This is a genomic window from Streptomyces sp. NPDC001020 (genome assembly GCF_053599115.1).
Genome location: NZ_JBSFLQ010000008.1, coordinates 1 through 112168 on the forward strand (window position 1 = coordinate 1; position 112168 = coordinate 112168).

108 protein-coding genes, 1 tRNA gene and 2 pseudogenes (1 of these 111 cut by a window edge) are annotated in these 112168 nt (G+C 70.1%); 72 read left to right on the forward strand and 39 right to left on the reverse strand.

What is annotated here, in order from left to right; genetic code table 11:
- The 4 genes from ACWDEX_RS09290 to ACWDEX_RS09305 all read left to right on the forward strand — a co-directional run.
- The coding region (locus ACWDEX_RS09290; protein WP_450462651.1) for an Hsp70 family protein at nt 1-512 on the forward strand (512 nt) is incomplete at its 5' end.
- Nucleotides 509-1168, forward strand: coding sequence for a nucleotide exchange factor GrpE (grpE, locus tag ACWDEX_RS09295; protein ID WP_450462652.1), 660 nt, complete (start codon nt 509-511; stop codon nt 1166-1168). The genes ACWDEX_RS09290 and grpE, both read left to right, overlap by 4 nt.
- A gap of 69 nt (nt 1169-1237) precedes the next feature.
- A complete protein-coding gene (gene dnaJ / locus ACWDEX_RS09300; RefSeq protein WP_450462653.1) occupies nt 1238-2413 on the forward strand; it encodes a molecular chaperone DnaJ in 1176 nt (391 codons plus the stop codon).
- Between the two features lie 4 nt (nt 2414-2417).
- On the forward strand, nt 2418-2870 hold the full coding sequence (locus tag ACWDEX_RS09305; RefSeq protein WP_450462654.1) for a heat shock protein transcriptional repressor HspR: 453 nt from the start codon (nt 2418-2420) through the stop codon (nt 2868-2870).
- Nucleotides 2871-2959: 89 nt separating this feature from the next.
- Here ACWDEX_RS09305 and ACWDEX_RS09310 read toward each other — a convergent pair whose 3' ends face one another.
- From ACWDEX_RS09310 to ACWDEX_RS09320, 3 genes and pseudogenes are all read right to left on the reverse strand, one after another.
- Entirely contained in the window at nt 2960-4465 is a 1506-nt protein-coding gene (locus ACWDEX_RS09310; RefSeq protein WP_450462655.1) for a PA14 domain-containing protein, read from the reverse strand.
- Between the two features lie 149 nt (nt 4466-4614).
- Nucleotides 4615-5259 (reverse strand): hypothetical protein, encoded by a 645-nt coding sequence (locus ACWDEX_RS09315; protein WP_450462876.1) that lies wholly within the window; start codon nt 5257-5259, stop codon nt 4615-4617.
- A pseudogene (locus tag ACWDEX_RS09320) lies at nt 5210-5452 on the reverse strand (zinc ribbon domain-containing protein); the annotation flags it as partial. The gene ACWDEX_RS09315 and the pseudogene ACWDEX_RS09320, both read right to left, overlap by 50 nt.
- A gap of 246 nt (nt 5453-5698) precedes the next feature.
- Here ACWDEX_RS09320 and ACWDEX_RS09325 point away from each other — a divergent pair.
- Together ACWDEX_RS09325 and ACWDEX_RS09330 are read left to right on the forward strand one after the other, a co-directional pair.
- Nucleotides 5699-6838, forward strand: coding sequence for a sugar ABC transporter substrate-binding protein (locus ACWDEX_RS09325; RefSeq protein WP_450462656.1), 1140 nt, complete (start codon nt 5699-5701; stop codon nt 6836-6838).
- Nucleotides 6839-7289: 451 nt separating this feature from the next.
- A complete protein-coding gene (locus tag ACWDEX_RS09330) occupies nt 7290-8321 on the forward strand; it encodes a LuxR C-terminal-related transcriptional regulator (protein WP_450462657.1) in 1032 nt (343 codons plus the stop codon).
- Between the two features lie 49 nt (nt 8322-8370).
- Here the strand turns inward: ACWDEX_RS09330 and ACWDEX_RS09335 are convergent, their stop codons facing one another.
- Nucleotides 8371-9381, reverse strand: a complete 1011-nt coding sequence (locus ACWDEX_RS09335) for a helix-turn-helix transcriptional regulator (RefSeq protein ID WP_450462658.1) — start codon at nt 9379-9381, stop codon at nt 8371-8373.
- A gap of 104 nt (nt 9382-9485) precedes the next feature.
- Between ACWDEX_RS09335 and ACWDEX_RS09340 the strand changes: the two genes are divergently transcribed.
- From ACWDEX_RS09340 to ACWDEX_RS09355, 4 genes are all read left to right on the forward strand, one after another.
- Nucleotides 9486-9680, forward strand: coding sequence for a hypothetical protein (locus ACWDEX_RS09340; RefSeq protein WP_450462659.1), 195 nt, complete (start codon nt 9486-9488; stop codon nt 9678-9680).
- A 1-nt stretch (nt 9681) separates the two neighbouring features.
- Complete coding sequence (locus ACWDEX_RS09345) at nt 9682-10017, forward strand: hypothetical protein (protein ID WP_450462660.1); 336 nt, start codon at nt 9682-9684, stop codon at nt 10015-10017.
- A gap of 553 nt (nt 10018-10570) precedes the next feature.
- Nucleotides 10571-13168 carry an ATP-dependent chaperone ClpB gene (clpB, locus tag ACWDEX_RS09350; protein ID WP_450462661.1) on the forward strand — a complete coding sequence of 866 codons (2598 nt, stop codon included), beginning with the start codon at nt 10571-10573 and terminating at the stop codon, nt 13166-13168.
- 210 nt (nt 13169-13378) lie between these two features.
- Nucleotides 13379-13909, forward strand: a complete 531-nt coding sequence (locus ACWDEX_RS09355; RefSeq protein WP_450462662.1) for a YbjN domain-containing protein — start codon at nt 13379-13381, stop codon at nt 13907-13909.
- Between the two features lie 16 nt (nt 13910-13925).
- On the opposite strand, the gene ACWDEX_RS09360 is transcribed toward ACWDEX_RS09355, so the two are convergent.
- Nucleotides 13926-15128: a hypothetical protein gene (locus ACWDEX_RS09360; RefSeq protein ID WP_450462663.1), complete on the reverse strand. Its 1203-nt coding sequence runs from the start codon at nt 15126-15128 to the stop codon at nt 13926-13928.
- A gap of 137 nt (nt 15129-15265) precedes the next feature.
- Nucleotides 15266-16465 (reverse strand): pyridoxal phosphate-dependent aminotransferase, encoded by a 1200-nt coding sequence (locus tag ACWDEX_RS09365; protein WP_450462664.1) that lies wholly within the window; start codon nt 16463-16465, stop codon nt 15266-15268.
- Between the two features lie 1014 nt (nt 16466-17479).
- Between ACWDEX_RS09365 and ACWDEX_RS09370 the strand changes: the two genes are divergently transcribed.
- The 7 genes from ACWDEX_RS09370 to ACWDEX_RS09400 all read left to right on the forward strand — a co-directional run bounded on the left by ACWDEX_RS09370 (nt 17480) and on the right by ACWDEX_RS09400 (nt 25058).
- Nucleotides 17480-18037: a DUF2617 family protein gene (locus tag ACWDEX_RS09370; protein ID WP_450462665.1), complete on the forward strand. Its 558-nt coding sequence runs from the start codon at nt 17480-17482 to the stop codon at nt 18035-18037.
- 148 nt (nt 18038-18185) lie between these two features.
- A complete protein-coding gene (locus ACWDEX_RS09375; protein ID WP_450462666.1) occupies nt 18186-19814 on the forward strand; it encodes a polyamine aminopropyltransferase in 1629 nt (542 codons plus the stop codon).
- Between the two features lie 92 nt (nt 19815-19906).
- Nucleotides 19907-20746 carry an SRPBCC family protein gene (locus ACWDEX_RS09380; protein ID WP_450462667.1) on the forward strand — a complete coding sequence of 280 codons (840 nt, stop codon included), beginning with the start codon at nt 19907-19909 and terminating at the stop codon, nt 20744-20746.
- Between the two features lie 81 nt (nt 20747-20827).
- Nucleotides 20828-21616, forward strand: coding sequence for an aldose epimerase family protein (locus ACWDEX_RS09385; protein ID WP_450462668.1), 789 nt, complete (start codon nt 20828-20830; stop codon nt 21614-21616).
- Between the two features lie 34 nt (nt 21617-21650).
- The gene (gene pyrE / locus ACWDEX_RS09390; protein ID WP_450462669.1) at nt 21651-22199 is read left to right on the forward strand and encodes an orotate phosphoribosyltransferase; all 549 of its coding nucleotides are present in this window, start codon (nt 21651-21653) and stop codon (nt 22197-22199) included.
- A gap of 158 nt (nt 22200-22357) precedes the next feature.
- Nucleotides 22358-23389, forward strand: a complete 1032-nt coding sequence (fbaA, locus tag ACWDEX_RS09395) for a class II fructose-bisphosphate aldolase (protein WP_450462670.1) — start codon at nt 22358-22360, stop codon at nt 23387-23389.
- Between the two features lie 166 nt (nt 23390-23555).
- Nucleotides 23556-25058, forward strand: coding sequence for an MFS transporter (locus ACWDEX_RS09400; protein ID WP_450462671.1), 1503 nt, complete (start codon nt 23556-23558; stop codon nt 25056-25058).
- A gap of 239 nt (nt 25059-25297) precedes the next feature.
- On the opposite strand, the gene ACWDEX_RS09405 is transcribed toward ACWDEX_RS09400, so the two are convergent.
- Nucleotides 25298-25717: a DUF3151 domain-containing protein gene (locus tag ACWDEX_RS09405; RefSeq protein ID WP_450462672.1), complete on the reverse strand. Its 420-nt coding sequence runs from the start codon at nt 25715-25717 to the stop codon at nt 25298-25300.
- Between ACWDEX_RS09405 and ACWDEX_RS09410 the strand changes: the two genes are divergently transcribed.
- Nucleotides 25716-26162, forward strand: coding sequence for a recombinase zinc beta ribbon domain-containing protein (locus ACWDEX_RS09410; protein ID WP_450462673.1), 447 nt, complete (start codon nt 25716-25718; stop codon nt 26160-26162). The genes ACWDEX_RS09405 and ACWDEX_RS09410 overlap by 2 nt on opposite strands.
- Nucleotides 26163-26240: 78 nt before the next feature.
- Entirely contained in the window at nt 26241-26534 is a 294-nt protein-coding gene (locus ACWDEX_RS09415) for a hypothetical protein (RefSeq protein WP_450462674.1), read from the forward strand.
- Nucleotides 26535-26893: 359 nt separating this feature from the next.
- Here ACWDEX_RS09415 and ACWDEX_RS09420 read toward each other — a convergent pair.
- Nucleotides 26894-27088, reverse strand: a pseudogene (locus tag ACWDEX_RS09420) (hypothetical protein); the annotation flags it as partial.
- A gap of 257 nt (nt 27089-27345) precedes the next feature.
- Here ACWDEX_RS09420 and ACWDEX_RS09425 point away from each other — a divergent pair.
- The 8 genes from ACWDEX_RS09425 (at nt 27346) to ACWDEX_RS09460 (ending at nt 36359) form a co-directional block, all read left to right on the forward strand.
- Nucleotides 27346-27567 (forward strand): mersacidin/lichenicidin family type 2 lantibiotic, encoded by a 222-nt coding sequence (locus ACWDEX_RS09425; protein WP_189542286.1) that lies wholly within the window; start codon nt 27346-27348, stop codon nt 27565-27567.
- Between the two features lie 40 nt (nt 27568-27607).
- Complete coding sequence (locus ACWDEX_RS09430; RefSeq protein WP_450462866.1) at nt 27608-27832, forward strand: mersacidin/lichenicidin family type 2 lantibiotic; 225 nt, start codon at nt 27608-27610, stop codon at nt 27830-27832.
- A 91-nt stretch (nt 27833-27923) separates the two neighbouring features.
- The gene (locus ACWDEX_RS09435; protein ID WP_450462675.1) at nt 27924-31241 is read left to right on the forward strand and encodes a type 2 lanthipeptide synthetase LanM family protein; all 3318 of its coding nucleotides are present in this window, start codon (nt 27924-27926) and stop codon (nt 31239-31241) included.
- Nucleotides 31238-31753 carry a hypothetical protein gene (locus tag ACWDEX_RS09440; RefSeq protein WP_450462676.1) on the forward strand — a complete coding sequence of 172 codons (516 nt, stop codon included), beginning with the start codon at nt 31238-31240 and terminating at the stop codon, nt 31751-31753. The genes ACWDEX_RS09435 and ACWDEX_RS09440 overlap by 4 nt, the downstream gene beginning before the upstream one ends.
- Complete coding sequence (locus tag ACWDEX_RS09445; protein WP_450462677.1) at nt 31750-33897, forward strand: peptidase domain-containing ABC transporter; 2148 nt, start codon at nt 31750-31752, stop codon at nt 33895-33897. Before ACWDEX_RS09440 ends, ACWDEX_RS09445 begins: the two co-directional genes overlap by 4 nt.
- Before the next feature lie 54 nt (nt 33898-33951).
- Nucleotides 33952-34449 carry a multidrug transporter gene (locus ACWDEX_RS09450; protein WP_450462678.1) on the forward strand — a complete coding sequence of 166 codons (498 nt, stop codon included), beginning with the start codon at nt 33952-33954 and terminating at the stop codon, nt 34447-34449.
- A gap of 90 nt (nt 34450-34539) precedes the next feature.
- On the forward strand, nt 34540-35481 hold the full coding sequence (locus ACWDEX_RS09455) for an ABC transporter ATP-binding protein (protein ID WP_450462679.1): 942 nt from the start codon (nt 34540-34542) through the stop codon (nt 35479-35481).
- Entirely contained in the window at nt 35478-36359 is an 882-nt protein-coding gene (locus tag ACWDEX_RS09460; protein ID WP_450462680.1) for an ABC transporter permease subunit, read from the forward strand. Before ACWDEX_RS09455 ends, ACWDEX_RS09460 begins: the two co-directional genes overlap by 4 nt.
- A gap of 73 nt (nt 36360-36432) precedes the next feature.
- Here the strand turns inward: ACWDEX_RS09460 and ACWDEX_RS09465 are convergent, their stop codons facing one another.
- Together ACWDEX_RS09465 and ACWDEX_RS09470 are read right to left on the reverse strand one after the other, a co-directional pair.
- A complete protein-coding gene (locus ACWDEX_RS09465) occupies nt 36433-37248 on the reverse strand; it encodes an AfsR/SARP family transcriptional regulator (RefSeq protein ID WP_450462681.1) in 816 nt (271 codons plus the stop codon).
- A gap of 476 nt (nt 37249-37724) precedes the next feature.
- Entirely contained in the window at nt 37725-37862 is a 138-nt protein-coding gene (locus ACWDEX_RS09470) for a hypothetical protein (protein WP_450462682.1), read from the reverse strand.
- A gap of 648 nt (nt 37863-38510) precedes the next feature.
- On the opposite strand from ACWDEX_RS09470, the gene ACWDEX_RS09475 reads away from it, so the two are divergent.
- From ACWDEX_RS09475 to ACWDEX_RS09560, 18 genes are all read left to right on the forward strand, one after another.
- Nucleotides 38511-38912, forward strand: coding sequence for a peptidase inhibitor family I36 protein (locus tag ACWDEX_RS09475; protein ID WP_450462683.1), 402 nt, complete (start codon nt 38511-38513; stop codon nt 38910-38912).
- A 151-nt stretch (nt 38913-39063) separates the two neighbouring features.
- Nucleotides 39064-40020, forward strand: coding sequence for a hypothetical protein (locus tag ACWDEX_RS09480; protein ID WP_450462684.1), 957 nt, complete (start codon nt 39064-39066; stop codon nt 40018-40020).
- 107 nt (nt 40021-40127) lie between these two features.
- A complete protein-coding gene (locus tag ACWDEX_RS09485) occupies nt 40128-41534 on the forward strand; it encodes a peptidoglycan-binding protein (RefSeq protein WP_450462685.1) in 1407 nt (468 codons plus the stop codon).
- Nucleotides 41534-42226 carry an ABC transporter ATP-binding protein gene (locus tag ACWDEX_RS09490; protein ID WP_450462686.1) on the forward strand — a complete coding sequence of 231 codons (693 nt, stop codon included), beginning with the start codon at nt 41534-41536 and terminating at the stop codon, nt 42224-42226. The genes ACWDEX_RS09485 and ACWDEX_RS09490 overlap by 1 nt, the downstream gene beginning before the upstream one ends.
- On the forward strand, nt 42223-43515 hold the full coding sequence (locus tag ACWDEX_RS09495; protein WP_450462687.1) for an ABC transporter permease: 1293 nt from the start codon (nt 42223-42225) through the stop codon (nt 43513-43515). Before ACWDEX_RS09490 ends, ACWDEX_RS09495 begins: the two co-directional genes overlap by 4 nt.
- Nucleotides 43516-43640: 125 nt before the next feature.
- Complete coding sequence (locus ACWDEX_RS09500; protein WP_376652771.1) at nt 43641-44150, forward strand: SigE family RNA polymerase sigma factor; 510 nt, start codon at nt 43641-43643, stop codon at nt 44148-44150.
- An 18-nt stretch (nt 44151-44168) separates the two neighbouring features.
- Complete coding sequence (locus tag ACWDEX_RS09505) at nt 44169-45152, forward strand: hypothetical protein (RefSeq protein ID WP_450462688.1); 984 nt, start codon at nt 44169-44171, stop codon at nt 45150-45152.
- 269 nt (nt 45153-45421) lie between these two features.
- Entirely contained in the window at nt 45422-46270 is an 849-nt protein-coding gene (locus tag ACWDEX_RS09510) for a tryptophan 2,3-dioxygenase family protein (RefSeq protein ID WP_450462689.1), read from the forward strand.
- Entirely contained in the window at nt 46263-47456 is a 1194-nt protein-coding gene (gene kynU / locus ACWDEX_RS09515) for a kynureninase (protein ID WP_450462690.1), read from the forward strand. Before ACWDEX_RS09510 ends, kynU begins: the two co-directional genes overlap by 8 nt.
- A gap of 231 nt (nt 47457-47687) precedes the next feature.
- A complete protein-coding gene (locus tag ACWDEX_RS09520) occupies nt 47688-48629 on the forward strand; it encodes an alpha/beta hydrolase (RefSeq protein ID WP_450462691.1) in 942 nt (313 codons plus the stop codon).
- 203 nt (nt 48630-48832) lie between these two features.
- Nucleotides 48833-49927: an alpha/beta hydrolase gene (locus tag ACWDEX_RS09525; RefSeq protein ID WP_450462692.1), complete on the forward strand. Its 1095-nt coding sequence runs from the start codon at nt 48833-48835 to the stop codon at nt 49925-49927.
- The gene (locus tag ACWDEX_RS09530) at nt 49920-51200 is read left to right on the forward strand and encodes an acyltransferase family protein (RefSeq protein ID WP_450462693.1); all 1281 of its coding nucleotides are present in this window, start codon (nt 49920-49922) and stop codon (nt 51198-51200) included. The genes ACWDEX_RS09525 and ACWDEX_RS09530 overlap by 8 nt, the downstream gene beginning before the upstream one ends.
- A gap of 33 nt (nt 51201-51233) precedes the next feature.
- Complete coding sequence (locus ACWDEX_RS09535) at nt 51234-52646, forward strand: sensor histidine kinase (protein ID WP_450462694.1); 1413 nt, start codon at nt 51234-51236, stop codon at nt 52644-52646.
- Nucleotides 52643-53317, forward strand: a complete 675-nt coding sequence (locus ACWDEX_RS09540) for a response regulator (protein WP_450462695.1) — start codon at nt 52643-52645, stop codon at nt 53315-53317. Before ACWDEX_RS09535 ends, ACWDEX_RS09540 begins: the two co-directional genes overlap by 4 nt.
- Nucleotides 53318-53429: 112 nt before the next feature.
- On the forward strand, nt 53430-54767 hold the full coding sequence (locus ACWDEX_RS09545) for a sensor histidine kinase (protein ID WP_450462696.1): 1338 nt from the start codon (nt 53430-53432) through the stop codon (nt 54765-54767).
- On the forward strand, nt 54764-55438 hold the full coding sequence (locus ACWDEX_RS09550) for a response regulator (protein ID WP_450462697.1): 675 nt from the start codon (nt 54764-54766) through the stop codon (nt 55436-55438). The genes ACWDEX_RS09545 and ACWDEX_RS09550 overlap by 4 nt, the downstream gene beginning before the upstream one ends.
- 65 nt (nt 55439-55503) lie before the next feature.
- Complete coding sequence (locus ACWDEX_RS09555; protein ID WP_450462698.1) at nt 55504-56724, forward strand: cytochrome P450; 1221 nt, start codon at nt 55504-55506, stop codon at nt 56722-56724.
- Nucleotides 56725-56811: 87 nt separating this feature from the next.
- A complete protein-coding gene (locus ACWDEX_RS09560) occupies nt 56812-57405 on the forward strand; it encodes a Uma2 family endonuclease (RefSeq protein ID WP_450462699.1) in 594 nt (197 codons plus the stop codon).
- Nucleotides 57406-57410: 5 nt separating this feature from the next.
- Here the strand turns inward: ACWDEX_RS09560 and ACWDEX_RS09565 are convergent, their stop codons facing one another.
- Nucleotides 57411-59021 (reverse strand): ABC transporter permease, encoded by a 1611-nt coding sequence (locus tag ACWDEX_RS09565; RefSeq protein WP_450462700.1) that lies wholly within the window; start codon nt 59019-59021, stop codon nt 57411-57413.
- Nucleotides 59018-59926, reverse strand: a complete 909-nt coding sequence (locus ACWDEX_RS09570) for an ABC transporter ATP-binding protein (protein ID WP_450462701.1) — start codon at nt 59924-59926, stop codon at nt 59018-59020. Before ACWDEX_RS09570 ends, ACWDEX_RS09565 begins: the two co-directional genes overlap by 4 nt.
- A gap of 104 nt (nt 59927-60030) precedes the next feature.
- Between ACWDEX_RS09570 and ACWDEX_RS09575 the strand changes: the two genes are divergently transcribed.
- Complete coding sequence (locus tag ACWDEX_RS09575) at nt 60031-60528, forward strand: GbsR/MarR family transcriptional regulator (protein WP_450462702.1); 498 nt, start codon at nt 60031-60033, stop codon at nt 60526-60528.
- Between the two features lie 43 nt (nt 60529-60571).
- Here ACWDEX_RS09575 and ACWDEX_RS09580 read toward each other — a convergent pair whose 3' ends face one another.
- A complete protein-coding gene (locus tag ACWDEX_RS09580; protein ID WP_450462703.1) occupies nt 60572-61438 on the reverse strand; it encodes a diacylglycerol kinase in 867 nt (288 codons plus the stop codon).
- A 195-nt stretch (nt 61439-61633) separates the two neighbouring features.
- Between ACWDEX_RS09580 and ACWDEX_RS09585 the strand changes: the two genes are divergently transcribed.
- On the forward strand, nt 61634-62917 hold the full coding sequence (locus ACWDEX_RS09585) for an adenylosuccinate synthase (RefSeq protein WP_450462704.1): 1284 nt from the start codon (nt 61634-61636) through the stop codon (nt 62915-62917).
- A 97-nt stretch (nt 62918-63014) separates the two neighbouring features.
- On the opposite strand, the gene ACWDEX_RS09590 is transcribed toward ACWDEX_RS09585, so the two are convergent.
- Entirely contained in the window at nt 63015-63275 is a 261-nt protein-coding gene (locus ACWDEX_RS09590; protein ID WP_450462705.1) for a hypothetical protein, read from the reverse strand.
- Nucleotides 63276-63426: 151 nt separating this feature from the next.
- On the opposite strand from ACWDEX_RS09590, the gene ACWDEX_RS09595 reads away from it, so the two are divergent.
- The 4 genes from ACWDEX_RS09595 to ACWDEX_RS09610 all read left to right on the forward strand — a co-directional run bounded on the left by ACWDEX_RS09595 (nt 63427) and on the right by ACWDEX_RS09610 (nt 64875).
- Nucleotides 63427-63885, forward strand: a complete 459-nt coding sequence (locus ACWDEX_RS09595) for a hypothetical protein (RefSeq protein WP_450462706.1) — start codon at nt 63427-63429, stop codon at nt 63883-63885.
- A 20-nt stretch (nt 63886-63905) separates the two neighbouring features.
- Complete coding sequence (locus ACWDEX_RS09600; protein ID WP_450462707.1) at nt 63906-64088, forward strand: hypothetical protein; 183 nt, start codon at nt 63906-63908, stop codon at nt 64086-64088.
- A gap of 113 nt (nt 64089-64201) precedes the next feature.
- Nucleotides 64202-64465 carry a hypothetical protein gene (locus ACWDEX_RS09605; protein ID WP_450462708.1) on the forward strand — a complete coding sequence of 88 codons (264 nt, stop codon included), beginning with the start codon at nt 64202-64204 and terminating at the stop codon, nt 64463-64465.
- Nucleotides 64462-64875 carry a hypothetical protein gene (locus ACWDEX_RS09610; protein ID WP_450462709.1) on the forward strand — a complete coding sequence of 138 codons (414 nt, stop codon included), beginning with the start codon at nt 64462-64464 and terminating at the stop codon, nt 64873-64875. The genes ACWDEX_RS09605 and ACWDEX_RS09610 overlap by 4 nt, the downstream gene beginning before the upstream one ends.
- A 62-nt stretch (nt 64876-64937) precedes the next feature.
- Here ACWDEX_RS09610 and ACWDEX_RS09615 read toward each other — a convergent pair whose 3' ends face one another.
- From ACWDEX_RS09615 to ACWDEX_RS09625, 3 genes are all read right to left on the reverse strand, one after another.
- Nucleotides 64938-65588: a hypothetical protein gene (locus ACWDEX_RS09615; protein ID WP_450462710.1), complete on the reverse strand. Its 651-nt coding sequence runs from the start codon at nt 65586-65588 to the stop codon at nt 64938-64940.
- Nucleotides 65589-65689: 101 nt separating this feature from the next.
- Nucleotides 65690-66376, reverse strand: a complete 687-nt coding sequence (locus ACWDEX_RS09620) for a GntR family transcriptional regulator (RefSeq protein ID WP_450462711.1) — start codon at nt 66374-66376, stop codon at nt 65690-65692.
- A 140-nt stretch (nt 66377-66516) separates the two neighbouring features.
- Nucleotides 66517-67872 (reverse strand): aminotransferase class III-fold pyridoxal phosphate-dependent enzyme, encoded by a 1356-nt coding sequence (locus tag ACWDEX_RS09625; protein WP_450462712.1) that lies wholly within the window; start codon nt 67870-67872, stop codon nt 66517-66519.
- 267 nt (nt 67873-68139) lie between these two features.
- Here ACWDEX_RS09625 and ACWDEX_RS09630 point away from each other — a divergent pair, with 267 nt between their 5' ends.
- Complete coding sequence (locus tag ACWDEX_RS09630; RefSeq protein ID WP_450462713.1) at nt 68140-70218, forward strand: protein kinase domain-containing protein; 2079 nt, start codon at nt 68140-68142, stop codon at nt 70216-70218.
- 57 nt (nt 70219-70275) lie between these two features.
- Here ACWDEX_RS09630 and ACWDEX_RS09635 read toward each other — a convergent pair whose 3' ends face one another.
- On the reverse strand, nt 70276-71016 hold the full coding sequence (locus ACWDEX_RS09635) for an SLATT domain-containing protein (RefSeq protein WP_450462714.1): 741 nt from the start codon (nt 71014-71016) through the stop codon (nt 70276-70278).
- Nucleotides 71017-71386: 370 nt separating this feature from the next.
- Here ACWDEX_RS09635 and ACWDEX_RS09640 point away from each other — a divergent pair, with 370 nt between their 5' ends.
- From ACWDEX_RS09640 to ACWDEX_RS09650, 3 genes are all read left to right on the forward strand, one after another.
- Nucleotides 71387-71725 (forward strand): YbaB/EbfC family nucleoid-associated protein, encoded by a 339-nt coding sequence (locus tag ACWDEX_RS09640; RefSeq protein ID WP_450462715.1) that lies wholly within the window; start codon nt 71387-71389, stop codon nt 71723-71725.
- Nucleotides 71726-71832: 107 nt separating this feature from the next.
- Nucleotides 71833-72432, forward strand: a complete 600-nt coding sequence (recR, locus tag ACWDEX_RS09645; protein ID WP_450462716.1) for a recombination mediator RecR — start codon at nt 71833-71835, stop codon at nt 72430-72432.
- The gene (locus ACWDEX_RS09650) at nt 72425-73084 is read left to right on the forward strand and encodes a DUF5063 domain-containing protein (protein WP_450462717.1); all 660 of its coding nucleotides are present in this window, start codon (nt 72425-72427) and stop codon (nt 73082-73084) included. Before recR ends, ACWDEX_RS09650 begins: the two co-directional genes overlap by 8 nt.
- A 19-nt stretch (nt 73085-73103) precedes the next feature.
- Here ACWDEX_RS09650 and ACWDEX_RS09655 read toward each other — a convergent pair whose 3' ends face one another.
- Entirely contained in the window at nt 73104-73793 is a 690-nt protein-coding gene (locus tag ACWDEX_RS09655; protein ID WP_450462718.1) for a response regulator transcription factor, read from the reverse strand.
- A 318-nt stretch (nt 73794-74111) separates the two neighbouring features.
- Between ACWDEX_RS09655 and ACWDEX_RS09660 the strand changes: the two genes are divergently transcribed.
- From ACWDEX_RS09660 to ACWDEX_RS09675, 4 genes are all read left to right on the forward strand, one after another.
- Nucleotides 74112-75404, forward strand: coding sequence for an aspartate kinase (locus ACWDEX_RS09660; protein ID WP_450462719.1), 1293 nt, complete (start codon nt 74112-74114; stop codon nt 75402-75404).
- 79 nt (nt 75405-75483) lie between these two features.
- Nucleotides 75484-76551, forward strand: a complete 1068-nt coding sequence (locus ACWDEX_RS09665; RefSeq protein WP_450462720.1) for an aspartate-semialdehyde dehydrogenase — start codon at nt 75484-75486, stop codon at nt 76549-76551.
- Between the two features lie 382 nt (nt 76552-76933).
- Entirely contained in the window at nt 76934-77596 is a 663-nt protein-coding gene (locus ACWDEX_RS09670) for a SigE family RNA polymerase sigma factor (protein WP_450462721.1), read from the forward strand.
- A complete protein-coding gene (locus ACWDEX_RS09675; RefSeq protein WP_450462722.1) occupies nt 77593-79038 on the forward strand; it encodes a hypothetical protein in 1446 nt (481 codons plus the stop codon). The genes ACWDEX_RS09670 and ACWDEX_RS09675 overlap by 4 nt, the downstream gene beginning before the upstream one ends.
- Nucleotides 79039-79075: 37 nt before the next feature.
- Here ACWDEX_RS09675 and ACWDEX_RS09680 read toward each other — a convergent pair whose 3' ends face one another.
- The 3 genes from ACWDEX_RS09680 to ACWDEX_RS09690 form a co-directional block, all read right to left on the reverse strand.
- Complete coding sequence (locus tag ACWDEX_RS09680; protein ID WP_450462723.1) at nt 79076-79921, reverse strand: SURF1 family protein; 846 nt, start codon at nt 79919-79921, stop codon at nt 79076-79078.
- 114 nt (nt 79922-80035) lie between these two features.
- On the reverse strand, nt 80036-81883 hold the full coding sequence (locus tag ACWDEX_RS09685) for a prolyl oligopeptidase family serine peptidase (RefSeq protein WP_450462724.1): 1848 nt from the start codon (nt 81881-81883) through the stop codon (nt 80036-80038).
- 177 nt (nt 81884-82060) lie between these two features.
- On the reverse strand, nt 82061-83998 hold the full coding sequence (locus ACWDEX_RS09690; RefSeq protein WP_450462867.1) for an NAD-binding protein: 1938 nt from the start codon (nt 83996-83998) through the stop codon (nt 82061-82063).
- 463 nt (nt 83999-84461) lie between these two features.
- Between ACWDEX_RS09690 and ACWDEX_RS09695 the strand changes: the two genes are divergently transcribed.
- Nucleotides 84462-85409 carry an MIP/aquaporin family protein gene (locus ACWDEX_RS09695; RefSeq protein ID WP_450462725.1) on the forward strand — a complete coding sequence of 316 codons (948 nt, stop codon included), beginning with the start codon at nt 84462-84464 and terminating at the stop codon, nt 85407-85409.
- Nucleotides 85410-85609: 200 nt separating this feature from the next.
- Nucleotides 85610-86425: an SAM-dependent methyltransferase gene (locus ACWDEX_RS09700; RefSeq protein WP_450462726.1), complete on the forward strand. Its 816-nt coding sequence runs from the start codon at nt 85610-85612 to the stop codon at nt 86423-86425.
- Between the two features lie 24 nt (nt 86426-86449).
- Here ACWDEX_RS09700 and ACWDEX_RS09705 read toward each other — a convergent pair whose 3' ends face one another.
- Nucleotides 86450-87073, reverse strand: coding sequence for a TetR/AcrR family transcriptional regulator (locus tag ACWDEX_RS09705; protein WP_450462727.1), 624 nt, complete (start codon nt 87071-87073; stop codon nt 86450-86452).
- A 212-nt stretch (nt 87074-87285) separates the two neighbouring features.
- Between ACWDEX_RS09705 and ACWDEX_RS09710 the strand changes: the two genes are divergently transcribed.
- The gene (locus ACWDEX_RS09710) at nt 87286-88764 is read left to right on the forward strand and encodes an aldehyde dehydrogenase family protein (RefSeq protein ID WP_450462728.1); all 1479 of its coding nucleotides are present in this window, start codon (nt 87286-87288) and stop codon (nt 88762-88764) included.
- A complete protein-coding gene (locus ACWDEX_RS09715; RefSeq protein ID WP_450462729.1) occupies nt 88761-89264 on the forward strand; it encodes an SRPBCC family protein in 504 nt (167 codons plus the stop codon). Before ACWDEX_RS09710 ends, ACWDEX_RS09715 begins: the two co-directional genes overlap by 4 nt.
- A 34-nt stretch (nt 89265-89298) precedes the next feature.
- Here the strand turns inward: ACWDEX_RS09715 and ACWDEX_RS09720 are convergent, their stop codons facing one another.
- The 4 genes from ACWDEX_RS09720 to ACWDEX_RS09735 form a co-directional block, all read right to left on the reverse strand.
- Complete coding sequence (locus ACWDEX_RS09720; RefSeq protein ID WP_450462730.1) at nt 89299-90174, reverse strand: hypothetical protein; 876 nt, start codon at nt 90172-90174, stop codon at nt 89299-89301.
- Between the two features lie 271 nt (nt 90175-90445).
- Nucleotides 90446-90664, reverse strand: a complete 219-nt coding sequence (locus tag ACWDEX_RS09725) for a DUF397 domain-containing protein (RefSeq protein ID WP_450462731.1) — start codon at nt 90662-90664, stop codon at nt 90446-90448.
- A 110-nt stretch (nt 90665-90774) separates the two neighbouring features.
- Nucleotides 90775-90912, reverse strand: a complete 138-nt coding sequence (locus tag ACWDEX_RS09730; protein WP_450462732.1) for a DUF397 domain-containing protein — start codon at nt 90910-90912, stop codon at nt 90775-90777.
- Nucleotides 90869-91783 (reverse strand): helix-turn-helix domain-containing protein, encoded by a 915-nt coding sequence (locus tag ACWDEX_RS09735; protein ID WP_450462868.1) that lies wholly within the window; start codon nt 91781-91783, stop codon nt 90869-90871. The genes ACWDEX_RS09730 and ACWDEX_RS09735 overlap by 44 nt, the downstream gene beginning before the upstream one ends.
- Before the next feature lie 178 nt (nt 91784-91961).
- Here ACWDEX_RS09735 and ACWDEX_RS09740 point away from each other — a divergent pair, with 178 nt between their 5' ends.
- Nucleotides 91962-92489 carry an ATP-binding protein gene (locus ACWDEX_RS09740; protein WP_450462869.1) on the forward strand — a complete coding sequence of 176 codons (528 nt, stop codon included), beginning with the start codon at nt 91962-91964 and terminating at the stop codon, nt 92487-92489.
- Nucleotides 92490-92617: 128 nt separating this feature from the next.
- On the opposite strand, the gene ACWDEX_RS09745 is transcribed toward ACWDEX_RS09740, so the two are convergent.
- From ACWDEX_RS09745 to ACWDEX_RS09760, 4 genes are all read right to left on the reverse strand, one after another.
- The gene (locus ACWDEX_RS09745) at nt 92618-93550 is read right to left on the reverse strand and encodes a TolB family protein (protein ID WP_450462733.1); all 933 of its coding nucleotides are present in this window, start codon (nt 93548-93550) and stop codon (nt 92618-92620) included.
- A 197-nt stretch (nt 93551-93747) separates the two neighbouring features.
- Complete coding sequence (locus tag ACWDEX_RS09750; RefSeq protein WP_450462734.1) at nt 93748-94839, reverse strand: sodium:calcium antiporter; 1092 nt, start codon at nt 94837-94839, stop codon at nt 93748-93750.
- 282 nt (nt 94840-95121) lie between these two features.
- Entirely contained in the window at nt 95122-95766 is a 645-nt protein-coding gene (locus tag ACWDEX_RS09755; RefSeq protein WP_450462735.1) for a LysE family translocator, read from the reverse strand.
- 177 nt (nt 95767-95943) lie between these two features.
- Nucleotides 95944-96471, reverse strand: a complete 528-nt coding sequence (locus ACWDEX_RS09760; RefSeq protein WP_450462736.1) for a hypothetical protein — start codon at nt 96469-96471, stop codon at nt 95944-95946.
- A 290-nt stretch (nt 96472-96761) separates the two neighbouring features.
- Here ACWDEX_RS09760 and ACWDEX_RS09765 point away from each other — a divergent pair, with 290 nt between their 5' ends.
- Nucleotides 96762-97439, forward strand: a complete 678-nt coding sequence (locus ACWDEX_RS09765) for a GAP family protein (protein WP_450462737.1) — start codon at nt 96762-96764, stop codon at nt 97437-97439.
- A gap of 68 nt (nt 97440-97507) precedes the next feature.
- Here ACWDEX_RS09765 and ACWDEX_RS09770 read toward each other — a convergent pair whose 3' ends face one another.
- The 4 genes from ACWDEX_RS09770 to ACWDEX_RS09785 form a co-directional block, all read right to left on the reverse strand.
- Nucleotides 97508-98677 (reverse strand): hypothetical protein, encoded by a 1170-nt coding sequence (locus tag ACWDEX_RS09770; protein ID WP_450462738.1) that lies wholly within the window; start codon nt 98675-98677, stop codon nt 97508-97510.
- A gap of 453 nt (nt 98678-99130) precedes the next feature.
- Nucleotides 99131-99204, reverse strand: a tRNA-Pro gene (locus tag ACWDEX_RS09775).
- A 48-nt stretch (nt 99205-99252) separates the two neighbouring features.
- Complete coding sequence (locus tag ACWDEX_RS09780) at nt 99253-100023, reverse strand: Pr6Pr family membrane protein (protein WP_450462739.1); 771 nt, start codon at nt 100021-100023, stop codon at nt 99253-99255.
- Between the two features lie 88 nt (nt 100024-100111).
- A complete protein-coding gene (locus tag ACWDEX_RS09785) occupies nt 100112-101038 on the reverse strand; it encodes a metallophosphoesterase (RefSeq protein WP_450462740.1) in 927 nt (308 codons plus the stop codon).
- Between the two features lie 192 nt (nt 101039-101230).
- On the opposite strand from ACWDEX_RS09785, the gene ACWDEX_RS09790 reads away from it, so the two are divergent.
- A complete protein-coding gene (locus ACWDEX_RS09790; RefSeq protein ID WP_450462741.1) occupies nt 101231-101695 on the forward strand; it encodes a GatB/YqeY domain-containing protein in 465 nt (154 codons plus the stop codon).
- A gap of 142 nt (nt 101696-101837) precedes the next feature.
- On the opposite strand, the gene ACWDEX_RS09795 is transcribed toward ACWDEX_RS09790, so the two are convergent.
- The gene (locus ACWDEX_RS09795) at nt 101838-104066 is read right to left on the reverse strand and encodes a transglycosylase domain-containing protein (protein ID WP_450462742.1); all 2229 of its coding nucleotides are present in this window, start codon (nt 104064-104066) and stop codon (nt 101838-101840) included.
- A gap of 409 nt (nt 104067-104475) precedes the next feature.
- Between ACWDEX_RS09795 and wblA the strand changes: the two genes are divergently transcribed.
- Nucleotides 104476-104814 (forward strand): transcriptional regulator WblA, encoded by a 339-nt coding sequence (wblA, locus tag ACWDEX_RS09800; RefSeq protein WP_059133594.1) that lies wholly within the window; start codon nt 104476-104478, stop codon nt 104812-104814.
- Between the two features lie 264 nt (nt 104815-105078).
- Here the strand turns inward: wblA and ACWDEX_RS09805 are convergent, their stop codons facing one another.
- Nucleotides 105079-106461 (reverse strand): ArsA family ATPase, encoded by a 1383-nt coding sequence (locus ACWDEX_RS09805; protein WP_450462743.1) that lies wholly within the window; start codon nt 106459-106461, stop codon nt 105079-105081.
- A complete protein-coding gene (locus ACWDEX_RS09810) occupies nt 106458-107435 on the reverse strand; it encodes an ArsA family ATPase (RefSeq protein WP_450462744.1) in 978 nt (325 codons plus the stop codon). Before ACWDEX_RS09810 ends, ACWDEX_RS09805 begins: the two co-directional genes overlap by 4 nt.
- Nucleotides 107436-107574: 139 nt before the next feature.
- Between ACWDEX_RS09810 and ACWDEX_RS09815 the strand changes: the two genes are divergently transcribed.
- The 4 genes from ACWDEX_RS09815 to ACWDEX_RS09830 all read left to right on the forward strand — a co-directional run bounded on the left by ACWDEX_RS09815 (nt 107575) and on the right by ACWDEX_RS09830 (nt 110037).
- Entirely contained in the window at nt 107575-107733 is a 159-nt protein-coding gene (locus ACWDEX_RS09815) for a DUF4177 domain-containing protein (RefSeq protein WP_009189813.1), read from the forward strand.
- A complete protein-coding gene (locus tag ACWDEX_RS09820; RefSeq protein ID WP_450462745.1) occupies nt 107730-108197 on the forward strand; it encodes a RidA family protein in 468 nt (155 codons plus the stop codon). The genes ACWDEX_RS09815 and ACWDEX_RS09820 overlap by 4 nt, the downstream gene beginning before the upstream one ends.
- Before the next feature lie 114 nt (nt 108198-108311).
- Entirely contained in the window at nt 108312-109181 is an 870-nt protein-coding gene (locus ACWDEX_RS09825; protein WP_450462746.1) for an NUDIX hydrolase, read from the forward strand.
- Between the two features lie 25 nt (nt 109182-109206).
- The gene (locus ACWDEX_RS09830) at nt 109207-110037 is read left to right on the forward strand and encodes an MBL fold metallo-hydrolase (RefSeq protein WP_450462747.1); all 831 of its coding nucleotides are present in this window, start codon (nt 109207-109209) and stop codon (nt 110035-110037) included.
- Between the two features lie 148 nt (nt 110038-110185).
- On the opposite strand, the gene ACWDEX_RS09835 is transcribed toward ACWDEX_RS09830, so the two are convergent.
- A complete protein-coding gene (locus ACWDEX_RS09835) occupies nt 110186-110860 on the reverse strand; it encodes a Crp/Fnr family transcriptional regulator (RefSeq protein ID WP_071367581.1) in 675 nt (224 codons plus the stop codon).
- Between the two features lie 317 nt (nt 110861-111177).
- Here ACWDEX_RS09835 and nth point away from each other — a divergent pair, with 317 nt between their 5' ends.
- Nucleotides 111178-112168 carry the 5' portion of an endonuclease III gene (nth, locus tag ACWDEX_RS09840; protein WP_450462748.1) on the forward strand. Its footprint extends 62 nt past the window's final position, so only the first 991 of its 1053 coding nucleotides appear in the window; it begins with the start codon at nt 111178-111180; its stop codon lies off the right edge, out of view.

The following is a 112168-nucleotide window of genomic DNA, read 5'->3' on the forward strand; positions in this document are numbered from 1 at the left end:
TCTCCTTCGACATCGACGCCAACGGCATCATGCACGTCACGGCGAAGGACCTCGGCACCGGCAAGGAGCAGAAGATGACCGTCACCGGCGGCTCCTCGCTCCCGAAGGACGAGGTCGACCGGATGCGGCAGGAGGCCGAGCAGTACGCGGAGGAGGACCACCGCCGCCGCGAGGCCGCTGAGGTCCGCAACCAGGGCGAGCAGCTCGTCTACCAGACCGAGAAGTTCCTCAAGGACAACGAGGACAAGGTCCCGGCCGAGGTCAAGACCGAGGTCGAGACCGCCATCGCCGAGCTGAAGGAGAAGCTCAAGGGCGAGGACACGGCCGAGATCAAGACCGCCACGGAGAAGGTCGCGGCCGTCTCGCAGAAGCTCGGCCAGGCCATGTACGCCGACGCCCAGGGCCAGCAGGCCGCGGGCGGCGCCTCCGCCGGTGCCTCCGAGGCCAAGGCGGACGACGACGTGGTCGACGCCGAGATCGTGGACGACGAGCGTAAGGACGGTGCCGCGTGACGGAGGAGACCCCGGGCTTCGAGGAGAAGCCCGACGTCCCCTCCGGCGCCACCCCTGATGACGCCGAGCCGCAGGCCGCCTCCCCCTCTTCGGAGGAGGCGGCGGCCCCGGCGGGGGACGCAAGCACACAGACCGCCGGTCTGACGGCCCAGCTGGACCAGGTGCGTACGGCGCTCAACGAGCGCACGGCGGACCTCCAGCGCCTCCAGGCCGAGTACCAGAACTACCGTCGCCGCGTCGAGCGCGACCGGGCCGCGGTCAAGGAGGTCGCTGTCGCGAACCTCCTGGCCGAGCTCCTGCCCGTGCTCGACGACATCGGCCGTGCACGGGACCACGGTGAGCTCGTCGGCGGATTCAAGTCCGTCGCCGAGTCGCTGGAGACCGTCGTGGCGAAGATGGGCCTGCAGCAGTTCGGCAAGGAGGGCGAGCCCTTCGACCCGACGATTCACGAGGCCCTGATGCACTCGTACGCGCCGGACGTGACGGAGACGACGTGCGTGGCGATTCTGCAGCCCGGGTATCGCTTCGGCGAGCGCACCATCCGCCCCGCGCGGGTGGCCGTCGCCGAGCCGCAGCCCGGGGCGCAGACGGTCAAGGCCGAGGAGACGACCGAGGCGGGCGACGACAAGGAGAACGGTGGCCCGGACGAGGGCTGACGTAATCACGGAGATCCACGCGGAGATCCATACGGAGATCCACGCGGAAGGGAAGGAGGGACGTCGAGGATGAGCACCAAGGACTTCATCGAGAAGGACTTCTACAAGGTCCTCGGCGTCCCCAAGGACGCCACCGAGGCCGAGATCAAGAAGGCGTACCGGAAACTCGCCCGCGAGTTCCACCCGGACGCCAACAAGGGCAACGCCAAGGCGGAGGAACGTTTCAAGGAGATCTCCGAGGCGAACGACGTCCTCGGCGACCCCAAGAAGCGTAAGGAGTACGACGAGGCCCGCGCTCTCTTCGGCAACGGTGGTTTCCGCCCCGGCCCCGGTGCGGGCGGCGGCTCGTTCAACTTCGACCTCGGCGACCTCTTCGGCGGCCAGGGCCAGGGCGGCGCCGGAGGGAGCTTCGGCGGCGGTCTCGGTGACGTCTTCGGGGGCCTGTTCAACCGTGGCGGCGGCGCGGGCACGCGTACGCAGCCGCGGCGCGGCCAGGACATCGAGTCCGAGGTCACGCTGAGCTTCATGGAGGCGGTGGACGGCGCGACCGTACCGCTGCGCATGTCCTCGCAGGCGCCCTGCAAGGCCTGCTCGGGTACCGGCGACAAGAACGGCACGCCCCGTGTGTGCCCGACCTGCGTCGGCACCGGCCAGGTGTCTCGCGGCTCGGGCGGCGGCTTCTCGCTGACCGACCCCTGTTCGGACTGCAAGGGCCGCGGGCTGATCGCGGAGAACCCCTGCGATGTCTGCCAGGGCAGCGGCCGGGCGAAGTCGTCCCGGACGATGCAGGTCCGCATCCCGGCCGGGGTGTCCGACGGGCAGCGCATCAGGCTGCGCGGCAAGGGCGCACCCGGCGAGCGGGGCGGCCCGGCCGGCGACCTGTACGTCGTCGTGCATGTGAACGAGCACTCGGTGTTCGGCCGCAAGGGCGACAACCTGACGGTGACCGTGCCGGTGACGTTCGCGGAGGCAGCGCTCGGCGCCGAGATCCGGGTGCCCACCCTCGGCGGGCCCACCGTGACGCTGAAGCTGCCTCCGGGCACACCCAACGGGCGCACGATGCGCGCCCGTGGCAAGGGCGCGGTCCGCAAGGACGGCACCCGCGGCGATCTGCTCGTCACCGTAGAGGTGAGTGTCCCCAAGGACCTGTCGGGGAAGGCTCGTGACGCGCTGGAGGCGTATCGCGAGGCAACCTCGGGGGAGGATCCGCGCACGGAGCTGTTCCAGGCCGCGAAGGGAGCATAAGGAGATGGACGGCCGTCGACGCAACCCGTACGAACTGACCGAGGAGACCCCGGTCTACGTCATCTCGGTGGCGGCCCAGCTCTCCGGCCTGCACCCGCAGACGCTGCGCCAGTACGACCGCCTGGGCCTTGTGTCTCCGGACCGGACGGCCGGCCGGGGCCGCCGCTACTCGGCCCGTGACATCGAACTGCTCCGCCAGGTGCAGCAGTTGTCGCAGGACGAGGGCATCAACCTGGCCGGTATCAAGCGCATCATCGAACTGGAGAACCAGGTCGCCGCGCTCCAGTCCCGCGTCGCGGAGCTGGAGGCCGCGCTGGACGGGGCCGCGCTGGCGATGCGGCAGCGCGAGGCCGCCGTCCATGCCTCGTACCGCCGTGACCTGGTGCCGTACCAGGAGGTGCAGCAGACCAGCGCACTGGTGGTGTGGCGGCCGAAGCGGCAGCAGCAGTCGGACTGACGCGCACGCGTACGCGCGGGGGCCGGGAGGTGAGCGGCGGTTTCTAGGGGTCGTCGCAACACCCTCCCGGCCCCTTCGCGTTGTGCGGGTCAGTCGGTCGGTGCGCTGACCGTGCGGGCTTCCGCGGGCAGGGACGCGATGCGGTCCGTGGGGGCCGTGGGGGAGTCCCCGGGGGCGGGCTCGCTCGATGTCAGGTCGAGTTCGGTCGCGAACACGATGTTGGGCTCACGGGTCCACTGGTAGTGGGAGTTGCCGTTGACGTCTTCGGCATCGATCCAGAAGCACCGTTCCTCGCCGTCGGGGACGGTGGTGTACGCGTACGAGGTGGTGCTGGGCGACAGCCACTCCCTTGCGGACGCGTAGCAGACGGTGTCCTCGCCGTCGCGCAGGACCTGGCCCCCGTAGACGACGTAGCGTGCCAGGTCAGGGGTCGGGTTCGGGTCCCACTTCAGCTCGAAGCCGTACTCGGTCGGCGTGGCGACCAGTCCGGTGACGGCGGACGGCGGAGTGAGGTCCGGGCGCGTGCCGCTGGTGGCGGCGGATCGCGCGGACTCGTTGCCCGCCGCGTCGACCGAGGTCACGCGGTAGTAGTAGGTGCTGCCTTCCGCGGCCGAGGTGTCCAGGTGCGAGACCTGGCTCGTGGTGCCGACCTTGGCGTACGTCCCGTCCGCGCTCGTCGCCCGGTACACCCGGTAGGACACCGCGTCCGCGACCTTGGTCCACCCGACCCGCAGTCCCTCCGACTCGGAGGCCGCGCTCAGCCCGGTGGGCGAGGCGGGTGCGGTCCGGTCGACGGTGGTCACGCCCTGGTCGGTGGTGCCGCCCGAGGCGTTGCCGGCCTTGTCGTAGGCGCGGACCTCGTAGTAGTAGGTGGCGCCGGTCTTCGGCAGGGTGGTGTCGGTGTACGTGGTGGAGGCGGTCGTGGCGAGCGGCGTAGTGCCGAACGAGGCGCCCTTCAGGCGGCGGTAGACGCGGTAGCCGGCGAGGTCCATCTCCTTGTTCTTCGCCCAGGTCAGCTTGGCGTTGCCGGTCGCGGTGTCGTACTTCACCGAGGTGCCCGCCGGGGTGAGGGGCTTGACCTTGTCCACGGTCGCCGAGGTGCGGGGCGTGTAGGCGAACTTGACGTTCGCTCTCCCGGTCCAGTTGACGAAGTCGACGCGGAGGGTGTGCTTGCCGGACGGGACGGTGACGTTGACGGTCTTGGTCACCGTCGTCGAAACGTTTTTCCAGAGGTCGACCTTGCGGACGCCGTCCAGGTAGACCCGGATGCCGTCCTGTGTGGCGGCGGTGAGGGCGAACGGGCCGCCGGAGCCGAAGTCGCGGGTCACCGTCCAGCGGACGGAGAAGTTGTCCTTCGGCAGTCCGGAGGCGGGGGCGCCGGTGCCCCAGTTCTCGTTGATCGTGGAGTCACAGTCGGTCTTCTTCGCGGTACCGGAGAAGGTGGTGTTGGCGAAGAACTGCCGCTTGAAGACGGGCGAGGTGCAGGAGGTCGCGGCGGAGGCGGGCGCGGCGACAGCGGTGAGCAGGCCGCCCGCGGTGGCGAGCACGACGGCGGTGGCAGCCGCGGCGTTCGTGCGTCGTCTGACTGTGTTCATTCGGCCCTCTGATCGGATCGGGACGCGGAAAAGCGTTCCTGATCACGACTCGGGAGGCGGCGAAGAGGTTGTACAGCGCTTTACGGTCCGGCGACCGTGCTCAGCGCGCCGGGCGTCCGTCGGGACGCCCGGCGCGAAGGCGAGGCTTCTCAGAGCCAGGAGTTCCAGATGCCGTGGGCCTCGGCCCGGTGGGCCACCTCGGCTCCCGACGCGTCCGTGTAGACGACGCGGTAGTAGTACAGGCCCAGCCGGTCCTCGTGCACGGAGGTGTCGCGGTAGGAGCCGCGGTCGCCGACCTGGGCCGTGGTGAGCGTGGTCCAGGCGTCCTGGGCCGGGTCCCAGCGCTCGACGCGGTAGTCGGTGAGCAGGGAGCAGTCGCCGAGGCCCGAGCTCTCGGAGCAGTCGACGGACAGTTCCGGGTACTGGCCCTTGTGGATCTCGGTGCTGGTCCAGCCGGGCGGGCGGGTGTCGGGCAGGGTGACCGAGACACCGGTGGTGTGGAAGAAGTCGGGGCCCTTGTCGTCGTACAGGCCATGGCCGTCCGTGGCGGCCACCCGGTAGACGTGGGTGGCGCCGTCGGGGACCGTCGGACAGAGGATCTCGGTTTCGGCTGAGTTGCCGGTCCAGCAGTTCTTCTTCCAGACCGTCTCGCCGGTGTCCGGATCGGGTGCCCTGCCAGACGTATTGACATGCTCCTTGGGCTGAAGCCCGAGGATTCTGGCCGTCCCACGGGAAACTGTGCCGCTATGCGGCACGGTTTCCGTGTGGGACTCCCCGGCTTCCTGTTTCTTCACGCTGCGCCAGAACGGGTTCTGGTCTTACCGGCGCTCCGCAGGCTGTCACCGCCAGTCCGGCGGCCGATTTCACGTTCTTCGCGGCGTTGTGGTCCCGGTCGTGGACGGTGCCACAGGCTGGGCAGGTCCAGTCCCGCACGTGCAGGGGTGTAGGACCGTCGCGGTGTCCGCAGGTGGAGCACACCTGGCTGGTGGCTGGAACTGACCACTGGCTCAACGGAGTTGACGGGATGTCGACTCCGAGGGCCGCCCGGGCCCCGGCTCAAAGTCCCGCCGACGAAGGCCCGGAGGCGGTTCGCGTACCAGACTCTGCTGGTCCACGGCTTTGACACCGTTGTCATCTCGTTAACCGGTACAGCTTGACGCTGCCTACCCTCGGCACGTTGGCTTTCAGCCACCTGGGTCGCAATGCTGCTCCCCCGCCCGGAAGGCACCTGATGTGAACGCTCGTACCACCCGTAGAACCGCTGCGCGCCGTACCGCCATAGCCCTGGCAGCCTCCACGGCGGCCTTCTCGCTCGCCGCGTGCGGCGTCATCGACGGAGTCGTGGGCGGGGGCGGTAGCTCCGCGACCCCGAAGAAGGGCAACGACATCACGGTGGGTCTCCTTCTGCCGGAGAAGGAGAACAAGCGGTACGAGAAGTTCGACTACCCGATCATCAAGAAGCAGGTCGCCTCCCTCACCGGCAACAAGGGCAAGGTCCGCTACGCCAACGCCGAGGCGGACGCGGTCAAGCAGAGCCGGCAGCTCGAGCAGATGATCGCCGACAAGGTGGACGTCCTGCTGGTGGACGCCGTGAACGCCAAGGCCATCGCGTCGGGCGTCCAGAAGGCCAAGGACGCGGGTATCCCGGTCATCGCCTACGACCGGCTCGCGCAGGGCCCGATCGACGCGTACATCTCCTTCGACAACGAACTGGTCGGCCAGGTCCAGGGCCGCGCGATCGTCGAGGCGCTCGGCGACAAGGCGTCGAGCAGCAAGATCGTCATGATGAACGGCTCGAACACCGACCCGAACGCGGCGCAGTTCAAGACCGGTGCGCTCAGCGAGCTTCAGGGCAAGGTGAACATCGTCAGGTCGTACGACACCAGGGACTGGAAGCCGGAGAACGCCAAGGCGAACATGACGCAGGCGATCCAGTCCGTGGGCCTTGGCAACATCGCGGCCGTCTACTCCGCGAACGACGGTATGGCGGGCGGCGTCATCAAGGCGCTGAAGGCGGCGGGCGCCGTCAAGATCCCGCCGGTGACGGGGCAGGACGCCGAACTGGAGGCGGTGCAGCGGATCGTCTCGGGCACCCAGTACATGAGCGTGTACAAGTCGTACCCGCAAGAGGCGAACAGTGCCGCGGAGATCGCGGTCGCCAAGGTCCAGGGCCGCTCGATCGAGTTCGACGCGCTGACCCGCGACAAGGTCGACAGTCCGACGCACAAGCGGATCCCGTCGATGCTGGTGCCCGTGGTCGCCCTCACGAAGAGCAACATCAAGGAAACGGTCGTCCAGGACGGCATCTACACCGTCAACGACATCTGCACCGCGCCGTACCGGGCGGCCTGTGCGATGACGGATCTGAAGTAGCCCGCACGGCGGAGGGGTCGCGGCGCGTGCCGGATGACACGGGCGCCGCGGCCGGCACGGGGCGGTACGGCGTGGAACACGGCCACCGCCCCGTGAGCCATCTCTGGGCAGGGGCGAACGTCGCCTGTCGCGGTACTGGCGGCCGCCCACGGCACGACCAGGACCGGCGGATCGGGCCCGTATCGCACGGCGGGGCGAGCGCTGCCCGTGCCGTCCCGTCGGCGTGCCGCAACCGACGTTCCGGAGGCTGGATGAATCCCGGATGTTCCGGGCGGAGTCCGGCTGTTGGGGCGGCCGAGCCGTGTTGCGGAGGACGGCGGGGCCGCGCATAGTTGCGCTGCGAAGGCGTGCCGGGGCGACATGGGTGTCGTCCGGGACGCACGCCATGGACGTCGCTGGTGAGTCGCGTCGCGCAGGACGCCGGAGCCAGGAATGGAGCCAGGGGTGGAAGATGGCCGGGCACGGGTCGGACGCGCATCCGCACGGCGCTGACCGGCTCTGCGAGGCCGGAAACCGTGTGTACTCCCGGGCGGTGCGCCGGGGCAGGGTGCCCTGCGCCGACGCCGCGGCGGTGCCCTGTCTGTTGGAGCTGGCACTGCTCCACCGGGACCCCGACGACATGGACTGGCTGGTACCGACCTCCCCGCAGGAGGTCATGACCCGGCTGCTGCGCGGCGTGCACGAGGAGGTTCGCGCGAGCCAGGCGCGGGTCGGGACGGCGGTGGCCGCGGTCGAGTGGTACGCCGGGCTCGGTGGCCCTGAGCAGAATCCCGTGGAGGGCGTGGCGATCCGCGTCCTGGACGGATTGCCGCGGATCCGGGCCGCGATGGACGAGGCGACCGAACGGTGCACGAGCGAGGTGCTGGCGGTGCAGCCGGGCGGCATCCGCCGCGAGGACGAACTCGCCGAGGGCCTGCACCGGGCGCTGGAGATGCGCCGCCGGGGCGTGCGCATGCGCGACCTGTACACCCATGTGGCCCGGCACGGCCAGGGCCTGCGCACCTATATGGAGCTGATGGGCGACGCGGCCCAGGCACGCACCCTCGACGAGGTGCCCGAGCGTCTGATCCTCTTCGACCGCACGGTCGCCTTCATCCCGGCGAACACCGACCGCACGATCGCGCTGGAGCTGCGCCACCCGGCCCTGATCGCGTACCTGGTGACGGTTTTCGAGCGGCTTTGGCAACTGGCGATCCCGCTGACGTCCCCGCTCCCGGAGACGGGCATCGACGGCATCACCTTGCGCGAGCGTTCGATCGCGGCGCTGCTCGCGGAGGGTCACCAGGACGCGGTGGTCGCCGAACGTCTGGGCATCAGCGTCCGTACCTGTCGCGCGCACATCGCGCGTCTCTCGGAGACGTTGGGGGCGGCGAGCCGTACGCAGTTGGGCGTCCGCATCGCCCAGGCGGGCCTGGACGGTTCCCCGCGCGCCCCGGAACCGGTCACGGCTCCCGGCGGACCGGAAGCCCCGGCCGACCTGTAGGACGGCCGAGCCGCGCCCGGCTCCCGTTGCGAAGGGGGCGGCGGTGGATTCAGTTCTCCTGGCTCAGGATGCCCGACTGTGCGATGAGGTACCCGAGTTGGGCGCGGCTGCCGCTGCCGAGGGCCGTGGCCAGTTTGGCGATGTGGGCGCGGCAGGTGCGTACGTTCATGCCCAGGCGGCGGGCGATGGCCTCGTCGACGTGGCCCTCCACGAGGAGTTTGGCGATGGAGTGCTGGATGTCGGTGATGCCGTCGGGGGCGGTCTCGTAGGGGCCGTCCGCGTTCAGCGGGACCGCGCGGTTCCACATGAACTCGAAGACCTTGGTCAGATAACGGACCAGGCCCGGCTGGCGCAGTTCCAGCGCCACCTGCTGGTCGTCGCGGATGGGGATGAAGGCGACGGTAGCGTCGCAGACGATCAGCCGCTCCACCAGCTCGTCGATCGTGCGGTACTCCGCCTTGCCGTCGGCGAGATGGGCGGCGTAGGCGAGTTTCCCGGGGCTGTGCCGGGCCGTGTGCTGGTACAGGGTGCGGATGCGGACGCCGCGTTCGATGAGGGGCCGGTCGCGCTCCAGACCGCGCAGCATGTTCGCCTCGGATATGCGGTCGCTCGGCTGGACCGTGAGCACCTCCGTCTGGCACTGCTCGGTGGCCAGGTTGAGCGCGGCGTTGATGCGGTCATTGCCCTCCAGGACGACGATGGAGTCACTGGTCGCCGTGGCCTGTGTGCTGAGCGTGAGATACGGCTGGAACGCCTCGGCGAGTTGGGTCGACAGACGTCTGCGGTCGGATATCTCGCGCTCGATCGGTGCGAGCCGGTGTGCGAGGGCGACTGCCGGGGGTACCGGGCGCAGCCAGTCGGGGTCGTCGGGATCCGGGTGGAGCAGGGCGAAATCCAGGAGACACGGTGTGGCTTCCGCGTCCGCACGCGCGATGCGACCGGCGCGTAGAGCTGTGGCATAAATGCGACCACCGTCTTCACACAGTTCCGTCACCGCATGGGGATGTGTCGCATTTATCTGATTCGTTGCCAAATCTCTACCCCCCAGGGTCCTGAACATGCAGGAACATGATGCACCGATTGTGTGGCCATGACGTGCCTGAATGAGCCATCGTCATACCTGACGGGGGAAAAGGGACCTTCCTAGTGAGGACGAAGCCGACTATGCGTAAGAAAATGCTTCGCTCGGTGCTTGTAGCCGCCTTCTCCGCCGTCGTGGCCGTGGGTGTCTGGAGCGGCTTCTCCGGTGCGAAGGGCGACACACAAGCGAACACCTCCTGGCCCATCGTCGTGACGGGGACCAACGGTACGGACAACACGTCGTGGCCGATCCTGCCGGCTGACGGAGCCGGGAGCTGATGTGACCATCCCACCCGACGACCGCTCGTTCCGGCGCGAGATGGCCACGGCCTATCGCTCCGGCTGGCACTTCATCGACCTGGCCACCGCCATACCTCATCGCGGTGACTCGTTGATGGTGACCGTGTTCGGGGAGCCCGTCGTGGTCACCCGAGACGAGGACGACGACGTGCGGGCGTACCGGCTTCAGCGGCGGCCTCGGGGGGCGCCGCGTCCCGTGCGGTGCGCCATACGGTACGGAATGATCTTTGTGAACCTGGACCAGCGCGACCATCGGCTGGCCCAACCGGACAGTCCGGAGGTACGGACCGTCTCAGCTACCCCCCGCAGTGCCTGACGCGATTCCCCCGTCGCAACAGATCGCTCAGGTGCTTCCCCCCGCAGCGGCGTCACCGTGACCTGAACACGGTGACGCCGCTGTCGTTTTGCCGGAGAGCTGCGGGTATCGCCCGGAAGCGCTGGTGGCCGGAATTCATCGCACGCCGCACCCGGGCGACGAGATCTCGATCACCACCCGTGACCGCCCCTCCCCGGCATCCACGCCTGAGGTCTGGCGCCACTCCGCCTCCGCGACCCGGTCCGGGTCCGCGGACCTCATGCGACCCTCCGGCGCCGCCCGTCGTCGGTCGCCCGTCCGGCGTACCGCGACTCGCGCCATGTTCATGTGTGCGGATACCGCTCCCGTCAGGACCCGGCCGCAGGCGTCGGACATCCCCCGTGTTCACGGAGTGCGCACCCAGTGGTCGCAGGTCCGGGAACTCGGCCGATCTCCCTCCCGTTCGACACCTTGAGTGGAATAGACTCAACTTTGTGCACGTTGCTCTAGTCACTGTGTGGATGGAGACGGCTGTGCACGGCCGGACGCAAGGAGCAAGGAGGAGAACGCGAACGTGGACGCCGAGCTGACCAACAGGAGCCGGGACGCGATCAACACGGCAAGCAACCGTGCCGTGTCCGAGGGCCATCCTGACCTCACCCCCGCTCACCTGCTCCTCGCGCTGCTCGAGGGGCAGGACAACGAGAACATCATCGACCTGCTTGCCGCAGTGGACGCCGACCAGGCCTCCGTGCGCGGCGGTGCCGAGCGTGTGCTGGCCGGTCTGCCGAGCGTGGCCGGCTCGACCGTCGCGCCGCCCCAGCCCAACCGCGAGCTGCTCGCCGTGATCGCCGACGCGAGCCGGCGTGCCAAGGACCTCGGCGACGACTACCTCTCCACCGAGCACCTGCTCATCGGCATCGCCGCGAAGGGCGGCGCCGCGGGCGACGTACTCTCCCAGCAGGGGGCCGACGCCAAGAAGCTGTCGGACGCGTTCCGCAAGAGCAGGGGAGGACGCCGGGTGACGACCCCGGACCCAGAGGGTCAGTACAAGGCGCTCGAGAAGTTCGGCACCGACTTCACCGCCGCCGCACGTGACGGCAAGCTCGACCCGGTCATCGGCCGGGACCACGAGATCCGCCGCGTCGTCCAGGTGCTGTCCCGCCGTACGAAGAACAACCCGGTCCTCATCGGTGAGCCCGGCGTCGGCAAGACCGCCGTGGTCGAGGGGCTCGCCCAGCGGATCGTGAAGGGCGACGTGCCCGAATCCCTCAGGAACAAGCGGCTGGTCGCGCTCGACCTGGGCGCCATGGTCGCGGGCGCGAAGTACCGCGGCGAGTTCGAGGAGCGCCTGAAGACCGTCCTCGCCGAGATCAAGGACTCCGACGGCCAGATCATCACCTTCATCGACGAGCTGCACACGGTCGTGGGCACCGGCGCCGGAGGCGATTCCGCCATGGACGCCGGCAACATGCTCAAGCCGATGCTGGCCCGCGGCGAGCTGCGCATGGTCGGTGCCACGACCCTCGACGAGTACCGCGAGCGGATCGAGAAGGACCCGGCCCTGGAGCGACGCTTCCAGCAGGTACTGGTCGCCGAGCCGACCGTCGAGGACACCATCGCGATCCTGCGCGGGCTCAAGGGCCGGTACGAGGCGCACCACAAGGTCCAGATCGCGGACAGCGCGCTGGTGGCCGCGGCCACCCTCTCCGACCGCTACATCACCTCCCGCTTCCTCCCCGACAAGGCCATCGACCTGGTCGACGAGGCGGCTTCGCGGCTGCGCATGGAGATCGACTCCTCCCCGGTCGAGATCGACGAGCTCCAGCGCGCCGTCGACCGGCTGAGGATGGAGGAGCTGGCGCTCAGCAAGGAGACCGACCAGGCCTCCAAGGAGCGCCTGGAGAAGCTGCGCCGTGACCTTGCCGACAAGGAGGAGGAGCTGCGGGGCCTGACCGCCCGCTGGGAGAAGGAGAAGCAGTCCCTCAACCGCGTCGGTGAGCTGAAGGAGAGGCTCGACGACCTGCGCGGCCAGGCCGAGCGTGCCCAGCGCGACGGGGACTTCGACAGCGCCTCCAAGCTGCTGTACGGCGAGATCCCTGCCGTCGAGAAGGAACTGGAGGTCGCCTCTCAGGCCGAGGAGGAGGCCGCCGGCGACACGATGGTCAAGGACGAGGTCGGCTCCGACGACATCGCGGACGTCGTCGGCTCCTGGACCGGCATCCCGGCCGGCCGCCTCCTGGAGGGCGAGACGCAGAAGCTGCTGCGCATGGAGGAGGAGATCGGCAAGCGGCTCATCGGCCAGACCGAGGCCGTACGCGCGGTGTCGGACGCCGTACGTCGCAGCCGTGCCGGCATCGCCGACCCGGACCGCCCGACCGGCTCGTTCCTCTTCCTCGGCCCCACCGGTGTCGGAAAGACCGAACTGGCCAAGGCGCTCGCCGACTTCCTCTTCGACGACGAGCGGGCGATGGTCCGTATCGACATGTCGGAGTACAGCGAGAAGCACAGCGTGGCCCGGCTGGTCGGTGCCCCGCCCGGATACGTCGGCTACGAGGAGGGCGGCCAGCTCACCGAGGCGGTGCGCCGGCGCCCCTACAGCGTGGTCCTGCTCGACGAGGTCGAGAAGGCGCACCCGGAGGTCTTCGACATCCTGCTCCAGGTGCTGGACGACGGCCGGCTGACGGACGGCCAGGGCCGGACGGTCGACTTCCGCAACACCATCCTGATCCTCACCTCGAACCTGGGCAGCCAGTTCCTGGTCGACCCGATCACGAGCGCCGCGCAGAAGAAGGAGCAGGTGCTGGAGGTCGTACGGACGTCCTTCAAGCCGGAGTTCCTCAACCGACTCGACGATCTGGTCGTCTTCTCGGCACTGGAGAAGGACGAACTCCAGCGGATCGCCCGGCTCCAGATCGACGGGCTCGCGAGGCGCTTGGCCGAGCGGCGGCTGACCCTGGAGATCACGCCCGAGGCCCTGGCCTGGCTCGCGGACGAGGGCAACGATCCGGCGTACGGCGCCCGCCCGCTGCGCCGTCTGGTCCAGACCGCCATCGGCGACCGTCTCGCCAAGGAGATCCTGGCCGGGGAGGTCAAGGACGGCGACACGGTCCGGGTCGATGCCTTCGGCGACGGGCTGATCGTGGGCCCGGCGACCGGCAAGACACTGTAAGAAACGGCGGTCACCGCGTTCCCCTACGGCCCGGTCTGGCCGGTGGGACCGTCGGATGGTGGTCGGAGTGCGGAGCCGGGGGTACCCGGAGCAGGTCCGCCCGGGTGACCGGGTCGTATCAGCCGAGGGCTGACACGACCCGGTCAGGGGTTGCCACCCCCCTCCCTGAATGAGGGAGGATGGCGGAATCCGTACGAAGGGAAGAACACGGTGAGCATCGACCCGTCCTCGATTCCGAACTTCGGGGGCCAGCCCGAACCGCAGCCGCAAGGACCGGCGGGCCCCGTGGTTCCGGATCAGGACCTCGTGAAGCAGCTCCTGGACCAGATGGAGCTCAAGCACCTCGTCGACGAGGAGGGTGACCTCGTCGCGCCGTGGGAGGAGTTCCGTACGTACTTCATGTTCCGCGGCGAGGGCGAGCAGCAGGTCTTCTCGGTGCGGACGTTCTACGACCGGCCGCACAAGATCGACGAGAAGCCGCAGCTGCTGGAGTCCATCGACGACTGGAACCGGCGCACCCTGTGGCCCAAGGTCTACAGCCACACGCACGACGACGGCACCGTCCGCCTCATCGGCGAGGCGCAGATGCTGATCGGCACCGGCGTGAGCCTGGAGCACTTCGTCTCGTCGACCGTCAGCTGGGTGCGGGCCGCCATCGAGTTCGACCGGTGGCTCGTCGAGCAGCTCGGCCTCGCGGAGGACATCGACGAATCGGACAAGCCCGAGGCCGACGGAGAGTAGGACTCTCGAAAACGTCCTAAAGAGGCGATCGGGACAGGACCACGAGATACGCCCCGTAGGTCAACGAGAGCCCGGCCAGCGCGCACGCCACCACGGCGGCGTGCTGCGGCCGGGCTCTCGCCGTCCGCACCAGCGCCTGGGCCGGAACGATCAGCAGCGGGAACGCGGGCAGCAGGAAGCGCGGCTTGGACTCGAAGAACCCGGCGCCGCCGAGCGTGATCAGCAGCAGGACGCCGCTGTAGACGGACAGGGGCAGCGGGGTGCGGTCCACGAGCAGCAGCGCGTAGAGCACGACGCTCACCGCGACGATCATCAGCGCCATCGGGAAGAGCAGCCGGGTGCCGTGCAGCAGCATGTGCCCGACGAAGCGCAGTGCCCCCTGCCCGAAATCGAAGCGTGAGCCCCACAGCCGCTGCACGGTGAAGTAGCCCCCGAGTGGATCGCCCTCGCGACGGCCCACCCACAGCACGTAGCCGACCCAGCCGAGCGGTGCGAGCGCGGCGCCTGTCCACAGCCTGTGGGTAACTCCGGGCCCGCGCCTGCGCCACATGGCGTGCACCGCCGCCGCGAGCACCGCCGCCGCCACCGCGCAGCCGTTGGGCCGGGTCAGGCCCGCGAGCGCAGCCAGCGTGCCCGCCCACACCCAGCGCCGGGTGAGGACCGCGTACAGCGACCAGGCGGCGAATGCGGTCAGTACGGGTTCCGTGTACGCCATCGACAGCACGACGGAGTGCGGGAGCAGGCCCCAGAGCAGCACCAGGACGGTGGCCACGGCCCGTTCGTACAGCCGGACACCGAGCAGATAGATCCCGTACGCGGCCACCACGGCAGCCGTCCACGACACCAGCAGGCCCGCCGTGGAGCCGTCGAGCGGGGTGAGCGTGGTGACGGCGCGGATCAGTCCCGGGTACAGCGGAAAGAACGCCAGGTCGCTGCGGGCGCCGATCACGCCGTACCGGCTGTACCCGTAGCCGTGCGCGGCGATCTCCAGGTACCACAGCGAGTCCCAGGAGCGCCCGAGCAGTGCCAGGGGCTGCTTGCCCGAGGACCAGGCGACGGTGGCGAGCACGAGGGCGCCGCTCAGCCGTGCGGCGACGAACAGGGTGAGCGCCGTGGCGGCCGTCGTCGGCAGCCGTGGCCCGCCCCGGGCCGGACGGACACGGTTGCGGTTTCTCGGGCCTTCGAGGGTGGGGGCCGGAACGGTGCTGGCGTGAGTCACACCCGAACCATGCTTCGGCCGTGACCGATTTGCGAACACTGCGTGGCTGGGCGGGGGCGATTTCCCACGCCCAGGCGTGCCCGCGGTCAACGGGCCGGTGCTGTGCGCGGGCGCGCCGTATCCGCGGCCGGGCCCCGTCAGCCCGCCAGTGCCTTGAGCCGCCGGACGGCCTCCTCCAGGACCTCCGTGCGTTTGCAGAAGGCGAAGCGGACGAAGGGCGCGCCGGTCTCGCGGTGGTCGTAGAAGACCGCGTTCGGGATGGCGACGACGCCCGCTCGCTCCGGCAGGGCGCGGCAGAAGGCGAAGCCGTCGCTCTCGCCGAGGGGGCGGATGTCGGTGGTGATGAAATACGTGCCCGCGGGCCGGAACACCTCGAAGCCGGCTTGGGCGAGCCCGGACGCCAGCAGGTCCCGCTTGGCGCGCAGATCCGTCCGGAACGCCTCGAAATAGGTGTCCGGAAACGCGAGCGCCTCGGCGACGGCGTACTGGAACGGCCCGGACGACACGTAGGTCAGGAACTGCTTGGCCGAGCGCACCGCGGCGACGAGTCCCGGCGCGGCCGTCACCCAGCCGACCTTCCAGCCCGTGAACGAGAACGTCTTCCCGGCCGAGCTGATGGTGACCGTACGCTCATGCATGCCGGGGAAGGTCGCCAGCGGCAGGTGCTCGGCGTGGTCGAAGACCAGGTGCTCGTACACCTCGTCGGTGACGACGAGCAGATCGCGCTCGACGGCGAGGTCGGCGATCGCCCGCAGCTCGTCCCGGGTGAGCACGGTCCCGGTCGGGTTGTGCGGGGTGTTGATCAGCAGCAGCCGGGTGCGGTCGGTAACGGCGTCCCGCAGCTCGTCGAGGTCCAGCCGGAAGCCGGCGTCCTCCCCGTGCCGCGGCCGCAGGGTGACCGGCACGCGCCGGCCGCCCGCCATCGCGATGCAGGCGGCGTAGGAGTCGTAGTACGGCTCCAGGGCGATCACCTCGTCGCCGGGTTCGACCAGCGCCAGCAGGGTCGCGGCGATCGCCTCGGTCGCGCCCGCGGTGACCAGTACTTCGGTGTCGGGGTCGTAGGTGAGCCCGTACCGCCGCTGCTGGTGCGCGGCGACGGCCGTGCGTAGTTCGGGGACGCCGGGGCCCGGCGGGTACTGGTTGCCGTGGCCGTCGCGCAGCGCCCGCACGGCGGCCTCGCGGATCTCCTGAGGGCCGTCGGTGTCCGGGAAACCCTGTCCGAGGTTGATGGCCCCGGTGCTCAGGGCGAGGGCCGACATCTCGGCGAAGATCGTCGTCCCGAACTCGGCGAGCCGGCGGTTGAGGAGGGGGCGCGCGCTGGAGGTCATGGCCTCCATCCTGCGCCGAAGCTCTGGAGTTCCTCAACTCCGCTTTGACGGATGGGACATGGGGCATCCCCCGTTCACGCGAGAACAGCGAGAACCGGCAAGTGCGGGCACGTACGGGTTCGTGCGGGCAGGTACAGGGGAGGGGCCCACGGGGCCGCTTCGGGGGAATCGAAAGGGGGACGACGTCGTGATCATCGGAATTGGCCTGGCGATCGTCGGCATCGTGGTGGTGGTGCTCCTGGCGGCCGCGGGCCGCAGGTCCAAGAAGGCCGCGCCGCGGTCGGTGGGCAGCAGGGCACCAGGGCGGCAGTCGGTGGGCCGCAGGGCGCCGGCGCGGCGGCCGACGGGGGGCGGGAGCAGCGCCGGCGGCGGCACCAGCGGTGGCGACAGCGGCGGTAGCTGGTGGGCCGGGTCCGACGGCGATTCGTCGTCGGGCGGGCATCACTCGGGCGGGCACGACTCGGGAGGACATCACTCGGGCGGGCACCACTCGTGCGGCGGAGGCCACTCGTGTGGCGGGTCGTCGTCGTGCGGTGGTGGCGGGGGCGGATGCGGCGGCGGCAGCTGACAAGAGGAAGCCGTGCCGCGAGCCGTGCCCGCCGGGAACCCTTTCCGGCGGGCACTCGCCATGTCGGTCATCTGCGGGAAGAGTCACTCGTCCGGTGGAGCGCGAGAGCGCGCGCCGTCGCCGCGATGCGCTGGGCGTGCACCCGTAGCGTCGCCGCGGAGAGGCGTACGACGCCCATGACAATGGGCCTGGCGTACGCCGGAGTTGAACAGGTGCGCTGAAGGGCCCTCGGTGGGATGGAAAAGCCTACGAACTTGGGTAAAAACGCTGTGCGGCACCGCGGTTCGTGGTTCCCTCTCACTCACCGACGCGGCCCCCGGACGCCTGCGGCCCTGGTGCCGCAGCGTTGCTCCGACCCGGGCCCACCCGGACGTTCTGCCCGGTCGCCGAGCCCCGGTGCCGGACCGGGGCGCGCTGAAACCCCTCCTCACTGTGTGTGCTAGCGGAGCCGATCCATGCTCACGACCCTGAACACCTCCTACACCGACACGCGTGCGACCGACCTCGCCTGGACCCTGGGGCAGGAGCCGCAGCCCGCGCTCGCCACCCTTGACCTTGAACTTGAGGGTGCGCAGCTCCAGTTGAGGCTCCTCGGTGCATCCCATCAAGTACTCCTGAAGGAGGCGCGGGGCACCTGCTCGGAGACGGTGGCGTGCATGCCGGGCTCCAGCACCCCGCTGCCGCTGGGCGTCGCCGAGCGGATCGGTGACTGGGAGTACGAGTTCGCGGCCCGGGTCGAGGTCCTGTCCCCCGGCTCCTTCGCGGGCCGCGCCCAGGAGTTGCTGGCCCTGGTCTCCGATCACCCCAACGGGCTGGCCGGTGTCTTCCCCGGCAGTCCACACGCGTTCACGGCGATGCTGGCCCAGCGCCGCGAGGGCCAGGTCCACTGGCGCACCTGGCACGCGTACCCGCAGGACAGCCAGTTGGTGACGACACGGACGCGGGTGGACGTGAAGGCGCCGACGGAAGGGTCCGGCCGCGCCGAGGCGCGACCGAACCCGTCGCGCGGGTGAGCGCAGACCCGGCCGCTTCGGTCTCCCGCACACCCGCCGGGGGCGGCACCCCGGGGTGCGGTCGCATCGCCCCCGGACGCGGCACAACCCGACATTCCACACGTGTGGGTGACAAAGCCGCGCGCGAGCCCGACGTAGCGTTCCCACCGTGATCGAACCGCACGCGCCCGCACCACCCGGCGCCCCGGCCCCCTGGGAAGAGCACGCCCAGAGTCAGGCGTGGCTGCCCGTACGCCCCGGCACCGGGCGGTTCCTCGTCCTCGTCGGCGTGTTCGTCTGCGCGGCCTGCGGACTCGTGTACGAACTCGAACTCGTCGCGCTGGCCTCGTACCTGATCGGTGACTCGGTCACCCAGGCCTCCATCGTGCTCTCGGTGATGGTCTTCGCGATGGGGATCGGCTCGCTCGCCGCGAAGCGGCTCCGCTTCCGCGCCGCGGCCGGCTTCGGCGCGGTCGAGGCGGTGCTCGCGCTCGTCGGCGGCTGCAGCGCGATGGCCCTGTACGCGGTCTTCGCCTGGGGCGGCGCCTGGCCGGACGGCCCGCGCTTTGTGCTGGTCGCCTTCTCGCTGGCCATCGGGCTGCTCATCGGCGCCGAGGTGCCGCTGCTGATGGAGCTGATCCAGCGCATCCGCCGCCAGGACGCGGGCGGCGCGGTCGCGGACCTTTTCGCGGCGGACTACGTGGGCGCGCTGGTCGGCGGCCTCGCCTTCCCCTTCCTCCTGCTCCCCGGGCTCGGCCAGTTGACGGGCGCCCTGCTCACCGGCGCGGTCAACGCGGTCGCGGGCGGTGCCCTCGTCCTCGGCCTGTTCCGGCGGGACCTGTCCCGCCGCGGCCGGCGGCTGCTGCTGCTCGCCAACCTCGTCGTGCTGGCCGCGCTCGCCACGGCGGCCGTCCTGGTCGACGACTTCGAGCGGGCGGCCCGCCAGGCCGTGTACGGCGGGCACACCCGGGTCGCGCTGCAGACCGGAGTCCAGGAGGTGGTGCTCACCGGCGGCGTCCGCGGTCGGCCCCTCGACCTCTTCCTCGACGGCCGACTGCGGGTGAGCAGCCGCGACGAGCGCCGCTACCACGAGGCGCTGGTGCTCCCGGCGCTGAGCGGCGGCCCGCACGCGCGTGTGCTCGTCCTCGGTGGCGGCGACGGTCTCGCGGCGCGCGAGGCGCTCAGGCGTCCGGGGGTGCGGCGGGTCGACGTGGTCGAGCCGGACCCGGCGGTGGTCCATCTGGCCCGGAGCGACCGGGCCCTGTCCGCACTCAACGGCCACGCGTTCACGGATCCGCGCGTCCATGTGCGTACGGCGGACGCGTTCGCCTGGCTCAGGCAGACGCGGCACACCTACGACGTGGTGATCGCGGACCTCCCGGAGCCCGGTGCCACATCCAGCACCAAGCTGTACGCGCAGGAGTTCTACGGCCTGGCCCGACGGGTCCTCACGTCCGGCGGCCGGCTGGTGGTGCACGCGGGCCCGGTGACCTCGCAACCGCGCGTCTACTGGACGGTCGAGACGACGCTCCGGGCGGCGGGCCTGCGGACGGTCCCGTACCGCGTCGACGGGCGCGCCCCGGACCCCGACCGCGCGGACTCGGTGCCCGGGGCCCCACGCGACTGGGGTTTCGTCCTGGCCGCCCGGTCCCGCCCGGAGCTGACGCTGGATCCGAACGGGCCACGGCCACGCACGCTGACCCCGGCCTCCTTGCGGGAGGATGCCCGGGCGGTGGAGCGGACCCGGATGCGGGGACTGCCGGTGTCGACGTTGGTGCATCCGCGGTACGGCGACTGAAGCCCGGTTCCGGTGGCCGGACGAGCGGGCGGCGACGCGAATCCCGTCATCTGCGGGTGCAGGCCGGGCCGTCCTGGGTAGGCTCGGCTGACATGGAGCATGAGGTGTTCGTTCCGGTTCCTGTCGAACGGCTCAGCGAGGCGCTGGCCGATCCGGCCCGGGTGGCCCGCGCGATCCCCGGGTTCCAGCAGGACGCGGGCACGGAGCCCGTCGCCGGCCGTCTGAAGGTACGCATCGGGGGCCACACGATCACTTATCGGGGCACCCTGGTGGTCACGGAGGGGAACGACGGTTCGTACGCCGTGGAGGGCGAGGCGACGGAGGCGCGGGGCACGGGCACGGTGAAGCTGTCCCTGTCCATGCGTCTGCTCCCGGCCCCGCGCGGAACGACGGTTGTCTTCACGGGAGCGGCCACGGGCGACGGCCGGATCGCCGAACTGCCCGGCGACACGGTGGCCTCGGCCGGGGCGCGGCTGCTCGGGCGGTTCGCGCAGCACCTCTCGGAGGGACGGACGGCAACCGAGAGGGCCGCCGAGAAGCGGGAAGAGCCCTCGCCGGAGGCGTCAGGCGAGGCACGGCACGAACCCACCGCGGCGCCGGTGGAACCTCCGGCCCCCTCGATCTTCGACACCGAGGTCCCCCCGTCCTCCCTCGACCCCTTCGCCGGCGAGGACGAGTCCGCCGCAGGCCTCGCGCCCGACGGCTTCGGTGACGAGGCCGAACCTCCCGCCGAGGCGGCGCACGCCCGGCGCACGATGATCGGCCGCAGCGCCGAGGAGGTCGACCACGCGCCCCCGCGCGGCCGCTACGCCCCCGTTCCCGCCGCGGAGGCCGTCACGGCCACCGCGACCCTCCGCTGGGCGGCTCCGGCGGCGGCCCTGATCGTGGCGTCGGCGATCGTGGCGGGACGGCTGCTGCGGCGTCGCCGCTGACCGGTGTCCGGTGGGCAACGGCACCGAACGGCGTACCGGCGTCGTCTATGCCCCCTTGAGCAGCCGAGTAGGGTCGGCCTCGTGAGTAACGACGAGATCACGTTGGCCGCGGGAGACGCGGAAGTCGTGTTGGCGCCGGGCAACGGCGGGCGCGTGAGGAGTCTGCGCGTCGGCGGCGCGGAGCTGCTGCGACAGGGTGAGCGGTTCGGATGCTTTCCGATGGTCCCCTGGTGCGGTCGTATCCGGGACGGCAAGTTCCGCGACGGCGGCACGGTCCATCAGATGCCCCTCAACTCCCCGCCGCACGCCATCCACGGCACCGTCCGGGACGGCGCCTGGAAGGTGGCCCGCGCCGACCGGACCGAGGCCGTCCTCACCTATGACCTGGTCGCTCCCTGGCCCCACTCCGGCCGCGTCACCCAGCTCGTCGCCCTCTCCGAGGACGCCCTCACGCTCACCATGTCCGTGGAGACCTACGCATCCTCGTTCCCGGCCCAGATCGGCTGGCACCCCTGGTTCAACCGCACCCTCGACGGCGAGGCCGTACGCGTCGACTTCAACCCGGCCTGGCAGGAGGAGCGCGGGGAGGACCACCTGCCCACCGGCAACCGCGTCGAGCCGAAACCCGGACCCTGGGACGACTGCTTCGGCATGCCCGACGGTGTCGACGTCACCCTGACCTGGCCGGGGCGGCTGGAGCTGGAAGTCACCAGCCGCGAGGAGTGGGTGGTGGTGTACGACGAGCAGCCGGAAGCAGTGTGCGTGGAGCCGCAGACCGGTCCGCCGAACGGCCTCAACACCCTTCCGCGCCTGGTCACGCCCATCGAGCCGCTCGAGGCCACGACCACCTGGTCCTGGCGCCGCCTGTGAGGCGGGGGCCGAAGGCGCCCGTAAGCTGGCCCGTATGAGTGACGTACGCGGTGAGCTGTTGCAGCAGATCAAGGACAAGGCCGTGGTGCACGGCAAGGTGACCCTGTCGTCGGGCAAGGAAGCCGACTACTACATCGACCTTCGGCGCATCACCCTCGACGGCGTGGCCGCTCCTCTGGTCGGTCAGGTCATGCTCGACCTGACCGCCGACCTCGACTACGAGGCGGTGGGCGGCCTGACCCTGGGTGCCGACCCGGTGGCCACCTCGATGCTGCACGCCTCCGCGGCCCGCGGGAAGACGCTCGACGCCTTCGTCGTCCGCAAGGCCGGCAAGGCTCACGGTCTGCAGCGCCGTATCGAGGGTGCCGAGGTCAAGGGCCGCCGGGTGCTGGCCGTCGAGGACACCTCCACCACCGGCGGCTCGGTGCTGACCGCGGTCGAGGCGCTGCGGGAGGCCGGCGCCGAGGTCGTCGCGGTCGCCACGATCGTCGACCGTGCCACGGGGGCGGCCGAGGCCATCGCCGAGCAGGCCGGGGTGCCGTACGTGTACGCCTACTCGAAGGACGATCTGGGCCTGGACTGAGCGCTGCTCCGAGGGGGTGACGCGGGTTATCCACAGGCTGGACACGGCTGGCGGAGCATCCGGCCAAGTCTGGAAAGATGGGGATGACGATGACGTCGCCCCCTAGGTCAGGGCCGTAGCAGAGCAGTACGCAACCCGCACATACAAGGAGCGGACAGATGCCCATCGCAACCCCCGAGGTCTACAACGAGATGCTCGACCGGGCGAAGGCAGGCAAGTTCGCCTACCCGGCCATCAACGTGACCTCGTCCCAGACCCTGCACGCTGCCCTGCGCGGCTTCGCGGAGGCGGAGAGCGACGGCATCGTCCAGATCTCCACGGGCGGTGCCGAGTTCCTGGGCGGCCAGTACAGCAAGGACATGGTCACCGGCGCGGTGGCCCTGGCCGAGTTCGCGCACATCGTCGCCGAGAAGTACCCGGTCAACATCGCCCTGCACACGGACCACTGCCCGAAGGACAAGCTCGACGGGTACGTTCGTCCGCTGCTCGCGATCTCCGAGGAGCGCGTGGCCCGCGGTGCGAACCCGCTGTTCCAGTCCCACATGTGGGACGGCTCGGCGGAGACCCTCGCCGACAACCTGAAGATCGCCCAGGAACTGCTGGAGCGCGCCCGCGCCGCGAAGATCATCCTGGAGGTCGAGATCACCCCGACCGGCGGTGAGGAGGACGGCGTCTCCCACGAGATCAACGACTCCCTCTACACCACGGTCGAGGACGCGGTCCGCACCGCCGAGGCGCTGGGCCTGGGCGACAAGGGCCGCTACCTGCTGGCCGCGTCGTTCGGCAATGTGCACGGCGTGTACAAGCCGGGCAACGTGGTTCTGCGCCCCGACCTGCTGAAGGAGCTGAACGAGGGCGTCGCCGCCCAGTACGGCAAGCCGGCCGGCAGCCAGCCGTTCGACTTCGTCTTCCACGGCGGCTCCGGCTCCACCGAGCAGGAGATCCTGACGGCGCTGGAGAACGGCGTGGTCAAGATGAACCTCGACACCGACACCCAGTACGCCTTCACGCGCCCGGTCGCCGACCACATGTTCAAGAACTACGACGGCGTCCTGAAGGTCGACGGCGAGGTCGGCTCCAAGAAGACGTACGACCCGCGCACCTGGGGCAAGCCGGCCGAGGCGTCGATGGCGAAGCGCGTCATCGAGGCCTGCGGCAGCCTCCGGTCGGCCGGCACGAGGATGAAGTAACCGGCCGGTCCCCTCGGACAAGCGGCCGCCCGACGAGCCCGGCGCCACCGTCGCGCCGGGCCAGGGCCTCTCGTCCGACTCACGCCGGGCGGATCCGGCCTGATCCGAACACGGGATCCCGGTCGCACACCTGGCCCGGAAACGACCGACGCGCGATGATCGCACCATGGCTGTCGTCGCACGGCGGACACCCGCCGTCAGGTTCGGCTCTCCCCAGGGGAAGTGGATCCTCCTGACGACCGTGCTCGGCTCCAGCATGGTGCTGCTGGACTCCACCGTCGTCAACGTCGCCCTGCCCCACATCGGCCGTGACCTCGACGCGAGCCTCGCCGCGCTGCAGTGGACCGTCAACGCGTACCTGGTCACGCTGGCCGGGCTGCTCCTCCTCGGCGGCGCCCTCGGCGACCACTTCGGCCGCCGCAAGATCTTCGTCCTCGGCGTCGTCTGGTTCGCGGCCGCCTCACTCCTGTGCGGCTTCGCCCCCAGTACCGGCATCCTCATCGCCGCCCGCGCCCTGCAGGGCATCGGCGGCGCCCTGCTCACCCCCGGTTCGCTCGCGCTCATCCAGGCGTCCTTCCACCCCGACGACCGGGCACGGGCCGTCGGCCTCTGGTCCGGTTTCGGTGGCATCGGCGCGGCCGTCGGCCCGTTCCTCGGTGGCTGGCTGGTGGACGGCCCCGGCTGGCGCTGGGTGTTCCTGCTCAACATCCCGCTGGCGCTGCTGTGCGCCCCCATCGCGCTGCGGCACGTCCCCGAGTCCATGGGCGGCCGCACGCACGGCCGGTTCGACGTTCTCGGCGCCGCCCTGGGAGCCCTGTCCCTCGCCCTGGTGACGTACGCGCTCATCGAGGCCCGCGGCGGCTCCGCGGCCGTGGCCGTCACGGCGATCACCGGGGTGGCCGCGGGCATCGCCTTCGTCTACGTCGAGAAGCACCGCAGCGACCCGATGATGCCGCCGGACGTGTTCACGTCCCGCCAGTTCACCGCGGTCAACCTGGTGACCCTCTGCGTCTACGCGGCGTTCGGCGGCTTCTTCTTCCTCACCGCGCTCCAGCTCCAGGTGGTGGCGGGCTACTCGGCGCTCCAGGCCGGTACGGCACTGCTGCCCACGACCGTCCTGATGCTTCTCTTCTCGGCCCGCTCGGGCGCCCTCGCCGAGCGCATCGGTCCACGCGTCCCGCTCACCGTCGGCCCGCTGCTGTGCGCGGCGGGACTGCTGCTGATGCTGCGCGTGGGCAAGGGTGCCGCGTACGCCGTCGACGTCCTGCCCGCCCTGCTGGTCATGGGCGCGGGCATGGTCACCCTGGTCGCGCCGCTGACCGCCACCGTGCTCGCCTCGGTGGACACCGGGCAGGCCGGCCTGGCCAGTGGCATCAACAACGCGGCGGCCCGCGCGGCCGGCCTGGTCGCGGTGGCCGCGCTGCCGCTGCTCGCCGGAATGGGTCCGGAGGCGTACCGCTCGGCAGACGCCTTCGACGCCGCGTTCCGGCGCGCGATGCCGATCTGCGCGGCTGTCCTGGTGGCCGGGGCGGCGCTCGCCTTCGCGACCATACGCCGTCCGGCACCGGAGGGCCGACGCCCCGAATGCCGCACCCACGGCTGCGTGACGACTCCGCCGCTGGAGCCGCGCCGGGGGCCGGACGTGCCCGGCGCGGGCCCGGCCGCATGACACGCCACCGTCGGCCACGGCCCGCGGACGGTACTTCACACTGGACTCATGACCCTTCATTGACGAGCGGCGGCACATTCCTTTGAACCGGTGTGCCTGTTAGGGCCTGTATTGAGTTGCCCGCCTGCGTCGCGGCGCCTGGCACGGCCCCTCTGCCTGAACGGCGTGGGAGGTGCCCCCAGCACCAGACGCCGCGACGCCCGCCCTCCGGGCGAACGACGGGCAACTCAATACAGGCCCTAGCGCTTCAGCTCGTCGTACGCCTCGGCGCTGCTGTCCTGAAGGAACTGCCAGCAACGCTCCGTCTCGTCTTTCTCGTTGATCTCGCCGGCGGCGCGGGCGAGAGCGGCGAGGCAGCGCAGGAACCCGCGATTGGCCCGGTGGTCCCAAGGGATGGGCCCATGTCCCTTCCACCCGGCCCGGCGCAGCGCGTCCAGACCGCGGTGATAGCCGGTGCGCGCGTATGCGTACGACTCGACCACTCGCCCCGCCTCGAAGGCGTCGTCGGCGAGCATGGCCCAGGCAAGCGAGAACGTGGGGTGCTTCGCCGCGACCTCGGCCGGCGACAGGGACTCCTCGCCCAGCAGGCGGTACGCGTCTTCGTTCTCCGGGAGGTACGTCGGCTCCGGGCCGCCGAGCAGGTTCTTGTGAGTCGTCATGCCGTCAGTCTGCCACTCGGCGGATACGTCGCGGCGTACGAAGCGCAAGCACCTGGAACTCGCGGCGCAGGGCAAGCTCCCGGGTGGCCGGGCGCCCTACGGCTGGATCCGCGAGGATCGCAGGACGCTGGTACCGGAAGAGGCGGAGACCCTCCGCAAGGCCGTGAGGGACTTCCTGGGCGGCGTCCGCTGGGCGTCCAACGCGCAAGAGTGGCGTGACAAGGGCACCGCACGGGACTACGCCACAAAGTATCTGCTCTCCGGCATCGCTCGGTGTGGACGATGCGGTGCGAAGATGCGGGCCTTCCTGTCGTACCGGAAGTCGAAGACGTCATCCCAGTTCCGGTACGCGTGCCCGGGCAAGAACGACGGGGGATGCGGGGGAGTGGCCAGGGCCGGCGAACCGGTCGACCGCCTTATCAGGAACGCCGTGTTCCTCAACTAGGACAAGGCGCCGACGCATGTGCGCGAGCGCGCGCCGGAATGGACCAAGGAGGACCAACTTGCCTCTATGGAACGGGACATGGCCGAGTTCAAGCAGGCATGGCAGGAGAAGCGCATGTCGGCGGCTCGCTACATCGCGCTCACCGAGGACTTGGAGAAGCAGATAGCGGAACTGCATCGGGAGCGGAGCCTGCACCGCGCCGAGGTAGCGACCTTCGAAGTCGGCCCCATCGACATACGGGAGCGGTGGGAGAAGCTGACGATCGAGCAGCAGCGCGCTGCTGTCCTCAAGGTCTTCCGTGCCGTCATCGTCAAGCCCGCTTCGAACGGGCCGATCTTCGACCCGGCGGACATCGAGCCAGTGCTCAGGTGATGTGGAGAAGCCGGGCCCCGTTGCGGATGGGGCCCGGCTTCGTTCGTTCACGCCCGGTCTATGCCGAAGATCCGGAGCAGGTCATCGACCCACTCCTCGTCCCGTTCGGGGAGCCGAGCCTCCAGCCGGCGCCCAGTGCACGACCCCGCGTAGCCCAGGCCCGGAGCGCCGCCGCACGGCACTCCGACGCAACGGTCCAGACGGCATCGGTCGCCCCTGCCCCGCAGTCGGCACAAGCACGGCGGCGCTGATCAGCGCCAGGCGGAGAGCCTCGGCGTGAGCAGCTCCAGGGCCTCCTCCCAGCAGGAACGGTCCGCCCACCTCCCGCCTTTGGTTGGTGCGGTTCGTACGAGCCGCCGTCAGTCTCGGGTGGCCCCTTCCGGCCGGAGCAGCTTCACGGGTACGCCCTTCTGCCGTGCGTGGATGACTACATCAGCGGTGCCGCCGTAGCCACGGGCGGGTTGGCCGTCCCAGACGGCGAGGAGTTCGTGGACCTGGTCGACGAGGAGTTTGCTGCCCGCCATGTGGGCATGGGAGCCGGACGCGTCGAAGCCCCTGATCGTCGGAGCCGACCGGGCCCGCCCGTCCCAGGAAAGCCCACGGCCGGAGCCCCGCCTCGTGCCGCCCTGTGTGCACGCGTGCTCACCGAACGCATGTCTGGCATATGCGCAGTCTGTGCTCGCCGTGATCGCCGCACGGTATTCCAGGCCAATCCTGGTTCAGGAGGATGGTGAACAGGCCGCCGGGCAGCACTTTCCTCGCGGAGAACGCCCGATGGCCCGAATCCGCAACGAGGGGAGGTGAACTGACAATGAACCTGATTCGCGCCTGGAAGGACCCGGAGTACCGGGCCACTCTCGCCGACGCCCCGGCCAACCCGGCCGGTCTGGTCGAGCTGGCCGACGATCAGCTCGACGGCGTCGCCGGCGGTACCACGTGGGCCTGCGCCACCATCACCCTGACCGTCACGGTTTGCTCGCCCACCGGCACGCTTTGCGGCAGTTGCAACATGGGTACGCGCGGCTGCTGCTGAGTCGACGCCATCACATCAAGGAGTGACGTTCGTGGACGTAGTGCGCTCTTGGAAGGACGCCGAGTACCGGTTGTCCCTCGGGAGTGAGGCCCCCGCCCATCCGTCGGGCGACGGCCTCACCGCAATAACCGATGAAGAGCTGATCGAGGTCAACGGTGCGGGAACCGGTGTCCTCGGCACTCTCGGGTGCTGCTGGTGCTTGCCTTGGTACTCAGGTTGGACCGTCTGCGGTCTCGTCTGCGACCCCGGTACGCCTTGTAAGTAAGCCAGCAGCTTACCGAAGAAATGACGCGACCGGCAGGGGGTCAGTTCGGGCCTCTGCCGGTCGCGTTCCTGTCTCAGGAGGAGAGACGAGAATGCCGCTCGAAGCAACCGATCACGACACCGGCAGGCAAGGCCGGACAGGCCTCCCGTGGCACCGGGCGGCCACGCTGGGCGAGAGGGCGGGCGGACGTCCGTCGCGGACCGACGCCGTCCGTGGCGAGAAGCGCCTGGCCATGTGGAGGGAACTCGCGCCTCTCAAGGGCGATCGAGCCACCTTGGACACGCGGCTGGCTCCGCTGGGCGTCACCGCGAGCGAACTGTCCGCGCTGCTCGGTGAAACCGATGAGTCCCTCGCCTCTCGGCTGTCGGATGAACCGGAGTGGCACAAGACCTTCCTCCGCTGGTGGGCGACAGGCATGGCCGCCACCGACGCCAACCGGCGTCTCGACTCCGACATGGGTCTCCTCGAAGTGATCCGGCCCCTCGTCGAAGGCGCGGTTCACGAACTCGACGCCCTCGTCGAGGAACGGGTCGTGGCTTCGGCCGACCCCGTCATGGCCGATCTCGGTCACATACTCGACGTGGTGCGCGCGACAGCCCCGGCAGCGGACCTGCTGGGACATGTGCAGCGGACCCTGGTCCTGGAGCTGAACATCGCCCGCGTCGAGGACCGGCTGGCGGGCGAGACCCCCGAGGAGCGCTTCGCCTCCTACGTGAATCTGCTGCGCGACGAAGGCAACGCTCTCGCCATCTGGGACGAATACCCTGTCCTTGCGCGGCTCCTCGTCAACCAGCTCCGGTTCTGGATCGACACCCGTGTCGAACTGATCGAAGCGCTCGTCGCCGATCTGCCCCTCCTGCGCCAGGGCATGCTCGCCGACGTAGGCCCCGAGCGCCTCGAACGAATCGAGTTCGGCGCCGGTGACAAGCACCGCCGCGGCCGGTCGGTCGCGATCGTCACCTTCGACACGAGCGCGCTGGTGTTCAAACCCCGTTCACTGGCCATGGACGTCGCGTTCGACCGCCTTCTCGACTGGGTCAACCGGCAGAACGCTCCGCACGATCTCGCCCGCATAGGCATTCTCGACCGCGGTGAGCACGGCTGGGTGGAGCTCGTCGACACGTCGGCGACCACCGACGCCGAAGGCGGCGACCGCTACGCGTGGCGGCTGGGCGGTCTGACGGCGCTGCTGTACCTGCTGCATGCCACCGACTTCCACTTCGAAAACGTCCTCGCCGCCGGCGAGCACCCGGTCCTCATCGACCTGGAAGCACTGCTGCACAGCGACAAGACGGCTGCCGTCGTGAAGATCGACGGCGAGACGGACATCGCGGCGGTCACGCTCGCCAACTCCGTCCAGTCGGTCGGCATCCTCCCCAACCGTCTGCTCGTACGCGGTGAGGACGGGACCTTCGGGCTCGACGTCAGCGGGCTGGCCGGGCACGGCGGCCAGCTCACTCCGATGCCGGTGCCCACCTGGGAGGACAGCGGTACCGACCGGATGCGGCTGGTCAAGCGCCGCATGGAGATGGACGCCGAGCGCAATCACCCGATGACCGCCGACGGTGAACCGATCGACCTGGTCGGACGTGTCGACGAGTTCGTGGACGGGTTCACCCACGTCTACCGGCTCCTCGAAGCCGGACGCGACGAACTCCTCGGCCCGACCGGACCGATCGCGGCCTTCGGCTCCGTGAAGACCCGGCTCATCGCCCGCCCCACCCACATCTATGGCCGCCTGCTGCTGGAGAGCACCCACCCGGACTTCCTGCGCGACGGACTCGAGCACGCGCGGTCGCTGGCCCGACTGGCCGGTGGCCACACCGAGATGCCGGAATCCCGCAATGCGATGGTCCTGGACGAGATCGCCGAACTGTCGCTCGGGGACATTCCCATGTTCACCGTCGACGCCGACACGGGCGCCCTGCGCGGCGGCCTCGACGGCGCACGGATCGGCACGCGTACCCCGGCACCACTGACCGCCGTGCACGAGCGTCTCATGATGCTCGGCGACGACGATCTCGCCTTCCAGGAACGCGTCATCCGCTCCAGCGTCGCCGCCACCGTCATGGGCGACGACGAAGCGCGCTGGCCCAACTGGCAGCGTTCCCGGAAGACGAGCGCGGCGGACTCCGGGGACTTCGCCGAGGAGGCCCTGCGCATCGCGCGCCGGCTCTCGCACCTGTGCGTCCGCGACGAGCACGGACTGGGCTGGATCGGCCTCGACCTGGTGGACGAGAAGTATTGGCAGTACGCCCCCGCACCCATCGGCCTGTACACCGGCACGGCCGGCATCGCACACGCGCTGGACGCGGTCGCGGCCGTGACCGGCGACGCGGAGATCGGTGATCTGGCGCGGGCCGCTTTCGACCAGGTCGCCAAGCGCTCCCTCCTCGTTGCCGAGACACTGGCCGGACTGGAGAAGAAACCCGGTCCCGCCGAGCTCGGTATCGGCGCCTTCGGCCCCTTCGGCGGAGCGGTGTACGCCCTCGCGCACGCAGCCGTCCGTCACGGTCGCCAGGACTACGGCGAAGCTGCCGCCGCACTGCTGCCCGCCATCGCCGAACTCGTCGACGACGAACCTCTGCTGGACGTGGTGTCCGGATCGGCAGGGGCGATCCTGTCCCTTCTGTCGCTGGAATCCGCCGCGCCCGGATGCGGTGCCGTCGAGCTCGCGGTGCACTGCGCCGACCGGCTCCTCACCACCCGGCGGGAGACCGGTGACGGCTGGGGCTGGATCACCCCGATCAACCCCGAGGCGCCACTGGCCGGGTTCTCCCACGGCGCGTCCGGCGTCGCGTACGCGCTCGCACGGCTCCATCAGGTGGCCCCCCGCCCGGAGTACGCGCAGGCCGTACACCACGCGCTGCGTTACGAGTCGACCGTCTACGATCCCGGTCTGCGGACCTGGCGCGACCTGCGTCCGGCCAACCTCGGCGGCCGGACGGTCATGAACGCCTGGTGCCACGGTGCCCCGGGCATCGCGATGGCGCGTACTGAATTCCAGCGGATGGGGATCGTGCCGGAGCTGGCCGACATGATCGAACACGACAGGCACAGGGCCGTACTCGCGTCCATCTCCACCGGACTCGACCTCAACCCGGTGTCCGGGCTGGGCAACCACAGCCTGTGCCACGGCGACGTCGGCAACCTCCTCATCATCGAGGCGAGCTGCAACCCGGACACGGAGCCGGAGGTCGCCGCACTGGTGCCCCCGGTATGGAACACGCTGCTGCACGAGGGCCGTGAGAACGGATGGCTCTGCGGTGTCCCGAACGGTGTGGAGACCCCCGGACTGATGACCGGACTCGCCGGTATCGCCTGGGGCCTGGCACGCAAGGCCGCCCCCGCGCAGGTGCCGGACCTGCTGACGCTGACCGGTCCGACGGGGGAGGAACGGGCACGTTGAACGCCAAGACCACGGCACCCGCCGAATCGGACGGTGCCCTCGCGGAGGGCGTCTACCGCCCGAGCATGGTCGCCGCCTACCGGGCCAACCCGCGCGGTCCGGTCCGAACCGGCTTCGACGTCGAACGAATGACGCCGCGCTGGCGGTGGGCGCTGATCGGTGCACTGATCATCGCCGCCACCGTGCTGGCGGGACTGCTCGTGAGGGTTCCGGTCGGTCCGACCGGGGCCCTTGCCGGGACCGGCAAGGACAACGCCGTCCTCGCATTCCCGAAGTTCACGCCTCCGGCGAAGGGCACCGATGTCGTCCTGCGCCTGGGCGAGAACCGGACGGTGACCGCGCGCGTCAAGGACTTCCAGCCCGGCCAGGGAGGCACCCAGATCACCATGCTGCTCGTCGAACTGCCCACCGGAGAAAGCCTCGACGATGCGAAGGACGGTACGCAGGTGGTCATCGATCAGGGCACCAGACCGCTGCTGCTCGACATCCTGGACGGAGGCGGGGAAAAGTGAGGTTCGGACGCCGCCGGGTTCCCGTGCGCCTGCAGTCCACTTCGGTCGAATGCGGTGTCGCTGCTCTGGCGATGGTGCTCGCCCACCACGGCAGACACACCACGGTCGCCGAACTGCGCGACCGCATGGTCCTGGCCCGCGACGGGGCCAGCGCCGCATCCATTGCCCGGCACGCGCGCGAACTCGGCATGAAGGTCAAGGCCTTCCGCGCCGAACCGCACGCTCTCACCGGACTGTCGATGCCACTGATCGCGCACTGGGGGATGAACCACTTCGTGGTGATCGAGCGCATCACCCGCAGCGGCGCCGACATCGTCGACCCCGCATCCGGACGGCGCCGCATCACCCATGCGGAGTTCGACGCGTCGTTCACCGGTGTGGCTCTGGAACTGGAGCCGACCGACGCGCTCGAGCGACGCACCGGGGGCGAGGCGGGACTGTGGTCCTTCGTCAGTCCGTTCCTTCCTCGTTCGATCAGCGTCTTGTCGGCCATTGTCGGGGCCTCGGTCCTCCTGACCGTGTTCGGGCTTCTCCCGGCCTTCCTGACCGCCTACGTCGTCGATCGCGTGCTGCCCGGCCGCCAGGAGAACGTCCTTCTGAGCCTGGTGGCCGGCCTCGCCGCCTACACCGTGAGCCACGCGATGATGACGCTGGCGCGGGCCGAGCTGCTGCTGTGGCTCCAGACCCGCATGGACTGGTCGATGATGGGCTCGTTCCTCAGACACCTGATGTCGCTGCCGTACCAGTTCTTCCAACTACGCACCGGTGGCGACCTCCTCGTCCGCGTTTCGAGCATGGCCTATGTACGTGACGCGGTATCCAGCCAACTGCTCGCCGTCTTCCTCGACGTGGCTATGCTGGGCATCTACCTCGTGGTGATCGGATTCAAGTCGCTGCTGTTCGTCGCCGCGATCCTGGCCATCGCCACCATCCAGCTCGCTGTCATGTTCTTCTCGGCGCCGGCCGCACAGCGGCTGACCGAGCGCGAACTCCAATCACTCGGCGAGGCACAGAGCACCCTCCTGGAAGCGGTGACCAGTGCCGAGACGGTGAAGTCCTCCGGAGCCGAACACGTCGTCGTTCAGCGCTGGTCGGAGAAGTTCACCGAGCAGCTGGCCTCATCGATACGCAGAAGCAGGCTCGACAACGCGATCGACAGCGTCCTGGGCATGCTGGGAACAGCGTCACCCCTGCTGATGCTCGTCCTCGGTGCCTCGCTCGTGTTCAGCGACAACCTCTCCCTCGGCGAGATGCTCGCCCTGATCGCCCTCTCCGGCGCAGCGCTGTCCCCGGTGGCGCAACTGGGCCGCAGCATCAAGACGTTCCAGACCATCCGGGTCCACCTCGACCGGCTGCGCGACGTACTCAACGAGCCGTCCGAGACCGTCGGCCAGGGGGACAAGAAGGTCGCCCTGGACGAGCCGATCAAGCTGACGGACGTCAGTTTCCGGTATTCCGGGGACGGCCCGGAGGCTCTTTCGGACATCTCGCTCACGGTCAATCCGGGCGAGAAGATCGCCATCGTCGGCAGCAGCGGCTCGGGGAAGTCCACCCTGGCGCGCCTCATCCTCGGCCTCTACGACCCCACCGACGGGGAGATCACCTACGGCGAGACGCCTCTGATCGACATCGACCTGGGGCATCTGCGGCGCCAGTGCGGTGTGGTCACCCAGGACGCCGACATCTTCAGCGGTTCGGTGCTGAGCAACATCGCACTGGTGAAACCCGAGGCGAACCTGGACGACGTCGTCGCCGCCGCCCGTCTCGCGGCCGTCCACGACGACATCACGCGCATGCCGATGGGCTACGAGACGATCCTCGGAGAGGGCGGCAGCGGACTGTCCGGCGGTCAGCGGCAGAGGATCGCCCTGGCCCGTGCCGTCGTGCACCGGCCACGCGTCCTCCTCCTCGACGAGGCCAGCAGCCATCTGGACGCCACGACCGAGGCGATCGTGCACGAGAACCTCTCGGAGCTCGACTGCACCCGCATCGTCATCGCGCACCGTCTGAGCACGGTCCGGGACGCCGATCGCATCCTCGTCCTCGACCGGGGCCGGATCGTCGAGAACGGACGGCACGAGGAACTGATCGCGCTCGGCGGGGCATACGCCGCACTGGTCGACCAGCAGCTCGTACATGACTGATCCGGCGCAAGCGGTGCGACCGCGCGGGTACGTCATGCTCAAGGGGTGATACCAATGACTCGCCTCCGGACGGAACGTACGGCGCGGCTGCGCAACCTGGCCGTGCTGGAACTTGCGAACACCGTCTGGATCGGCTGGGTGGTGTTCGTGAAGCTGGACGCCCCGATGAGCGCGGCGAACGTCGTCGGGTACGGGCTGGCGGCCGCGCACCTGGTCATCGGCGCGATGTACTGGGCCGCGAAGCTGCGCCAGCTCGGCGCGGGGCTGCCCCGGCCACCCCTGATGGGGGTGTTCCGGCGGCTGCGGCCAGTGTGCGCGACGGGCCTGGGCGCAGGTCTCGTGGTGGTCGCGGCGGCCCTTGCGCGTGGGCAGGGAGGAATCGACGTGGTGCCGGGGACGGTCCTGTACGGGCTGGCCGCGGCCGAGTACGTCAACTACTTCCAGTGGCAGCTGATGCACGACACCCGTGCCGACTGGCGCAGGCTCCTGCGCACCCGGCGACTGCACCGGTCGCACCTCTACAAGGACATACGCATGCACGGGAAGCCGTAGACGGCCCGGTAGCCGACTGCGGACGGCCGGCACGGGGCGCGGTTCGCTTCGCGCCGGCCCGGGCCGAAAGACAAGGAAAGGACCACTTCCATGGCGGGAGAGGGGCCGAACAGCGAGTCGGGAGTGATCGAGGTCAAGGGCCTGACGAAGCGATACCGGGATGTGGTGGTCGTCGACGACCTGTCCTTCACGGTCGCCCCGCGGCGCGTGACCGGCTTCCTCGGACCCAACGGCGCGGGCAAGACGACCACGCTTCGCATGCTGCTCAACCTGGCGGCCCCCAGCGCCGGCACCGCCACCATCAGCGGATGCCGGCACGAGGAACTGGCGGAACCGCTGAAGACGGTCGGTGCGATGCTCGACGATTCAGGAGCGCACAAGGGCCGCACCGGCCGTGACCATCTGCGTGTCCAGTGCGCGGCGGCCGGACTGCCCGCGCGCAGGGCCGACGAGGTGCTCGACCTCGTCGGGCTGACACCGGCCGCCCGGCGACGGTACGGAGAGTACTCGCTCGGTATGCGGCAACGGCTCAATCTTGCGCAGGCGTTGCTAGGCGACCCGGCCGTACTCGTCCTCGACGAACCGGCCAACGGGCTGGACCCCGAAGGGATCGCATGGATGCGCGAACTCCTGCGGAACTTCGCCGCCAAGGGGCGCACCGTGCTCGTCTCCAGTCACCTCATTTCCGAGGTCGAGCAGACCGCCGACGACCTGGTGATCATCAACCGGGGAAGGCTGGTGGCGCAGGGCGCGACCCGAGAGGTCGTCAGCGGACTGAGCAGGGCGCTCCGCGTACGGGTCCGCGTCTCGCGCACCGAGGACCTGGAGACGGCGCTCACCTCCGCGGGCGCGACCGTCACCGCCGGTACTCCCGGCGACGAAGAGGTGCTGCTGGTGTCCGGCCTCGATACGGCCGTGGTGTCCTCGCTCGCCGCTGTCCACGGCGGAGAACTGTACGAACTGGCCGAGGAGAGACGCGATCTGGAAGACGCGTTTCTGCACCTCACGGGCGGAGAGGGGACGAGCCGATGACCGGTCTGATCAGAAGCGAGCTGCTGAAACTACGGACCGTGCGCACCTGGTGGATCGCCGGCGCCGGCATGGCCGGGACGACGCTTCTGATGGCGTTGTGGTACTGCTGGCAGGCCACCAACTTCATGCAGCCCTTCGACGACTACCTGGCGGGCGCCATCCTGACGCCCCGTCAGGACATGTCGGCGGAGCAGGTCGCCACCATGCATCGGCTCTGGGAGACGCAGAGCGATGTCGGCCATATCGCCGCGACCCTGTACACGTCCGGACAGGCGCTGGGCCTGCTCCTGGCCGGGGTGCTCGCCGTCCTGCTGGTGACCGACGAGTACCAGCACCGCACCTTGACCGCCACGTTCCTTGCCACCCCGCGCCGTAGCCGCGTCATTGCGGCCAAGCTGGCGGTCGTGGTCATCGCCTCCGCCGGACTGTGGCTGGTGTCCACCGTCGTCGATCTCGTGGTCGGAACCGTCTTCCTGACGTCCCACGACGTCGGGCTCCAGCTCGGCAGTCCCGACGTGGTGACCGCGATACTGCTGAACCTGGCCGCGTACGTCGTCTGGGGTGTGTTCGGATTCGGCCTCGGCGTGCTCCTCCGCAACCAGGTGATCGCCACCGTCACCGCGACGGCGCTGTACTTTCTCACCTCGGTCGTGGTCGCCTTCGCCTTCCAGGCCGTGCATGAACTCGTCATCGAAGAGGACTGGGTACTGAAGGCCCAGGTGATCATTCCCGGTGTGGCCTCCCAGATCATGACCACCCCCGGTGAACTCTTCGCCGGTGCCCCCGCGCAGTGGACCGGCGCAGCGGTCCTGGTCGCGTACGGCCTGACCGCCGGCCTTGTGGGAACTGTCCTCCTGCGCAGACGGGATGTGGTGTGAGGGCGTCGACTTGGCGCTCCCGCCATGCCGGACGCTCAGCCTCCCCGGATGAACGGGGAGGCTGAGCGTCCGTTCAGGACGGGCGCGAGCCGTTCTCCACTCCGGGGAACTGTACGGATTCCGCGACGAGCCGCCAGGCCTTGCGGCTGTCCCAGGTCAGCGCCGCGGCCCTCATCGCCTCGATGCCCGGGGGCAGATCGAGGCCCAGGTCGTCGGCGAACAGGGTCTGACAGCGCTTGATCACATCCAATGCGCTCGATGCGTCGCCCTTGATACAGTGCACTGCGGCAAGCAGTTCCCAGAAGCGCTGACGGTAGGGCGCTTCGGCGATCACGCTCTCGATCTGATAGCCGAGCACAGCCGTGTGGTCAGCAAGGATGCAGGCGGTGAACAGGTCCTGGTACGCGTCGAAGCGAGCGTTGTTGAGCCCGGCGACGTGCGCGCTGAACCAGCGTGTCGGCGGCAGGTCCTGACCGAACGGCCCACGCCACAGCGTGATGGCTTCCCTCAGTGCCGCGATGGCCGCGTCGAGGTCGCCGCACAGGAGATGGGTCCGGCCGATACGTGCCGTCTCCGTAAACCTGGTCAGGTCGAGCTCCTGCGGCTCGATGTGGAGCCGGTACCTGGAATGGCCTCCCCGATAGGTGTGCAGCCTTCCGCTGAGCCCCCGCTGGGTCCCGTCGAGGTCGCGTCGCAGGCCCGTGAGATGGCTGCGGATGTTCGCCGTGGCAGAAGCCGGGGGATCGTCCCACAGCAGCTCGGCGAACTCGGGAATGGTGATCGGCCGCCCGGTCCGGAGCAGGAGAGCCGTGAGGACGGCGCGCCGGACGGGCGAGATCACCCGGGTGTCGCCCTGGACGAGTAACGGACCGAGAATGCTGAAGCGCACACCGCATATCTCACCAGACTGCATGACGGTCCACCCAGCCTGACGAACCCGACGACGGCGCTGCGGCAGACGACACGACAGAGCGTGGATCGCTCTGCCGAAGGACGGTCAGCAACCCCGGTCCATGGTGCTGGCGGTACAGCCGGGGTGGGTTCCGGTCACAGGACCTGCTGGTGCCCCGACACCTGGTACAGTGGAGCTTTCTGCTGCGGCTCTCGTGCTGTGGACCGTCATCATTGTTCTCCTCCTGCTCAGTTAGGGCAGGGGTGAGCGCATTGACCCATGCCTACATTGCTCGTGTCCCCACGTGGAATGATCTCCAATCATGCCACGAGGGACCGAAGTCAGCCATGGTTCTGCGCAACCGGTGTGAGCAGCCTGTGTGAGTGCTGTGATGGGTGACCTTCTTTGTGCCCCAGTTATCGGTGCGATGTGGTCCGTTCAGCTCAGCGAACCACGGGCCGAGGCCGGGACCCTTAAAGGTCTTCAGCCCAACCGGCGACGGCGCCGACGGCCTGCCGCCGGTCCTCGTCCAGCTGCCAGTGACCGCCCGATTCCAACTGCTTGCGGACCGGTCCGCCGGGGTACGGCAGCAAAAACCCTGATGTGGCCATCGTGGGTGCCTGGGCGGAGAAGCAGCTGGGGGCCCTGGGCGCCCCCACTCGGACGTGCTCACCCACCTCCGGACGGCCGCCGACCCGGCCTGGCGGCGCTCGCCACCGTCCTCGCCGACGCCGACGCCGACGCCGACGCCGACGCCGACGTCCGCGGCCTTGTGAGGCGAATGAAACCGGTCTGTGGAGTGAGTGCAACCGGTTTGTGGAGCGACTGTAACCGGCCAACCTCGGGAATCCGAGGTGGCTGGTTCGCCCCTTTTTAGGTTGATGGAATCAGGCGGTCCGTTCGGGGTGTTGTATTCCGCTTGCCACATTTTTCAGCAGATCAGGTTCTATATCGGAGGACTGAAATGCGCTCCCGGCGGCGGGCCGGAGCGGGTGGGTGGGGCGGAGTGCGGGCCGTAGGGCGTGTCGCACCTGCGTGTTCGTGGCGAGGTGGTGGCGCCTGGGCTACCGGTGGGTATGCGCACACGCGTCATGGCTGATCACTTTGCGTCATTCGCGATCAACTTCGTTGCCTCCCGCTTCGGGGCCACTTACGTTCTCTTTCCGCACCGGTCGATCATGGCCGCGAGGTCGCTCGACTGTGCAACGCCCGTGGAATCAACGGGTGTTGAGTACTCAGCACCTTCGGAAGGGAACTTCATGCGCATCAGAAACCTGGCCATCGCCGGGACCCTGGCCCTCGCGGGCCTCGGCACCGGTCTCGCCACGGCGGGCACCGCCAGCGCCGCCGGGGACGTCTGCTCCAGCGGTAACGCGTGCCTGTACTACAACAGCGACTACAAGGGCGCGTTCTACAAGCAGTACGCCGCCATCTCCAACTACGCCGGCTTCTACTTCAGCGCCAGCGCCGCAGGTAGCAACGGTGCCGGTCTGTCCGTCAAGAACAACACCGCGTCGGTGGACAACTGGGACTTCAACTACGGCATCCGCGTGTACTACAACAGCAACTACGCGGGCGCTTCCCAGTCCATCGGCGCAGGCGGCGCGGCCAACCTGAACAGCACGCTCAAGAACAACAACGCGTCCGGCAAGTTCTACTAGGCCGACGCCTGTAGTTCCCCACTGAGCCGTTCATCCGCGTTCCTGCGGACGGCGAGAAAAAGGGGTGTGCTGCCCAATGCAGCTGGGCAGCACACCCGTCCCGCAGTGTAGCGACGACCACCTCAACGTCACCTCAAGGATGAGCATCAGCATGCGCAGGCGCCTTCTCCCCCCGTCCCTCGCCGTGCTCGGCAGTGCCGTCGCCCTGGCAGCCATGGTCGGCTGCAGCTCCTCGTCCGGCTCGGACGACTCCGGCGGTACGGGCAAGGCCGGGTCGGCCCCGAAGGTCGCCTCCACGCCGAAGCTCACTTCGACGACGGACCAGTCGCTGCCCATCGAGGCGTACCTGCTCAGCACGGACCAGCAGAAACAGATGAACGATGCCGCCGTGGTGCTGCGCCGCAAGTGCATGCAGCGGTTCGGCCTCACCTACCAGTACCAGCCCATACAGGGGAAGTTCGAGCCCAAGAGCATTACGCAGTTCCGGTACGGCGTCACCGACGCCGACGAGGTTGCCGTGCACGGCTACAAGCCCGCCGGCTCCGAGAAGCCGGTGGTCAAGCCCCCACCGCAGAAGGAGTCCCCGGCGGCGACCATGGTGCTCACCGGGACCACCGACCCCAAGGTGAAGCCGGGCTCGGCGGCGGCCAAGGGTGGCCAGGACTACAACGGGCAGAAGGTCCCGGCGGGCGGTTGCCTCGGCGAGGCCAACCGGAAGCTGGGTGCCTCCGGACCGAGCGGCTACAGCGACGCGGAGATCGCGGTGAAGGTCAACGTCGAAAGCTTCGACAAGTCGTACACGGACTCGCGAGTGCGCGCGGTGTTCGCCAAGTGGTCGCAGTGCATGAAGGAGAAGGGCTACACGTACGCCGACCCGATGAAGGCCGGCGACGACCCCGAGTGGGCGAAGACTGTCACGGCCACCCCGCGCGAGCAGCAGGTCGCCTCGGCCGACGTCGCCTGTAAGCACAAGTACAACGTCCTGGGCGTCTGGTATTCGGTCGACGTCGCCTACCAGAAGCAGATGATCGAGCAGAACGCCGAGGCTCTGGCCGAGGTCAAGAAGACGGTCGAGAAGCAGCTGAAGCTGGCGGCTGAAGTTTCGTAACGCATCGGGGCTCTCAACGCGTCCAAGAACCAAAAGAGTCGGCCTGGAGAGGCACAGTGTTGGAACCCGATGCCCCCGATGTACCTCGCGCGAGCGATATAGCCGATGTGTCCGATGCGTCCGCCCCCGCGGCCGGCTCCGGCCTGGCCCGGCGGCGCAGGTGGGTGGCCCTGGTGGTGGGTGGCGCGCTGCTGCTGACCGGCGGCGGGATCGCCGCCTCGTTCGTGGTGAAGTCTCCCGCGCAGGCCGCCGCAGAGGCCGAAGCGCCCGCGGAGGACGTGCTGACCGCACCAGTGGACAAGCGCGTGCTGAAGGACTCCGTCATCCTGCGCGGAACAGTCGTCGCGGGACAGTCGGTCGACGTCACCGCGTCCGGCTCGGGCGGTACGGGCACCGGCGGAGCCGTGGTCACCAAGGCGCCCAAGCGGGTGGGCACCGAGATCAGGGCCGGGCAGGTCCTGGTCGAGATCTCGGGCCGCCCGGTCTTCGCGCTCAAGGGCAGGGTGCCGGTCTACCGCGACCTCAAGCCCGGCGCCACCGGTGACGACGTGGCCCAACTCCAGTCCGCTCTGGCAGGGTTGGGGCATGCGACGGGCTACGACGCCCGGGGTACGTTCGGGCCCGGAACCCGGCAGGCGCTGACCGCCTTCTACGCGTCGATCGGATACAACCCGGTGTCCGCCGAGAGCGACGGTGCCACCGTCGTCCAGGACGCGCAGGACGCCGTGACGGCAGCCGAACGGGCCTGGCAGGACGCGAAGGACGCCCGGGACAAGGAGCCGACCGACCAGACCCGCCGCGCCGTGGCCCGCGCGGCCCAGGACCTCGAGCGGGCGAGAGGCCGGCTGACCCAGGCCCAGACGGATGCGGGCCCCATGCTCCCCGCCTCCGAAGTGGTCTACCTGTCCGGGTTCCCCGCCCGCGTTGACGGTGTCTCCGCCGTCCTCGGGTCCACGGTCACCGGCAAGGTCATGACGGTCTCGGCCGGCCGGCTCGTCGTCCAGGGCTACCTCCAGGAAGCCCAGAAGGGGCTTGTACGGGGTGGGCAGAAGGCGGAGATCCTCCAGGAGCAGACCGGTGTGAGGACCACCGCGCACGTACGGTCGGTGGCGGCCACCCCGGCCGCGGCGCAGCAGTCCTCCCCGGAGGGCACGGGCCAGGACGCGGGGAGCGGCGACGGTCAGCCGGCCGGTGGCCAGGGCTACCTCATGGTCGTGGAACCCGACAAGGCGCTGTCGGTGACCTCGGTCGGCCAGGACGTACGGCTGACCATCGAGGCGGGTTCCACCAAGGGCGAGGCACTGGTGGTGCCGGTCACCGCGATCTCCGCCGCCTCCGACGGCAGCACCGTCGTCACCGTCGTCGAAGCCGGCGGTGACCAACGCCGGGTGGAGGTGACGACCGGTACCACCGGCGACGGCTACGTCGCGATCAAGCCGGCGGGCGGTGCACGCCTGGCCGAAGGCGACAAGGTCGTCACCGGCGTCAAGGCCGGCGCTGCGGGCGGCCGGTGATGGCATACGGTACGCCGCCGGTCATCGAGTTCCGGCAGGTCGCCCTCACCTATCCGGGACCGCCGCCGGTACCCGCGCTCAGGCCCTGCGACCTGCGCATCGAACAGGGCGAGTTCGTCACGGTGGTCGGTCCCTCCGGCTCCGGGAAGTCGACGTTCCTCAACATCGCGGGACTGCTCGACGCCCCGACCGAGGGGACGTACCTCCTCGACGGTATCGACATCGGGGCGCTCAAGGACGGCGACCGCACGGCGTTGCGGGGCCGCCGTATCGGCTTCGTCTTCCAGTCCTTCCACCTGCTGCCGCACCGCAGCGCCCGCGAGAACGTCCTGCTGGCCATGGTCTACAACGGCACCCCGCGCGCCGACCGCGCCGACCGCGCCCGCGAGGCCCTGGAACAGGTCGGCCTCGGCCACCGCATCGACGCCCTGCCCACCCGTCTGTCCGGTGGTGAGCGCCAGCGGGTCGCCATCGCCCGAGCCCTGGTGTCCCGGCCGTCGCTGCTCCTGTGCGACGAACCCACCGGCAACCTCGACAGCAGGAACGCCGAGTCGGTCCTCACCCTGCTCGAACAGCTCCACCGCGGCGGAATGACGGTGCTGGTCATCACCCACGACCAGGCCGTGGCCGCCCGCGGCGCACGTACCGTCGCCATCCGCGACGGCGTCCTGCACGAGCAGGTGAGCGCATGAACCATCGTCGGTCCCGCAGGCGGCTGTGGCCCCTGCCACGTCAAAGGCGCCGCGACCGCTCGGCCGCATCCTCCGTCGAGCCGTCCGTCTTCACGCCCAGGGACCTGCTGGGCGAGTCCCTCGCCGGCATCCTGCAGCGCCCGGCCCGCTCCGCGCTCACAGCGCTCGGGACCGTCCTCGGTGTCGGCACGTTCGTGGCGATCCTCGGGCTCACCGCCACCACCTCGTCGCAGATCGACTCCCGGTTCAACATGCTGACCGCCACCGAGGTCAACATCGAGGACATCGGCATGGAGCAGAACGAGTTCGTCCACCTCGCCTTCCCGAAGGGCGCCGACGCGCGCATCGAGAAGCTGGGCGGCGTCGAGCACGCCGGCGTGTACTGGACGGTGGACACCCGCAAGTTCGACGCCAGGGTGCGTTCCTCACCGGTCGGCGACGCGGCGAGCGGCGAGCAGGCGAGCATCGTCGCCGCGACCCCGGGAGTCATGGAGGCGGCGGTGCCGCATGTGGCGCAGGGACGGCTCTACGACGCCTACGCGGAGAAGACCGCCCAGCCCGTGGTGGTGATCGGCGCCTCCATGGCCGAGCGACTCGGTATCACCACCCTGGAGACCCGGCCCGCGTTGTTCATCGGCGATCAGCCGTTCACCGTGGTCGGCATCATCGACGACGCGAAACGCAAGGCCGACCTGCTTCTGTCGGTCGTCGTGCCCCGCTCCACCGCGCTGAAGCTGTGGGGCGAGCCGGCCTCGGGCGGCGCGAAGATGCTGGTCTCCACCAAGATGGGCGCCGCCCGCCAGGTGGCCCGGCTCGCCCCGACCGCACTACGTCCCGACCACCCCGAGTACTTCAAGGCGGTACCGCCGCCCGACCCCAGGACCCTGCGCGGGAACGTGACGGGCGACCTGCAGCAGCTCTTCCTGCTCCTCGCCGCGATCTGCCTGGTCATCGGCGCGGTGGGGATCGCCAACACCACGCTGGTGGCGGTGCTCGAACGCACCGGGGAGATCGGGTTGCGCCGCGCACTCGGCGCCCGCGGCGGGCACATCACCGTGCAGTTCCTCGCCGAGTCGGGGGCGATGGGGGCGCTCGGCGGGCTGATCGGGACCAGCCTGGGCACGCTGACCGTGGTCGGGGTCGCCGTCGTGCGGGACTGGACACCCGTGGTCCATCCGACGACGGTCGCGGCCGCCCCGGTCATCGGCCTGGTGACCGGCCTGGTGGCCGGCCTCTACCCGGCGTGGCGGGCATCCCGCATCCAGCCGGCGGAAGCGCTGCGGCGATAGCCGCGGAGCGTGCGCGAGGGCCTCGGACCTGCATGGGTCCGGGGTCCTCGATTTTTTTGTAACGCGACGGGCGGTCCGAGGCGTCAACCAAGCAGAGCGGACGCATTGTTCGGGAGGGGACACACATGCGCAGGTCGTCGCGTCGGGCCGAGGAGATCGAGGGGTTCATGCGGACCGTCAGCCCGCGCCTGTTCCGGGCGGCGTTGCTGGTCTGCGGTGACTACCACCTCGCCGAGGACCTGGTGCAGACCACCTTGGGCAAGGTGTTCGTTTCCTGGGGACGCGTGCGCAAGGCCGACAGCCCACAGGCGTACGTGCGCTCGATGCTGATGCGCACCTACCTCTCGTATGTCCGGCTGCATCGGACGTACGAGAAGCCCGTGGGCGAGCTGCCGGAGCAGCAGGCCGCGACGCGCGACCCGGCCCTGCGGCTGGCGCTGGCCAACGCGCTGGCGCAGCTTTCGCCGCAGGACCGGGCCGTGGTCGTCCTGCGGTACTGGGAGGACCGCAGCGTCGCCCAGACCGCCGCCGAACTGGGGATGAGCGAGGGCAACGTACGGATCCGCAGCCTGCGCGCGCTCAAGACGCTCCGGGCGTCGCTCGCCGGTGAGCACGACGCCCTCGCCGGGCACTGAGGGGAAGAGGGAACTTTCATGGCTTTCATGGAGCGAGAACAGCGGGACGACGGCGTGGAGTTCGGCGCGCGCGTGGGGCAACTGCTCGACGGGTACGCCCGGGAGCTGCCCGCCCCGACCGACACCCTGGTCACCGAGGGTCTGGTCCGGGGCCGTCGGATGAAGCGCCGCCGCCAGTCCCTGTGGGGAGCCGCCGCGTTCGTGGGCGTGAGCGCGCTCGCCGGTGCGGTGGTGCTGAGCGGCGGCGGCACGACCGACGGACGGGACACCCAGGCGGGCGGTGTGGTCATCCCGGCGTTCGAGCCGGTCGCAGCGAAGTCGGGGGCACCGGACGGCAAGGTGGCGCTGACCGGTCGGCAAGCCGTCGCGACCCTGCGCGGACTGCTGCCCGGCACGCCCGCGACCAGCGGCTACGGCTGGTGGGACGGGCCGAAGGAGCCCACAGAGGTCAGCGCCGGCGGACGCCTCCTCGTGCACGGAGCCGAAGTGGCCGTCAGCGTGCAGGGCAACTTCCAGCTCACCAGTGTCGGCGCCCTCTCCAAGGACGCGGCCCGCGCCGCCGCGGAATCGGGCGGCCACCAGGACAAGACCGGCGCCGCGGCACCCGACAAGTCCGCCGCCGCACAGCAGAACGGGACCGGCAAGGGAACCAAGTCGTTGCACCCCGCCACCCGCTCCGAACTGCAGAAGTTCTACTCCTGCCAGGGGCGCACGGCCCCCGACACCACCCTGAGCGCCTGCACCGCGCGCAACCTCAGTGACGGCTCGGTCCTCATCACGTACGAGGAACACCAGGGCAAGCTGGTCCGCCGCACCGCCGACCTCCTGCGCAAGGACGGCACCCGCGTCGTCCTCATCGCGGCCAACGCCGCCGACGGCAAGCGGGGCCCCGCAAGCACCGCTACGCCCCCGCTCACGGAGGCCCAGCTCGCCCATGTGGTGGAGAACACCGCCTGGCAGCCGTGGGTGAAGCCGGGCGAGGACGGCAAGAGCCTCGGCTGAGCCCGGCGCTCGGCCGACGTCGGCCGGCCCCGCGACCCGATGCGCCGGCCGGTGGCGCCCTCGGCGTGGGCGTGGCCGATCCACAGGGCCTCGCCGCCCAACCTCACGGGCTAGTGGGCAGCCCCGCAGAGTGCTCCAGGCCCGCCCACGGCCGGGCGGGCCTTGCGATGTCCGGACATGTTGCGCAGGATGCCTGGTGGGGACCGGGGCCCCCGTGTCGGCATCGGCAGGGGCGGACCGCTACCCGGAGCACACAACAGGAGACAGCGATGTCCCAACAGGCTCACCAGCCCCATGAGGCTCAGGAGCCCGAGACCCCGCATCTCGACTTTCGAGGCACTACGCCGTACGAGGACTACGTCAAGGCGGACGTGCTCACCCATCTGCAGCGCACCCTCTCCGATGATCCGGGGGAGATGGTCTTCCTGGTCACCACCCAGGTGATGGAGCTGTGGTTCACCGTGATCGTCCACGAGTGGGAGACCGCGGCCGCAGCCCTGCGCGGGGACCGGGTACCGGTGGCGATCGACGCGCTGAAGAGATCCGTACGGGAGCTGGAGGCGCTGAACGCGTCCTGGCGGCCCCTGGCGCAGCTGACGCCCGCCCAGTTCAACTCCTACCGTTCCGCCCTCGGCGAGGGCTCCGGCTTCCAGTCGGCGATGTACCGCCGCATGGAGTTCCTGCTCGGCGAGAAGTCCGCGTCCATGCTCGTCCCGCACCGGGGCGCGCCGCGCGTCCACGCCGAGCTGGAGAAGGCGTTGCAGGAGCCGTGCCTGTACGACGAGGCGCTTCGGCTGCTCGCGCGCCGCGGCCACGCGATCCCGGACACCGTGCTCACCCGCGACGTCTCGCAGCGGTACGAGCCGTCGGAGCAGGTCGAGGCGGTGTGGGCCGACCTCTACCGCGGCGATCCGGGGGACGAGCTCGCCCGGCTCGGCGAGGCATTGACCGATGTCGCCGAGTTGGTGTGGCGCTGGCGCAACGACCATCTGACGGCCACCCGGCGCGCGATGGGCGCCAAGCCCGGCACGGGCGGCTCCGCCGGGGTTGCCTGGCTGGAGAAGCGGGCGCAGAAGAGTGTGTTCCCAGAGCTGTGGACGGCGCGGTCCTATGTCTGAGCTGATCTCCAAGGCAAGTGAGCTGGACGCGGCCGACGAACTGGCCGCGCTGCGCGCGAGGTTCGTGCTCGACGACGCGGTCTACCTCGACGGGAACTCGCTGGGCGCGCTGCCCACGGACGTCCCGGGGCGGATGGAGGACGTCGTCCGCAGGCAGTGGGGGTCGCTGCGGATCCGCTCCTGGGAGGAGAGCGGCTGGTGGACGGCGCCGGAGCGGATCGGCGACCGGATCGCCCCGCTGGTCGGCGCGGCACCCGGGCAGATCGTGGTCGGCGACTCGACCAGCGTCAACGTCTTCAAGGCACTGGTGGCGGCCGTGCGCATGGCCGTCGAGGACGGGGACGGCCGGGACGAGATCCTGGTCGACGCGACGACGTTCCCGACGGACGGGTACATCGCGGGCTCGGCGGCCCGGATGACGGGATGCACCCTGCGCCCGGTGACCCCGGCGCAGGTGCCCGAGGCGCTGAGCGGCCGGACGGCGGCGGTCCTGCTGAACCACGTCGACTACCGCACCGGCCGGCTGCACGACCTGCCGTCCCTGACGGCCGCCGTGCACGCGGCGGGCGCGTACGCCGTCTGGGACCTGTGCCACAGCGCGGGCGCGCTGCCGGTGGGCCTGGACGAACACGGGGTCGATCTGGCGGTCGGCTGCACCTACAAGTACCTGAATGGGGGGCCGGGCTCACCGGCGTACCTGTATGTGCGCCGGGAACTGCAGGACCGCTTCGACTCCCCGCTGCCGGGCTGGAACTCGCATGCGGAGCCCTTCGGCATGCGTACGGACTACGCACCGGCAAAGGGTGCGCCGCGCGGCCGTGTCGGCACCCCGGACATCCTGTCCATGCTCGCCCTGGAGGCGGCGCTTCAGGTGTGGGACGGCGTCCCGATCGACGTCGTACGCGCCAAGTCGCTCGCGCTCACGGACTTCTTCCTGGAGTGCGTGAGCGCGTACGTCCCCGAGGGCGTGGTCGAGTCGCTGACTCCTGCCGCGCATGCGGAGCGGGGCAGCCAGGTGGCGCTGCGCTGCACCGGCGCGGGCGATGTGATGAAGCGGCTGATCGACAGTGGCGTGGTCGGCGACTTCCGTCCGCCGGACGTGCTGCGGTTCGGCTTCACACCGCTGTACGTGGGCTTCGCCGACGTGGAACGGGCGGCCCGGATCCTGGCGACGACCCTGCGCTGACGGGTCGCCCCACGGTGGTGCGGTGACGCACCGGGGGTTCCCTGGCGGTGGCGGGCACGGCGGCCTCGGGAAGGCCGTGCCCGCCCCGCCGGCTTCGGAAAGGCCGACCTTCACCCTGCGTGACAACCCCGTGGGGGCGCAGGTCATCCGCCTGATACCGTCCCCGCCAACGGCCGGTCGTCTTCCGGCCACCGCGTACCGAATTCCGTTCCGTCACTGTGAGGTTGGAGCATGCCGGACGCCGCCGCGCGCCGCGATTCCGCAGAACCGGACGACGCGTCCGCCCGAGCCGCCGCTGTCGCACGGGACGCCGAGGAAGAGGCGTCCGCCTTCTCGCACCCGCCGGTGGACCCCGACACCACCGTCGCGTACGGCGACCATCCGGACCAGGTGATCGACTTGTACGCCCCGCGGGAGACGGAGCGGACCGGGGCGGAGGCCAGGGGCCTCGTGCCTCTCGTCGTCGTGCTGCACGGCGGTGCGTGGCGGGCGCCGTACGACCGCGGGCACATCACCCCGTTCGCGGACTTCCTGGCCCGCCGCGGCTTCGCCGTGGCCAACGTCGAGTACCGCCGGGGCGCCCCGGACCGGGCCGACGACTCGGGGCCGGTCGCGGGCCGCTGGCCGGACACGTTCGACGACGTCGCGGCCGCGTTCGACGCGCTTCCGGCGCTCGTGGCCGAGGCGCTGCCGCAGGCCGATCCGCGCCGCACGGTGATCACCGGCCACTCGGCGGGCGGCCACCTCGCGCTGTGGGCCGCGGCCCGCCACGTCCTTCCGCGAGACGCCCCGTGGCGCACGGACCGACCGGCCCTGCTGCGCGGCGTCGTGGCGCTCGCTCCGATCGCGGACTTCCACGTCGCCGAAGAGCTGGAGGTGTGCTCCGGCGCCGCAGCCCAACTGCTGGGCGGACAAGCCCTGTTCGCGGAGCGTCGGCCGTACGCGGACCCGTCTCTGCTGCTCCCCACCGGTATCGCGACGACGCTCGTCCAGGGGCGTACGGACATCGTGGTCCCGCAGGCCGTCGCCGAGTCGTACGCGGAGGCGGCGGCGAAGGCGGGCGAGGTCGTCGGGCTCACTCTCCTGGAGGACGTCGGCCACTTCCCCCTGATCGATCCGGCCGCGGACGCGTGCGCGGTGGTGGTGGAGGAGATCGCGCAGTTGGCGTGGTAGGAGGCGCCGAAGCGCCAAGTCGCCTGTGAGCAGGCCGAGTGCGGGGCATCGCCGGGCTGCCCCGGAGGTCCCCGGTCATACCCGTAATACCTGAGAGCTACCCCTGAGGTGAGTTCTCCGGCGTGATGCCGACGACGTGTCACGCTTCGTAACTTCCTTTCCGTGAGGGTCCGTTGGACGGGCCGACGGAAGGGAAGGACGACATGGGGTTCCGGGGGAGCGCACCGGCTGTGGCCGTGGACGGCGATGGTGGGGCGACGAGCCGCCTGCGGGATCAGGAGGCCTGTGGGGAGACGGAGCCCGCTCGCCAGGGCGAGGCGGTCGACCCGGCGGGTGACACCAGGCGCGGTCGCCGCCCCCGCCCCGGTCGCCTCCGGCGCGCTCTGCTCGCCGTGCTGGTCGTGGGCGGTGTCGCCGTTCCCCTCTCCGCCGCCACACGCCCCCAGATCCCGGCCCCGCCCCCGGCGGCGCTCGCCCCGCTGTCTGCGGCCACGCTCCCCGGGACCTACGCGGCCAACCGTGCCAACGCCGCCGACGCAGCGCGGATGGCCGCGGCCCACGGCGACCACCGCCGCGCCGTGGCGGACCACGGCATGGCCTCCGGGTCCCGGGACCTCCTGGCCTTCGACGGCCGGGGCACGGGCCGTGCGACGGAGGTCTTCGGCGACCTGACCACGGCGGAGCACATCGCGGTCCTGGTCCCGGGTTCCGACACGACGCTGGAGACGTACGGACGTTTCCGCGCGGGCGCGCTCGCCCTGCACCACCGGGCGGGCCCGCGCACCGCCGTCATCGCCTGGCTCGGCTACGACACGCCCCGCATGCTCAGCACCGACGCGCTCACGACGAGCCGGGCCGAGCGGGCCGCCCCGCAACTGAAGGGGTTCCTGCGCGAACTCCGCGGCATGGTGGGCCCCTCCCCGCGCGTCTCCCTCCTGTGCCACTCCTACGGCACGGTCGTCTGCGCCCGCGCGGCCACCGCCGCAGAAATCCAGGACATCGTCCTGGTCGGCAGCCCCGGCACCGGTGTGGACTCCGCGGCCGCCCTGCACACCCGCGCCCGCGTCTGGGCGGCCCGTGGCGCCGACGACTGGATCGCCGATGTGCCCCACACCCGGGTCGACCTGTTCGGCACGACCGTCGGCTTCGGCACGGACCCCGTGTCCCCGGCGTACGGCGCCCGTGTCTTCGCCGCCGGCGACGGCGGCCACAGCGACTACTTCAAACCGGGCTCGTTCAGCGTGGCCAATCTGGCGCGGATCGTCCTCGGTCGGACACCGGAGGTGAACCATGCGTGACCGGACACAGCGTCGGCCGGCCTTCGCCGGAACGAGCGCATATGCGCCCACCCCCACGGCCGTCGACCGCACCCGGCCGCCGCACAAGCCGGCCGCACCCGGCCACGGCACGCTGAACTCCCTGCGCGTCGCCGCCCGTCGTGTGGACGCCGCCACCCCTGTGGAACGGGACCGCGCGATCGACGCCCTGCGGGCCTTCGCGATCCTCGGCGTCGTCCTGGGCCACTGGCTGGTGACCGCCCTGGTCGCGGACGGCGGCACCCTGCACACCGCGAGCCCGCTGCACTTCATGCCCTGGCTGGCCCCGATCTCCTGGGCGTTCCAGACGCTCGCCGTGTTCTTCCTCGTGGGCGGCCATGTGGCGACGAAGGGGTACGCGTCGGCACGCGCGCGGGGCGTCACGTACGGGCAGTGGCTGCGCGCCCGCCTGACCCGTCTGTTCAGGCCCGTCGCGGCGGTCCTGACGCTGTGGGCGGTCGCGACGGGCTGCCTGCTCGCGACCGGCGCGGACGTCGACACGATCCACACCCTGGTGAAGCTGGCTCTGTCCCCGATGTGGTTCCTCCTGGTCTTCGCGGCACTGACGGCCGCGACACCGCTGCTGGCCCGCCTCAACCCCCTGTGGCCGCTGGCCGTCGTCCTTCACGTGGACATCGTCCGCTTCGGACTGGGCGGCCCGTCCTGGCTCGGCTGGGTGAACCTGGCCGCCGGCTGGCTCGTGCCCTACACGCTCGGCGCGAGCTGGACCCGTGGCGAGCTGAAAGGTCGCCGTGCGGGCTGGGTGCTGCTGTCGGGCGGCGCGGCGGCCACCGCGGCGTTGGTGGCGTGGGCCGGCTACCCGGCGTCGATGGTCGGTGTTCCGGGCGCCGCGGTCTCGAACCTCAACCCGCCGACCCTGGCGGCGGTCACCTTCGGCCTGGCCCAGTGCGGACTGGCCCTGCTGCTGCGGGAACCGCTGCGCCGTGTGATGCGCCGGCCCCTGCTCTGGACGGCGGTGGCGCTGGTGAACCTCTCCGCGATGACGATCTTCCTCTGGCATCAGACGGCCCTCATGGCGACCACCGCCACAGGTCTGCTCGCGGGCCGGCTCCCGGGCCTGCACACCACCCCGGACGGCCTGGGCTGGGTGGCCGCCCGTCTGGCCTGGCTGCCGGTGTTCGCCCTGGTCCTGGCCCTGTGCTGGTCCGCCTTCCGCATCCATGAACAGGGGCCGCGCCGGGTCAGAGGCCGCCGTTCCCGTGTGGTGGCCATGCACAGGTTCGGCCGCCCGTAGTCAGGGTGATCGACAGTGCCTAGGGTGGGCCGGGTGGGGGAGGCGTTGCAACGAGAACCGGTGTCCCGGCCCGAGGACGGCCCCGAGGGTGGGCGGCCCCTGCGTGGCCTCGGCCGGTTGCCGCGCGTCCTGCGGGACGACCTGTGGACGATCGCCGCCGCCCCGCTGCCGCCGCTGTCGCGCCCGCGCCGGTTCCGCTGGGCGCCGCACGTCCTGTACTGCCTGATGGCGATCCCTCTGGTGGGCGCGGCGCCGGGGGAAGTGAACGACTACTACGGTCTGCCCGGCGGATTCGGTGTGGCGATCGGGCTCGCGCAGGGCGGGGCCGTTGTGTTCGCCCTGTGGCGTCCGCTGCCCGCCTGGTGGCTGTCGCTGGCCGCGATGTTCGTGACCACCCAGTCCACCCGGGTGACTCCTTCCGTCATACCGCCTCCGTTGCCGGGCCCCGGCGCCACACCCCCGTGGCCCTGGAGTGGGCCGGGCATCATCTCGTGTGCCCTCGTGCTGTTCCTGCTGGCCCTGCGGGCTCGCCCCCGTGTCTGTGCCGAGGTCCTCGCGCTGACCGCCCTGGCGACCTTCCTGACCGCCCCCGGCCCGGTGAGGTACGACCCGACCGCGCCGGCGGCGCTGGTCATCTTCACCATCGTCCTCCTCGTCGGCAGCGCACTGCGAGGCCGACGCGAGGCCCGGACGCAACTCGTCGAACTGAGCACCGTCACCGCCGAGGAGCGCGCCCGCCGTGCCCTCCTCGAGGAGCGCAACCGCATCGCCCGCGAACTGCACGACGTCGTCGCGCACCACATGTCGGTCATCTCCATCCAGGCCCAGGTCGCCCCGCACCTGGTGGAGAACCCTCCGGACGAGCTGCGGGAGAACCTGGACGGCATCCGCAAGAACGCGCTGGAGGCCCTCACCGAACTGCGTCGCGTCCTCGGCGTCCTGCGCTCGGAGAACCCCGGTGACCCGTACGGCATCGGCAGCGCCACCGGCACCGCCCCCGACTCCCCGCAGCCCACCCTCGACCGGCTCGACGCCCTGGTGGAGAACACCCGCGCGGCCGGCCTGGAGGTCCGGACGGAGATCACCGGCGAGGTGCGCCCGCTGTCGCCCGGCGTGGAACTCTCGGCCTACCGGATCATCCAGGAGGCCCTCAGCAACGCGCTGCGGCACGCCCCCGGTTCCACGGTCCGCGTCGAACTCGGCTACTTTCCACGTGGCCTGCAGGCACGGGTCGTCAACTCCCGCCCCACACAGCGGGCGTCGCCGTCCCCGGGCGCGGGCCACGGCCTGCTCGGCATGCGGGAGCGCGCCGCGATGCTCGGCGGCACCCTCGTCACGTCCGAGACGTCGAGCGGCGGTTTCGCCGTGGCCTGCTTCCTTCCCAGCCCGGCACATCTCCCATCCGATGACGAGCCCACCGGCGCGACAGGAGAAACGAACCGATGACGAGCCGCACCATTCGCGTACTGATAGCCGACGACCAGATGATGGTCCGGCAGGGCTTCACGGTGCTGCTGGGCGTCCAACCCGACATCGAGGTCGTCGGTCAGGCCGTGGACGGCGGGGACGCGATCGCCCAGGTCGCCGAACTCGCCCCGGACGTCGTCCTGATGGACATCCGCATGCCCGAACTCAGCGGCATCGAGGCGACTCGCCGGATCACCGAGGTGACCCCGCACCCCAAGGTCCTGGTGCTCACCACCTTCGACCTCGACGAGTACGTGTACGAAGCCCTGCGCGCCGGTGCCTCCGGGTTCCTGCTGAAGGACGCCTCCGCCGACCAACTCGCCGAGGCCGTACGGGTGGTGGCGGCGGGCGACGCGCTCCTCGCTCCCGGCATCACCCGTCGTCTGATCGCCGAGTTCTCCCGGCTCGACAGCACGCCCCGGGCCCCGCTCAAGGCACGCGTCGGGGATCTCACCGAGCGGGAGACGGAAGTGCTCGCCCTCATCGCCCAGGGCCTGTCGAACGCCGAGATCGCCGAACGGCTCGTCGTGGCCGAGCAGACGGTGAAGACGCACGTGGGCCGCATCCTGGTGAAGCTGGGCCTGCGGGACCGCACCCAGGCGGCGGTGTTCGCCTACGAGTCGGGGCTGGTGCGGCCGTCGGGATACTGAACCCGGCCGCCGCAGGGCCCGGCCCCTCCTCCTCGTAGTACTTGAGGGGGACCGCCGGGGACCCTCCTCACTGGGGACGACGGCGCCCCTTCCCGCGCCTACGTTGTTCAACGTGACCGAAAAGACCCAGACGCGGACGACGCCGGACGACGCGTACCGTCCGTACACGCCGAACAGTCCGGAGTACCGGTGGGCCGCGGACGCCCTGCGACAGGACCTGTTCCACAAGGCCTTCGCCTACCGGCCGCTGCCCCGCATGAGCGTCGACGGACCGGTGACCAGGCGGCTGCCCGGCCGTCTGCGGGAGTACGCGGCCTGGACCCCGCACGCCCTGGTGTCGGCGGTCGGCCTGGTGGCGATGCTGGTGGCCTGGGGACACAGCGGGGGCGGTGTGGCGGCCGTGCTGTACGGCCTGCTGGCCATGGTCCCGGTGCTGCTGACGCTCGTCCGCCCGGTCGGCGCCTTCTGGCTGGCCCTCGCGGCGAGCGCGGTCTCGGCGGTCGGAGGCGCGTCCTGGGGCTCCTGGCCATGGAGGCCTGCCAGTGTCATCTCCTACATGGCCGTGCTGATCGTCGTCGCGATACGCACCCGGCCGCGTACGGCGGCGTGGATGTGGGCACTCACCCTGGCCTACAGCGTCATCGAGGAGAGCCTCTTCGGCTATGCCCACTTCAGCACCGACACCCCACCCATGCTGGTCTTCTCCGCCCTCATCCTCCTGGCGATCACCGTCTGGCACATACGCCGCGACGCCGCCCAGGAGGTCACCGCCCACCGGACGGAGACCGCACACGAGCGGTCCCGGCGCACTCTGCTGGAGGAACGCACCACGATCGCCCGCGAGTTGCACGACGTGGTCGCCCACCACATGTCGGTGGTAGCCATCCAGGCCGAGGCCGCGCCCTACCGCGTGGAGAACCCGCCGCCGGAGCTGGAGAAGGCCTTCGCCACGATCCGGGAGAACGCGGTGGCGGCCCTGACCGAACTGCGCCGCGTCCTGGGCGTCGTACGGGCGGAGGGCTACGAGGCCCCGGACGCCCCGCAGCCCACCCTGGCCGACCTGGACGCCCTGCTGGCCAATGTGCGCGACGCGGGGCTGACCGTCGAGCAGGTGACGACGGGCGCGGTGCGCGAACTCCCGCAGGGCGTGGAGTTGTCGGCGTACCGCATCGTCCAGGAAGCCCTCAGCAACACGTTGCGGCACGCGCCGGGAGCCACCGCCCGGGTGGAGATCGGCTATGTGCTCGGCGGGCTGGGCCTGCGTATAGTCAACGGCCCACCGCCGCAGGTCACACTGGAGAAGTCCACGCACGGGGCGGGGCACGGCATCACAGGCATGCGCGAGCGGGTCTCGATGCTGGACGGCCAGATGACGGCGGCGGGGACGGATGACGGAGGGTATGAGGTGACGGTGTTCCTGCCGACGGCCCACGCGGAGGATCCCGAGTGACGAGTGGCACCATCCGTGTACTGATAGCCGACGACCAGATGATGGTCCGGGAGGGCTTCTCGGTGCTGCTCGGGGCGATGCCGGACATGGAGGTCGTCGGGGAGGCGGTCAACGGCAGGGAAGCCGTCGAGCGGGTTCGTGAGCTGGCCCCGGACGTCGTGCTGATGGACATCCGTATGCCGGAGCTGAACGGTATCGAGGCGACGCGGGAGATCGTCGCCGCGGACGGGTCGGCGAAGGTGCTGGTGCTGACGACGTTCGACCTCGACGAGTACGTGTACCAGGCGCTGCGGGCAGGAGCCTCCGGCTTCCTCCTCAAGGACGCGTCCGCCCGTCAACTGGCCGAAGGTATAAGGGTCGTGGCCTCCGGCGAGGCCCTGCTGGCTCCCTCGGTGACCAAGCGACTGATCGCGGAGTTCTCGAAGCTGTCCGACGGGGTGCGCGCGGCCCCCGACGCCCAGGCGGCGTACGGCGAGCTGACCGAGCGGGAGACGGAGGTGCTGGTCCTCATCGCGAAGGGGCTGTCCAACGCGGAGATCGCCGGGCGGCTGGTGGTCGCCGAGTCCACGATCAAGACCCATGTGAGCCGCATCCTGGTGAAGCTGGGCCTGCGGGACCGCACCCAGGCCGCGGTGTTCGCGTACGAGGCCAGGCTGGTGACACCGGGCTGACCCGCCGGGGCTTCGGCGACGAGACACATCTGGTCAAAGCGGCGATGCCGGGCTAGCGTCCGGACATGGCAGTCCCTTCCGATCTCGCCTTCGACCCGTGGGACCCGGCGTTCGTCGCCGACCCGTACCCCGCCTATGCCGAGCTGCGTGCGCGCGGCCGTGTGCACTACTACGAGCCCAGCGGCCAGTGGCTGGTCCCGCACCACGCGGACGTGTCGGCGCTGCTGCGCGACAGACGCCTGGGCCGGACCTATCAGCACCGGTTCACCCACGAGGAGTTCGGGCGGACGGCGCCACCGCCCGAGCAGGAGCCGTTCCACACGCTGAACGACCACGGCATGCTGGACCTGGAACCGCCGGACCACACCCGTATCCGGCGCCTGGTGGCGAAGGCGTTCACACCGCGGACCGTGGAGCGGCTGCGGCCGTATGTGCACGGGCTGGCCGACGACCTGGTCTCCCGCCTGGTGGAAGCGGGTGGCGGCGATCTGCTGACGGATGTCGCCGAGCCGCTGCCGGTCGCGGTGATCGCCGAGATGCTGGGCATCCCGGAGGCCGACCGCGCACCGCTGCGGCCCTGGTCGGCGGACATCTGCGGGATGTACGAGCTGAACCCGCCGCAGGAGACGGCGCGCAGGGCGGTGCGGGCGTCGGTGGAGTTCTCCGCGTATCTGCGCGAGCTGATCGCCGCGCGCCGCTCGGAGCCGGGGGAGGACCTGATCTCGGGCCTGATCGCCGCGTACGACGGGGGCGACCGTCTCACCGAGCAGGAGATGATCTCGACCTGCGTGCTGCTGCTGAACGCCGGGCACGAGGCGACCGTGAACGCGACCGTGAACGGCTGGTGGGCACTTTTCCGCCACCCGGACCAGTTGGCGGCGCTGCGCGCGGACCACTCGCTCGTCCCCTCCGCCGTGGAGGAGCTGATGCGCTACGACACACCGCTCCAGCTCTTCGAACGCTGGGTCCTGGACGACATCGAGATCGACGGCACGGTGATTCCGCGGGGCTCGGAGATCGCGATGCTGTTCGGCTCGGCGAACCACGACCCGGCGGTGTTCGACGCCCCGGAGGAACTGGACCTGACCCGCAAGGACAACCCGCACATCTCCTTCAGCGCGGGCATCCACTACTGCATCGGCGCGCCACTGGCCCGTATCGAGTTGGCGGCGTCCATGACGGCACTGCTGGAGAAGGCCCCGACCCTGCGCCTGACGAAGGAGCCGGAGCGAAAGCCGAACTTCGTGATCCGCGGTCTGAAGGGGCTGAGCGTGGAAATCGGCTGATCACCCGTTCGGATGATCATGCGGTGGTCCGGGGCGGTGGCCGGTCTCGGCTTGGCACGCTGGTGCACGCCTGCGAAGGGAGGCAGCATGACGGTCATGGCAGAGCGCGCGTTGTCCCAGATGTCTGTAGACGTGTTCGAGCGGATCGCAGAATTCGCCGCCCGTGAGGACGAGACCGTCAGGTTGGAGTTCATCGGCGGACGGATCGGGGTCAAGAAAGTGACGAACGGCAACCACAGCGCGATCATCATGTGGCTGATCCGTCGGTGCATGCAGGCCCGACCCGAACTCGACCTCAATCCGGTGCAGGGCTTGAAGGCGGAGGCTTACCGGAAGGGCCGGGCCAGGCCTGATGCGGTGCTTGCCCCTGTTGATCACTTCGTGGGCCAAGGCGACTGGGGAGACCCCGATGGCGTGCTCATGGCGGTCGAAGTAACCTCGTACGACTCCGACACACACAACCGGGATCGCGTGGAGAAGCCACGTGCCTATGCCGAGACGGGGATCCCCGTCTACTTGCTGATCGACCGGGAAAACCGCTCGGTCGTCGTGCACAGCGACCCCGCTCCGGAGGGCAAGTACCGGGATATCCACACGGTGATGATCGGCGGCAAGGTCAGCCTCCCGGCCCCCGTCAGCATCGATCTCGACACCTCGGAACTGAGGAAGTACACCGACTGAAGCCCTCAGCCCGTCACATCCCGCCTACGCAACCCCACCAGCCCCCCGGCCACAAACACCGCCGCAAGCCCCGTCAGGACGAGCACCGGCGTCCAGTGCATCTCCCCGCCCGGCAGCTTCGGCAGATGCCCGAAAGGTGACAGGTCCAGTACGAGCCGCGGCGCGTTCAGCGCGGGCCCCACCCAGCCGATCAGCAGCGCCGCCCCGGCCACGCCCCACGCCGCCACCGCACCCCGCGGCAGCACCCCGTAGAGCAGGACCGCGATCCCGCCGATCACCCACACCGCGGGCAGTTGTACCAGGCAGGCGCCCAGGATCGGGCCGGCCTTCTTGCCGTAGCCCGCCGCGAAACCCAGGCCCGCAAGCAGCATGATCAGGGCGCTACCGCCGAACGCGATCACCAGATGACCGGCGGCCCAGCGCAGCCGGCCCACCGCGTTCGCCAGCACCGGCTCCGCCCGTCCCGATGTCTCCTCGCCGGACAGGCGCAGTAGGGCCGCCACGATGTACAGGGCCGCGACCAGGCCCATGATCCCCACCATCGCCGCGAGGAACGCGTCCGTGAGCGCGGACTGGCCGCCCATGCGCTGGAAGATCTCGCGGGCCTTGTCGTTGTCGCCGACGAGGTTGGTCGCGCCGTCCGTCATCCCGCCGTAGACGACCCCGGCGACGAAGAAGCCGATGCTCCAGCCCAGCACACTGCCGCGCTGCAGCCGCCAGGCCAGGGCGCCCGCCGAACCCAGTCGGCCGACAGCCGGGCCGGGCCGCGTGGCGAGGAAGCTCATGCCGAGGTCACGGCGGCCGGCCAGTACGTACGCCACTGCGCCCTGGGCCCATGCCGCCGCCGCGAACAGCAGCAGCACCCACCAGCGCTCGCCGGCGTACGGCCGCAGGTTCTCCAGCCAGCCGAGCGGGGAGAGCCAGGTGAGCGCGGACGAGCCGTCGTCCGTCGCCGCGTCGCCCGCCGCGCGCAGCACGAAGGCCGCGCCCAGCAGCGCGCCCGTCAGCCCGCGCGCCAGCCGCGCGCTCTCGGTGAGCTGAGCGACGATCGTCGCCATCGTGGCGAAGACCATTCCGACCCCGGCGACCCCCAGCCCCAGCACCAGTGCCCCGGCACGACCGTGGCTCGCGAGGCCCCCGGTGATCAGCAGCGCCAGTACGCCGTTCGCGACCGCCGCGGCCAGCAGTGCCGCCGTCAGCGGGGCGCGCCGCCCCACCATCGCCGACGAGACCAGCTCCTGCCGTCCGCTCTCCTCCTCGTCCCGGGTGTGCCGTACGACGACGAGCAGGCTCATCACGGCGGCGAGCAGTCCGGCGTAGACACCGACGCGCCAGGCGGTCAGCGCGCCGAGCGACTCGCCGAAGACCGGGCCGACCATGGCGCGCAGCGAGGCGTTGGTGGTCATCTGGTCGATCAGGTCGGCGCGTTCGGCCGGGGTGCCGTACAGGCCCTTGAGGGTGCCCGGCATCGACAGGACCATCAGCGTGTTCACCGCGACCCAGACCGGGATCAGCACTCGGTCCCGGCGCAGCGCGAACCTCAACAGGGTGCCGGTGCCGGTCAGTTGACCGGATCTCCCGGCCTCCACCGCCAGGGCGGGTGTCGCGGCGGTCATCGTGCCATCACCTCGTCCTGGAGCTCGTCCTGGTAGTGCCGCAGGAAGAGCTCCTCCAGCGTGGGCGGCGTCGACGTCAGCGACCGTACGCCCGACTCGCTCAGCGACCGCAGTACCCCGTCCAGCTTGTCCGTGTCGACCTGCAGCCGGACGCGGTGCCCCTGGATGTCGAGGTCGTGGACGCCGGGCAGGTGCGCGAGTCCGTTGGGCGGCCCTGCGAGTTCGGCGCTGACGCTCGTCCGGGTCAGGTGGCGCAGGTCGGCGAGCGAGCCGCTCTCGACCGTCCGCCCCTTGCGGATGATGCTCACCCGGTCGCAGAGTTCCTCGACCTCGCTCAGGATGTGACTCGACAGCAGGACCGTTCGGCCGCGGTCGCGTTCCTCCTCGACGCACCGCTGGAAGACCTCCTCCATCAGCGGATCGAGGCCCGACGTCGGCTCGTCCAGGATCAGCAGGTCGACGTCCGAGGCGAAGGCCGCGACGAGGGCGACCTTCTGCCGGTTGCCCTTGGAGTACGTCCGCCCCTTCTTCGTCGGGTCCAGTTCGAACCGCTCGACCAGTTCCGCCCGGCGCCGCCGGTCGAGGCCCCCGCGCAGTCGGCCGAACAGGTCGATGACCTCGCCACCGGAGAGGTTGCGCCACAGGGTGACGTCACCGGGGACGTACGCGATCCGGCGGTGGAGTTCCACCGCGTCCGTCCACGGGTCCCGGCCCAGTACCTGGGCGGCGCCGGAGTCGGCGCGCAGCAGGCCCAGCAGGACCCGAATGGTGGTGGACTTCCCGGCGCCGTTCGGGCCGAGGAAGCCGTGCACCTCTCCGGCCTCGACGTTCAGGTCGAGTCCGTCCAGCGCGTGAGTCGTCCCGAACGACTTGTGCAGTCCGGAGACGGTGATGGCCTTCGTCATGCTTCAGAACGTACGCTGTCTTCAGAAATTTGTGAAGTTAAGGAAGCGTATGAAGGTCCGGATACACTCGGCAGTGGCGACCGAGCAGGGGAGATGATCGAGGGATGGCGGAACCGAGTACGGCTGGGCGGGACCCGGGGGCGGTTTCGGCCTTCGTGGAGGGCTTCGCGGCGCAGCTCGTCGAGGCCGGGATGTCACGGATGCCGGCCCGGGTCTTCGCGGCGCTACTGTCCTCGGACGCCGGCGCGATGACCTCCGCCGAACTCGGGGAACAGCTCCAGGTCAGTCCGGCGGCGGTCTCCGGCGCGGTGCGCTATCTGGCGCAGCAGCACATGGTCTCGCGCGAGCGTGAACCCGGCTCGCGGCGTGAGCGCTACCGGGTGCACAGCAACCAGTGGTACGAGGCGCTCACCAACCGGGAGGCGGTGATCAAGCGCTGGGAACGCGCACTGCGGGAGGGCGTCGAGGGTCTCGGGGCCCAGACTCCGGCGGGCCTGCGCCTGTCGGAGACGCTCGCCTTCTTCGAGTTCATCGACAGCGAGCTCGCGGAGATGATGGAGCGCTGGCGGGCGCACCGCGACAAGGTCTTCGGTCCGGGCTGAGACGCACGGCCCACCGGGCGCAGCCCCCGGATCCCTACGGTTCTCAGCTACCGGACCGGGCAGCGGCGGGCAGCGTGAGCCCCCACGCCCCTTCCCTCACCACCCAGGTCCGCGTCCGCACCGGCCCCCCGACCACCGCGTCCGCCCGGTACCGGAAGTCAGCCCCCGACACCGTCACCCTGCGCCCGGCCGCACGCAGCGGTGCCGCCTCGGCCCCCACGGAAGCCGGCCGCACCTCGACCTCGGCCACCCCCGGGTTCCCCGGTGTCACGGACACCCCCGCCACCGGCTGGTCGAGGTCGACCAGCGTCACCCCGTCGACCTCGACCCGCAGCCGGGACGGTCCGGGCCCGGTCAAGGTCGCGATCCGGGGCGGGCGCGCCGCCAGCGTCCGGACGAGGGACTTGCGCACACGCAGCCACGGTCGTACCGGCGCTGTGTCCCGGGTGGCCGGCGGAGTGTCGCGCCCGGTGGGAAGGGCGGGTATGGACGGGATCCGCAGATCCCCGAGGACCACTCCGTCACTGTCGTCCACCAGCAGATCCAGCCGCCGCTCCATCCCGTCCAGCACGGCCCGCGCCGCCGCGACCGCTCCCGTGGGCACGCCCAGGGACCGCGCCAGTGACAGTGCGGCGCCGACCGGCACCAGCGACAGGCCCGTCGTGCCCAGTTCCCGCCGTCGGTGCAGCAGGGTCACCGCGCGGAGCAGCGCACGGTCGTCGCCCACGACCACCGGCCGTCGCGACCCCCTGCGAAGCAGCGCCCGGGCGAATTCCTCCGGGCTTTCAGGGAGGCACACCTTCGTCGCCGCACCCGCGCTGAGCACGTCTTTTGCGATTCGTACCGACTCACCGTCACCGTGACGGGCGACCGGGTCGATGACCACGAGGAGCTGGTCGGAAGTCGCCACCTCGGTCCTGCCTCGCTTCCTCGGGTAGCATCTTTGTGCAAGAGCCCCTTGCGCTATTGCGCCAGGGGCTTCGTCTATTCCGGGGCATCCGGTCCGACGGTTGCGACCAACGACGGTCGCGGTGCACGCGGCGGTGGACCCTCCGCGTACGCCCCCGGACCTTGGACATGCCCCGCCCGGAAGGGGTGTACGCGCGTGCCCGCACTTGTGCTGCTCGGTGCTCAGTGGGGTGACGAAGGTAAGGGAAAGGCCACCGACTTGCTCGGTGGGTCGGTGGACTATGTGGTGCGCTACCAGGGCGGCAACAATGCCGGCCACACGGTGGTCGTGGGTGACCAGAAGTATGCGCTCCACCTCCTCCCTTCCGGGATCCTGTCACCTGGATGTACGCCCGTCATCGGAAACGGTGTCGTCGTCGACCCGTCGGTCCTGCTCTCCGAGCTGAGCGGTCTGAACGAGCGCGGCGTCGACACGTCCAAGCTCCTGATCAGCGGAAACGCGCACATCATCACGCCGTACAACGTCACCGTCGACAAGGTGACGGAACGCTTCCTCGGAAAGCGCAAGATCGGCACGACGGGCCGGGGTATCGGACCGACCTACGCCGACAAGATCAACCGCGTCGGCATCCGGGTGCAGGACCTCTACGACGAGTCGATCCTCGCCCAGAAGGTGGAAGCGGCCCTCGACGTCAAGAACCAGCTCCTCACCAAGCTGTACAACCGGCGTGCCATCGCCGCCGACCAGGTGGTCGAGGAGCTGCTGGGCTACGCCGAGCAGATCAAGCCGTACGTCGCCGACACCGTCCTGGTCCTCAACCAGGCGCTCGACGACGACAAGGTGGTCCTCTTCGAGGGCGGGCAGGGCACGCTGCTGGACATCGACCACGGCACGTATCCCTTCGTGACGTCGTCGAACCCGACGGCGGGCGGCGCCTGCACGGGCGCCGGCGTCGGCCCGACGAAGATCAGCCGTGTCATCGGCATCCTGAAGGCGTACACGACCCGTGTCGGCTCGGGGCCCTTCCCGACCGAGCTGTTCGACGAGGACGGCGAGGCCCTGCGCCGTATCGGCGGCGAGCGCGGTGTCACCACCGGCCGTGACCGTCGCTGCGGCTGGTTCGACGCGGTGATCGCCCGGTACGCGACCCGTGTGAACGGCCTGACCGACTTCTTCCTCACCAAGCTCGACGTCCTCACCGGCTGGGAGCAGATCCCGGTCTGTGTCGCCTACGAGATCGATGGTGAGCGCGTCGAGGAACTCCCTTACTCCCAGACGGACTTCCACCACGCGAAGCCGGTCTACGAGTACCTGCCGGGCTGGCAGGAGGACATCACGAAGGCCAAGACCTTCGCCGACCTCCCGAAGAACGCCCAGGCCTACGTCAAGGCCCTGGAGGACATGTCCGGCGCCCCGATCTCCGCGATCGGCGTGGGCCCCGGCCGCGACGAGACGATCGAGATCAACTCCTTCATCTGACGCGTGTCCTGTACCGGCCCGCTCGCCCTTCGGCGGGCGGGCCGCACGCATGTGTGCGGGGGTGGTCGCTTCCGGGCTGCGCTCGATGCGCAGGAGGTCAGTGTGGTGCGGGTGGCTCGGTGCAGAGCTCGCACCCGGCCGGCAGGCCGAGGCAGGGATGCAGGGACGCGCCGAGTCGGCGGTCGATGGACGCGCGCTCGGCGGTGGGATCGGGGGAGTCGGGCGGCGGGGTGAGGGCGTACGGCAGCGCAGTGGTCAGGACGGCGAGCGTGGTCGTGTCCTGTTCGGGGCCTCGGGGCCTCGGGGCAGGTGCGCGGTCACGTACTCGGTCAACCAGTGCCATGCCGTGTCGTGCCATGGGGAGGTCGGTCGCAGTACCGCGCTGTGCGCCAGCGTCGGCTCGAACCCGCTGCTTTGCGTGCGCTTAGAGTCACGCCAACAGGCACCAAGAGATCGCCCCCGCGGTGCGCCAACACCCGGGGGCTCGACACCAGGAGCTAACCCTCCCGATGCGTATCCATCGTACGACGCCCACGCGCGCCTTCTCCGTCTTCTCCAACGCTCTTCTCCGCGACCGGAGCATCTCCTGGTGCGCGGTAGGCGTACTGACGTACCTGTTGAGCCTGCCGAACGACGCCCGCGTCACCATCCGCACGCTCGCGGAACAGCGCAAGGAGGGGCGGGCGCGGATCGCTGCCGCCCTGCATGAGCTGGAGGACTCCCGGTATCTGCGGCGGGTGGTGCACAAGGATCGGCAGACGGGCCAACTCTTCACCGTCTACGAGGTGTTCGACACTCCGTACGAAGACGAGCCGCCGTCGGGTGAACTCGAAGAAGTCCAGAACCGGGCCTCCGGCGAGTCGGCCGACGCGGCGTCGGACGCTCCCCCTTCGGGGGAAAAGACCGGGGAAGAAGAACCTCCCTCTGGGACGCGGGGGCGAGCAGTGCGCAGGTGCGGGCGGCTCTGACGGAGGGGCTACCGTCCCGCGTGTACTCGCCGTGTGCCCTCGTGGAGAACCGCCTGCGCCGCAAGCGCCCCACAGCACCGGCGCCGGTCACGACCGTCGAGGTCGAGTCGCGCAAGCCAGGCGCGATCGCTTACAGGGAGGCCGCCCGGCGAGGTGGCGCGCTGGCCTGGGCGCTGCTGCGAGGACAGTCCGCGCCCGTGTAGCCGCACACAGACTCCCGGCCCGCTTCCGCGCACCGGGTGCACCAACGGAAAGGGATGCGATGACCGCATTGCTTGAACGGACCGACACGGTATACCGCCAGTATACTGCCGTCATGGCTGACACCACCGTCAAGGTCGACCCCGCTGTCCGTGACCGCCTCATGGTGCTCGCCCGGGAGCGTGGGATGACCATGCGTGATCTGATTGCCGAGCTGGCAGGGGCCACGCCCACCAGGGAGGAGCTGCTGAAGCGGTACGAGGAGACCAAGGCCTACTGCGAGACGCACTTCGGCGTGACACTCACGGACGAGGACCACGACAGAGTGGAGAAGGTCTGGCAGGACCTTGAGGCCGGCCGGCCCGTGGACAGCCTGTGAGCGCGCCGAGGACCGGGTCGACAGGTGTCGTCTTCGACGAGTCGGCCCTGCTGGCGCTTGACTCGGGGAACTCGCTTGCCTCGCAGTTCGTGTCGAACACCGAACACGGACCCACCCGGCACGCGTACGTACCGGCGCTCTGCCTGGCCGCTGCCGACGGGATGCGCAAGGGGCTCGCCGAGCACATCGGGGCGCTGCCCGCCGTCGAGATCGTCGAGCTGGACTTCGCGGCTGCCTCCACGGTGGGCGCGCTTCTGCGCGACGGAGTGGAGTGGCGGCTTGGCCACGCGGTCCACCTCTCCCGCCCGACCCCGGACTGGCCGGACGGCCGCCACATCCTGACCGTCGACCCCGGCCTGTACGCGGACATGCCTCTCGTGCGAACCATCAGGTTGCCGCGACAGCGGTGACCGCCGGTCGGGGTGGGGCCGTCGGTGCGGCCCCACCCCGACCAATGTGAGCCGACCCCGCCTCAGCTGAAGACGATCATCGACCCCTGGGCGAGGCTCCTCGTCGCCGCCGCGTGCAGACCCAGCCACACATGCCGTTCACGGGCGAACGGGCTCGGGTCGTACGGGGCGGGAAGCGCCGGTTCCTCCAACTCCGTGGGAGCGCGCGGTGGCTCGGGGGCGGCGGGTGGGTTGGCCGGGTCGATACCGATCGACGGCGCCACGAACTCCAGCTCCCGCAGCAGCGTCTGACAGGAGCCCAACGGGCCGCCGGCCTCCAGGAGTTCGTCGTTCGACAGCGGCTGCGGGAAGTCCACCGGGACGTACGCGCCCGCGTGGTCGTAGTGCCACACCAGGTGCGACTGCTGGGCCGTCGACTCGAACATCTCCAGCAACTGCTCGTAGTCACCGCCCAGTTCGTCGACCGGGGACACGGCGAGACCGGACACCTGGAGCAGATAGGCGCGGCGCAGGAAGTGCAGAGCGTCGTAGTCGAAGCCCGCGACCGGCGCCACCTCGCCGTTCAGGCCCGGCATGTACTGGTAGATCGGCACCGGTGGTAGTCCGGCCTCGCCCAGCGCCTTGTCGTAGAGGCCGAGTTCCTCGGCGAACGGGTTGTCGGGCGTGTGGCACAGCACGTCTACGAGCGGGACCAGCCACAGGTCACAGGCCAACAGTAAGCTCCTCGGGTCATCGGTGTGATGCAGGCAGCGTAGTCGGCGCGGGCGGACTGCCTCAGCCGTGCGGGTCCCTTGAATTCAGGCCTGATCCGCGCTCATCCGTCGGCCAGCCGCTCGAGCAGGCCGAGGGAGTGCGCGTTGTAGTCGGTGACCACGGCGTGCGCCGCGGTGGGATCGTGGTCGGCGAGGGCGTCGACCAGTTCGGTGTGCCCGGACCACAGGCGGCCCCTGAGGTCGGTGCCCCTGCGCAGGTGCTGGACCGCGCAGACCCAGGACCGCACCCGCAGCCGGTGCAGGAAGTCGGCGAGGTAGGGGTTGCCGAACAGGTTGCTCAGCTCGCGCCAGAAGCGCAGGTCGTAGCCGATGAGGATGTTCAGGTCGCCGGCGACGGCGGCACGCTGGGCCTCCTCGCCACGGCGGCGCACCGGCGCGAGCGCGGCGGTGCGGCGGGTGCCGTCCCCGGTCTTCACCCCGGCTTCGATGAGGCGGTGGAAGATGCTGTCGGTGACGAGGCTGCGGGCCTCGATCATGCCGCGGTAGTCGTCGAGGGAGTAGGCGTGGACCTCGAACCCGCGGTGCTGGACGGCGTCCAGGAGGCCCTGTGCCGACAGATCGACCAGGGCCTCGCGGACGGGGGTCGCGGAGACGCCGTACTGGTCGGCAATCTCCTTCACCGTGAACTCCTGCCCCGGCTGCAGTCGGCCGGCCAGCACCTCGTCGCGCAGCGCGTCCGCGATCTGCTGCCGCAGGGTGCTTCGGGTAACGGCGCCATTGCCGGACATGGTGGTCTGGGTCCCCCATCCGTGTACGGGTACGTGTTCCTCCTGAGCACGTCACCTTACGCGGTGGGGGTTCCCGGACTTCGGCACACAGGGTGGCCGGGCGCCGCTCGGGCAGGGACTCGCCCTGCCCGTCGCGCCGTCTACGCGGTGTACTCGTCCGCCACGGACAGCGCGGCGTCCAGGGCGGCGAGGCCCTCCTTGGCCTCCGCCTCGGTGATGTTGCAGGGCGGGACGACGTGCGTGCGGTTCATGTTGACGAAGGGCCACAGGCCGTTCGCCTTCGCGGTGGCGGCGAAGGCGGCCATCGGAGCGTTCGCCTCTCCGGCCGCGTTGTACGGCACGAGCGGCTCCCGGGTCTCGCGGTTCTTCACCAACTCCAGGGCCCAGAACATGCCGACGCCGCGCACCTCGCCCACCGACGGGTGCCGTTCGGCGAGTTCCCGCAGGCCCGGCTCGATGACCTGCGCGCCGACGACCGAGGCGTTCGCGACCACGCCCTCCTCGGCCATCACGTTGATCGTGGCGACGGCCGCGGCGCAGGCCAGCGGGTGCCCGGAGTAGGTCAGGCCGCCCGGGTAGGGCCGCTTCCCGAAGGTCTCGGCGATCTTCCCGGAGATGGCGACGCCGCCGAGCGGCACATAGCCGGAGTTCACGCCCTTGGCGAAGGTCATCAGGTCGGGGGTCACCTCGAAGAGGTCCGCCGCGAACCACTCGCCGGTGCGCCCGAAGCCGGCCATCACCTCGTCGAGGACGAAGACGATCCCGTACTTGTCGCACAGTTCACGCACGCCCGCGAGGTAGCCGCGCGGCGGAACCATGATCCCGGCGGTTCCGGGGATGGTCTCCAGGACGATCGCGGCGATGGTGCCGGGCCCCTCGAAGGCGATGGTCGTCTCCAGGTGCTCCAGTGCCCGCTCGCACTCCTGCTGCTCGGTCTCGGCGTAGAAACGCGAGCGGTACAGGTACGGCGCCCAGAAGTGCACCACGCCCGCCGTGCCGCTGTCGGAGGGCCAGCGGCGCGGGTCGCCGGTGATGTTCACGGCCTGCTGGGTGCCGCCGTGGTACGAGCGGTACGCGGACAGCACCTTGGGCCGGCCGGTGTGGAGCCGTGCCATGCGCACGGCGTGCTCGATCGCGTCGGCGCCGCCGTTGGTGAAGAAGATCTTGTCGAGGTCGCCGGGGGTGCGCTCGGCGATCAGCCGGGCGGCTTCCGACCGGGCCTCCACGGCGAAGGCGGGCGCGAACGTGGCCAGTTTGGCGGCCTGTTCCTGGATCGCGGCGACGACCTTCGGGTGCTGGTAGCCGATGTTGGTGTAGACGAGCCCGCTGGTGAAGTCGAGGTAGCGGTTGCCGTCGTAGTCCCAGAAGTACGACCCTTCCGCACCGGCGACGGCGAGCGGGTCGATGAGCTCCTGCGCTGACCAGGAGTGGAAGACGTGCGCACGGTCCGCGGCCTTGACGGCGGCGCCGGCCTGGGGGTCGGTCTGAGGCGTCATGCGGCTGAGGGTAGGTGCCCGGGTCGCGGGCGGTACATGGGCGTCCTGTCTGCGGTCGGTGGCATTCCGCGACAGGTTGTCGCGTGCCGACGTGCCTTCGGGCAGGTGGTCCGCCCGGACCGTAGGGGTGCGGGAGTGCTCCCCGGCGGTACTCGACGACATCGACGGGCCCGTTACGGAACCGTAGACACCGTTCTGGCCGACTCCCCCTGCGAGAGCACTATCCTCTGGCTGTCGCTCACATCAGGGGGGAAGGTGAACGCGGCGATGGAGAAGCTGGGGGCGGGGGATCCGCAGCGGATCGGGGCTTACCGGCTGCTCGCCCGGCTCGGGGCCGGTGGCATGGGGAGCGTGTATCTGGCCCGGTCCGACCGGGGCCGTACCGTTGCCGTGAAGCTCGTACGGCGGGAGCTGGCCGAGCAGGATGAGTTCCGGGCCCGCTTCCGGCAGGAGGTGCAGGCGGCACGGCAGGTCGGCGGCCACTGGACGGCGCCCGTCCTCGATGCCGACACCGAGGCCGCCATTCCCTGGGTGGCCACCGGGTACGTGGCCGGACCCACCCTCCAGACCGTCGTCTCGCACGACCACGGCGCCCTGCCGGAGCGGTCCGTCCGTGTCCTGGCCGCCGGACTCGCCCATGCCCTCATGGACATCCACGCCGCCGGGCTCATCCACCGCGACCTCAAACCCTCCAACATCCTGGTGACCATCGACGGGCCCCGGGTCATCGACTTCGGCATCGCCCGCGCCCTGGAGACCCTCACCGGAGACGGGCTCACTCGTACCGGCGCGCTCGTCGGGTCGCCCGGGTTCATGGCACCCGAGCAGGTGCGTGGCGACCGCGTCACACCCGCGTGCGACGTCTTCTGCCTGGGGTCCGTCCTCGCGTACGCCGCCACGGGCGCCCTTCCCTTCGGCACCGCGGGCAGCGGGGTGCACGCCCAGATGTTCCGCATCGCGCAGGAGGACCCCAACCTGACGGGCATGCCCGAGGAACTCGCCGATCTGGTACGGGACTGCCTGCGCAAGGACCCGGCCGCACGACCCACACCGGCACAGGTCCTGCGACGGACCGGAGCCGCTGACACCCTCTCCGAGGGGCGGAGTCGGGACCCCTGGCTGCCCGGCACCTTGGTCGCCCAGCTCGGGCGTCAGGCCGTGCGGCTGCTGGACACGGAGAATCCGGAGGAGGGCGCGGAGACGGGGACCCCGGCCCGTCCGACGGCACCGGAGAGGCCGGCCGGGGGCGCGGCGGATCCGGTCGGCGGTGCGGCCGGTGCCGGGCCGGGCGTGACTGCCGTCGGCCCGCACGCGGTGGACGCCGGGGGAGCGGTGAGCGCCGCGAGGCAGGTGCCCGGTCCCGGCGGTGGGACCCCGGCCCTCCCCGTCGACCTTGCCAAGCAGCAGAGGACGGCCTCGGCGGCCGGGGCCCCCGAGGCCTCCCCGGAGCACGCACCGGCGTCCGACACCCCGGACGGGGCCGGCCCGCCTGCACCCGGGCAGCCCGCCGCCTTCGGCCGGCCGCCCACCCAGGTCGTCGGTTCCGGCCCCACACCCCCGCCGGGTGTCCCGCCCGCCGCCCACCCGGCCTACGGCTACCCGCAGCAGCACCCCCAGCCCCCGGCGTACGGCCCCCCGCAGGGCGGGGGAGGCTGGGGCGGCGCTCCGGTTCCGGGCTACGGACCCGCGGTCGGCTCGACACCGCCCTACGGCCCGCCGCCGTACGGGGCGCACCCCTACGGTGACCCGGGACAGCAGGAACCCCGGCGACGAAGCAGCCGCTCCACCGTCGCGCTGCTCGTCGTCGCCCTGGTCGTCGCGCTCGGCGCGGGTGGCTCGGTGTACGCGCTGATGAGCGGCGACGGGACCGGCGGAGGCGACGGCGACCGCCCGACGCCCACCGTCGCGGCGCCCACGAGCCCAGGCCCGGTCACGTCCGAGCCCTCCACCCCGGCCACTTCGGCCCCCGTCTCGAAGTCGCCCGACGCGGGCACCGTCCCCGAGGCCTACTTGGGCACCTGGACCGCCGGCCTCGACAACCCCGGCGGGCACAGCACCCGCCGCCTGGTCATCCAGCAGGGCGAGGTCGGTGACACCGTGCTCTCCATGACGGCGGACGGCCCGGCCGACCAGGGCACGTACCACTGCGTCTTCCAGGCGAAGCTGGCCCGGCGGCCCACGGCCGGCGGCCCGTTGGAGGTCGGGCCGTCCACGGTCACGGTCGGTGAACCGGCGTCCTCCTGCACCCCGGGCGAGGCGACGGAGTTGACGATCCTGCCGGACGGTCGCCTCAAGCGGGTGAACACGACCAACGGCAAGTCCCTGACCTTCACCAAGGGCGGCTGAACGCGGCCGGGAGGCTTCGCTGTCGGCCCGTCAGCGCCTTCCTGTCCGGCGATCGGGCTATCGCGCCTCCGGCGGACGCTGCCGCGGCATGTTCGGCCGGGTCCCCGTCGGCGGCGCGAACCTCACCGGCATCGTGCCCTCCGCCCGCGGCGCGGCCACCGCCACGGTCTGGACGCCCAGCGGCGCCGACCCCGTCCGGAACTCCACCATCCAGTCCGTGGTCTCCGCCCGCACCAGGTCCAGTACGTCGTCCGAGAAGCGCCGCAGCACCGAGAGGCAGCGCTCCGCCGCCTCTCCCGCGGTCCCCTCCGACGGTCCGAGCACCTCCCGCACGCTCTCCGTCGCCCAGTCGAACTGCAGGGCCCGCAACCGCCGTTGTACGGCCTGTGCGGTCGCCACGTCCCTCATCCACCCGGACGTCACCCCGAAGAACCGGTCCGCGGCCACGCACGCCACCCCGAGCAACAGCGACAAATACGCCCAGGGCGCGACCCCCGCCATCACCCCGGTCATGTCGAGCAACGGAAGCGCGGCGCCGCAGACCGCCCCGAGCGCAGCGCCCCCGCGCAGCGCCTGCGCCCCCCGCCGCTTCCACACCCGGTCCGCGAGATACCAGGCCACCGTCTCCAGCGCCCTGTCCTCCACCCACCGGTACAGCTCGTCGAGCCGTTGCGCGGGCTCTCCCCAGTCGCCGTGCGGGAACGGCCGCCCCATGAGGTCGCCCGGCCGCAGCCCCGCCGCACCGTCGCCCCGCCCGCTCTGGGGCGGCCCCTCGGGCTGCATCTCCGGCTGACTCACCCGGCACTCCCTACGTACGGCTATGACGTTTTCGCGATGCACACTCAGCAGGTGTGCGCGATGCCCCCACCGTGCACGATCCGCGATTTCCCGCTGACGCACGGTGCTGAAGCGCCGCACCCTTCCTACCGCCCGATGGGTGGTGAGGGCCCGGGTTTCACTGCTTTTCCGCTCGGAAGTGGGGCTTGGGTAGGTATGGGGCAGCGGTCAAAGTCACTCGAAAGGGTGTCGCTGCGGGACCGGTCCGAGTCCGGACGGACTACCGCAGCGATCGTTCCGGTGACCACGTAGGCTCGTGCCAGGCGGCAAACCCCGCCCTGACAGCCGTGCGAAACCCTGACAGCCGACCGTACGAAACCAGGAGCTCATCGTGATTCCCGGTGGTGGCCAGCCCAACATGCAGCAGTTGCTCCAGCAGGCCCAGAAGATGCAGCAGGACCTCGCCAACGCTCAGGAGGAGCTGGCGCGGACCGAGGTCGACGGCCAGGCGGGCGGTGGCCTGGTGAAGGCCACGGTCACCGGCGCGGGCGAACTGCGCGCCCTCGCGATCGACCCGAAGGCGGTGGACCCGGAGGACACCGAGACCCTCGCCGACCTGATCGTCGCGGCCGTCAAGGCGGCCAACGAGAACGCGCAGGCGCTCCAGCAGCAGAAGCTCGGCCCGCTGGCTCAGGGCCTGGGCGGCGGCATCCCCGGCCTGCCGTTCTGAGTTAACCGGGCCGTCCCTTTTGAGAGGGGAGAGGCCAACTACCGTACGTACCAAGAAACGAGCCCATACGGTACGTACCGAGAAGCTCTTTCGCGAAAGGCAGTCCGTTGTACGAAGGCGTGGTCCAGGACCTTATCGACGAGCTGGGGCGACTGCCCGGCGTCGGTCCCAAGAGCGCGCAGCGGATCGCCTTCCACGTCCTGCAGGCCGAGCCGGCCGACGTCCGCCGTCTCGCCCAGGCTCTGCTGGAGGTCAAGGCGAAGGTCCGCTTCTGCGCGACCTGCGGGAACGTCGCGCAGGAGGAGCTGTGCGGCATCTGTCGCGACGCGCGCCGCGACCCGTCGGTGATCTGCGTGGTGGAGGAGCCGAAGGACGTGGTCGCGATCGAGCGCACCCGCGAGTTCCGGGGGCGCTACCACGTCCTGGGCGGCGCGATCAGCCCGATCGAGGGTGTGGGCCCGGACGACCTGCGTATCCGGGAGCTGCTCGCGCGCCTGGCCGACGGCGCGGTCACCGAGCTGATCCTGGCCACGGACCCGAACCTGGAGGGCGAGGCCACGGCCACGTATCTCGCCCGCATGATCAAACCCATGGGCCTCAAGGTCACCCGCCTGGCCAGCGGCCTCCCGGTGGGCGGCGACCTGGAATACGCGGACGAGGTCACCCTCGGCCGCGCCTTCGAGGGGAGACGACTCCTAGATGTCTGACGCCACGCTGCACTCGACGACGCAGCACCCGGACGACTTCGCGGTGCAGATCGCGGACCAGATCGAGAGCTTCCTGGTCGCCGTCACGGAGGTCGCGAGAGGGGACGAGCCGGACTCGGCGATCCCCTTCCTCCTGCTGGAGGTCTCCCAGCTGCTTCTGGCGGGCGGTCGCCTCGGCGCCCACGAGGACATCGTGCCGGAAGAGCGCTACGAGCCGGACCCGGGCCCGGAGCCCGACGTGGACGAGCTGCGTGAGCGCCTCGCCGCCATGCTGGACCCGGTCGACGTCTACTCGGAGGTCTTCGACCCGTACGAGCCGCGCAAGGCCCCGGTCCCGGCCCGTATCTCGGACGACCTGGCGGACGTCATCACGGACCTGCGCCACGGCATGGTCCACTACCGCGCCGGCCGCACCACGGAGGCACTGTGGTGGTGGCAGTTCTCGTACTTCTCCAACTGGGGCTCCACGGCGTCCGCGGCGCTCCGCGCCCTCCAGTCGCTGGTCGCGCACGTGCGGCTGAACCAGCCGCTGGAGGAACTCGACGGCCTCGACACCGACCAGGATCTTGGCGACGACACGCTGGCGGAGGAGGCGGGCCGGGTCATGGCACAGGAGATCGCGGGGCCGCTGGGGCTGCGGTCGGTCAAGTGACGCTTCCCGCGGCCTGACGTCAGTCGGCGGATCCCGGTGGGCCGTCGTTCTCGTGGACCAGCAGCCGGAACCCGATGCTCCGTACGGTCTCGATCGTGACCGCACCCGCAAGTTTCCAGCGCAGCCGCGCCATGTGCACGTCCAGGGCGTTCGTCGGGCCGTGCCAGTCCGTGCCCCAGACCTCCTTCAGGATCTGCCGACGTGTCTTCAGCACCCCGGGCGCCTCGGCCAGGCATGCGAGCAGGTCGTACTCCTTGAGCGCGAGCGCGACTTCCTCGCCGTCCACATGGACGCGGGCGGTCCTGCGGTCGATCGTCAGACGGGTGCCGTAGCGGTCCGGCAAGTCGCCGGGCCGCCTGCGCGGACGGGGCTGTCGCACCACCGCCCTGATGCGCCCGAGCACCTCGCTCACCTCGAACGGCTTCCACAGGTGGTCGTCGGCGCCCAGTTGGAGGCCGAGGACCCGGGCCGCCTGGTCGCCGCGCGCGCAGATCACGATGACCGGCACGTGGCTGCGCTCCCGCAGTGCCCGGAGAACGGCCGGGCCGTCCTCGCCCGGCAGCCCGAGATCGAGGAGTACGAGGTCGTACGGGCCCGGGTGGGTCAGCGCCGCAGCGCCCGTGGTGACCCATTCCATCCAGCCGTCCGGCAGTGTCCGCCGGAGCGAATCGGCGACCGCCTCGTCGTCTTCCACCAGGAGTACGCGCACGGGTCGCACCCTAATGCGGGAGATCCGATGCGCGGGCTTCTTTTGTGACACACGGCACTTTCTCGCGTAGCACGCCTGAGCCGGGGCAGACGCCGTGGCGGAGCGGCCGGAGAGGCGTGGCGGAAGGCGGTGGTGAAAGCGATGGCGAAACCGTCGTCCATCCGTGGTGCGCCAGGAGAAAACCAGGGTGATACCGGAGTGGGCGGGATATCTCACCATGCGGTATCCCAGAAGCGGAATTCGGTCGCTCGATAGACTGAGCCGACCGCACCGCACCTGCGCGGGGGCGGAAAGAGACGGACTGAGCGAGGAGCGCACGTGGGCCTTGTCGTGCAGAAGTACGGAGGTTCCTCCGTTGCCGATGCCGAGGGCATCAAGCGCGTCGCCAAGCGGATCGTGGAAGCGAAGAAGAACGGCAACGACGTTGTCGTGGTCGTTTCCGCGATGGGCGACACGACGGACGAGCTGATCGATCTCGCCGAGCAGGTTTCCCCGATTCCTGCCGGGCGTGAACTCGACATGCTGCTGACCGCCGGAGAGCGGATCTCCATGGCGCTGCTGGCCATGGCGATCAAGAACCTGGGGCACAAGGCCCAGTCGTTCACCGGCAGCCAGGCAGGTGTCATCACCGACTCGGTCCACAACAAAGCCCGGATCATCGATGTCACGCCGGGTCGTATCCGGACCGCGCTGGACGAGGGCAACATCGCCATCGTGGCCGGTTTCCAGGGCGTCAGCCAGGACAAGAAGGACATCACCACGCTGGGGCGCGGCGGGTCCGACACCACGGCCGTCGCTCTCGCGGCGGCCCTCGACGCCGAGGTGTGCGAGATCTACACCGACGTCGACGGTGTGTTCACCGCCGACCCGCGCGTGGTGAAGAAGGCCCGGAAGATCGACTGGATTTCGTTCGAGGACATGCTCGAACTGGCCGCGTCCGGGTCCAAGGTGCTGCTCCACCGCTGTGTGGAGTACGCGCGCCGCTACAACATCCCGATCCACGTCCGCTCCTCCTTCAGCGGGTTGCAGGGCACGTGGGTCAGCAGCGAGCCACTCGTTCAAATGACGCAGCAGCAAGGGGACAAGAAGGTGGAGCAGGCCATCATCTCCGGTGTCGCGCACGACACCTCCGAGGCCAAGATCACGGTCGTCGGCGTGCCGGACAAGCCGGGCGAGGCTGCCTCGATCTTCCGCGCCATCGCGGACGCCGAGATCAACATCGACATGGTCGTGCAGAACGTGTCGGCCGCCGCGACCGGTCTCACGGACATCTCCTTCACGCTCCCCAAGACCGAGGGGCGCAAGGGAATCAGCGCCCTGGAGAAGGCCAGGACCGCGATCGGTTTCGACTCGCTGCGCTACGACGACCAGATCGGCAAGATCTCGCTCGTCGGCGCAGGCATGAAGACGAACCCGGGGGTCACGGCGGCCTTCTTCGAGGCGCTGAGCGACGCGGGCGTGAACATCGAGCTGATCTCGACCTCCGAGATCCGCATCTCGGTGGTGACGCGCGCGGACGACGTTCCGGGGGCGGTCCGCGCGGTGCACACCGCGTTCGGCCTGGACTCCGAGAGCGACGAGGCCGTCGTCTACGGGGGCACCGGTCGATGACCGGCCTCCCCCGCGGGGGCTCGGCGCGCACGAAGCAGGCCGGCCTCCCGTTCGGAGGTACGGGTCGTACGGAGCGCCGATGACGGCGCGGGCGGGGAAGCCGACGCTCGCTGTCGTGGGCGCGACCGGGGCCGTGGGCACGGTCATGCTCCAGATCCTGTCCCAGCACGCGGACATCTGGGGCGAGATCCGTCTGATCGCCTCGCCGCGCTCGGCCGGCCGCAAGCTGGCCGTGCGCGGGGAGCAGGTCGAGGTCGTGGCGCTCGACGAGGAGGCGCTCTCCGGCGTCGACGTGGCGATGTTCGACGTACCCGAGGAGATCGCTCAGCAGTGGGCGCCGGTCGCCGCCACCAAGGGCGCGGTCGTGGTGGACAACTCGAGCGCGTTCCGGATGGACCCCGACGTCCCCCTCGTCGTTCCGGAGGTCAATCCGCATGCCGCCCGGGTGCGTCCGCGCGGCATCATCGCCAACCCCAACTGCACGACGCTCTCGATGATCGTGGCCATCGGCGCGCTGCACGCCGAGTTCGGGCTGCGTGAGCTGGTCGTCTCCTCGTGTCAGGCCGCCAGCGGCGCGGGACGCGCGGGCATCGACACGCTGCGGCAGCAACTGTCGCTCGTCGCGGGCACGGAACTGGGGACGACCCCCGGTGACCTGCGGTGCGCGGTGGGCGACAACACGGGGCCGTTCCCGGAGCCGGTCGCGCTGAACGTCGTGCCATGGGCCGGTTCGCTGCGCGAGGACGGGTGGTCCTCGGAGGAGATGAAGGTCCGCGACGAGTCTCGCAAGATCCTGGGGCTGCCGGACTTGCCCGTGGCCGTCACCTGCGTACGCGTGCCGGTGGTCACCGCACACTCCGTCACGGTGCACGCCCGCTTCGAGGACGAGGTCACGGTCGACCGTGCCCGCGAGATCCTCGCCACCGCGCCCGGCGTCGTCCTCTTCGACAACCCGGCGGCGGGTGAGTTCCCCACGCCCGCGGACGTGGTGGGCACGGACCCGACCTGGGTGGGCCGGGTACGCCGTGCCCTGGACGATCCGACCGCGCTCGAACTGTTCGTGTGCGGCGACAATCTACGCAAGGGCGCGGCGTTGAACACGACGCAGATCGCCGAGTTGGTGGCTGGGGAGTTCGCCGCGCTGTAAAAGCCCTGCCCCTGTGCGCGCGGCGCCTGATGCCCGGTGGCCCGCCTGGCCGTTGATCGAATCTTTGTAGGATCTGTGAAAATCCGACCGGGGTCGATCGGTGGCTGGGACCGCTTGAATGGACGCCTTTGGGCATTCGAAGATTTGTTTCCCCGTCCCTGCAACTGCGCGCAGGCCGGGGAACGTCTTTGCGGTCACCCTTCGGGGGGCTGGGTGCCGCCAAATGGGGCATAAGGGAAGAGTTGGTGCGCATGAATGCATTTGACGCACAGTCTGGTGCGCTGGGGGGCGTACTTCGAGACGTGCGGGCGGACATGCCGCCGAACTCGAACGTGATGCCTGTCGCGTACAACCCTGACGGGGGGAGACGTGTCCAACAGGCGTGGCAGAGGTACTCGAATTCACCGCGGTACGGGCGAGAGGCACGGTTCTTCGCCCGCCAAGCCGCCCCCGTGCGCCCGGCGGCTTGCCGGTGATCGCCCCCATGCCCGCTGCGCGGCCGCCCGCCCGCATTCCGAACCAGCGTGACGGCGCTGATGACACACCGGCCGCCGGTACCACGGTCGATCATCTGACCGAGACCTATCGCACCCACTACCGCTCCCTTCTGGGTCTCGCGGCACTCCTCCTCGACGACACCGCGTCCTGCGAGGACGTCGTCCAGGAGGCGTTCATCCGCGTCCACTCGGCGCGCAAACGCGTCCGTGACCCGGAGAAGACGCTCGCGTATCTCCGTCAGACCGTCGTCAACCTCTCGCGTTCGGCGTTGCGCCGCCGCATACTCGGCCTGAAGCTGCTGTCCAAGCCCATGCCGGACATGGCCAGCGCCGAGGAGGGCGCGTACGACCAGTTGGAGCGCGACTCCCTGATCAGAGCGATGAAGGGACTCCAGCGCCGCCAGCGCGAGGTTCTGGTGCTGCGCTATTTCGCCGACATGACCGAGGCTCAGGTGGCTGAGACACTGGGGATATCGCTGGGGTCGGTGAAGGCGTACGGCTCGCGCGGTATCGCGGCACTCCGCATCGCCATGGGGGCGTCGGTATGAGCGGGCGCGACAAGCGGCGCGACTCCTTCCGCGGGCGCAACTCCCACGAACGACACGAACCCTACGCGTGGCGCGAGCCGACGGACCGGCCGGAGCCTCACGAGGACCACCACGAGCAGCATGCTGGGAACGGAACTGTGAACCACCGCCCCGAGGACCAGGAACGGTCCGAAGCCGGACCGGACCACGCGGCTCCCGCCGCCGAAACCGACCGCCCCGATGCGGGCCGTGGCGACCTTCCCGCGGGACGGGACCGGCTGGCCGCCGTACTCGGAGGGCTCGCTCCACGCGGCCCCGGTGCGGACTTTGGGACCTCCGGCGCCGGAGCGCCGAAGGCCGGGGACCCCGATGACCTCGAAACGGCGCTCGAAGGACTCGGCACGGACGAACGCGCGCTGCGGCGGATGCTGCACGACTCGGTCGGCGACATCGAGCCGCGCGAGGGCAGCCTGGAGTTTCTGCGGCGCGCGGTGCCCGCCCGGCGGGCCCGCAAGCGGCAGGCCGTGGTCGGCATGGCGGCCGCCGCGCTGTTCGTCGGCACGGCGATCCCGGCCCTCGTCCATGTCTCTCACGCCACCGGTTCCAACGCCGACCCGTCCATCGCCGGCCATGCCTCGCAGGCCGCCCAGGGCGGCACCGGCACCGGCAAGGGCAAGGGGGGCTCGGGAGGCGACTCCAGCGGCTCGGACGACTCCCCCGCCACGACCAAGGACAAGGACGAGGAGAAGGCCAAGGGCGAGGACGCTCCCGACGGCAAGAAGGGCAAGCGCAGGAGTGCGACCGGCGGCGGTGCCGACGGGGCCGACCCGACCGCCGCCGCGCGGAGCGCACGGGCGTGTACGGCGGGCCAGCTCGGCGCGGCGACCGCGAGCGTGGGCGCCCCGGACTCCACGGGCGCGGTCTACGGCACCTTCCGCACGGTCAACGTCTCGACCACGAGCTGTACCGTCTCGGGCATCGGTAGCGTGTCCACGGTCGTCCAGGGCGCGGCGGACCCGGCCAGGATCAGCGTGCTGAACCATGTCGCCGGCGACGCGGCCGCAGCTCTGCCCGAGCCGTCCCTGGGTGTCTCCTCGCTGGTGCTCATGCCCGGTGCGGCATACGAGGTCAAGTTCGCCTGGGTCCCCTCGGAGACCTGTCCGACCACGGGCGGCCCGGGCGGCGACGGCGGCACAGGTGGCACGGGCGGCTCGGGCGACGCGGGCGGCGATGCCGGGGGCCCGTCCCCGGACCCCAGCCCCACGCCCAGCAGTGACGAGAGCGACGGCACACCCATGCAGAGCGGTGACCTGTCACCTCAGTTGGTGATGGCGGACGGCATGGCCGACGGCAGCGTGGTGGTCTCCCACACCCCGGCGACCGGTTCCGGGACCGCCAGCGTGACGATCCCCAACGCCTGTGCCGGCACGGTCTACCGCACGGGGATCCTGGCGGCGGACTGAACCGAGCGGCGCCTCGCCCGCGGTACGCGGCCGGGGGTCAGGACACGGACTGTGCCTGGCTCCCGGCGGCGTCCGCCTGCTGCTGCTCGGCCGGACCGGCACTCCCGGAGGCCGCCGCCTCGCCGCCGGCCTCCGCTCCCTCCGACAGGATGCCCAGCTCCGCGTCCCGGACGGACTCCGCCTCACGTCGCAGCAGTCGGAACCACATGAAGACCGTGAAGCCTGCGAAGACGAACCATTCACCGGTGTAGCCCAGGTTCTGGAACGCCTTCAGGTCCAGCCCGGACCCCTGAGGCGCCGCCGCCGGTACCGCCTTCATTCCGCTGTCGGCCTTGTCGAGGGTGACCCATGCGTCGTACATGTCGTACGGCACCAGGTTCACCAGTGACGCCGTGCTGATAGCCGCGGTCTGCCCGGCCGGCAGGCCGCCGTTCGCCCCGGGGCTCTCCGACGCCTGCAGAGCGCCGGTGACGGTGACCTCGCCGGTCGGCGCGGCCGGAGCCTTCGCGGGGTCCGCGTCACCTGGCAGCCAGCCGCGGACGACCGGCAGCGCCCTTCCTGAGTCGGTGCGCAGCATGGTCAGCACATAGAACCCGTGCTTGTTGTCCAGCTCCCGGTCCGGCACCAGTAGCTGCTTCCCGTACCGTCCGGTGGCCGTGGCCTGCCTCCCGGACGTCTTCATGTCCACCGGAAGCAGCTCCGCGAGCGGCCGGGGCGCCTCTTTCCGGTTCGCCGTGGCCTGCTCGCTCACCGTGCGATGGTCCTGCACCCGGTCCTCGAACCGGCCCAACTGCCACGACCCCATGAAGATGCAGAAGGGGATGGCCAGCAGCACGAAGACGTTGATCGCCCACCAGCGGGGCGTCAGCAGAAATCGGTACACGCCCTCAACGGTACGGTGCCTCCCCTGTGGTCCCGCTTGCGGGGCCCGGCGTACGGGGCGTACGGGGCATACACGCGTGCCCCGTACGCCGCACAGCGGCCGGCGCCGCCCCTCTCACCTGCCCAGATGCCGCTCGGCGAAGTCCAGCTCCAGCCGGACCTGCTTGATCCGTTCGTCGACCACCAGCGAGCCGTGCCCCGCGTCGTACCGGTACACCTCGTGCACCGCGTCCCGCGCCGCGAGGCGGTCCACGTAGTTCTCGATCTGGCGGATCGGGCACCGGGGGTCGTTCACCCCCGCCGAGATGTACACCGGGGACTTCACCGCATCGACGTACGTGAGCGGCGACGACGCCTCGAACCGCTCCGGAACCTCCTCGGGCGTGCCCCCGAGCAGCGTCCGGTCCATGGCTTTCAGTGCCTCCATCTCGTCGTGGTACGCCGTGACGTAGTCCGCGACCGGTACCGCCGCGATACCGACCGCCCACGCGTCCGGCTGCGTGCCGAGCCCGAGCAGCGTCAGATAGCCGCCCCATGAACCGCCCGTCAGGACGATCCGCTCCGGATCCGCGAGCCCGGACGACACCGCCCACTCCCGTACCGCCGCGATGTCCTCCAGCTCGATCAGCCCGACCCGGTGCCTGAGGGCGTCCGTCCACTCACGCCCGTACCCCGTCGAGCCCCGGTAGTTGACCCGCACCACCGCGTACCCGTGGTCCACCCAGGCTGCCGGGCCCGCCGCGAACGAGTCGCTGTCGTGCCAGGTCGGACCGCCGTGGATGTCGAAGACCGTCGGCAGCGGCCCCCTCGCCCCCGCGGGCTTCTGCACCAGCGCGTGGATACGGCCGCCCGGCCCGTCCACCCACACGTCCTCCACCGGCACCGAACCCGGCGACCTCATCCCGGGCGGGTCCAGCACGACCTCGCCCGACGTCGACCGCACCACCGGCGGCTCGGCCGCCGACGACCACAGGTACTCCACGGTCCCGTCGGGCCGGGCCGTCGCCCCCGACACCATGCCGGGCGGCGTCGCCACCCGCACCAGCTCACGCGTCGAAAGGTCGTAGCGGAACAGTTCGCTGCGCGCCTCGAAGCTGTGCACGACCAGCAGCGCGGAGCCGTCCGGATACCACTCCGCGGCCACGTCGCCCGGCAGCTCCAGCGCCAGGTCCGTCTCCTCGCCCGAGGCGACGTCCCACACCAGCGGCTCCCATCGGCCGCGCCGCTGGTGGCCGATCAGCAGCCGCGCGTCCCCGTCGACCGGAGCGAAGCCCAGCACCTCCAGGCCCAGCTCGACCGTGCCGCCCTTGGTGTCGTCCAGCTCCGCCACCGTCGAACCGTCCGGCCGCAGCACGCGCAGCGCCGAGTGCATCGCGTCGCCGTGCTCGGTGTGCTCGATCGCGATCAGCGAGCCGTCACGTGAGAGGTCGCCCACCCCGGCCGACTCCCGGTGCCGGTAGACCTCCGCCGGGTCCTGACCGGCCCGCACCAGGTGGATCGTCGACCCGTCCTGGTCGGTCGAGCGGCCGACGACGGCCGTGTGCCCGTCCCGTCCGATCGCGAGCCCGGCGGGATAGGACGGTTCGAGCCCGGGAGCCGCCGGCTGGTCGGCACCGGAGGTGGCGGGTCCGGAGGCGTCGGTGTCGGGCGCGAACCGCTGGCGTCTCCAGATCCCGAACTCGTCGCCGTCCTTGTCGTCGAACCACCAGATCCACTCGCCGTCCGGCGAGAGAACACCGTCCGTGGTGCCGTTCGGCCGCTTGGTGACCTGCCGCTGGTGACCGGTCTTCCGGTCCCAGGCGTACAGCTCGTACGTCCCCGTCGCGTTCGAGACGAACAGCGAGCGGTGCGGCGCGTCCTCCGCCCAGTCGGGCAGCGACACCCGCGGCGCCCGAAAACGCTTCTCCCAGTCCGGCATGTCCTCGCCGCGCTCGGGCGAGGTGGACCCGTTGCTCTCAGTCATGGCCCCATAGTGCCTGGCGCGGCCGACTTTCCGCGGCGGAGGCCCCAAGCCTGTGGATAACTCGCCCGGTAAAAGCCGCGCCCATGAACGATTCCGCGCATGCCGGCACAGCACAGCACAGCACAGCACGGCGCCTGCCGCCCGCCGCCAAACTTCGGCTTCCGGGGGACGGCGGTCCTAGGCCCCGAAGGGCGTCTCCTGGCGCCTGCGCCCCAGAAGCTCCGCCAGGCCGCGGCGCGTGGCCGCCACGACCACCCGGTCCTCGGGGCGCAGGACGTAGTTCGAGGGCAGGCTCCAGATCAGACCCGAGGGCCGGTCGGGGGTGTTCGTCGCCGGGGCGGGTGCCTGGTTCCGGTCCCCGGGCGCGGTGGTGTCCAGGGCGAGCACGCGCCACGCCCCCGCGTGGAACGCCTCGGCGACCGTCCGCCCCTCCAGTTTCGGATGCCCGGCCACGTCCACGGCCGCGAACACCAGGACCTGCCGCTCCACGGGGATCGCGCCGAGGATCTGCCGCCCCAGCATGGCCCCGGCGAACGCGGGCGCGGCCAGGTGGGACACGCTGCGGCTGCGGGTCAGGGCGTTCGGGTGCGCGGCGCGCAGGGTGCGGTAGACCGCGGTCGCGAAGTCGTCGTCGTACAGGCGCAGGACGACCGGGAGGTCGGGGCGCACGGAGCGCGCGTACAGCACGGCCTCCAGGTTCGTGGTGTCCACGCTGGTCAGTGCGAGCAGTGCGTGCGCCCGGTAGATCTTGGCGGCTTCCAGGACGCCTTCCTGTGTCACGTCGCCGAGCACGACGGGCACCCGCAGCCGCCGTGCCGTCGCCAACCCGCGTGCCTCCGGGTCCTCTTCCACGCACACCACCGGGATCTTCAGTTCCCGCAGCCGGGTCATGACCCGTGTGCCGATCTTGCCGAGGCCGAGCAGCACCACGTGTCCGGACAGCCCGCGCGGCGGCCTGCGCAGCGCGGCGCCGTTACGGAAGGTGCCGAGTGCCTCCAGCACGGCCGCCAGCAGCACGGGCAGCAGCAGCAACCCGACGAGCCCTGACAGCAGTTGCAGGATCTGCCGTCCGGTGGGCTCACCGATGGCCGGGTCGTCGATCGCGAACAGGTCGAGCAGCGTCAGGTACACAGCACGCAACGGGTGTTCGCCGGTGACCGCGACCGACGCGATCGCGAGTGCGACCACACAGCCCACGAGACCCGCGAAAGACCAGCGCAGCCGCGGCGACAGCAGCGAGCCGAGCGGTACGACGCTGCGCCTGGTGGGAAGAACGGGGCCCGTGTACGAGACGGTCTCCAGGACGACGGTGCCGCGTCCGGTGGCTTGCGCGACCGCGCTTTCGTCGGGCAGGAGTTGCGGCCCTTGTTCGCCGCTGTTCTCGGAACCGTCGGTGCCGGCGGTTTCGCCGGCCGTCGTGGACAGCAGCGCCAGGGTGCACAGTCCGTGGTCGGCGACCCGGCCGGGCCCGGCCGGCGGGCGTTCCACGGCCCGCAGCATCAGCCCCTCCGTCTGAACGACCTTGGTGGTGCCGGCGACGGCGGTCGCGGCCAGCGCGGGCGCGGCCGTGTCGGCGTCGGACAGGACGGTCGTGGACGCGTCGAACACACCTGGTTCGCCGCCGGGCCCACCGGATGCCAACGCCGCTGCCTGGTCGAGGAGTTCCTCGATGTGCTGCCCCAGCCGCCGGTTGTAGAGCCGCAGGACGAGCCGCAGCCGCGGGTTGAGGCGGCGGGCGGTGAGCGCGGCGCGGATGTTGGTCTCGTCGTCGTCGTAGACGAGTGCCAGTGCCGCCGCCCGCTCCACGCCGGCCTCGGCGAGGACGGCCTCGGATGCCTCGGCGGCCTCCACCATCCGTTGGGGGCCGGGGGGTTCGGTCACCGGGCCGCTGCCCGCCGCGCCGGTGCGTCCGTCCGTACCGGTGGCGTTGCCCGCCGCGCGCGTGACGGCGGCGGAGACCCGGTCGAGCAGCGCCGAGGCCCGTGCGCGACCCACCACCGGCCGCCGGGTGACCCGTTCGGCCGGCGGGACGACGAGCGTCACCTGCTCGCCGTAGACACCGCACAACTCGGCGGCCAGCCGGTGCGCGAGCCCGTCGTCCCCGCACACCACCATGTGCGCGTCGGTGTTGCCCGATCGGTTCTGCTGCGGAAGCACTGCCACGGTGGTGAAGACTGCCTCCTGGTGACGGTGGTTCCTCAGGGGCGGGAGTCGCGAAAGCCGCGTGCCTGGGGATCTGTTCACCCAGATGGCCGAGTCCGCCCGTGCTGGCCGTTCGAGCCGGACGGACCCGTGCGGGGGCCACCTGACGGCCCTGACGTGGGCGCCCCTTGCGCACCCGTTCCGGGGTGGCCGCAGGCGGCGGACGGTGATGAGCGGGGAGACGATCCATGAGCCATACTCGTTCGTGTGCCTCGGCCCGTGACGACGGACGGGAGTGCGCGATCGAGCTCCGGCACATCGCTGACCCGAGCCGACCGGGAACACGCGATGGACGATGCCGTCAGCCGTCCCCACCCACGGTGAGTGTGAGGCATACACAGGCCGCCACGCTCGAGGAGTCCCCGAGGGGGCCATCATGCCTGTGGAAGTCCCGCCCCTGGTAAGACCGTCCCGGCTCAGACGCCGAGGGGGCCTGGCCGGTGAATGCCTCGCCGAGTTCCTGGGGACGCTGGTCCTCGTGGCCTTCGGGTGCGGCGTGGTGGCCATGGCGGTCGCCGCCCTGCCGGGATCGGGCCGGACGGCGGGACCCACCACCTTCTTCCTCGGCGCGGGTGACTGGCTGCTGATCACCTGGGGCTGGGCCATGGCCGTGACCTTCGGTGTCTATGTCGCCGGCGGTGTCAGCGGCGCGCACCTCAATCCGGCGATCACGCTCGCGTTCGCGGTGCGCCGCAAGTTCCCCTGGCTCAAGGTTCTTCCGTACATGGGCGCGCAACTGGTCGGAGCGTTCGTCGGGGCCGCGTTGGTGTACGGCGTCTACCACGACGCGATCGACGCCTTCGACCACGCGATGACGGGACCGAAGACGAACGGTCACACGCTCGCCTCCTTCTCGGTCTTCGGGACCTTTCCCGCGCCGTACTTCCACGGCGGTGTCTGGGGCCCCCTCGTGGACCAGATCGTCGGAACGGCCTTCCTCGTCATGTTCGTGGTGGCGGTCATCGACCTGCGAAACACGGCGGTGAAGGCCAATCTGGGGCCCCTGGTGATCGGGCTCGTGGTCGCCGCCATCGGCATGTCGTACGGGGCCAACGCCGGGTACGCCATCAACCCCGCCCGCGACCTCGGCCCACGCCTGTTCACCTGGGCGGCGGGCTGGCAGGATCTCGCGATGCCCGGCACGCTGGCCGGTTCCTTCAGCAACTACTTCTGGATCCCCATCGTCGGCCCCCTCGTCGGCGGTGTGGTGGGGGTGCTGGTCTACGACCTGTTCATCGGCGATGTCCTGTACACCCGGGCGGTGGCCGCCGAGCTCCTGGAGCCCGGCCTGACCCGGCCCGTGACGACCGCCGACGAGGACTGACCGACGGCCGCGTCACCCGAGGACTGACCGACGACCGCGTCACCCGGATGGCTCGCCGCAGCAGGGCGGGGCGGTGTTGACGGGCCATGACCGAAACCTCGTACGCGCGGGAGAAAAGTTATCGCAACTCCATTGCGTCGAAGGTGAGTTCGCCTAGGTTGGTATTCCGATCTCATCGCTCGTCTGCAGGAGGACATCCCGTGTCGGACACTCATTCCCAGAGCACCGTCGGCGGGGAGCTGCACGAGCGGATCGACGCCTCCAAGCCGCACTCGGCCCGCTTCTGGAATTACTTCGTCGGCGGCAAGGACAACTACGAGGTCGACCGGGAGGTCGGGGACCAGATCAAGGAGATCTGCCCCGGTCTGGTCGACGTCGCCGTCACCAGTCGGCGCTTTCTGGGGCGCGCTGTCCGCTATCTGGCCGCCGAGCAGGGCATCCGGCAGTTCCTGGACATAGGCACCGGCCTGCCGACCGCCGACAACACCCACGAGGTCGCCCAGCGCGTGGCCCCGGACGCCCGGATCGTGTACGCCGACAACGACCCTGTCGTGCTGGCCCACGCGCACGCTCTGCTCAGGAGTACACCCGAAGGCAGGACCGCCTATCTGGACGTCGATCTGTACGACCCCGAGGCAGTCCTGAAGGCCGCCGCGGACACGCTCGACTTCTCCCGGCCCGTCGCCGTGATGATCCTCAACACGCTCGGCCATGTCGCCGACCACGACCAGGCGCGCGAACTGGTACGGCGGTACGTGGCGGCTCTGCCCTCCGGGAGCCATCTGACGATCTGCGACGGCACCGCGACCAGTGAGGAAATGATCGCGGCGTCGGAGGCGTACAACAGCAGTGGCGCGGTGCCGTACTACGTGCGCAGTGTCGAGGAGATCGCCGGTTACTTCGAGGGGCTCGCCCTGGTGGACCCCGGCATCGTCCGGGTGACCGAGTGGCGCCCGGACTCCCGTGGCCCGGCCGGCTCCGTCGACGCCTACGGCGGGATGGCGTACAAGCTCTGACGGGTTCAGCCGAGCTCTGAGAGTTCAGCCGTCGGTGTGAAAGCGCGGTGGCGAGGCGAGGGTGGCGTCCACCAGCCGGGCCAGAGCGGCGTCGTCGTAACCGTCGCCGTAGAACACGCCGCGGAACAGCATCGCGCCCGCCCACATCTCCAGTGCCAGCGAGATGTCGGTGTCCTCGGGGAGGTCGCCCCGGCTGATGGCCCGCTCCAGTACGGTGCGCGACTGGGCTCGGCGTGGCTCGATCACCTCTTCGCGCAAGCGGCGGCGCAGTTCGGGGTCCCGTGCCGTATCGGCCACCAGCGCGGGAAGGGCGGCCTGCACCTGTGGCGAGCCGAAGAAGCCGGCGAGGGCCTCCTTCGCCACGCTCAGCAGTTCGCCGCGCGTGTCCCCGGTCTCCGCGGTGGGCACCTCGCTGAGCCGACTGCGTATCGCGTCGAGGACCAGAGCCGCCTTGTTCGGCCATGAGCGGTAGAGCGTGGCCTTGCCGACCTTGGCCCTGACGGCCACCTGCTCGATGGTCATGCGGGCGTACCCGTGCTCCTCGAGCTGCTCGAGCGCGGCGGTGAGGATGCGCTTCCGCGCCTCCAGGTCCCGGCGATGAGGGCCGCTTGCGTCCACGACGTGCTGCAAGGTCCGCTTGGTCCCCATTCGCCACTCCTGCAAAGTGTTTTCCGTGATGAGCCGGACGGCTGACCGGCGCCAGAACGAATCGGTTCGTCTTCATTATGGGCTGCCGAGGCCTGCCCGGAGCTACCGGACGAGCGGCGACCACTGTAGTCTCAGAACGGATCGTTTCGTTTTGGAGCGGGGTGTCACGAGGCTGTGCACGTCCTCGCCGGATTGCGAAAGGGCACGTCGGTATGGCTTCCACCACCGCAGAACCCGGGGCGACGGACCTGGTCTCGCTCAGCCCGGTCGATTCCCAGCCTGTGGGCGCCTTCCCGGTGGATGACGCACGCACGGTCGAGGAGAAGGTCGTCCGGGCCCGGAAGGCGGGTTCCTGGTGGTCGAGGATCGGGTACGACGGTCGGCGTGCCCGGCTGCTGGAATGGCGGCGGGTGATGGCCCTCCGGCTGCCGGAGATCCTCGACCTGCTTCAGAGGGAGAACGGCAAGGTCCGGGCCGACGCCGTCATCGAGATGACGGCGGCCCTGGCGCATGTGGGCTGGTCGGCGCGCAACGCGCGCAGGGTCCTGTCGCGGCGCCGTGTCCCGTCCGGCCTGCTGATGCTCAACCACCTCGCCACCGTGGAGTACCGGCCCTACGGCGTGATCGGTGTGATCGGCCCGTGGAACTATCCCGTGCACACCCCGGTCGGCTCCATCGCCTACGCCCTGGCGGCCGGCAACACGGTGGTGTTCAAGCCCAGCGAGTACACGCCGGCCATCGGGCGGTGGCTGGTGGACACGTTCGAGGAGGCGGTGCCGTGCCGGTCCGTCCTCCAACTGACCACCGGGGACGGCACCACGGGTGCGGCCCTGTGCACCTCGGGCGTGGACAAGATCGCCTTCACCGGCTCCGCGGCCACCGGCGCCCGGGTGCTGGCGGCCTGCGCCCCCTCGCTCACCCCGGTGCTGATGGAACTCGGCGGCAAGGACGCCCTGGTGGTGGCCGCGGACGCGGACATTCCGGCTGCCGTGGAGGCCGCCCTCTGGGGAGGATGCAGCAACGCCGGCCAGTCCTGCGCCGGCATCGAACGGGTCTATGTGGCCGCCCCCGTGTACGACGAGTTCCTCACCCTGCTGGCGCGACGGGCCCGGGAGGTGCGGGGGCGGACGGACTTCGGTCCGATCACCATGCCCGGTCAACTCGACGTCATCCGCAGGCACATCGAGGACGCCCTGGCTTGTGGCGGACGCGCCGTGGTGGGGGGTCCGGAGTCGGTGGTGCCCCCGTATGTGACCGGCCCGGTGATCCTCGCCGACGTCCCTGAGGAGTCGGCCGCCGTACGTGAGGAGACCTTCGGTCCGGTGCTGGTGGTCAACCGGGTCGCGGACGCGGCGGAGGGCGTCGAGCGGGCCAACGCCTCCGAGTACGGGCTCGGCGCGGCCGTGTTCGCGCGGCGCGGGGCCGGTGGACTCGCGGACCGGATGAGCGCCGGCATGGTCAGCATCAACGATGTGCTGTCCTTCCCCGCGGTACCCGCCCTGCCGTTCGGCGGCCGCGGCAAGTCCGGCTTCGGGCGCATTCACGGAGCGGACGGACTCAGGGAGTTCACGGTGCCCACGGCCCGCACCCGCAAACTGTTCGACGTACCGCTGGCCGCCTCCACCTTTGCTCGTGGCGCACGGGACATGGCCCGGCTCGAGCGGATCATCACATGGAGGTACTCCCGGTGAGCGCCCACGGCGAAGTTCCGGTGGTGGAACGTGTGTGGACGGTCGAGGAGAGCGTCCTTGTCGGCGCCGCAGTGGAGGACGTGTACGCCGCGGTCTCCCGGCTGCGGAACATGGGGCGGTGGAGCCCGGAGTGCTTCGCCGTGTGGCACCGCGGCCAGGAAGCGCGCCAAGGGACAGGATTCGTCGGCTTCAACCGCAAGGGGCTCCTGTTCTGGTTCACCACCTGCCGCGTGACCAGGGCCGAGAAGCCGTACGAGTTCGCCTTCCGGGTCACCGTGTTCGGGCTGCCGGTCGCTCTGTGGGGATACCGCTTCCAGGCCGAGGGTGACGCCACCAGGGTCACGGAGTACTGGGAGGACCTGCGGACCGGCCCCGGCGCCCGGACGGCGGAACTCCTCGGGCGGGTCTTCACCGGCATCCGCCCGGCCGACCGGGCAGAGGCCAACCGGGCCGGTATGCGGGCCACGCTGGGCCGGATCAGGGCAGCTTTGGAGGGGTGAGGTCGGCCCCGCCTGGTGTCACCCGGCCACCGTCTCAGCCGGCCGCACGGAGACGGTTCCCGGATCGGCAGTCCCGGCAGCGTCCGGGTTCCGCCGCGCGAAAGGCCCGGTCGCAGCCGTCGCAGGTCTGGAGAGGCGAGACAGCCGGGTGTCCCACGGGGTGTGTCGGCGGGAGTGGGACAGGCAGGGGAGTCTGCCGTAGGCGGAAGGCGAGGATGCCTGCCGGGCGAGCAAGGAGACGGTCGGGGAGCTTTGCGGTGAGCAGCTCGGTGATCTCGGGTGCTTCGACGCCTGCCGCGAGCCACTGGGCGACGGCCGGTGCGAGTCGTGCGGCCTCCTGCCCGGAGAGGATCAGACGCGGATCGACCCGGCGCAGGGCGGCGAGTACGGCGACGGCCTGTGGATCGGCGTCGGCGAGCGGGATCGACGTCTCCGCCTCGGCCTGCGCGGGCGTGGGTACCGGTTCCCGTACGGCCGTGGTCGTGGCCGCCGTGGCGGTGGGCTGCATCCGGGGCCGTCGCGGCTTCGGTGGCTGGGGAGGCCCGTCCGGGTCAGGGCCACCGCGGGGGACGTCGAAGAAGTACGTCCTGGTACGGATCTGCCCGCTGGGCAGTCGCTCCCGGCGGCGCTCCAGGTATCCGGCCTCTTCGAGTTCCCTGAGCGCCCGCGAGACCAGGATCTCGCCCTCGGTGAAGTGTGCGCACAGGGCGGCGATGCTGACGGGGGATCCGTCGGGCAGGGAGAGGATGTAGGCCGCGACGCCGATGGTGACCGCGCTGCCGCGCCGCTGCGCGAGGGCGTTGGAGATCACGGTGAAGTCGGCGGTGAGCCGGGTGCGTACGTGGATCACGCCGGAGGTCGGAGCTCCGGCGTCGGCGCGCAGGCGCGCGTTAGACTGCGAGTCAGCCATCGGGAAGGCGTTCACTTCCTGATCGGTCAGGCCCTCGTTCGGGATTGCCGTCCCGGCCGGGGGCCGTATCTGTTTGCGGTTGTCGCGGCGAACGTAACCGTCCGGATCCCGCCCCTGCAAGCCGGTCACTCGGACGGGTGACGTGGGCCGGGAGGGTGGGTGGGCGGGTAGTTCTGTCCCCGGTTCTTTGGGAGGTCAGCGGCCCACCGGGCCCTCGCGTACAAGGATCCGGCGGGCCCGGGAGACGGGCCGTGACCGGGGCCCGGCTGACTCAGGCGCGGTGGTGCCCGGCCTTCAAGTCGCGTACGAACGCGGCCCAGGAGATGGCCTCGAAGGCCAACGCGGGCCCGTGCGGGACCTTGCTGTCACGGGCGGGGACGACGCCGGGGAACCCGTCGGCCACCTCCACGCAGTTGCCGCCCTCCTGATTGCTGTAGCTGCTCTTGCGCCAGACGGCGCCGCTCAGATCTGGACGGGGTAGTTGCTCCACGGTGGTTGCCTTCCCGTAAGGAGTCTTTGGGAGGCCAGCCGCTGGCCCGAGACCTCGCATACAAGGATTCGACGGACTAGGAGACGGGTCGCGACCGGGGCTTGGTCGGCTCAGTCGCGGTGGTGTCCGGCCTTCAAGTCGCTTACGAACGCGGCCCATGAGCCGACTTCGAAGGTCAACGCGGGCCCGTGCGGGACCATGCTGTCACGGACGGGGACGACGCCGGGGAGTCCGTCGGCCACCTCCACGCAGTCGCCCCCCGCCTGATTGCTGTAGCTGCTCTTGCGCCAAGCGGCGCCGTTCAGATCGGGACGGGAGCTTCGCGCCACGGTAGTTGCCCTCCATCGTGGACCGGATCATGTCGAGGGACATGAGCGGAGGCAGGGCTGCTGCCTGAAGCCGATCGTAAATCACCTTGTAACGCGCGACGTTGTGCGGATCCTCAATAAGTCGGCCGTAGTCCGAGCCTTCGGTGTAGGCGGCCTCTGAGCCGTCCGGAAGCATCAGAATCGTCAGGGACCCACCCATCGCTTCGTGTCCGCCCTGGTCAAACGGAAGTACTTGCAGAGCGGTGCGACGTTCCGCGGCCGCGTCGAGCAAACGCTCCAACTGCTCCCGCATCACGGTCGGCCCGCCGATCGGACGTCTCAGTACGGCCTCATCGAGGATCACGCACAATTCTGGTCGGTCAGGCGAACCGAGCCGTTCCTGTCGTCCCATTCGGACTGCGACCCGCTCCTCCAACTGATCCTCGCCGTCGAGCAGTGCGTCCAGGCTCAGAACAGCTCGCGCGTACTTCTCCGTTTGAAACAAGCCCGGCACGACGTGCGCCGCGTACTGCCGGATGGACACCGCCCGCTCCGAATGAGCCATGAACGCCCGCGACCAGTCCGGAAACGCCTCCCGATACACATACGGCCACAGCTCGGCCAGCAGGTTGTCCGCACCGAGGGCCGCGTCCAACGCCCGCGCCAGTTCCAGCGTCGGTTTCGCCCCGGAGGCCCGCTCGACCTGCGTGATCCGGGTGCTCACCACGTGCACCTTCTGGCCGAGTTCCGCCTGGGGCAGCCCGGCCGCCGTACGGAGTCTGCGCACCCGCGAACCGAACAGCGCCGCCATCGACGTACTGGGATCAATTCCGTTGGCCAAGGGGTCACTTCCGTCCCTTACGAACCGAAAGGTAAGGCTGCGTCACCTTCCGAGCGTAGGGGCGTTTGGCGACTCTTGGATGCGGAACGTGACGACTCGCGTACATCGCGGGATGTCCCAGGAATCGACCGGCAAGGACGGGCGCGCTGTGCTGACAGGAACGACCACCTCAGGCGAAGAACCTCGAAGGAGCATCGAAGCCCTCGCGGTGGAAGGCGTCGTGCTTGACGGCGAGACCACCCAACGCGCCGCGCCCGCCGCGCAGTTCACTTCCTCACCCCGAGGGGCGAGGCTCGCTCGGCGCCTTGCCGTGCAGCGTATGGAGGAGTGGGGCTTCCCGTCGGCGTCGGACGTGTCGTGCGCGGTCGCCCTCATCGTCGGTGAACTCGCTGCGAACGCCGTCCAGCACGGCCACGTCCCGGGGCGCGACTTCAGTCTCCGGCTCCGCCTCGACGAGGCGTCGGCCCTGGTGCGGATCGAGGTCGCCGACGCCGCGGCCGCGAAACGGCCGCCCGAGGGTGCACCCTCGTCGTACCCCCACGGAGAGTCGGGCCGGGGCCTGCTGTTGGTGGACATCCTGGCGGCGCGCTGGGGCTCGACGCCTCGGCACCCCGTGGGCAAGACGGTCTGGGCGGAGGTGTCGACCGACACTTCAACCGACCTGGGCGCTCTGTGAGTGGTATGCGGTTGGCGGCCAAGGGGGCGGGTGGACGGGACTCTCCGGACCTGCACGGTCCAAGGACGCCGAATGGCTCCGCACCCACCCACCCCCTCACACCCTTCTGATCGGGCGGCCGACCGCGGCTACCTGTTCAGCCAGCCGGTGGGGATCACGGGCTGGTTCGTGAGGACTCGGACGTTCTTCCCGTCGGCGTCGACGACGTAGACCCCGTGGGTGTAGTCCCTGTCCGCGGCTTCGAAGACGATCCGGGCGCCGTCGGGCGAGAAGAAGGGGCGCCGGGTGCTGCTGAAGGAGGTCGGCCAGGCACTCTCCAACTCGGTGACGGCGCCGGTCGCAACATCGACGACACTCAGGCCGTGCGTGGTGGAGAAGACGATGCGCCGCCCGTCGGGAGACCAGCCAGGTGCGGACCTCGCGTCGCGAACGGTGCTGACCTGGCGCATCTTCCGGGTGGCGGTATCCATGACCCAGATGTCCCAGCCGTACTCGTAGACGCCGTCGGCCTTCTCGTACATGGTCGCCTTGTTGAAGGCGATGCTCTTGCCGTCGGGCGAGAAGGCGCCCGAGTCGCCGTTCGTGAGTACCTCCTGCCCGGTGCCGTCGGTGTTGATCCACTCCAGGCCGCGCGGGCTGTCGTAGACGACCCGCTTGCCGTCCGGGGACCAGTCGGGGTGACTGACGTCGGGCAGACCGCTCCCCTCGTGCGGGATGCCCTTGACCAGAATGTGCTGGCCACTGCCGTCGGCGTTGGCGACCACAAGGTTCCGGGCGTACGAGCAGCCCTCGGGCTGGGGAATGCAGGTCTCGTCACGCTGGATGTATGCCACGGCCGACCGCTTGGCAGAGAAGACGCCGTCCTCGGCGTTCTGCGCGAAGGTCTTGGTGACGTTGCCGCTCACGGGGTCCAGCGAGACCATGGCGGGCAGGCCGGCGGAATAGTCGGTGGCGGTGATCTGGCCGGCCGCCGGCCCCGGCGCCGCCGTGGCGGTCCCGGCCATCGGCAGACCGGTGGCGACGACGATCCCTATGGTCAACACGGCGCGTCTGAAAAGCACTTGAACCTCCTGGAAACCAGGAACCGGCGTTTTCGGTTCCTGGTTTCAGAGCGCAAGCGGATCAAGAAACGTCACAGGGGGGCGGACTCCCTCGGGTTCCGGACCGGGCGCGTTCCGGTTGACGCCGGTGCCGTCGAGGGCGGCGACGGGTCCGGTCGCCGACGAGAAGACCCGCCGACGGTCCGGAGGGGGCCCGGTCAGGCCAGGATCGGAATGAGACCGAGCGCGAAGACGACGTAGAAGCCGGCAGCGACCGCCAGACGGGCGGGAGTGAGCCTGTGGGCGCGCATGGTCAGCAGCAGGTAGACGATCGCCGCCATGGTGATCAGGCCGGACCACAGCAGGGCGTGGTCGAAGTGCCAGGTCGTGAAGAGAAGGCCCAGGCCGGAGGGGACAGTGGCCTGGATCATCATGGAGCCGGAGATGTTCGCGAGCGCCAGCTTGGTCTTGCCCTGGCGGACCCAGATGACCGCGTTCATGATCTCCGGGAGTTCGGTGGCGACCGGGGACAGCAGCAGGGCGGTGACGGAGGCGGACAGGCCGAGCATCGGGCCGATGGCGTCCAACTGCTTCACGAACAGCTGCGAGGCGAAGAAGATGACCGCCAGCGTGACCAGCGTCTGGGCGAGCACGGCCCAGGTGGCAGGTGACGCGGCCTTGGGCTGGAACTTCAACGGCTCCAGCTCCTCCTCGTCGCCCTCGTCGTCTCCACCGCGGATCTCCCGCCAGAAGTAGACCGCGTACGCGGCGAAGAACAGCAGACCGAGCAGCGGCTTGAACGCGAAGGCGACCAGGCCGAGCGCCACCTTCACGACGAAGATCGGCAGGAACCATTTCTGGTCCTTGGCCAGCCGCCGCATGTCCTTGGTGCTGCCCAGCGCCTCCTCGTTCTCGGCGGACAGCCGGGCAGAGCCGGCTGCGCCCACGCCGTCGGCGGCGACCACAGCGGCGGCGGCCCGGTCCTTGCGGCGCTTGAACAGGAGCACTGAGCCGGTGACACCGTAGGCGACGGTGGCCAGGGCCAGCGGACCGCCCATTGCGGCGCCCACACCGATGTTCTTGGCCTCCTCGGTCGCGCCGGTGGTGACCGCTACGAGGGTGACCACCGACTCGGGCAGGGCCGTACCGAAGGCGGCCAGGATCGTACCGACCGCCATCTTCCCCACGTTGAGGCGCTCGCCCAGCCATTCCACGGCGTTGACGAACCACTCACAGGAGAGATAGATCGCCACCGCACAGACGATCAGGAGAAAGAAATGAATCACGGGTCTCGTCCAGCCTTCCCGCACCGGCGGGGCTTCGAGACGACCGCGCGAGGGGGAGACGGCGGCAGCTTCGACCCCGCCGACACACAAACGTCGTCGACAAAGGGCCGAAGGTCTCGCCCACCCGCACACGATCCGTGCGGGCCCGGTCACCGGGAACCCGGCGTTGGGCTCCAGTGTGTCGACGACCGGTATTGCGGGGCTACTCCCCTTCGCAGCCGTCCATGCTACACACTCGGCCGGGTTCCACGGTGCCGCCTGTTTCAGCGGGTACTCGCGGCTTCGGCTCCCGGTTCCGGAGAAACCTCAGTCGGCGCGACCCGTCGCCGCCACGGTCACGCCCAGGCCGATCATCGCGAGGCCGCCTGCCCCGCCGACCATCGACAGGCGGCGGTCCGAGCGGGCGAACCAGGAACGGGCCGCCGAGGCGCCCAGGCCCCACATGGTGTCCGTGATCAGTCCGATGGCGATGGGGACCAGGCCCAAGATCATCATCTGGAGGGGGACATTACCCGCCGAGTGGTTCACGAACTGCGGTAGCACCGCCGCGAAGAAGACGATGCCCTTCGGGTTGGTCACGCCGACGAAAATACCGTCCAGGATCGTGCGCAGATCGCCGCGCCGCTCACCCGCCGGGGCCTTGATGTCCTCCGCCCGCATCTCCTTGCGGTGCCGGAACGCGTGCACGCCCAGGTGGACGAGATAGGCGGCCCCCGCCAGCTTCACGCCCATGAACACTGCCGCTGAGGTCTCCACCAGCGCGCCGAGGCCCCACGCCACGGCGATCACCAGGACATAGGAGCCGAGCACGTTGCCGAGGACCGTCTCGAGGGCCGTACGTCGCCCGTACGCGAGGGCTCTGCCGACGACGAACAGCACGCTCGGCCCCGGGATCACGATCACCAGTAACGACATCGCCGCGAACGCGAGAACGCTCTCTGTGGACACCACGTGTCCGTCACCTCCCTGAGTGCAGGTACGAGAGGCATACAAGCAGCAGGCGGGACGTCCGCTCCAGCCACGGACGGCGGCTCACAGCACTTCGCCCCGCCGGCCGAGCCGACGGGGCGAAGCGAAAAGCGAAAAGCCGGAGGAGACGCCGACTCCGGCATCACGGAGGCTCCAGCTCTAGCCGGCCCACTCCCGCAGCAGCCGCTCCCGCTCCCCGCCCCGAGGCGACCCGCCCTCCCGCGCGCGGCCCCACTCCGACATCGCCGTCAGCGTCGCCGCCATCGTCGCGGCGCCCTCCGTGAGACGGGACAGGAGGGCGCGGGAGAGGTCGACCTCGGTCTGGGGGTAGCCAACGGCCGCGGCGACGTAGGCCGCCAACTCGCGGTCGCCGCCGGACGTTTCCACGCGAACCGTCATCAACGCCGGGGCCTCGTCCACCAAACCCTGGCTCATGGGCAGGGCCAGCTCCTTCACCGTTCCCAGTGCCAGGTCCTTGACCGCGCCGACCTGCCGCAGCAGGGACTTCACGGGGACGTCCGCCACCGTCAGGGCCTTCACGTCCTCCCACAGGTAGAGGCCGGACTGTCCGTCACCGAGGGCCACCACGCCGTCGGTGGTCAGGCGTACCCCCGGAGCCAGACCGGACGGCTTCGCGCCCAGGTACACGTCGCCCTCGGCGATCCAGAACAGGCCCACCATGGCCATGGGTTGATCACTTCTCCCAACGACGGCGTCGCCGTCGTGTCGCATGTCAAATGATCAGGTCGTCCTCCGCAACGCGCGAAGGACCAGGGAAGTTCCCGCTTCCCTTTTCGCTCGCAACGCCGGGTCAGGTCACCCGTTCGACGCCGGCCGATCGCCGCCGGGCCCGCGGACCTCCACGATGGAGCAGAGGACTGCTCGAACCAGGAACCAGGCACGCTCGCCGGGAGCCGGCCGAAACGGGCAGTCCGCTTCGGATCGTCCGTCTCTCCCCTCGGAGCTTCGGAGGCTCAATGGGACGTGCTGTCGGTGATGTGCTGGGCCTGGCCGCCGGTGTCGCGATCAGCCCACTTCCGATCGTGGCGATCATCCTCATCCTGGCCACCCCGCGGGGACGCGTCGACGGACTGCTGTTCGCTCTCGGCTGGGTTCTGGGACTCGCGGCACTCGGCGCGATCATGTTGGCGATCGGCCGCGCCGGGGGAGCCTCCACCCACAGACACCCAGCCACGTGGGTCGGAGCCCTCAAACTCGCTCTCGGTGCACTCCATGTCCTCTTCGGCGCCCGCCAATGGCACCGCCGTCCCAGAGACCTCTCCCAGGCGCGGCTCCCGGAGTGGATGGCGGCGATCGACCGCCTCGCCCCCATGAAGATCCTCGGGAGGGGATCGCTGTTTTCCGCGGCCGACCTCAAGAACACGCCCCTGACCATCGCCGCGGGCGTCTCGATCAGCTCCGTCGGACTCCCCGTGCCACAGCAGACAGGAGCATTCGCGATCTTCGTGGTCATCGCCTCTCTCGGAGTGCTCGCACCGCTCGCTGTCCACCTGCTCATGGGCGAACGCGCCGAGAGCATCCTCAGCGTCTGGCGGGACTGGGCCGCGCAGTACAACGGCGCCGTCATGGCTGTGCTCTTCTTCGTGTTCGGCTTCAAGCTCCTCGGCGACGGAATCAGCATCCTCGCCGTCTGAGAACCCACCGACGGCAAGTGGCCATCGCCGCAGGCAACTGCTTCTCGTGCTGGACACGCGAGGCGACATCAGACTGAGCTGCCTTGCGACTGCCCTTGGCCGGCGGGATCTCCACTCGCTTCCGGACCGCTTGGCTGCTGGGAGCCGGATCTGCCTGAACCCTCTACAGACGCTTTGACCGAATCCAGAAGTCCTCGAGGCGACACGCCAAGCCGTCGACTGCCCCACAGCGCCGCCGGACCGAGGAGAAACACCAGAGTCGCCGGGACTGCCGCTGAGAGTGGAACACCCGACATTGTTGCCACGCCAAGCCCGATAGCGGCAGCAAGAGAACCGCCCACCACAATCCATGCGTCGCTCTTCCAGTCCGGTAGATGTGATGCGCGCGCGGATGGTGAGACGCCCGCTGTGTCCGGCAGGTCAAGAAGACACAGCCATCGCTGCTCGATCACACGCTCCAGGACGGTACCAACTGAACGTACCAACCCCGGAATTTCCGCCACTCCTCCGGAGAGTATCTTGCCGGAAACGCACCTCAGCTCTTGTTGCACTTGGCCCACATGTCGGGATACCTCGGCTTGGCGTGCTGAATTGTTGAGCACAGTATTACTGTTCGCGAAATCTGACAGCTCATCACAAAGGTCATCTACCGCGTCCTCGATATCCAGCGGGTCTACCCTCCTGTGTGTCAACAGGTAGAGAATGAAGACACATGATGCAATGGCCTCAGCATCTGAGTTCTGGCGCCGCCACTGACTCGACAGGTCTGCGAAGCGGAATTGAATGACCGCAATGGCGAGAAGGGCGGCGAAGAGCTTCGATGCCACCTTGACTGTTTCTTGTGACATGCCCCGAGGCGTGTCCAGAGTCAGTGCTGCCAGGGCTGCGATGGCAAGAAATAATGCAGGGGCCGTAAGTGACCCGAACAGAGTGAACGTGGAAAGTGCGTCCCGCCGGATTCGCGCTTGCCGATATTCGTCCCGAATTTCCTTGAGGGGAGTTCTCAGCGGGCTTCCGTATGCTCGGCACACAGCTACGGCTTGTCGACTGCGCCGTTTGATGAACTCCTCGTCAATGCGCGCCTTGCGCTTGAGCAGTGGAAATATTCGTCCCTGTCGCCATGGCTGCGACCTTGTAATCATGCGAAAAAGGATGTTCGCGTAGGCCCCGAGCGCAAGCGGCACAAATATGCAATACGTCAGGGCGATCGCGGCGGTTTTGATCCATGGCCAAGGCATACGTACAGCCCCCGACTTGTTCCTGCTTTGGGGGCGTTATCTTACTTGCCCGCCAGTTGTGTGTGCGGGTCTTACTGGAAAGAGGGTAGGGCGATTACAGGCAGTCGGCTCTCGCATGGTGAGTGCCTGCCCAGGTCGCCCTCACGCGCCGCCGTGTCCTGGGCGGCGAGCCGCACGGCTACACCGTGGTGCACCGCCGTCCAGGCTCCGGTCCGCGCCGCCGCGGTCACACCGCGGTAGTCACCGGTCGTGAGGGCGAACCAGACTCGGATCTCGTCAGCGGCACGGTGACACACGCCCCCGTCCCCGCGCCGAGAGGGGGCAAGGAGAGGACGCGGCAGACCAGGAAGAGGGCGGCACAGCGGCCTGATCAACTTCGTATGGCCCCCTGTTTGACCCTCTGAGCACGACAGAGGCCAGGTACTGATATCAGTACCTGGCCTCTGACCAGCGTCGGGGTGGCGGGATTTGAACCCACGACCTCTTCGTCCCGAACGAAGCGCGCTGCCAAGCTGCGCTACACCCCGATGTCGCTGCTTGTCGCGGCGACGACGTTTACTTTAGCCCACTGGCGGCTAGAGGCGAAATCCGGTTTTCGTGCGACGGCGGGTCGGGTCCGGGCGGAGGTGGTCGAGGACCACCATGAGGAGGGCCAGGCCGAAGAACGACAGGCCGAGCAGGAGTGCGTTGGCGAGGACGCTCTTGTACCCGAGCTGGCCCGCGTCCAGGAACGGGTACAGGTAGCGCCCTGCCGTGCCCGGTGGGATCAGCTCCCCCCGCACGAGGGAGAGGGCCAGGTACGCCATGGGGTACAGCAGCCACTTCGCCGCGTGCCGGACGCTCAGCGGGGCCGGCCTCGTCACTAGCAGCCAGTCGAGCAGGGCTGCGGTCGGCGTCACCGTGTGCAGCAGCTGGTTGGTGAGCGCGGGCCAGCCCGTGAGCGTGCCGGTGTGGCCCGTCATCGAGAAAACGCCTGGCTCGTTCACCAGGACCACGTGGTAGACCAGGCCCGCGATCAGGGCGTAGAAGAGCGTTCCACCGGTCACCAGCGGCGGCAGCGGGCGTCGGGCCGCCCATGCCCGCCATGCCGACAGTGCGAAGACCACTGCGATGAGCACATTGGCCTGGATCGTGAAGTAGCTCAGCACCCGCACCGGGCTGCCGAGGAGCAGGTCGGCGGCCACCGCCGCCGCGGCCACCAGCGCAACCAGCAGGCGACAGCAAGCCGCGACCGGTCGGTAAAGGGGGGCCACCACGGCGGCGGCGGGGACGACGGACGGCAGCAGCCTCGGCCTGCCCGGCACCGCGGGGAGGTCCGGGATCTCCTTGGGTATCCGCGAGATCATGCCCTTACGCTAAGCGGATCGGGCAAAACGGGCGATACGGGTGATCCTTGCGAGTTACGGCCGCTCCGGGTTACCCCTGCCTCACCAGTTACTGCCTCTCCACCAGCGTCAGCAACGTCGCCTCAGGGGGACACGCGAACCGTACCGGCGTGTAGCGGTTCGTACCGCAGCCCGCCGACACGTGCAGGTAGGACGTCCGTCCCTCGGCCGTGTGCCGTGACAGGCCCTTCACCCGGTCCTTGTCCAGGTCGCAGTTGGTGACCAGGGCGCCGTAGAAGGGGATGCAGAGCTGCCCGCCGTGGGTGTGACCCGCCAGGATCAGCGGGTAGCCGTCCGCCGTGAACGCGTCCAGGCTGCGCAGGTACGGTGCGTGGACCACGCCCATCGAGAAGTCCGCCGACCCGGAGGGACCGCCGGCCACGCGCGCGTACCGATCGCGCTTGATGTGCGGGTCGTCCAGGCCTGTCAGTTCGATCTCCAGGCCCTCGATCTTCAGCGCCCCCCGCGTGTTCGTCAGGTTCTGCCAGCCCGCCGCGTCGAAGCCGTCGCGCAGATCCTCCCAGGGGTTGTGGATGGCGCCGACCACGGGCGGGTTGCCGTTCAGACCGTGGTGACCCTTCGCCTTCTCCACCAGGTAGCGGGCGGGGTTACGGGGCCTGGGTCCGTAGTAGTCGTTCGAACCGAAGACGTACGCCCCAGGGAAGGTCATCAGCGGACCCAGCGCGTCCAGTACCTCCGGCACGCCCTCCGGGTCGGAGAGGTTGTCCCCGGTGTTGATCACGAAGTCCGGGCGCAGGCCCGCCAGCGAGCGCAGCCACCGCTGCTTCTTACGCTGGCCACTCACCATGTGGATGTCGGAGACCTGGAGCACACGCAGGGGGCGTGTCCCCGGGGGCAGCACCGGGACCGTCACCCGGCGCAGTCGGAAGGAACGGGCCTCGAACCCGGCCGAGTACAGCAGTCCGGCGGCGGCCACCGCCGTGATTCCCAGGGGTACTCCATATCGCGCGCGCATACGACCATCGTGGCAGAGCCGGAGGACGCCGCGCGCACGGCTGTGGACGACCACGAGCGGGCCGCCAGGGCACCTGTGGACAACTCGGACCGTCGGTGAAGTGCTCGCGTGAACCGACGCGACCGCGGGAAACCCGCGAGCCCCAGGAAATCAGCGGGCTTCCACGCCGTCACACCTGCGACAATCGGAGTCATGACCACGCTCAAGTCGAAGCTGCACGAAGACCTCAACGCCGCGATCAAGGAGCGCGACGAGCTCCGCTCCTCGACGCTCCGGCTGACGCTCGCCGCGATCACCAAGGAGGAGGTCGCGGGCAAGGAGAAGCGCGAACTCTCCGACGAGGAGGTCACCAAGGTGATCACCCGGGAGGCGAAGAAGCGCCGCGAGGCCGCCGAGGCCTTCGCGCAGGGCGGGCGCGCCGAGCAGGCCGAGCGGGAGAAGGCGGAGGGTGAGTTGCTCGCCACGTATCTGCCCAAGCAGCTGTCCGACGACGAGCTTCGGCAGATCGTCGCCCAGGCCGTCGAGGATGCGAAGGCGGCCGGCGCCGAAGGCCCGCGCGCCATGGGTCAGGTCATGAAGATCGTGAACCCGAAGGTGGCGGGCCTGGCCGAGGGCGGGCGTGTGGCCGCGGTCGTGAAGGAACTGCTGGCGGGCTGACCGCGCGCCGCGTGCCGATGTGGCGCTCCCTGAACGAGTGGGCTGTGCCCACGTTCGGAGCCGTCAGCCGGCCGATATTCCTCGCTGATGACGGGGCGTCAGGCGCCGGCCGACCGGCCGGTGCCTGACGCAGCGACAGTCGTCAGCCGTGCTTCCCCCCGTGGCCGTGCTTACCCCCCGACCGCCCCTGGACGAATCCCTGGGGGATCGAAGGCTTCGAGTGCGCGCCCCCGTCCGTGCCCCCGACGGTCAGACCTCCGATGAGACCGCCGTCGTCGTTGGCGTCCTCGTCGTCCTTGCCACCGTCCGGGATGTCGACGTGGTTGAAGGACGGCGATTCCTTGTCCGCGAGGGCACCGGTCATGGCGTCTCGCCAGATCGGACCCGGCACCTCACCGCCGTAGACCTTCTCGCGCCAGACGCCGCCGATGCGGATGTTCTCCATGTGGACCTGCTGCGTGGAGCTGCCGACCCAGACGGCGCCGGAGAGGTTCGGCGTGTAGCCGACGAACCAGGCGTTCTTGCGCTCGTCCGTCGTACCGGTCTTACCGGCGTTGTCGCGGTCACCGAGACCGGCCTGCCTGCCCGTACCGGAGTCGATCACACCGCTCAGCAGTGCGTTGACGGTGTCCGCGGTCGTCTCGGACATCGCCCGCGAGCACGTCGACTTCGGAACCGGGAGGGACTTCTGCCGCCCTTCGGCCTTCTGGGTGACCGACTCGATGGCGACCGGTGTGCAGTAGGTACCCCGGGAGGCGAAGGCGGCGTACGCGCTCGCCATCGTCAGCGGGGAGATGCCCTTCGAACCCAGGGCGATCGCGGGCACCTCCGGGAGCTTGTCACCGTTGCCCTGCACGACGTGCAGCTTGTCGATGACGTTCATCACCGGGCAGAGGCCGGTGTCGGCGATCATCTGTACGAAGTAGGTGTTGACCGACTTGGCCATCGCCTCCTTCAGGCGGAACGGCCCGACCTCCGACCTGCTCTCGTTCTCCACGGTCTCGTTGCCCTGGTTGACCCAGGGCTTGCCACTGCACGTCTGCACGGGTCCGGGGTAGGGCATGTCGTACGGCGACGAGTACTCCTGCGTCGCCGGCCGGCCCTGCTCCAGCGCGGCCGCCGCCACGAACGGCTTGAACGTCGAGCCGGTGGGGAAGCCGTAGTTCGAGCCGCCCATGTCGCGGTCGACCGAGTAGTTGTACTCGGTCTCGTTCTTGCCGTAGCCGTACGGCCTCGACTGGCCCATGGCGAGTATCTTGCCGGTGCCCGGCTCCACCAGCGTGGCCGCCGAGGCGACCGAGTCGGACTCGTTCACATGCTGCTTCAGCGAAGCCTGCACCGAGTCCTGCGCCTGCGGGTCGAGCGTGGTGCGGATGGTGAGGCCGCCCTGGTTCCAGATCTTCTGCCGGTCGGCCCTGGTCTTGCCGAAGGCCGGATCGTTGAGGAAGACCTTCTCCACGTACTTACAGAAGAACCCCGCGCCCCTGGCCGCCGTGATACAGCCGTTCTTGGGCTGGCTCACACGCAGTCCGAGGTCGGTCGCCTTGGCCTTGTCGGCGTCCGCCTGCGAGATGTAGCGCACGGCGACCATGCGCTGCAGCACCACGTTGCGCCGCTTCTTGGCACGCTCCGGGTTGCTCACTGGGTCGTACAGCGTGGGCGACTGGACGAGGCCCGCGAGCAGCGCCGCCTCCTGGACGTTGAGGTCCTTGGCGTGCTTGGAGAAGTAACGCTGGGAGGCGGCCTCGACGCCGTACGCCTGCCGTCCGAAGAACGTGATGTTCAGATAGTTCTCGATGATCTTCCGCTTGCCGAGCTTCTCTTCAAGCTTGATCGCGTACTTCAGCTCGCTTATCTTGCGGCCGATGGTCTGCTTGGTGGCCTGGGCGACCTTCGTCGGGTCGTCTCCGGCCTCCTCCACGAAGTAGTTCTTCACCAGTTGCTGGGTGAGCGTGGAGGCGCCCTGGGCCACTCCGCCGTCCTGCGCGTTCTGGTTGAGCGCGCGCAGGACGCCCTTCAGGTCGATCGCACCATGCTGGTAGTAGCGCGAGTCCTCGATGGCGACGAGCGCCTTCGGAATGTACGGCGACATGTCCTTGAGGTCCACCACCGTGCGGTCACGCGAATAGACCGTGGCGATCTGGCCGCCCTGACTGTCCAGGATGGTGGTGCGCTGACTGAGCTGCGGGCTCTTCAAGTTGGCCGGGATGTCGTCGAATCCCTGGACCGATCCCTTGGCCGCGAGTCCGAGCGCACCTGCCGCGGGCATCGCGATGCCGGCCATCACCGCCCCGGCGAGCACACTCACTCCGAGGAACTTGGCGGCCTGCTGCACGGGGGACAGCCCCCCGCCCGAGCGCTTGTTTGGCATGGGGGCAGCCTACGTTCTCATTCGCCGGACACGCATAGATGCCTTGGCCTAAGCTGCCCTCAACTGTCACAGCAGTAGGGCTACGTTACATGTACGCCCGGCGACCCCGAATCGTTCCGGTGTTCCCCAATTTTTTTTGTTGAGCGGGTGCCCGAAATCGCCTTGTGTGTCAGTGAGTGCCCGTCGTGACGTAGTCAAGTCGCCCCTTTTTGCCCGAATGGACACGCTTGTGGTCAGCTCACTCCCCCGGGTGATCTGTCGCTTACCCATAGTCCGTTCGGGCCATTCAAGATTGGGCCCGAAGGGGGTGTTGCGCTGTGTCCACCTTCCGTAACGTCCTCAACTGGCGGCGGTGAATATGCCGCTGCCGCCGTGGGGGAGCCTCGATTCGGGAGAGGACGGCGCCGGTATGGGCTGGGTGACCGACTGGAGTGCGCAGGCTGCCTGCCGCACTACCGATCCAGATGAACTATTCGTTCAAGGAGCAGCGCAGAACAGGGCCAAAGCAGTGTGCACCGGATGCCCGGTACGCACGGAGTGCCTGGCCGACGCGCTGGACAACCGCGTCGAGTTCGGCGTGTGGGGCGGCATGACGGAACGTGAGCGCCGCGCACTGCTGCGCAGGCGACCGACCGTCACCTCGTGGCGTCGCCTGTTGGAGACCGCGCGTACGGAGTACGAGCGTGGAGCGGGTCTGCTTCCTCTTGACGAGGAAGAGGTCTACGAGAACTACGCGGCGGTGGGCTGAGGGCGGCTGCTGCCAGGCGCCGCTGTTCGTCGCCTTCGGCCACAGATGTCTTCGTGACCGCTCGGGTGCGCCTGTAGAGCTCGCCGGGGGCGGGCCCCGGGCAGGCCGGTGCGCCGGCGGCGCGTCAGTCGGCGCGTCCGAAGGGGTAGCTGGTGTCGAGCGGCTGCAGACCGGACACGGGCTGCAGCGCGGCGTCACCGGGCCGTCGTGCCCGCACCGTGCGTCGCCGACGAGGACGGCCGCCAGGGAGGACGACCAAACCCCTTACGCATGCGCGTCGTACTCCTCGGGAGGCTCCGGCTGGTTGGCCGCGAGCCGACCTCCGATGTTCCGCAGCCCCGCGAGGTCGTGGACGTCGCCGGGCAACGCGCCCACTTCCGCCACGGCCACCTCCGGGTGGAGCGCGGTGAAGCGGTCGCGCGTGCGCTGTTCGCGGAAGAGCAGTCGCATACGCTCGGCGTGCAGCCTCAGCAGGCCCGCGGTGATGTGCTCAACGCTTCGGTCCGGGTCCGCAGCGGCGGGGGAGCCTCCGTCGGGAACGGACTCTTCGGATGAGGGGGATTCTGAACTGCCGTACATGTCGGGAGAGTTACGAAGTCCAGCTTTCCCGCCCTCCTGATCCACAATGCGGGGCTCTTCAAGATTTTCCGCGGCGGCGAGCGCCCGCTCGGCCGACAGCTGGGCAGCGCCGCTGTCGTGGACCCGGTTGAGCACCAGGCCGGCCAGCGGCATGTCCTCGGCGGCCAGGCGCTCCACGAAGTACGCGGCCTCGCGCAGCGCGTCCCGCTCCGGGGCCGCCACCACCAGGAACGCCGTACCGGGAGCCTGCAGCAGCTTGTAGGTGGCATCCGCGCGCGTTCGGAAGCCACCGAACATGGTGTCCATGGCGGCCACGAACGTCTGGACATCCTTCAGGAGCTGGCCGCCGAGCAACTTCCCCAGGGCGCCCGTCATCATCGACATCCCGACGTTCAGGAACTTCATCCCCGCACGGCCGCCCACCTTCGCCGGGGCCATCAGGACGCGAATGAGCTTGCCGTCCAGGAAGGACCCGAGCCGCTTGGGGGCGTCCAGGAAGTCCAGCGCCGACCGCGAGGGCGGTGTGTCCACGATGATGAGGTCCCACTCGTCCCGTGCACGCAGCTGCCCCAGCTTCTCCATCGCCATGTACTCCTGCGTGCCCGCGAAGCCCGCCGAGAGCGACTGGTAGAAGGGGTTGCTCAGAATGGCGGACGCGCGTTCGGGGTCCGCGTGCGCCTCGACGATCTCGTCGAACGTGCGCTTCATGTCGAGCATCATGGCGTGCAGTTCACCGCCCGCGGCGTCCTCGATGCCCTTCACCCGTCGCGGAGTGTTGTCGAGCGCGTCGATGCCCATCGACTGGGCGAGCCGACGGGCCGGGTCGATCGTGAGGACGACCACCTTCCGGCCACGCTCGGCGGCGCGCAGCCCGAGGGCCGCGGCGGTGGTCGTCTTGCCGACGCCGCCGGAGCCGCAGCACACGACGATACGTGTCTTCGGATCGTCGAGGAGGGGGTCGACCTCCAGGACGCGCACGGGACTCAACGCGCGCCCCGTGTCATGGGTCTGTGCCGCACCGGATGTGAAGACGGTGTCGTCGTGCGTGGAGGCCGGGTCCGAGTTCATGAGATCCCTTGCTGACGCAGTTCGGTGGCCAGTTCGTACAGGCCTGCCAGATCCATTCCGTCGGCGAGCAGCGGCAGTTCGTGCAGCGGAAGGCCCAGCTCCGTGAGCACGCCTCGCTGCTCGCGCTCCAGGGCGAACCGCTCCGCGTATTCGTCGGCCTGCTTGAGCAGCGGGTCCACCAGCCGCTCCGCGAGCCCGCCGCGGCGCGCAGCGCCGAGCCCGGCCCCCGACAGGGACCTGGCGATGGCCGTACGCGGCACGGCGTGCGCGAACTCCAGCTCCGCCTGGTCCAGGACCGTGGGCCGCACCATGTTCACGATGACCCGCCCCACCGGCAGCCTCGCGGCGCGGAGTTCGGCGATCCCGTCCGCCGTCTCCTGAACGGGCATCTCCTCCAGGAGCGTGACCAGGTGCACCGCGGTCTCCGGGGACTTCAGCACCCGCATCACGGCCTGGGCCTGGTTGTGTATCGGGCCGATCTTGGCGAGGCCGGCCACCTCGTCGTTCACGTTCAGGAAACGGGTGACACGCCCCGTGGGGGGTGCGTCCATCACCACGTAGTCGTACGCGAACCGGCCGTTCCGGTCCTTTCTGCGGACTGCCTCGCACGCCTTGCCCGTGAGGAGCACGTCCCTCAGACCCGGTGCGATGGTGGTGGCGAAGTCGATGGCACCGAGCTTCTTCAGAGCCCGTCCCGCACCGCCCAGTTTGTAGAACATCTGGAGGTAGTCCAGCAGGGCCAGTTCGGGATCGATCGCCAGTGCGTACACCTCGCCGCCCCCAGGGGCCACGGCGATCTTCCGCTCCTCGTACGGCAGTGCTTCCGTTTCGAAGAGCTGTGCGATTCCCTGTCTGCCCTCGACCTCGACCAGAAGGGTGCGCTTGCCCTCTGTCGCGAGGGCGAGCGCGAGTGCAGCGGCGACCGTGGTTTTTCCGGTCCCGCCCTTGCCGCTGACGACCTGGAGCCTACTCACGCCTTCGAGCCTAACCAGTCCGCGCGCGGGCTACGCGGGAGGCTGTGGACAACTGCCTCCGCGATCCGGCTCGCGCCGGTTGCGCGGGCGGGCACAGCCGCCACGTGGCCCGCGCGCCACAGCGGCTACAGTCGGCCTCATGACGAAGTGGGAATACGCTACTGTGCCGCTGCTCGTACACGCTACGAAGCAGATTCTGGACACCTGGGGCGAGGACGGCTGGGAGCTCGTCCAGGTCGTGCCCGGCCCGAACCCCGAGCAGTTGGTGGCCTACCTGAAGCGGGAGAAGCAGGCATGAGCGCGGTCGAGTCCCGACTCGTCGAACTGGGGCTGACGCTGCCGGAGGTCGTGCCGCCTCTCGCCGCCTACCAGCCCGCGGTGCAGTCCGGCGTGTATGTGTACACCTCCGGGCAGCTTCCGATGGTGGACGGCAAGCTTCCGGTCACCGGCAAGGTGGGCGCCGAGGTCACCGCCGAGGAGGCCAAGGACCTGGCCCGTACGTGCGCCCTCAACGCGCTCGCCGCGGTGAAGTCCGTGACGGGCGACCTGGACCGCATCGCACGCGTGGTGAAGGTCGTGGGCTTCGTCGCGTCAGCCTCGGACTTCACGGGTCAGCCAGGTGTCGTCAACGGCGCCAGCGAGCTGCTGGCCGAGGTCCTCGGCGACAAGGGCGTGCACGCCCGCAGCGCGGTCGGCGTGGCGGTGCTCCCGCTCGACGCGCCGGTCGAGGTGGAGATCCAGGTGGAGCTGACGGAGGCGTAGGCACACCTCCCGGACGCGGCCGTCTCGGCACGGCTCTTCCGGGGTACCCGGTGGACCCGGCGAGGGTGATCATTGCCTCTCGAACAATCGCTCACCACGGGATAGCCTCCGCCCATGGCGAATGGGCAGTGGTTTCCACCGGAGTGGCCAGAGCGTATCCGCGCGCTTGCGGAAGGCACGCTCACTCCGGTCTCCCCGAAGCGCGCGGCCACCGTCATGCTCCTCAAGGACACCGACGGCGCCCCCGCTGTCCACATGTTGCGCAGACGCGCCTCCATGGCCTTCGCCGGAGGCGCGTACGCCTATCCGGGCGGCGGTGTGGATCCCCGCGACGACGACCTCCGGATCGGCTGGGCGGGGCCCACGCGCGCGTGGTGGGCCGACCGCCTCGGTGTCGACGAGACGTCGGCGCAGGCCATCGTCTGCGCCGCCGTCCGGGAGACGTACGAGGAGGCCGGCGTCCTGCTCGCCGGCCCCACCTCGCAGACGGTAGTCGGCGACACCACGGGTGCCGAGTGGGAGGCGGATCGTGCGGCGCTGGTCGCCCGCGACCTCTCGTTCGCCGAGTTCCTCGACCGCAGGGGACTCGTGCTGCGCTCCGACCTGCTCGGCGCCTGGACCCGCTGGATCACCCCGGAGTTCGAGACCCGCCGTTACGACACGTGGTTCTTCGTGGCCGCACTCCCGGAGGGGCAGCGCACGCGCAACGCCTCCACGGAGGCCGACCGCACGGTGTGGATCCGCCCCGCCCAGGCGGCTGCCTCGTACGACGAGGGCGAACTGCTGATGATGCCGCCCACCATCGCCACCCTGCGCCAGTTGATCCCGTTCACGAGCGCCGCCGAGGCCCTGAAGGCGGCCCCCGGCCGTGATCTGACCCCCGTGCTGGCCAGGGCCCGTCTGGTGGACGGCGAGATCGTGCTGGCCTGGCCCGGCCATGACGAGTTCACCAAGCACATCCCGACGGGTGGAGCGACCGCATGACCTACGCGACGGAAGGTGCCCCCGCATGACGGACGCCGCAGCCCTCCCCGGTCAGCCGCGTGGCGAGGTTCTCTCGGGTCCGGCCACCGCGCGCGCCGTGAACGTCCTCGCGCCCAACGCGTCGGCGATGACCCTCGACGGCACCAACACGTGGATCGTCTCCGAGCCCGGGGCCGATCTGGCGGTGGTGGTCGACCCCGGCCCGCTCGATGAGGGACACCTGCGCAATGTGATCGACACGGCGGAGAAGTCCGGCAAGCGGATCGCGCTCACCCTGCTCACGCACGGCCACGCCGATCACGCCGAGGGCGCCGCGCGGTTCGCCGAGCTGACGGACACGAAGGTGCGTGCCCTGGATCCGGCACTCCGGCTCGGCGACGAGGGGCTGGGCCACGGCGATGTCGTCACCGTCGGCGGCCTGGAGTTGCGCGTCGTGCCGACGCCCGGCCACACCGCGGACTCCCTCTCCTTCCACCTTCCGGCCGACCGGGCCGTCCTGACCGGCGACACCGTCCTGGGCCGCGGCACGACGGTCGTCGCCCACCCGGACGGCCGCCTGGGGGACTACCTGGACTCCCTGCGCCGCCTCAGGTCGCTCACCGTCGACGACGGGGTCCACACCGTGCTCCCCGGCCATGGGCCGGTCCTGGAGGACGCCCAGGGCGCCATCGAGTACTACCTGGCCCACCGCGCCCACCGTCTGGCCCAGGTGGAGACGGCGGTCGAGAACGGCCACCGCGCTCCGGGCGAGGTCGTGGCCCACGTGTACGCGGACGTGGACCGCTCCCTGTGGCCGGCGGCCGAGCTGTCGGTGCGGGCGCAGCTCGAGTACCTGGGGGAACACGGGCTGATCTGAGCCCGTACGTCTGCGGATCGCTCACCAGCCGCGAGGCGACGCCGAAGCGGAGTCCCGAGTCGCGGCCCGCGCGGCCCCTGGCGGCAACGACGAAGGGCCCCGCCTCCGCAGAGAACGGGACCCGTAGTCGTGATGTCGGGACCGCGCGTCAGCGCGACCGCTTCGCCAGCCGCTCCACGTCCAGCAGGATCACGGCGCGCGCCTCCAGGCGCAGCCACCCGCGCCCGGCGAAGTCCGCGAGGGCCTTGTTGACCGTCTCACGCGAGGCACCGACCAGCTGGGCGAGTTCCTCCTGTGTGAGGTCGTGCACGACGTGGATGCCCTCCTCGGACTGCACGCCGAACCGCCGCGAGAGGTCCAGCAGTGCACGGGCCACACGGCCCGGCACGTCCGAGAAGACCAGGTCGGACATCTGGTCATTGGTCTTGCGCAGGCGCCGGGCGACGGCGCGCAGCAATGCGGCGGCCACCTCGGGCCGCGCGTTCAGCCACGGCTGGAGGTCGCCGTGGCCCAGGCCCAGCAGCTTGACCTCGGTCAGGGCGGTCGCCGTCGCCGTACGCGGACCCGGGTCGAACAGCGACAGCTCGCCGATCAGCTCACCGGGGCCCAGCACCGCCAGCATGTTCTCGCGGCCATCGGGGGATGCGCGGTGCAGCTTCACCTTGCCGTCCATGACCACGTAGAGGCGGTCACCGGGGTCACCCTCGTGGAACAGCGAGTCGCCGCGGGCGAGGGTCACCTCACTCATGGAGGCGCGCAGCTCCGCGGCCTGCTCGTCATCGAGCGCCGCGAAGAGCGGGGCGCGCCGCAGAACGTCGTCCACGAGTTCTCTCCTTGTCGACCTGCTCAGGGGATCTTGTTCCCCCGTGTACCAGGGGACCGTGTTCCCCATTTTGCCGGACGGTCCAAACAGTGTGATCTGTCACAAGGATGCCGCACTGGTGTGCCGTGGGATGCAGCAGGGGGCCAATTGGGCGCTGATCTTCCGGGTCCGGGGCGGATGTCGGTGCCGGGCCTTAGGCTGGCCGAGTGTCCAAATCGCCGGTGAGAGCGCAGGCCAAGGGAGCTGGGCGGGTGGTTGTACGTCGCGATTCCGCTGTGGGCGAACAGGGTCCCGGCGGTGGTGGAAAAACGGCAAAGGTGGCGAAATCGGCGCCCGAGGAGGCGGCCGGGAAACGCCCTGCCAAGAAAGCTGCCGCCAAGAAGGCCGCTGCCAGGACCACCGAGAAGGCCGTCGCGAAGAAGGCTGGTGCCAAGAAGACCGCGGCCACCGCCGAGAAGGCCGCACCGGAGAAGACGGCGACCAAGAAGCCCGCTTCGAGAAGAAAGCCCGCCTCGGTGGAGGCCGTCGCCGAGGACACCGCAGTCACCGTCAAGGGCGCCGCTCCGGCGAAGGCCGTCGCCGTCAAGCCCGTCGGGGGCGAGTCCCGTACCGCCCTGGTCCGCCGAGCCCGCCGTATCAACCGTGAGCTCGCCGAGCTGTACCCGTACGCCCACCCCGAACTGGACTTCGAGAGCCCCTTCCAGCTGATCGTCGCCACGGTCCTGTCCGCGCAGACCACCGACCTGCGGGTGAACCAGACCACCCCGGCCCTCTTCGCCAGGTACCCGACCCCCGAGGACCTCGCCGCGGCCAACCCGGAGGAGGTCGAGGAGATCCTGCGCCCGACGGGCTTCTTCCGAGCCAAGACCAAGTCGGTGATAGGGCTCTCCAAGGCACTGGTCGAGCAGTTCGGCGGCGAGGTCCCCGGCCGTCTGGAGGACCTCGTCAAGCTGCCGGGCGTCGGCCGCAAGACCGCCTTCGTGGTGCTCGGCAACGCCTTCGGCCGACCGGGCCTCACCGTCGACACGCACTTCCAGCGACTCGTCCGCCGCTGGCAGTGGACCGACGAGACCGACCCGGACAAGATCGAGGCGGCGGTCGGCGCGCTCTTCCCCAAGAGCGACTGGACGATGCTCTCGCATTATGTGATCTTCCACGGCCGCCGCATCTGCCACGCCCGCAAGCCGGCCTGCGGCGCCTGCCCGATCGCCCCGCTCTGCCCGGCGTACGGCGAGGGCGAGACCGATCCCGAGAAGGCGAAGAAGCTTCTCAAGTACGAGAAGGGCGGCTTCCCGGGGCAGCGCCTCA

What these genes read in the sequence shown, in the direction of transcription:
- dnaJ (WP_450462653.1), top strand. Translation starts at nt 1,238, where the DNA reads ATGAGCACCAAGGACTTCATCGAGAAGGACTTCTACAAGGTCCTCGGC.
- ACWDEX_RS09305 (WP_450462654.1), top strand. Translation starts at nt 2,418, where the DNA reads ATGGACGGCCGTCGACGCAACCCGTACGAACTGACCGAGGAGACCCCG.
- ACWDEX_RS09310 (WP_450462655.1), bottom strand. Translation starts at nt 4,465, where the DNA reads ATGAACACAGTCAGACGACGCACGAACGCCGCGGCTGCCACCGCCGTC.
- ACWDEX_RS09330 (WP_450462657.1), top strand. Translation starts at nt 7,290, where the DNA reads ATGGCCGGGCACGGGTCGGACGCGCATCCGCACGGCGCTGACCGGCTC.
- ACWDEX_RS09335 (WP_450462658.1), bottom strand. Translation starts at nt 9,381, where the DNA reads ATGTTCAGGACCCTGGGGGGTAGAGATTTGGCAACGAATCAGATAAAT.
- ACWDEX_RS09340 (WP_450462659.1), top strand. Translation starts at nt 9,486, where the DNA reads ATGCGTAAGAAAATGCTTCGCTCGGTGCTTGTAGCCGCCTTCTCCGCC.
- ACWDEX_RS09365 (WP_450462664.1), bottom strand. Translation starts at nt 16,465, where the DNA reads ATGGAGGCCATGACCTCCAGCGCGCGCCCCCTCCTCAACCGCCGGCTC.
- ACWDEX_RS09370 (WP_450462665.1), top strand. Translation starts at nt 17,480, where the DNA reads ATGCTCACGACCCTGAACACCTCCTACACCGACACGCGTGCGACCGAC.
- ACWDEX_RS09380 (WP_450462667.1), top strand. Translation starts at nt 19,907, where the DNA reads ATGGAGCATGAGGTGTTCGTTCCGGTTCCTGTCGAACGGCTCAGCGAG.
- pyrE (WP_450462669.1), top strand. Translation starts at nt 21,651, where the DNA reads ATGAGTGACGTACGCGGTGAGCTGTTGCAGCAGATCAAGGACAAGGCC.
- fbaA (WP_450462670.1), top strand. Translation starts at nt 22,358, where the DNA reads ATGCCCATCGCAACCCCCGAGGTCTACAACGAGATGCTCGACCGGGCG.
- ACWDEX_RS09400 (WP_450462671.1), top strand. Translation starts at nt 23,556, where the DNA reads ATGGCTGTCGTCGCACGGCGGACACCCGCCGTCAGGTTCGGCTCTCCC.
- ACWDEX_RS09410 (WP_450462673.1), top strand. Translation starts at nt 25,716, where the DNA reads ATGCCGTCAGTCTGCCACTCGGCGGATACGTCGCGGCGTACGAAGCGC.
- ACWDEX_RS09405 (WP_450462672.1), bottom strand. Translation starts at nt 25,717, where the DNA reads ATGACGACTCACAAGAACCTGCTCGGCGGCCCGGAGCCGACGTACCTC.
- ACWDEX_RS09415 (WP_450462674.1), top strand. Translation starts at nt 26,241, where the DNA reads ATGGCCGAGTTCAAGCAGGCATGGCAGGAGAAGCGCATGTCGGCGGCT.
- ACWDEX_RS09425 (WP_189542286.1), top strand. Translation starts at nt 27,346, where the DNA reads ATGAACCTGATTCGCGCCTGGAAGGACCCGGAGTACCGGGCCACTCTC.
- ACWDEX_RS09435 (WP_450462675.1), top strand. Translation starts at nt 27,924, where the DNA reads ATGCCGCTCGAAGCAACCGATCACGACACCGGCAGGCAAGGCCGGACA.
- ACWDEX_RS09450 (WP_450462678.1), top strand. Translation starts at nt 33,952, where the DNA reads ATGACTCGCCTCCGGACGGAACGTACGGCGCGGCTGCGCAACCTGGCC.
- ACWDEX_RS09455 (WP_450462679.1), top strand. Translation starts at nt 34,540, where the DNA reads ATGGCGGGAGAGGGGCCGAACAGCGAGTCGGGAGTGATCGAGGTCAAG.
- ACWDEX_RS09460 (WP_450462680.1), top strand. Translation starts at nt 35,478, where the DNA reads ATGACCGGTCTGATCAGAAGCGAGCTGCTGAAACTACGGACCGTGCGC.
- ACWDEX_RS09470 (WP_450462682.1), bottom strand. Translation starts at nt 37,862, where the DNA reads ATGGCCACATCAGGGTTTTTGCTGCCGTACCCCGGCGGACCGGTCCGC.
- ACWDEX_RS09475 (WP_450462683.1), top strand. Translation starts at nt 38,511, where the DNA reads ATGCGCATCAGAAACCTGGCCATCGCCGGGACCCTGGCCCTCGCGGGC.
- ACWDEX_RS09480 (WP_450462684.1), top strand. Translation starts at nt 39,064, where the DNA reads ATGCGCAGGCGCCTTCTCCCCCCGTCCCTCGCCGTGCTCGGCAGTGCC.
- ACWDEX_RS09490 (WP_450462686.1), top strand. Translation starts at nt 41,534, where the DNA reads ATGGCATACGGTACGCCGCCGGTCATCGAGTTCCGGCAGGTCGCCCTC.
- ACWDEX_RS09495 (WP_450462687.1), top strand. Translation starts at nt 42,223, where the DNA reads ATGAACCATCGTCGGTCCCGCAGGCGGCTGTGGCCCCTGCCACGTCAA.
- ACWDEX_RS09500 (WP_376652771.1), top strand. Translation starts at nt 43,641, where the DNA reads ATGCGCAGGTCGTCGCGTCGGGCCGAGGAGATCGAGGGGTTCATGCGG.
- ACWDEX_RS09505 (WP_450462688.1), top strand. Translation starts at nt 44,169, where the DNA reads ATGGCTTTCATGGAGCGAGAACAGCGGGACGACGGCGTGGAGTTCGGC.
- ACWDEX_RS09510 (WP_450462689.1), top strand. Translation starts at nt 45,422, where the DNA reads ATGTCCCAACAGGCTCACCAGCCCCATGAGGCTCAGGAGCCCGAGACC.
- kynU (WP_450462690.1), top strand. Translation starts at nt 46,263, where the DNA reads ATGTCTGAGCTGATCTCCAAGGCAAGTGAGCTGGACGCGGCCGACGAA.
- ACWDEX_RS09520 (WP_450462691.1), top strand. Translation starts at nt 47,688, where the DNA reads ATGCCGGACGCCGCCGCGCGCCGCGATTCCGCAGAACCGGACGACGCG.
- ACWDEX_RS09525 (WP_450462692.1), top strand. Translation starts at nt 48,833, where the DNA reads ATGGGGTTCCGGGGGAGCGCACCGGCTGTGGCCGTGGACGGCGATGGT.
- ACWDEX_RS09530 (WP_450462693.1), top strand. Translation starts at nt 49,920, where the DNA reads ATGCGTGACCGGACACAGCGTCGGCCGGCCTTCGCCGGAACGAGCGCA.
- ACWDEX_RS09540 (WP_450462695.1), top strand. Translation starts at nt 52,643, where the DNA reads ATGACGAGCCGCACCATTCGCGTACTGATAGCCGACGACCAGATGATG.
- ACWDEX_RS09555 (WP_450462698.1), top strand. Translation starts at nt 55,504, where the DNA reads ATGGCAGTCCCTTCCGATCTCGCCTTCGACCCGTGGGACCCGGCGTTC.
- ACWDEX_RS09560 (WP_450462699.1), top strand. Translation starts at nt 56,812, where the DNA reads ATGACGGTCATGGCAGAGCGCGCGTTGTCCCAGATGTCTGTAGACGTG.
- ACWDEX_RS09565 (WP_450462700.1), bottom strand. Translation starts at nt 59,021, where the DNA reads ATGACCGCCGCGACACCCGCCCTGGCGGTGGAGGCCGGGAGATCCGGT.
- ACWDEX_RS09570 (WP_450462701.1), bottom strand. Translation starts at nt 59,926, where the DNA reads ATGACGAAGGCCATCACCGTCTCCGGACTGCACAAGTCGTTCGGGACG.
- ACWDEX_RS09575 (WP_450462702.1), top strand. Translation starts at nt 60,031, where the DNA reads ATGGCGGAACCGAGTACGGCTGGGCGGGACCCGGGGGCGGTTTCGGCC.
- ACWDEX_RS09590 (WP_450462705.1), bottom strand. Translation starts at nt 63,275, where the DNA reads ATGGCACGACACGGCATGGCACTGGTTGACCGAGTACGTGACCGCGCA.
- ACWDEX_RS09595 (WP_450462706.1), top strand. Translation starts at nt 63,427, where the DNA reads ATGCGTATCCATCGTACGACGCCCACGCGCGCCTTCTCCGTCTTCTCC.
- ACWDEX_RS09605 (WP_450462708.1), top strand. Translation starts at nt 64,202, where the DNA reads ATGGCTGACACCACCGTCAAGGTCGACCCCGCTGTCCGTGACCGCCTC.
- ACWDEX_RS09620 (WP_450462711.1), bottom strand. Translation starts at nt 66,376, where the DNA reads ATGTCCGGCAATGGCGCCGTTACCCGAAGCACCCTGCGGCAGCAGATC.
- ACWDEX_RS09625 (WP_450462712.1), bottom strand. Translation starts at nt 67,872, where the DNA reads ATGACGCCTCAGACCGACCCCCAGGCCGGCGCCGCCGTCAAGGCCGCG.
- ACWDEX_RS09630 (WP_450462713.1), top strand. Translation starts at nt 68,140, where the DNA reads ATGGAGAAGCTGGGGGCGGGGGATCCGCAGCGGATCGGGGCTTACCGG.
- ACWDEX_RS09650 (WP_450462717.1), top strand. Translation starts at nt 72,425, where the DNA reads ATGTCTGACGCCACGCTGCACTCGACGACGCAGCACCCGGACGACTTC.
- ACWDEX_RS09665 (WP_450462720.1), top strand. Translation starts at nt 75,484, where the DNA reads ATGACGGCGCGGGCGGGGAAGCCGACGCTCGCTGTCGTGGGCGCGACC.
- ACWDEX_RS09675 (WP_450462722.1), top strand. Translation starts at nt 77,593, where the DNA reads ATGAGCGGGCGCGACAAGCGGCGCGACTCCTTCCGCGGGCGCAACTCC.
- ACWDEX_RS09685 (WP_450462724.1), bottom strand. Translation starts at nt 81,883, where the DNA reads ATGACTGAGAGCAACGGGTCCACCTCGCCCGAGCGCGGCGAGGACATG.
- ACWDEX_RS09690 (WP_450462867.1), bottom strand. Translation starts at nt 83,998, where the DNA reads ATGGTGGTGTGCGGGGACGACGGGCTCGCGCACCGGCTGGCCGCCGAG.
- ACWDEX_RS09695 (WP_450462725.1), top strand. Translation starts at nt 84,462, where the DNA reads ATGCCTGTGGAAGTCCCGCCCCTGGTAAGACCGTCCCGGCTCAGACGC.
- ACWDEX_RS09705 (WP_450462727.1), bottom strand. Translation starts at nt 87,073, where the DNA reads ATGGGGACCAAGCGGACCTTGCAGCACGTCGTGGACGCAAGCGGCCCT.
- ACWDEX_RS09710 (WP_450462728.1), top strand. Translation starts at nt 87,286, where the DNA reads ATGGCTTCCACCACCGCAGAACCCGGGGCGACGGACCTGGTCTCGCTC.
- ACWDEX_RS09720 (WP_450462730.1), bottom strand. Translation starts at nt 90,174, where the DNA reads ATGGCTGACTCGCAGTCTAACGCGCGCCTGCGCGCCGACGCCGGAGCT.
- ACWDEX_RS09735 (WP_450462868.1), bottom strand. Translation starts at nt 91,783, where the DNA reads ATGGCGGCGCTGTTCGGTTCGCGGGTGCGCAGACTCCGTACGGCGGCC.
- ACWDEX_RS09760 (WP_450462736.1), bottom strand. Translation starts at nt 96,471, where the DNA reads ATGGCCATGGTGGGCCTGTTCTGGATCGCCGAGGGCGACGTGTACCTG.
- ACWDEX_RS09765 (WP_450462737.1), top strand. Translation starts at nt 96,762, where the DNA reads ATGGGACGTGCTGTCGGTGATGTGCTGGGCCTGGCCGCCGGTGTCGCG.
- ACWDEX_RS09770 (WP_450462738.1), bottom strand. Translation starts at nt 98,677, where the DNA reads ATGCCTTGGCCATGGATCAAAACCGCCGCGATCGCCCTGACGTATTGC.
- ACWDEX_RS09780 (WP_450462739.1), bottom strand. Translation starts at nt 100,023, where the DNA reads ATGATCTCGCGGATACCCAAGGAGATCCCGGACCTCCCCGCGGTGCCG.
- ACWDEX_RS09785 (WP_450462740.1), bottom strand. Translation starts at nt 101,038, where the DNA reads ATGCGCGCGCGATATGGAGTACCCCTGGGAATCACGGCGGTGGCCGCC.
- ACWDEX_RS09790 (WP_450462741.1), top strand. Translation starts at nt 101,231, where the DNA reads ATGACCACGCTCAAGTCGAAGCTGCACGAAGACCTCAACGCCGCGATC.
- ACWDEX_RS09795 (WP_450462742.1), bottom strand. Translation starts at nt 104,066, where the DNA reads ATGCCAAACAAGCGCTCGGGCGGGGGGCTGTCCCCCGTGCAGCAGGCC.
- wblA (WP_059133594.1), top strand. Translation starts at nt 104,476, where the DNA reads ATGGGCTGGGTGACCGACTGGAGTGCGCAGGCTGCCTGCCGCACTACC.
- ACWDEX_RS09805 (WP_450462743.1), bottom strand. Translation starts at nt 106,461, where the DNA reads ATGAACTCGGACCCGGCCTCCACGCACGACGACACCGTCTTCACATCC.
- ACWDEX_RS09815 (WP_009189813.1), top strand. Translation starts at nt 107,575, where the DNA reads ATGACGAAGTGGGAATACGCTACTGTGCCGCTGCTCGTACACGCTACG.
- ACWDEX_RS09820 (WP_450462745.1), top strand. Translation starts at nt 107,730, where the DNA reads ATGAGCGCGGTCGAGTCCCGACTCGTCGAACTGGGGCTGACGCTGCCG.
- ACWDEX_RS09825 (WP_450462746.1), top strand. Translation starts at nt 108,312, where the DNA reads ATGGCGAATGGGCAGTGGTTTCCACCGGAGTGGCCAGAGCGTATCCGC.
- ACWDEX_RS09830 (WP_450462747.1), top strand. Translation starts at nt 109,207, where the DNA reads ATGACGGACGCCGCAGCCCTCCCCGGTCAGCCGCGTGGCGAGGTTCTC.